Below are 115,343 nucleotides of genomic sequence, written 5' to 3'. Positions count from 1 at the left end.
TGTTCACTTAATGTACCATTGGCGTCTGCAAGTGCATTGATCAATAGGGGGCTGTAGTTTTTCCATTGGATACGCGAGGTGTCCTGAAATTCGTCGAATAAAAAATAATTGAAGCGATTACCGATCTTTTCCCAGATGAATGTCGGATCGCTATTCTCATCGATCCCAAGTTTATTTAGCAGGATCTGTGAATCGGAGATTAACTGAGCACTGTTTTCTTTTCGCCATTGGGTCAATAAGTCGCTCATTTCTTTGAGCAGACGTAGGTAATAAAGGTTGTTCTGTACCGCCTGATAGGCAATGTAAGCGGCTAAATTCTCTTGTAGTGTCTGAAAAGACTGTAAGATGGGGGCAAGCGCTGACTGGAGATCGTAGCGTATATTTTTGCTGCTATCTGTAAATGCCTCCTCATTGTCTATTAGCTGAACATATTTGTCCAATATTTTGGCAATTTCTGAGGAACTTAACTTGTCTGTTTTTTTATTGGTCTTGCTCGCGGCGATAATTTTATTGCGTGATTTTCCTTTAAGCTCATTTTCGGGAATATTGAACCTCTTGAAGGTCTCACTAAACGTTTCGATCGTTAGCGAAAGTGCTTCTGTAAAAGAATTTATTTTTTGTTCGATTTCCTGATTTAGGAGGTTGAAAACTTCCCGCGGATTGGCAGAATTAATATAGCTGTCAAACTCCTGGAAATTTTCGGAAAAAATAAGGTTGGCCAGATTCATTAATTGCTGGCGATAGTTCCAATTCTCATTTTTGGCTATTTTCTTCTCCGCGTAGGCAATAATCCAATCTAGTAAGTCGGGCCGCTCATCTAGTAATTGATTGAGCATGACTGTCAGGTCATTTTTGACTTTGTTGACATTCATCTCAATCTTATAGGCTGCATCAAGATTGAGCTCATAGGTGAACGCACGGATGACTTTCTGGGAGAAACCATCGATTGTGCTGATGGTAAAATGACTGTAGTCGTGTAAGATCCGACGATAGACATTGTAGGATTTCTCCTGGATCAAATAAGCCGTCCAATCGGGTTGTTGCTGCAATAATAACTTTCTGAAATCTTCAATTTTGGGACTAAGGTCTCCAATAGCTAAACCGTGGAGCACAGAGAGAATACGTTCTTTCATCTCTGCGGTGGCTTTGTTGGTAAATGTTACAGCCAATATCTCTTTATAGCTATTTTCCTTGGATAGCAACAATGTTAGATAATGTAGTGTCAGACTAAAGGTTTTTCCGGAACCGGCCGAAGCTTTAAGTATTTTTAATGGCGCAACAGATTTCATGGAATGAAGGTAGAAAGTAAAATGTGAATTGGCAAAAATGCCGAAGATTATTTTAACTGAGAAAAATATACTTAATTTGCTTCTAATTTATTGACCAAATTATTGTTTTATGAAATATACAGTGGGTATCCTTGTATTATTATGTATTGCCTTTAATTATTCGTGTAAAAAAGATGGATCTGAAAAGGATAATACTAGGCTTATCGAATTTAAAAATACAACCTTATCAGCTTCAAATGGCGCCGAAACTAGTTATCTACTTGAATATGATGCTCAAGGGCGGGTAACAAAAGTAAATGAACAGCAGTTCCATTATGGGGCAAATGGACGAGTGGATTATTCGCGTATTGCGCTACAGGGTAAAACAGGCGGAATTGAACAGGTGAAGATCGTGCGTTTAAGCTATCATTGGGACGAGCAGAATCGTCTGAAGAGTGTATTTGTTGATAGTTTGTATAATAAGAGCGCAACGATTAAAGATGGAATAAACCGTGTAGGTGCTGAATCGCTCATTAAAGATAAATTATTAACAAGCTATTCTTATACTTCGAACATGTCTGTACCTTCCAAAATTGTCTATCGGAAACTGGAGAAATTTTATGAACAAATTGGAGATGAGCAGGAGTTGATTTTAGCCTATAATGGCGATAATATCCAAAACCTGAAAAGCTTTCTATATTTCTCACCTTTTTTCAATAATCCCGGAGACCCTAAACTTGAATTCACATTATTCTCCTTTTTTCAATATTCTACGACAATAAACCCACTTTATCCTATTTACAAACAAATGGGGTTTAATCCGATTGATATTAATCAGGTGGTATCCAGAAATTTAGAAAACGCTTTTTTCTCTGCCCTGATTCCGGGAAGGACCAATCAAGAAATGCAGCCGGATTGGACAAAGAAAACAGCTGTAAAAATTACCTTGGACGCTAGTGGCAAACCTACGGCAATCAATTATGTTGTTAAAGGGGATTTTGGAGATGCTAAAGATGTCATTCTCAGTGAAGTTTTATTAAATTATGTCTATGAATAAAAAAAAATAACTATCTTTGCATCCCCTCTAGTATGAAGCTCGGGGGATATGTTGAATACATAAAATAAAATTAAGAAATGGCAACTAAAATCAGATTGCAAAGACATGGTAAAAAAGGACGTCCTTTTTACCACGTAGTCGTAGCGGATTCTCGCGCTCCACGTGATGGTAAATTCATCGAACGTATTGGTTCTTACAACCCAAACACAAATCCTGCAACTATCGTTTTGGATTTTGAAAAAGCGTTGGATTGGATGAATAAAGGTGCTCAACCTACTGACACAGCTCGTGCTATCCTTTCTTACAAAGGTGTTCTTTACAAAAAACACTTACAAGGTGGTGTGAAAAAAGGTGCTTTTGATGAAACTGCTGCTGAAGCTAAATTCACTGCTTGGACTGAAGCTCAAGAAGCTAGAATCTCTGGTAAAAAAGATGGTTTAGCTCAATCTAAAGCTGATGCTAAGAAAGCTGCTTTAGCTGCTGAAGCGAAGAAAAAAGAAGAAAAAGCTGCTGCTGTAGCTGCTAAAAATGCTCCTGTAGCGGAAGAACCTGCTGCTGAAGAGACTGAAGCTCCTGCATCAGAAGAAACTGAAGGTTAATTCTTTCATAAAGTATTCGAGAAAGCCGGCTCAATCTTGAGCCGGCTTTTTTAATAAAAGAAGCAGGTATTGAAATTTGTTGAGGCCTGTCCTGCTTAAATAGACCGTAAGTCTAAATCCTCATCATCTCAATACAAAAAGTGAAAAAATAAAAAGGGGGTGGAATATATAGCGGAAGCTTGATGGATGACATCTCAATATAAATATCTCAAGAAAAAATACTACAAAATGACTGTCGATCAAAGTTTTTATATAGGCTATATCAGCAAGACGAGAGGTCTTAAAGGCGAAATGCAATTGTTTTTTGAATTTGAAGACTATGAGAGCTTGGATATGGATGTTGTTTTTTTGGAGATCAACAAAAAACTTGTTCCTTATTTTATCGATACGATAAAACTGCAGAAAAATAGTACAGCCTATGTGACATTCGAAGACGTAGATCACATCGACAAGGCGCAGGCGCTGGTTCGAAAAAAGGTTTATCTTCCCAACGATAAAATGCCTGAACGGGATCCGGATGATTTTAGATATACAGATTTAATTGGCTTTTTGGTGATCGATGAAAACCACGGTGAATTAGGAGAAATTACGGATGTACAGGAATTCCCACAGCAGTTCGTTGCTACCGTTGATATGGATGGAAAAGAATTGATGTTCCCGTTATCCGATGATCTCATTTTGGGTATAGACGGAGAAGAGGAAATTATTGAAGTAGAATTGCCTGAGGGGCTAGTCGACCTCTATAAAGAATAAGAGCGATTGTCCCAGAAATTCGTCTCTGATAACAAAATAAGGATCTAAATTTAGAGAGTTTTTTTTATCCTCGTGTATACGACGAAAAAGGTCTAAGTTCGTAACAGAATCTAGACCTTTTTCTGTTATAAAATTGAAGTATCCGATTGTATTTAATAGTATTGATGTGCTGAAACATTCAAGTGTATCTCGACTCTGCTGGATTTTGAGTATCTTGGCACTAGATAATCAATTTATTGACCATATTAAATGATCCGTTTTGAAGCCACTATTGATCCTTATTTCAACGATATTTTTGTCCTCTTGCGTTTTTCTGGGAAATGACAAGGAGTTTCCGGCTGGAAATTACCAGGTTATTTGCGGTTATACCAATGAGGCTTATTTGAAGGCTAAAGCCGATAATCCGCTAAATGTCGAGCCTGATATCTCTTGTGATCATCCGCTTTATCATCGTTCCTTTCTCTCGCTGCAGGATAAAGCACACTTTGTCCTTGCTATAGACGATATCCTTTTGTATGGTAAATACACATTTAAAGGAAATAAACTTGAGCTTATAGATGCTGCAAAGGGAAAACTTTCCTTGGATATTATCCAGATAAAAAAGGATTTTGTGCAGTTGAAAGGTGACTTCTCTCCATTTAATTCCGCCCATTTGCCCAATACCGAACGCCTATATATCAATTTCGGGTTGGACAAGACTCCCATTCGCGAGCAGCCTAGTAAATTTGATAGCGAAGTCAATCTCTGGCGTAATATTCCAACAAGAGCTGAGAACGAGCGAGAGATAAAGGCCCGAGCACTGAATTTTTTGGATTATTCGATTGCCTATTTTCAGCACATCTCTAATTCCGGTGTTCATAATGATTATAAAATAGATGGGGTTGAATCTCCAATTACCTATGCCCAAAATGGAATAGTATTAAAAAGATGGGAAGATGTTCCTGTCTCGTGGAAGGAGTTGTTTTACAATGAGGAAAATGCATTGTTCGCCTATAAATATTTAATGGATGGATTTAAGTACGGACAGAAGGAGAAGTATAGTGTTTCCGGTCTGTTGTTAATCACATTCTATTTAAAGAACCTACGCAAGGCTCTTTCAACTTTGGAATAATTTGGATAAAAAAAATGGGATGAAACAGCTTTGTTGCCATAATTTTTAGATTTTCAAAAAAATATTTTTGTTGTTTGGTTTTTTAAAACGATATTAGCAACGCTTATAGAGAAAGGCCGAGGGACTAGACCCAGTGAAGCCTTAGCAACCTGTATTGTTCAAGGTGCTAAATTCTACCCTGCTCCATGTGGGAAAGATAAGTTACATGCAGATAGACATATCCTCGACTTGTGCGTTTCGATGTAAGCCAACCCAAACTTAAAACAGTTTTTTAATGAAGATTACCGACCATATCCAGAACGCTAAAGGAAAAACATTGTTTTCTTTTGAGCTATTGCCACCTGCTAAGGGACAGGGCATCCAAAGTATTTTCAAAACAATGGATGAACTGATGGAATTTAAACCACCTTTTATAGATGTAACTTATCATCGTGAAGATTACATCTATAAGGAACATGCTAGCGGATTATTGGAACGTGTATCGTATCGCAAGCGCCCAGGAACAGTGGCAATATGTGCTGCTATCATGAACAAATATAAGGTGGACGCAGTCCCGCATCTGATATGCGGAGGCTTTACCAAAGAGGAAACGGAAAATGCTTTGATTGACCTGAATTTCCTGGGTATCGACAATGTTTTGGTGCTAAGAGGAGATGCGCGTAAAGGCGATGCTGATTTTATTCCAACTGAGGGCGGCCATGCTTTTGCAACGGATCTATTGGAACAGGTCACAGATATGAACAAGGGGAAGTATCTCCACGAAGATATTATTACATCTGAAAAAACTGATTTTTGTATTGGTGTTGCCGGATATCCTGAGAAACATTTTGAATCCCCTAATTTCAATACAGACTTTAAATACTTGAAGCAAAAAGTCGATATGGGTGCAGAATTTATCGTGACGCAGATGTTCTTTAATGTAGAAAAATACAAGGAATTTGTGACCAAATGCCGCGACAACGGAATTCATGTTCCTATTATTCCGGGGCTCAAACCTTTGACGACAAAAAAACAGTTGGTCACATTGCCACGAATTTTCCACTTGGATATTCCAGAGGAATTGAGTGATGCCGTTGCATCATGTAAAACCAATGCCGATGTGAGGCAAGTAGGTGAAGAATGGCTTGTACAACAATGTCAGGAACTGATTAAATTTGGTGCGCCGGTGTTGCATTTTTATACCATGAGTAATCCCGGGCCAACCAAAAAGATCGTTGAAAAATTGGCCTAAAAATATAAATAGAGCGAGGGAGGAATCCCTCGCTTTTTTATTGAACCAATAGCAGGAACACCGTTATACCTATGCGAAAGTATTCCTGTCTGTAGCATCTACCTTTCAAAAAACTATATTTCTCTTTTCATTATAGAAGCGGTTTCTTTAGAGAAATATTTTTGATTAAATAATGATGTTAAATAGTGTTAATTAACATTTTTAAATCAAGATAACTGTTTAATTTAAAGTACTAAAAGAAATAAAGATTTAGACCAATTGACCTTATGACGTACAGTAAATTAAATACTCTATTCGGTTTGACCTGTGGCCTTGTTGCTACGCTTGTGTACATTGCTACCGTCGAAAAGACCGTGAGTTGGTGGGACTGCGGTGAATTTATTGCCTGTGCCTACAAGCTAGAGGTTGCCCATCAACCTGGAGCGCCTCTATTTTTGCTTATTCAGAATGTTTTTTCCAACCTGGCATTCGGTAACACTGCGAAGATAGCCTACTGGATGAATATCGGTTCGGCGATCTGTAGCGGTATCACCGTGGCATTTTTATTCTGGACAATCACCGCAATAGGCAAGAAGATTTTGAAGAAGCCACAGCAACCTACTTTCTCCTACTACTTACAGCTTTTCGCTGCAGGGACAGTCGGGGCAATGGCTTTCAGCTTTAGCGATACATTTTGGTATTCGGCTGTGGAATCTGAAGTGTACGCGATGTCCTCGCTTTGTACAGCAGTGGTTTTTTGGGCAATTTTCAAATGGGAAGCGCGGGCGGATCAGTATGGAAGCGACCGCTGGTTGATTTTTATTGCTTTTGTTATGGGACTTTCGATCGGAGTCCACCTATTGAATCTGTTGGCTATTCCGGCCATAGCTATGGTGGTCTATTTTAAAAGGACTTCGCAAATTAATCTGAAAGGCATTTTAATTGCATTTTTATTGGGATTGGTGGTTTTGGCAGCCATTCTTTGGGGTGTCATTCAGTGGTTGGTGGCTTTTGCTTCAAAAATAGATCTGTTGTTTGTGAATTCGCTCGGACTGGGGTTTGGATCTGGAATTCTTTTCTTGTGCCTCCTTATTGGTGGCGCCATTGTATATGGTCTTTTTTATTCGCATAGAAATCGCAAGTATTCGTTAAATACAGCCTTGTTGGCTTTTTGTTTCATTCTATTTGGCTATAGTTCCTACAGCATGGTATTGATCCGTGGAAAAGCGAATCCATCCCTGAATAATAATGCGCCTGATAATGTATTTTCGTTTTTGGGCTACTTGGGACGCGAGCAGTACACACGGGAGCCTTTGGTGAAAGGGCCATATTACGATTCGAAAGCTGTAGACATAAAAAGTAAGACCGATTATCGGAAAGATGAGTCCAATTATACAGCATTTACACAAGTTGATAAATATGATTTTGATCGAGAAACATTTTTTCCGCGTATCTATAGCCAAGATGCAAACCACCAAGCTTACTATAGAAGTTATCTCAACTTAAAAGACGGCGAAAAGCCGCAGTTTTCCGATAATTTTAAGTTTTTCTTTCATTTTCAATTGGGAGAAATGTACGCACGGTATTTCTTATGGAATTTTGTTGGCAGGCAGAATGACAAGCAAGGCTATGGATCTTATACGGAGGGGAATTGGATCTCTGGAGTGAAAACGCTGGATAATTGGCGCCTTGGTGGGCAACATCATCTTTCGGAGTCACAACAACATGATCCAAGCCGAAACACGTATTTTTTCTTGCCTTTGTTATTAGGGATAGCTGGAGCGATTTGGCTATACAGACACCATAAGCCTTATACCTTGGTATTGACCTTGCTATTTGTTTTTACAGGTATAGCTATTGTCGTGTATCTTAATCAAACGCCGTTACAACCCCGTGAACGTGATTATGCTTATGCTGGGTCCTTTTATGCTTTTGCTATTTGGATCGGACTTGGTGCCATAGCATTGGTACGCTTTTTTAAGCGTTTCGTTCATACCCCTTATGCCTTGGCTACAGGGTTATCTTTTGCAGTTTTGGGCGGGCCGATTATTCTGTTACATCAAAACTGGGATGATCATAATCGTTCCGAAAAATCCTTGGCGCGGGATGTTGCACGCAACTACCTTGAAACCTGCGCACCAAATGCAATCTTATTTACCTATGGTGATCATGATACCTTTCCATTATGGTATCTGCAGGAGGTAGAAGGGGTTCGTCCGGATGTGCGGATTGTGGTGCTGAGCTATTTAACAGGAGACTGGTATATGCAACAGGTTAAGAAACCAACTTATTCAGCAGCAGGACTTCCGATTGCGATACCTGCCGAAAAAACAAAAAAGGGTATTCGCGATTATATTCCTTTTGTGGATAGACAGTTGAATGAAGCCGTGGATATCCAACAGTTATTGCAATTTGTTACCTCTGATGCCCCTGATTATAAAGTACAGCTGAATTCTGGAAATTTGGAGAATTATTTTCCGACTAAGAAGGTTAAATTGGCTATTAACAAAGCGGAGGTCTTGCAAAAGAATGCTGTGCCGGCTTATTTTCAGGATGCGGTCGTTGCAACAATGGAATGGGAGATTCCCGCTGACCACTTATCCCGATCGGACCTGACTTTGTTGTCCCTCCTTGAAAATAATCATTGGGATCGACCGATCTATTTCTCGAATATGCTACCTAGTGATATTAAGTTGGGACTGGACAAATATCTTGTCAATGAAGGATTCGCTTCAAGGCTGATGCCCGTTGCTGTGACCAATGAACAGCAGGCGTCTGCTGGCGAGATGGCAGCTTTGGTCGATGTGGAAGCCTTATATGATAATATCATGCATAAATACAATTGGGGAAATATCAAGAATGCAAAATATTTGGATACCGACTCCTTTCGCTTCTCGAGTATGTATGCGCGGGATATTTTTGGTAAGACAGCACGGTTACTGTTGGAAAACGGACAGGTCAAACGAGCTGGAGAAGTGGCCAAGAAAGCTTACGACCAATTGCCGGAGCGAGTATATGCGATGTCGGATGCGATTAATTATGCAGATATCATTGATAGCCTATACCGTTCCGGACAAGGGCACCTGGCCGGAAATATCGTAGACAGAAACTTGAATTATGTTTCACAAAATATGGACCATTTACACCAATTGGTATTAGATCAAAAAAATCTAGGTTTTGAATGGAGCGATATGCAGACGGCATTAGACTCGGTCGATCGTTATCGAGATATTTTATTGGCAGCCAATGATAGCAAGCGACTGGCGCGTGTTGAGGGGCTTAGAAAGCAGTATCAGCAATGGTATGGCATAGAATAGAAAAGTAAAATGTCGGAATTGTTTCCGACATTTTACTTTTTATGGTTTACTTATCCATTTTCTTCACTTCTTTTCCCCAAGAATCTTTTAATGTAACTGTACGATTAAAGACCAAGTGTTCGGGAGTGGAATGTGTGTCCAATGTAAAATAGCCTAAACGTATGAATTGGTACCCTTTTCCTGGGGTAGCAGTAGCTAGATCCGGTTCGATATAAGCACGTTCAATTACGTGTAAACTTTCAGGATTAATAGAATCTTTGAAGTTTTCGGCAGCAGCTGGATTTTCATCATTGAACAACCTGTCATATAATCTTACCTCAGCTTCCTTTGCATGGGGAACAGAAATCCAATGGATCGTTCCCTTAACTTTTAGTCCGGAAGTATCTTCACCTGATTTAGAATTAGGGATATAAGTACAATGTACTTCTATTACCCTTCCATTTTCATCTTTGACGAAATCATTACAGGTAACGATATAGGCATGTTTTAGACGAACCGAAAGCCCAGGACCGAGGCGGAAGAATTTTTTTGGAGCATCTTCCATAAAATCTTCACGTTCAATCCAAAGTTCTTTGGAAAAAGGTATGATTCTATGGCCTTCACCACCTTCAACTTCAGGGTTATTTTCACCGACCAAATCTTCTACTTGGCCATCTGGATAATTTGTGATCACTAATTTGATCGGATCAAGGACAGCCATTCTGCGCCAGGCAGTTTTGTTCAGATCCTCACGGATACAAAACTCCAGTAAACTGACGTCAATCATGTTTTCCCGTTTTTGAACGCCGATCTTGTCGCAGAAGTTACGAATACTCGCCGGAGTATATCCTCTTCTTCTCAAACCCGAGATTGTTGGCATCCGTGGGTCATCCCAGTTCTCAACAAATTTATCATTGACTAGTTGTAAAAGCTTACGCTTGCTCATGACAGTATATGTCATGTTTAAACGTGCAAACTCATATTGTCTGGAAGGGAAAATTTCCAATTTCTCAATACACCAGTCATACAGGGGACGATGCGGAATAAATTCTAGTGTACAGATCGAATGTGTGATCTTCTCTATAGAATCCGATTGTCCATGTGCAAAGTCATACATCGGGTAGATGCACCATTGATTGCCTGTCCGGTGATGATGAGCGTGTTTGATGCGGTACAACAAAGGGTCGCGCATATGCATATTCGGACTAGCTAAATCTATTTTTGCTCGCAGTACCTTTTCGCCATCTTTGTATTTACCAGCACGCATGTCTGCGAATAGAGCTAGATTTTCTTCAATCGACCTGTCGCGATAGCCGGTTGGAATTCCCGGTTCTGTTGGGGTGCCTTTTGCTGCTGCAATTTCTTCAGCTGTACTATCGTCAACATAAGCTAAACCTTTTTTTATGAGTTCAACTGCATAACTATATAAAGTCTCAAAGTAATCCGAAGTATATAATTCCTCTGCCCACTGGAATCCAAGCCATTGAATATCTTTCTTGATACTTTCAACATACTCAGTATCCTCAGTGACAGGGTTAGTGTCATCAAAACGTAGATTAGTCTTGCCATTATACTGCTGTGCTAATCCAAAATTCAAGCAGATAGATTTGGCGTGACCAATGTGGAGGTAACCATTTGGCTCAGGAGGAAAACGTGTCAATACACGTCCGCCATGTTTTCCTGTACGAAGATCCTCTTCGACAATTTCCTCGATAAAATTTAATGATTTTTCTTCACTCATAATACAAAGTTAATTATTAGAAGTGAGATATTAGGTAGGTGATGATAGATATTCGGCTTGGCTTGATCAGGTAATCATGTGAAAAGTTCCCGTGTTACCCTGATTATTGCTTGGCTAAGCCATGAAATAAAAAAGGGACGAATCTTCGTCCCTTTCACCGATTTGTTACTATTTGAAAGCGAATACCTTTCCAAGGGATTCGTTACTTATAAAAGTACAATTTTGATCGATCAATTGGCCTGTTCCTATATTGATTACCATACCATGTACAGCAAGAGGTTGTCCATTTTTCCAGGCATTTTGGATGATCGAAGTAGAACAAAGATTAAAAACCTGTTCTTTGACATTAAGTTCAACTAAGCGGTCTACTTTCTTTTCGTTGTCTTCGATATTATCAATCTCTGCGCTATGCAAACGGTACACATCTTTGATATGACCTAGCCAGTTATCGATGATACCGTATTGATTGCGGCTCAAAGACGCGGCAACACCACCACAGCCATAATGCCCCGCTACAATGACCTGTTTTACTTTTAATACGTTGACAGCATAATCCAGTACACTTAATAAACTCATGTCTGAGTGGATAACCATGTTAGCGATATTACGGTGCACGAATACCTCACCGGGTTTTGTACCGGTCAATTCGTTGGCAGGTACACGGCTGTCAGCACAACCAATCCAAAGAATTTCGGGATTCTGACCTTTTGCAAGTTGTTGGAAACGACCTGTGGTATCATTTTTTACAAAATCCATCCATTCTTGGTTTCCCTTAATAATATTGTCAAATCCTGCTTTTAAATCTTTATTTTCCATATTCACTATTTGCCCGGGGGCGTTTTTTCAATTTTATAATAATACAAATTTTTAACTTTGTTGTTTACGACAAACAACTTTATTTTTTATAGACTACCTGTAAAAGCTCAATCTCCTTGCCCTTACTTTTGGCATTCTGTTCAAAATCTTTGATGACTTCAATTACATCCTTGTCTATAAATTTGCTGAAAGTCCCATCGATACGGATCTTACTAACCGTCTTTGGTAAACTATACAATTTTTGCTGAATAGGAACCTTATTCAAAAATGAAACTTCCTCCGCTAATACAATGACAGCCTTATCTTCTTCGTTGTCCTTCTCAATATTATACTTAAAAGCATTTTTCATATTTGCTCTTAAAATATAGAATGTTGCTACAACGATTCCAATGCCCACTCCCATTAATAGATCTGTAAATACTACAGCAACAATTGTCACAAAGAAAGGGATAAATTGGTCCAATCCTTTTCGATACATGGAGGCAAATAAGCTTGGTTTGGCTAACTTATAACCTGTGTGGAGTAGAATTGCAGCGAGACAGGCCAAAGGGATCATATTTAATAAGGTAGGAATGGCCAATATGGCAACGATGAGCCACATACCATGCAAAATTGCTGATTGTCTGGTTTTCGCTCCTGCGTTTACATTCGCCGACGATCTGACGATGACGGATGTTAACGGCAAGCCGCCTAAAAAACCACTCGTCATATTCCCGATTCCTTGTGCTACTAATTCACGGTTAGTCGGTGTATTGCGTTTATAAGGATCTATCTTGTCAACGGCTTCAATGCTCAATAAGGTCTCCAAACTGGCTATAATGGCAATCGTAAATGCTGCTATCCAGACATCTTTGTTAATGATCTGTGTAAAGTCCGGAAAAGTAAATAGGCCAGTAAATTCAGTAAATGAACCGACTATCGGAACTAGGACGAACTGTTTGTCCAGCAGTTGAAAGGATGAGCCTTGAAAAAGATAGGCTAAAACTACTCCTAGGATAACAACAACCAGTGGTGCCGGTATCTTGTTCAATTTCGGTATTGCTGGCCAGAAGATCAAGATCGCCAATGATAGCGTACAGATGATTAATGCACCAAAGTTGATCGCTGAAGCGAGTGTATCAAAATAAGCGGCGATACCATGGCCATTGTCCAGTTCAAAAGCATGCGCTTCCACCAAACCCAATGCCAATGGAATTTGCTTCATAATAATGGTAATACCAATAGCGGCCAACATGCCGACAATAACCGCTGAAGGGAAATAATTTCCAATCATACCAGCTTTTAGAATACCTAAAATGACTTGTACGACACCTGCGATGACTACCGCAAGAAGAAAAGTCTCATAAGCGCCTAGGCTCTGGATAGCACCTAATACGATAACTGTGAGGCCAGCGGCTGGCCCACTTACACTGAGTGGTGATTTACTGATTGAAGCAACAACGATTCCACCAATAACACCAGTCAATAATCCTGCAAACAATGGCGCACCTGAGGCCATTGCAATTCCCAAACATAATGGAAGTGCCACCAAAAACACCACAACACTAGCAGGGAAATCATATTTTAAGTCTCTTTTCGAAAGTTTCAGAAAAGCCGACGTACGAGTTCCAAACATAAAATTTGTGTTTAACTGTATAATAAATCTTCATGAATTTGCCTACAGCGGTAGCTAATGGGTACTTACTGACGGTACCCAATACTGCTGCGCATTGGCATTTTTATGAGAAAATCAATAAGAAACCGCATACTGGGATTCAGCATGAGGACGATTTGGATACATCCCATAGGGATGCCTTTATTAACAGTTAGGAGGCGGCGTTGGAACCGTAGGATGGAAAGCTAAAATGCTTTTCTCGTTTTTAAGGTAATTCTTTTGTTTTCCTTGGTTCTCAACAATGATAGTCTCGAATACAATGGGGTCGTCTGATTTTGTATTGAAAAATTTTGAGGCTGTCTCAAGCGTATCCGTGCTTGCGCCATTATTGTTCTCGATTTCTATTTGTAAAACAATTTGTAAAATGGTATTCTGGTCTAAACTATTGGAAAAAATAGGCGATATAGAGATGGCCATCTTTGTGAAAAAGATGATCGCACATAGGAATGCTGCCACAAATCTAAATCTCTTATTTAACATTTTTTAGTACCTTTAATAGTGTTGTTTTACATCGTAAAAATAGCAATTCTATGTTAATTTCAAATTAAAAGTGCATACAAAATGAATTTTGGCACGAAATTGTGACGAAAAGATTATTTTTTGGAGAGTTTTCAATATCATTTATGAACTATAAATATTAAGCCTTTTCTATGGCAAATAAAGAACAATTTATCGAGAAGGTTCAGGCTTCTTATAACCCCAAGGGGGATTTTATATATTTGGGAGCGGGTATTTTGAATGGTGAGATTTTAGCGGATGCAAAGGTCAATCTGGCACTGAAAATGATGAATCGCCACGGGCTGATTGCCGGTGCGACAGGGACAGGTAAAACCAGAACGCTACAATTGATCGCCGAGCAATTATCAGATGCATCCGTACCTGTATTTATGCTGGATGTGAAAGGCGATCTTTCTGGCCTTGCCGTTCCCGGTGTAACTAATCAAGCTTTACTGGATCGCGGAAATGCGGTAGGAATACCCTTTGAACCGGCAAGTTTTCCGGTAGAATTGTATTCACTGTCGGGCAACAAAGGAATTCCGATGCGGATTACAATAGATGATTTTGGACCGGTCCTTTTGGGCAGGATTCTGGAGCTGAATGAAACACAGACCGGGGTCTTGGCGGCCATGTTTAAGTATGCGCAGGATCATCAGATGCCATTGATAGACTTTACCGATACAAAGAAATTATTAACCTATCTTTCCGACGGTCCCGGAAGTGAAGAGATCAAGAATGATTATGGTAAGATCAGTTCAGCAAGTTCGGGGACGATCTTGCGTAAGATAGTCGCTTTGGAACAACAGGGGCTAGCCCATATCTTTGGGGAAAAGGAATTTGATATCAACGATTTATTTCAGAAAGTTGACGGAAAGGGTATGATTAGCCTATTGAATATTTCCGATGTGCAGGATCAACCTGTGCTTTATTCAACATTTTTATTGAGTCTGCTTGCCCAATTGTTTAAAAACATGCCTGAAGTAGGAGATTTGGACAAGCCAAAACTGATATTTTTCTTTGATGAGGCACATCTTCTTTTCAATGGAGCGTCCAAAGCATTTCTAACGCAGGTGGATCAAATTATCCGGCTTATCCGATCCAAAGGAATTGGTGTGTTTTTCTGTACACAGTCTCCAACGGATGTTCCGGAGTCGGTATTGGCACAACTGGGAAACCGGGTACAACATGCGTTGCGGGCCTTTACGCCTAATGATGCGGAAAATCTAAAAAAAACAGTGAAAACCTACCCCAAATCGGATTTCTATGAGATTGATCAGATTTTGACCTCCTTGGGTACAGGTCAGGCCTTAATTACAGTGTTGAATGATAAGGGTATTCCTACGGAAGTGGTGGCAACCCATCTAGTACCAGCCCGTGCTGTAATGGGCCCTGCAGACGATGCGACAATCAATCTGATTATTAATCAGTCGGACTTAAAGACAAAATATCAGGAAAGACAGGAAAATCGTTCTGCCGCTGAGATGATCGATGAGAAAATGCAGGTTGTACAGCAGGAAGAACAGCGTGTAGCTGCGGAGAAAGAGGCTGCCAAAGCTGATCGACCGACTTCAAGGAGGCAGACGCCATTAGAAGCTGCGCAGCGTACGGCGACAACAACACTCGCAAGAGAAGGGGTCAAACTCTTGGGGAAATTGGCAACCGGTCTATTGAATGCATTCTTAAAAAAGAAATAACACGAATTTATTGATAATTTTCGTTCCGATACACTATTTTTAGACAGTGATCAGCACATAGCTACATTTGCTTTTAAGGGCAAATTTAGCTAAGTTTGCGGACGAAAAGAAAGTTCTATTAACGCAATTTAAATATGAGTAAACCAACCCTTTTGATTTTGGCAGCAGGAATGGCTAGCCGGTATGGTTCTTTAAAACAAGTAGATGGTTTTGGCCCACACGGCGAGACAATTATTGACTATTCAATCTATGATGCCATTCGCGCAGGATTTGGAAAAGTTGTATTCATTATTCGGGAAGAATTCCTAGAAAAGATGAAAGAAGTTTTTGATAAAAAATTGGAAGGTAAAATAGAAGTAGACTACGCTTTTCAAAATTTTGATTTAACTAAATTTGGCGTAAATCACGTCATTGAAAGAACGAAACCTTGGGGTACAGCACACGCTGTGATGAGCGCTAAGGATAAAGTGAACGAACCTTTTTGTGTGATCAATGCGGACGATTTTTATGGTTCAGATTCTTTCAACAAAATGGCGAAGTTTTTAACGACTGAGGTGTCAGACGAACAGATGTCATTGATGGGTTTTCAGGTCGGAAATACAATGTCTGATTACGGCTATGTATCACGTGGAGTATGTGAAGTTAGTCCTACAGGTCATATGGAAAGTGTTACTGAGCGTACCAACATCTATTACAAAGGTGAGGGGGACGATCGCAAGATTGTTTATGAGGAAAATGGTGTTGAAAACGATTTGGATCCGGAAACACGCGTTTCGATGAACTTTTGGGGCTTCACGCCAAAAATCTTCGAAGTAGCACAAGCGATGTTCCCAGCTTTTGTTGAAGAAAATAAAGAGAATTTGAAAGCTGAATTTTTTATTCCTTCAGTTCCGGATTATATGGTGAAACATAAAATGGCGGATTTTAAAGTCATCCCAACATCATCGAAATGGTTTGGTGTAACATATAAAGAAGATAAACCTATCGTTCAAGAATCAATTTCGAAATTGGTTGCTGATGGCGTATATCCAGAAAAGTTATTTTAAGAGCTAATAGAAATAGCTTATATTGAGCCTGTATTGTGTCAAACAATACAGGTTTTTTTTCGCCCAACAATGCAGATGTTCTAGACAGGCGTTGTGCTGTTTTCGGAGATGGAGTCATTGGAGGCAGCTAAGATTAAAAACCGACACGTTAGATTATGATAGAAAATCGAATTGGTTAAATGAAAAAGATACTTAAGGTGTTAGGATATATTATTTTAGGAATTATAGGTTTTTGCGTCTTATATATTGTTGGGGAGTATAGCCTGTCAAGACTCTCAGCATCGCGTAAACTGGTAACAACAGATCAAACGATTCAGGTATTTGTTAAATCCAATGGTGTACACACAGATATTGTTTTGCCGGTCATCGTGAAAGATATGGACTGGTCCACTGTATTTCCTTATGCCAACACGGTTGGTAAAAAAGCCGGTTATCAATATATGGGTGTAGGCTGGGGGGACAAAGGTTTTTATTTGGATACACCGGAATGGAAAGATCTTAAGGCTTCAACGGCCTTTGTGGCAGCCTTTGGGTTGGGACAGTCTGCAATACATGTGACCTACTATAATTCCATTCGAGAGACTGACTTATGTTTTGGATATAAAATAAATGAGGAGCAATATCGCGCACTGGTAAAGTATATCTATGATTCGCTGGATTTGCGTGAAGGTAAACCTATATTGGTCGATACGGATGCGCAATACGACGATGCTGATGCTTTTTATGAAGCCAAAGGGGCCTATAGCATGTTTTATTCCTGTAATACCTGGACAAACAATGCTTTGAAGAAGGCAGACATGCCAGCAGGAGTCTGGGCTACATTGGATAAAGGAATATTGAGCCATTATCGGAAATAGCTGGGTTTATTAAATTCTTCTGGGCAATTTGCGCACTATACTAAGCAGCTCTTTCGCGTTTCTAGAGGAGATGTTTCTTATAAACAAAAAAAGCTCCGGGTTATCTACCCAGAGCTTTTTATTTATCAGGAGGAGTGATTATTTCACTTCTTCGTAATCTACGTCAGTCACGTCATCACCACCTTGGTTTCCACCTTGTGTTTGACCAGCATCTCCTTGTGGTTGTTGTGCAGCACCTTGAGAAGCAGCGTACATTTCTTCAGAAGCCGCATTCCAAGCATTTTGTAATTCTTCAGAAGCCGCATCAATATCTGCGAAGTTTTTCGCATCGTACGCAGCTTTTAATTTCGTTAAGCCAGCTTCAATAGGAGCTTTCTTATCTGCCGAAATTTTGTCGCCATATTCTTTCAATTGTTTTTCAGTTGAGAAGATTAAGGCATCAGCTGCATTAACTTTGTCAGCTTCTTCTTTCATTTTTTTATCAGCATCAGCATTTGCTTCAGCTTCTTCTTTCATGCGTTTGATTTCGTCGTCAGATAGACCTGAAGATGCTTCGATACGGATGTTTTGCTCCTTACCAGTTGCTTTATCTTTTGCAGATACTTTGATGATACCATTGGCATCAATATCAAAAGTAACTTCAATTTGAGGCACGCCACGAGGTGCAGGCGGGATATCGTTCAAATGGAAGCGACCGATTGTACGGTTTTGGCTTGCCATTGGACGCTCACCTTGTAAGATATGGATTTCCACAGATGGTTGATTGTCTGAAGCTGTTGAGAATGTTTCCGATTTTTTAGTCGGGATAGTTGTATTTGCTTCAATCAATTTAGTCATTACACCACCCATTGTTTCGATACCCAATGAAAGTGGAGTTACATCCAATAATAAAACGTCTTTTACTTCACCAGTCAATACACCACCTTGGATTGCAGCACCTAAAGCAACAACCTCGTCAGGGTTTACGCCTTTAGAAGGCTCTTTTCCGAAGAAAGCTTTTACAGCGTCAACAATTGCAGGGATACGTGTAGAACCACCTACTAAGATAATTTCGTCGATATCTGACTTGCTGAAACCAGCATTTTTCAATGCAGACTCACAAGGAGCAATTGTTCTCTTGATCAAGTCAGCTGCCAAAGCCTCAAATTTAGCACGTGATAAGGTACGAACTAAGTGTTTTGGACCAGTTGCATCTGCCGTGATATAGGGTAAGTTAATTTCAGTAGAAGTTGCACTTGATAATTCAATTTTCGCTTTTTCAGCAGCTTCTTTCAAACGTTGCAAGGCCATTGGGTCTTTTTTCAAGTCAAAGCCATTGTTTTCGTTTTTGAATTCTTCATTCAACCAGTTGATGATCACATTATCGAAGTCATCACCACCTAAGTGTGTATCACCGTCAGTAGATTTTACTTCAAATACGCCATCACCTAATTCCAATACGGAAACGTCATGTGTACCACCACCACAGTCAAACACAACAATTTTCATGTCTTTGTGTGCTTTATCCAAACCGTAAGCTAAAGCAGCAGCAGTAGGCTCGTTGATGATACGTTTAACAGATAAACCAGCGATTTCACCAGCTTCTTTTGTTGCTTGACGCTGTGCATCGTTGAAGTATGCAGGTACTGTGATGACAGCTTCTGTTACTTCTTGACCTAAGAAGTCTTCAGCAGTTTTCTTCATTTTTTGAAGAATCATTGCAGAGATTTCTTGTGGAGTATATTTACGGTCGTCGATTTCCACGCGTGGTGTATTGTTATCACCTTTAACGATTTTATAAGGTACGTGTTCAGCTTCTTTTACGGCCTCATCATATGAAAGTCCCATAAAACGTTTAATAGAATAAATAGTTTTATGTGGATTAGTAATTGCTTGACGTTTAGCTGGATCACCCACTTTACGCTCACCACCTTCTACGAAAGCTACAATGGAAGGAGTGGTACGCTTACCTTCGTTATTCGTAATTACTACAGGCTCGTTACCTTCCATTACGGCAACACATGAGTTTGTAGTACCTAAGTCAATTCCTATAATTTTAGACATATCTTGTATTTTAATTTTTTACTTAAATAAATTCTATCACTCTATTATCAACCCTTATGCCAATCCGAATGTTTTGTAAAAAAATCACTATTTGTCATCAATTTGTACTTAGGTACTGCCAAACTGACATTTTCAATAGACAAGTTGCTCCAAGATCCGTTTTTTAGCTGACTCATTTTGACGATTGCGTGGCATATATCTGCCAAAGAGTGCTGTAAATTCTTCCAGTTGCATTTGTTTTGATTTTTTGTCCCGCCAATCTGTGGGAACAAGATTATTGGTATAGGCGATATTTGTTGCCCAATATTGGATATGCATCTCTGGTATGACCAGCCCCAATATCATACCCGGAAGACCATGGCTCAGGGCAGGGCCTGCAGAGACCGGTATTTCTTCGGCATAATAGGCAATCAGATAAAGGGAGTCTTTGGTAGCACCATTTACCCTTCGGCAGTTGATACCAGCAATATTGCGGAATTCCTCGGTAAAGCGCCAGGTGATGCTATCTAATGTTTCAGCAAGCAAATATTTCTCATCGATATCCAATTGAATCTCGGCCTTCCCCGTTTTCAGATCTTGGTAAAGTACTTTTCCATTTTTACTGGTTCCACCTCTGAGCATAACACGCTGGTTTCCTCCACCTCGTGAACCACCCTGATTTCTACCACCGCGGCCACTTGCCGTGATACTTGGCGCACGCATTTTGCCTCCTCCATTCGGCTTTTCGGTATTTGGGCTTTCTTCGGGCATAAGAACGGTCGCATTCTCATCAAAATATAAGTTAAATCGATCTGTATGCGAGTCTGGCATTTTATCCAGGTGCTCCATGAAGTCTATTCCCCGGCCCATCATTTTTGAGCTCATGTCATTGGACATTTGTCGCATGCGGGCCTTTGTATACGTCACCTTGTCAAAACTAATGGTACCCCTATTGCCAAAATAGACGTATTGTGCCTGCAGAGATAATCCGCTTAGACAAAATATAATAATGGTTAAATATGTTCTAATCATTGCTTTTTCCTAAATATTTATTGAAATCCCATTTGACACCAACTAAAAAATACTGTGTCAATACCTGTTGGGTGGATTCTGAATAATTGGTATCACTGCCATTCCGACGTGTATTATTAAATGTGTTAAAGAGGTCAAAGGCCTTAAGGCTGACTGTCAGACTTTCATCTTTCAATACCTTTTTTTCCAGCTCCAAATTGGTATAAAATTGATTAATTGCTTTCTTGTAAAGTTTAGTGGGGCCAGTGTAGCTATAGTAAACGTTGGTCACGATATTGAATTTCTTCGGCAGAAAATATTTGATATATCCCGAAGCTCCACCTTCAAAGTTAGTTGCGTTATATTGCGTGTTGATCGAATTTTGCTGTGCGTTAATGCCGGCATTCAATGAAATATCAAAATCAAAGCCTTCTGAATCTTGTTCATTTAAGCTTGATCCTAGGCCGAATGCGGTGTTTTTTGAATTGTTCAGGAGAAACTCCCCTTGAGATTGGCCACTTTCAAATTTTGTGTAGCTGTAACTGTTGTTGTACCGGATATTTGCACTTTTATTGAAGTTAATGCGACGATTGGCCAGGGGTTGCATATGATTGATGTTTAATCCACCATTCCAGTTTGATTTACCCGATAAATTTTCATAGCTACTGATCTGGGCCGAATTCTCCATGACTGTTGTCTTATTGACAATTGGGTTATTGACGAAAGAGAAATTTCCGTTAATATTAATGTTGGTTCCCTTTAGCAAACTGAACGCATTATAATTAGCTGAAATGTTGTTGTTGACAGCCCGTTTGAGGTCTGGATTACCGATCTGTTGAAACAGTGGGTTAGTCTGCGGTTGCAGTGGCTGTAATTGGTCAAATGAAGGAATGATATTGGAACTCTGATAGGCCAGTCGGATATTCTTACTGTTTGAAATCCGGTAATTGGCATCAAAGTTTAAATTGTTGTCCCAAAAATTCCTTGAAAGGTTTATATCCCGGTCACTATCGCTTAACTTTTGATTTTTATAGAATGTTCGGTTGGAAAGATTGACCTCAAATTTATCCTTCCGATAAGACAAATGGACATTGATTCCCTGGTTGGTATTATTGTCGATCTGATTTTTAGAGTATAAGGGATCTTTCTCTTTAGTTTGTATGTCTGTTGATACCTGTTCGTTCTTGTTGTTTGACTGATTGAAGCTGTAGCCCAAAGCTAAATTCATGGCGTCATTTAGCCTATTATTGAAATTGAATGAAGTAGAAAAGGTATTACCTTTGTTATTGCTCCATCTATTTTGGTTAATACGCGTGGTGTCATTGCTCTGATGGATAATTGTTTCTGAATTAACTTTACTTTCCGAAGTTGATTCATTATAGTTGTTGCCGACCATTAAATTTAATGAACTGCCGGCTTTGAGTCTTTTTCTATAATTCAGGCGAAAATTATTGCTTTGGCTCGAAGTGTTCGATTCATTTTTCTCATTAAAGGAGCTAACCGCCGCACCGGCGCCATCATTAGTAGCACTTTCCGACTGACTTAAACTGAAATTATTGGACCAATTTCCGTTGGCCTGTAGGTCCATATGCTGCGTTGAATCCAGTCGCATGGAGAGATTGGATCTGACACCATTGCTTCTTGCACTATTTTCGTTGTAATTTTTGCTATTTCGTTCTAAGATCGAGTTATCAGGAAGGATGTTTTTGTTGTAATTTTCCGATCGGTTTTTATTGCTGCTACTGTTATAGTTATAATTGGCATTTACTTTTAGCGCCTTTTTGAGAAACTGGTTTTCGTAGTTCGCCCCTAAAGATGTATTTAGCGGCTCTCCGGTAATCTGATTGTTCATTCGTAAAGATCCTTCATGGCTATTGGAGCTCCCCATATTATTGTGGTTGGCGGTTATACCGATGCGCTCAGTCTGGTTGAATTTGGCCGCAAATAAGTTTCCGGCATAGAGCTCCTTGGTACCACCTAATAGCTCTGCATTTCCGAAGATACCCTTTCTGGCCTTTTCTTTTAACACTACATTCACGGTCTGAATACGCACACCGTCATCTATACCCGAAAGTTCGGCCTCTTCTGATTTTTTCTCATACAATTGCACTTTGTCGACTGCATCGGCCCGCACATTGCGTATGGCAATTTTAGGGTCATAACCAAAAAATTCTTCGCCATCTATAAAGACTTTCTGTACTGATTTGCCCTGAGCGGTGATATTTCCATCTCCAGACACTGTAAAGCCCGGCAATCGGCGTAAAAGATCCTCGAGCTTGGCATTTTTTTCGGTTTCGAAGCTTCCTGCGTCATATTCGATAGTATCACCCTTGATGGTAATGGGAAGTCTGCGCGTAATGATAACCTCTTCAAGGACATTTTTCTGCGAATTGATTTTGATATCGCCAAAGTCGATATCTTGTCCCTTGAGTTCAATGGTGTCGCTATAGAGTTCAAACTTTGGATAAGTTGCTAAAAGTATATAGCTGCCAGGCTTAATATTTTTGATCTGAAACTTTCCCTCCTCATTGGCCCTATTGAAATAGCGGAGCACGGAATCGGTGTTCAGTAGAATGACAGAAGCATTTGTCAACGGCTTATTGTCAGCTTTATCTAAAATTTTCCCCTTTATGATTGTCTGGGAATAAGCTGTGCTGATAACAAAAAATACTAGGAATAATTGAATTAATCTTTTCATTTACTGGTTGTATGTGCCAAAGATAATTGAGTTAATTGTTAATAAGTGTGAAAACTCATCAGCGATTGTAAAATCTTTGGGATATAGAATTTTGACAAAGTAGGAACTAAAAATTACCTTTGCACAAAATTGATTTTATGACGTTTGAAAATTATTTGCAACAATTCGAAGATATATTGAATCATCCTGAAAATCACCCTACCTACCAGGATGACGAGTACTATCAATACACTAAAATGAACTGGACAAGGATGGGCCGTTGGTTAAAACGTTTTGAACCAACAGAGGTTTTTCAACAGTTTATTGACACGATTTCGGAACGACAACAATGGATCATTATTACAGAACCTTGGTGTGGCGATGCGGCACATTCTGTCCCAATGCTTGCTAAGATGGCGGCCCGAAACCCCAATATTACTGTCGATATCCAATTGCGTGATAGCGCACCTTTTTTAATAGATTCTTATTTAACGAATGGTGGGAAATCAATCCCGATTCTAGTGATCCGAAATGATGATGGAGTAGATCTCGCAGTTTGGGGACCAAGGCCAAAAGATTGCCAGAACTTATTCTTGAGCTTGAAGGAGCAGGGGAAAGATTTTTCGGATATTAAAGAAGAGATTCAAAAATGGTATAACACAGATAAGGGAGCGGAGATCCAAAAGGAGATTCAGGCGCTTTTGCAGAAATAGAAAGAACAGCGTCAACATTTGGCCTTGCAATAGCAGAAGTAAGATTGCTTACTTGCTGCTTTTTGCTTCCAGTATAGTGACAATTTTATTAAACCCTCTTTTTCTGGCATGCTGTAGGGGTGTTACACCTTCGTTATCAGCTATATTTTTATCGCTGTTGGCGTCCAATAATATCTGGACAATTTCCACATATTTTTGACTGCCGTCTCCGAGTATGATAGCTTCTAATAGTGCGGTCCAGCCCAGTCTATTAATATGATCTATTGGGAAACCTTTTGTATTGGCCAATAGTCTTACCGTCTCCACATGACCACGTTCGCAGGCAGGAATAAGTGCCGTGCCATTGTATCGATTAAAAATTTTGAAATCGGCTCCGTGGTCGAGGTAAAGCTTAACTAGTTCAGTAAATCCTGAAGCACCGGCGTACAGAAAGGGGCTATTTAAAATATTGTTCTGCTGATTCACCTTCGCACCATATTGAAGAAGTAATTTGGCCATAGTCAGATCGTTTTTTTCTGTGGCGATCAACAACAGCGATTTTGAATCTTTACCTTTTTGGTTTGCATCAGCTCCTTTATCCAGTAGTTCCTTTACCGCGTTAATCTGCCCTTTGGAAACTGCTTCAACAATGCTGTTTTGGGCGAGATTGTCCTGATCTGTCTTGTCCATACTTTTGCATTGTACTGAAAGTGTTGATATAATGACGAGTAGCATTAGCTTAATATTTAAATTTCTCATGTTGACGAATGGCTTAATGATGGTTCTTGTTCATTTTGGTTTCTTTATATTCGCTTTTGATATACTACAAATTTAGGGGCAAACTAAGCGCTTGTTTTGTTAGATTTATATGGATTATTGTCAAATTTATATAAATCTAATTGTTAATGATCGAAGGTGAGTGTACTTAAATTAATAAGATATGAATATTGAAGAGCTAAGAGAGTATTGCCTGTCCATTGGGCCCGTTACAGAAGAGACCCCTTTTGGGCCCGATACGTTGGTATTTAAAGTAGGAGGCAAGATATTTTTATTGGTTGGACTAGATCAGGTCGATATACTACAATTTAATGTGAAATGTGATCCAGAGAAAGCAGTGGAACTCAGGGAAAGATATGATCAGACAGTATTTCCAGGATACCATATGAACAAAAAACACTGGAATACAGTCATTGCGAACCGGGAATTGAATGATCGGGCATTAGAAGAACTTGTGTTGCACAGTTATAGTCTGATTGTTGAAAGTTTGCCGATTAAAGTGAGACAGGAAATAAAAGGTAGTTAATATTCTTCTGAAATGTAAAGAATTAGTTGCTTAGCAGGAAAAGGTGATCGAAATGACTTTTCTTGGAGGCTAGAATGGTAGCTTTGTGATCATTTCAATGCGTAATCGAATGCATTGGGAATATATTTATACTAATACTATTTTTTATGAAACAAAGACGAATTTACCTTTGGGTAATTTGTTTTATGCTACTTTTTAGTCTTGGGAGTTGCATAAAGGAAGAAGCATTAAATATGGAGGCAGATATAGTCGGGATTCAAGCAGAGGAAGATATTTTTCTTCTGAACCCAGTGATTACGAATAATCAGGTCACCGTTTATCTTCAACCGAGTATTCATGATTTGACAAAGTTGAATATGAAGTTTGATTTAACTCCAGGTGCTTCTATTGAACTGTTACAAGATTCTTTGCAAATGCCGGCTGGTGAACAGGATGTTAATAAAGTCATAATAGATCAATTATTGAAGAACGGAGTATATTACAAAGTTATTTCACAAGATAAGCAGTTTGAAAAGAATTACCTCATTAAGTTAGTTAAAACAGATGGCGGTTTTGTGCCTACGGAATATGGGTTTGAAGATGTTTCAATTGATAAAGATGAGAAGTATACTGTTTTCTTTAATAAAATAGATGGTGAGGATTTTTACAACTGGGGCTCAGGAAACCCAAGCTTTTCACTTACTTTGAGTTTCGGTGGAGGTGTAAAGGAGCCAGAATCCTATCCAACGAAAACCACAGCAGATGCTCATTCTGGGGGAAAAGCGGCCTTATTAGAAACAAAACTCACCGGATCTTTTGGGGCCATGTTTAAAAAACCTATCGCAGCGGGGAATCTATTTATAGGATCTTTCGATACAGGCCCCGTATTGACGGATCCACTGTCTGCAACGCAATTTGGTCTTCCTTTCAATCAGATTCCTTTGGCTTTAGAGGGGTATTATAAGTATACTGCAGGAGCGAATGTAACGGATGAAAATCTAAAACCTGTTAATATGAAAGATTCATGTGATATATATGCGGTATTCTACAATCGAAAGAAATTAATGGCCTCCGAACCGGATCCTAAAAAAAGAGTATCGTATTTAACAGGACATAATATTTTGACAGATCCGAGTATCGTTGCTATTGCCCGACTAGAAAATGGCGGAGCTACAGCTGGTAATAACTTTGTAAAGTTTGTTTTACCATTTAAATACTCGGCGAAGGTGACGGAATCTGATGTTACCAATTTGGATTACAGTATTGCTATTGTGATGTCGTCAAGTAAATATGGCGATAATTTTATCGGTGCTGTTGGTAGTAAGTTGATCGTAGATGATCTCAAAATTGTAACCCAGAAATAATGAAAATTAGTATATATATAGTTTTATTAGCCGTAATGGCATCTATTTCAACGCTTGTAAACGCACAGGAAATAGATAGTAAGGATGATAGATTAGGTGTTCAGGTCATGTTGGGGACCAAGATAGGGGGAGCGGCTCCATTGTCTTTGCCGAGAGAAATTCGGAAGATTAAAAGCTACAGCCCGAACGTTCCGTTTTTTGTCGGGGCGAAAGCGAACTATCATATTGATTCCAAATGGGGGCTTGCCCTAGGCCTTACTTTTGAAGGTAAAGGAATGGATACTAAAGCGACAGTAAAAGGATATAAAACAACCTTTAACGCCGTCAATGATTCTAAAGACGAATTGAGAGGGTATTACACAGGAGATATAACCACTAAAGTACATAATCTTTATCTCTCTGTACCCATTCAGGCAACCTACCAGTTTTCAAGCCATTGGAATGTTCAAGCTGGTCCATATATTTCTTTTGCAGTAAAAAAAGAGTTTTATGGGGAAGCTTATAACGGATATCTACGACATGAGCAGCCTACCGGTGACAAGATTATTGTAGATAATGCAGATTATGATTTTAAAGAAAGTGTACGGAATATTGATGTTGGACTAAGTCTGGGTACTCAATATGCGGTCAATCGTAAATTTTTTGCATTGGCTCAACTTGACTATGGTTTCAATAATATTATGAAGAATGGATTTGAAAGTATCAGTTTCGGGTTGCATAATATCTTTATGAATGTAGGAGTTGGTTACAAACTGAAATAATTTAGCATGTTATCATAAAAAAAGCCGATCGGATGATCGGCTTTTTTTATGATAACATGCAATTAAGATGAATTTTGTTTTTACATTTTTAATCCGATCTCTCTCAATCTTTCATCCAAATATTCACCTGCGGTATAGTCTTCATAGGCCTTTGGATGAGCTGCGTCGATACAAGAGTCCAACGAAGCTAAACTCATAGAAGATTTTGGATGTAAAAAGAAAGGAATCGAAAAGCGGGAAGTACCCATTTTTTCACGCGGAGGATTGACTACACGGTGAGTTGTTGACTTAAGTTTGTTATTGGTCAAACGCTGTAGCATGTCTCCCACGTTGATGACAATGTCTTCTCCTTTTGCTTTGATCGGGAACCATTCTCCATCTTTTGTCAATACTTCTAGTCCATCTGCACTAGCGCCGATTAATAACGTAATTAGATTGATGTCTTCGTGAGCACCTGCGCGTACAGCATCAGGAGCCAAGGCATCCGGATCGGTAATTGGAAAATAATGGATCGCACGCAAGATAGAATTACCATTGATAACAAACTGCTCAAAATAATTTTCTTCGAGATCTAAGTAAGTAGCAATTGCTTTTAATAATTCGCGACCTGTGTCTTCTAGTTTTTTATATACTTCAGCTGTCACACTATTAAAACGAGGTATTTCTTCCACTTGAGGATTGTCAGGGAAGTCAGCTTTCGAATATTCTTCACCAACGATGGTTTGACCACGTTGCCAGAATTCTTTTAGATCTGGTGTTTTAGCATCTTTCGCTTTTTCTCTTCCCTTAGCAGTATATCCACGTTGACCCGCAAGCTCAGGAAATTCATACTTTTCTTTTGTTTCAGTTGGTAAACTAAAGAATTCTGGAACGACCTGATATAATTCCTCAATTAATTCTTTTGATAAACCATGGTTTGCTATCGTTACAAAGCCAGTTTCATTGAAAGCCTTGCCAATATCCTGAATGAATTGATTTCGTTGTTCTTGGGTTCCTTGTGTATAATGCAACAAGTCCAAGCGAGGTATGTTTACTAAAGCCATACGAAGTTGATGTTTGTTTAGGACAAATTTAACGCAATTAATTTTGAATATTACACATGGATTGTTAATAAAAGCTTTGTGTTTTTCTTTATTTAACTGTATTTCAGTTGTTAAAAGTTTTCCACATTGATGTTTTGGTCATAAAAATGCAAGAAATACTATTCTTAAGACACAGTGAACGATAATTCGTAAAAATTACATTTTCTACCTTGCTATTCTAATTCTTATCTATTATATTTGTTATGCAAGCATAATAATAAATCGCTTGTGATTACGCTATGGACCAAAATCAGACAATCGACTATTTTTTAAAAACAGGTTGGCAAACGATTGCCAATAAATATAATCAAATTGCCTCGCAGTATGGTTTTACTCAAGCTGCCGGTTATATTTTGATCAATATCCATAAAGAGGGTACTCCTGTTTCTCAGATTGCGAATTTGACGGGGGTTAAAACAACGAGTTTGTCTCGTGTGTTGAATAATCTAGAGTCCTTGGGGTTCATCTATCGGGAGACCAGTGAGACAGACAAACGTTCTGTGAAAGTGTATCTGACAGATTTGGGTCGCGAGAAAAGAAGGATAGCCAAGGATGTGGTGCGCAATTTTAATCAGTATCTCGCTGATAATTTTTCAGAAAATGAACGTGATCAATTGATAGCTTCTTTGGCTAAGCTCAATGAACTGGCGACCAATTATAAGGAAGAAGTGATCGTATAGAAATTAAACCAAATGTACGGATGTGCATGATAAATATGTTATGATGAACAGAAATATTAGAAAAGTGGCAGTTCTCGGTTCGGGTGTTATGGGCTCGCGAATTGCTTGTCATTTTGCTAACATTGGTGTCGAGGTTTTACTGTTGGATATCGTTCCCCGCGAACTGTTGCCGACAGAAGAAGCTAAGGGTCTGACGTTAGAGAGTAAAGCCGTTCGGGACCGGATTGTTAACAGTTCGTTAGAAACTGCATTAAAGACAAATCCTTCACCAATTTACAGCAAATCGTTTGTAAAACGTATTAAAACAGGAAATTTTGATGATAACCTCCAAGATATCGCGCAAGTAGACTGGATCATCGAAGTCGTTGTAGAGCGTTTGGATATTAAAAAATCTGTTTTTGACCGTGTTGAACAGTTCCGCAAACCGGGGACATTGATTACTTCCAATACTTCTGGTATTCCTATTCATCTCATGACAGAAGGACGTAGTGAAGATTTTAAAGATCATTTCTGCGGTACACACTTCTTCAATCCGCCGCGCTACCTGCCTTTATTGGAGGTCATTCCGACGCCGCATACTAAGCCAGAGGTTGTCGATTTCGTTCTTCATTTTGGCGATAAGATGCTGGGTAAGACAGTTGTGCTATGTAAAGATACCCCAGCATTTATCGGTAACCGGATTGGCGTTTATTCGATGTTGGCAGTGACTCATCTGGTCGAACCTTTGGGTTTGACAGTGGAGGAAGTGGATAAATATACAGGTCCGGCAATGGGACATCCGAAATCGGCTACTTTCCGTACTGCGGATGTTGTTGGTCTCGATACCTTGGTGAATGTAGCCAATGGCCTGGCTCAAAATGCGCCTGAAGATGAAGCAAAAGGTGTCTTCCAGCTTCCGGCCTTTATCAGTAAAATGGTTGAAAATAAATGGCTGGGTGAAAAAACAAAAAAAGGATTTTATGAAAAGGTAAAAGCCGCCGATGGTAATTCTGAAATCCTTTCCTTGAATCTTAAAACATTAACGTTCGGTTCTCAGCAAAAAGTTAAATCTTCCACGCTAGAGTCGACCAAGCCAGTCGAAGATATCCGTAAACGGATGAAAGTCTATGAACAGGGAACAGATAAAGCGGCGGAACTGTTCCGTGCGATGCATTATCCCTTGTTTGAATATGTTTCACGCCGTGTCCCTGAAATCACAGACGATTTCTTCCGTATTGATGATGCCATGCGTGCCGGATTTGGATGGGAGTTAGGGCCTTTTGAAGTGTGGGATGCTTTAGGTGTGCGTGAGACCCTGGCTAGGATCAAAGCTGAAGAGAAACGTTTGCCAGGGCAGAATGGTGAAGTGGCGCCTTGGGTACACGAAATGCTGGATGCCGGGCATGAATCTTTCTATAAAATAGAAAATGGCGTTCGCCATTATTATGATATTGCATCCAAGTCGTATAAAGCTATTCCTGGAACAGAGGATTTGATCGTATTGGATCATATCCGTGAAAGCAAAACCATCTGGAAAAATACAGGAGTTTCTATTATTGATCTCGGTGATGGAATCATCAATTGTGAGTTTCACACCAAAATGAATACCATCGGTGGTGATGTAATTCAGGGCTTGAATAAAGCGATAGATCTTGCTGAAAAAGAATACCGTGGATTGGTTGTTTCCAATGATGGAAAGAATTTTTCTGCAGGAGCCAATATCGGAATGATTTTCATGATGGCTGTGGAGCAGGATTTTGATGAGTTAAATATGGCTGTTCGAGCCTTTCAAAACACATCCATGCGCTTGCGTTATTCATCCATTCCTGTTGTTGTAGCGCCGTTTCAGATGACCTTAGGCGGAGGCTGCGAGTTTTCGATGCATGCAGATTTTGTGCAGGCCCACGCCGAAACCTATATGGGCTTAGTGGAACTGGGGGTAGGTGTTATCCCTGGTGGTGGCGGAACTAAGGAATTTGCATTGCGTGCTTCAGAAGAATTTAAAGATGGCCAAATCGTTCAGAATACCTTAAAGGACAAATTCCTGACCATTGGCCAGGCGAAAGTCTCGACTTCTGCTTATGAGGGCTATGAACTGGGGTATCTACAAAAAGATAAGTTTGCGATTACGATGAACCGCGCGCGTTTACTTGCTGATGCAAAGGCGAAAGCACTTGAACTTGCGGACGAAGGATATGTGCAACCAGCTCCACGAAACGATATCAAAGTGTTGGGTAATCAAGGTTTAGGTATTGTGTATGTAGGTGCATCTTCGATGCGTGAAGGAAATTATATCTCCGACTATGACCGGAAGATTTCGGAAAAATTGGGTTGGGTGATGTGTGGTGGTAATCTGTCATCTCCAACGGAAGTGTCCGAACAGTACTTGTTGGATCTTGAGCGCAAGACATTCCTCGAACTCTGTGCAGAACGTAAAACACTTGAAAGAATTCAATACATGTTGACAAAAGGAAAGCCTTTACGGAATTAGGATAGACAATAGTATTTAGTACATAGTATTTAGATATGCATAATTATAAGGAATTAATACTTTGGCAAAAATCTATTACGTTGGTATCTGATGTATATAGAGCTACATCTATTTTCCCAGACCGTGAACGATTTAATCTCATTTCACAAATAAATAGAGCTGCTGTATCAATTCCTTCAAATATTGCTGAGGGAGCAGGAAGAAATTCGGATAAAGAGTTTGTTCAGTTTTTGGCAATAGCGCATGCGTCTACATATGAAGTCGAAACACAGTTAATAATATCAAAAAATTTAGGTTATTTATCAGAAGAGGATTTAGAGGGTCTTTTGGAAAAGCTGGAGGAATTACAGAAAATGAACTATATTTTTCAACAAAAGCTATTGCTTAAGGTCAAGAATCTAACTACTAATATCTAACTACTAATATCTCAAATAATGGAAGCATACATAGTAGCAGGATTTCGTACAGCAGTAGGTAAAGCGCCTCGAGGAGGATTTCGCTTTATGCGGGCTGATGATTTAGCATCAGATGTGATTAAACATCTTGTGTCCACTGTGCCAAATTTAAATAAAGAAGATATAGATGATGTCATCGTGGGTAATGCGATGCCTGAGGCTGAGCAGGGTCTTAATATGGCACGTTTTATTTCCCTGATGGGTCTAGATACAGATAAAGTGCCAGGCGTTACAGTCAATCGCTATTGTGCATCTGGATTGGAGACGATTGCTACAGCGGTAGCAAAGATCAAGGCCGGTATGGCAGATGTTATTATTGCCGGTGGTGTTGAAGTGATGTCCGGCATGCCCTTTGGCGGCTGGAAAATTGTGCCGAATCCTGTTGTTGCCAAAGAGCATCCTGACTGGTACTGGGGGATGGGACTGACTGCGGAGGCCGTTGCCAAGGATTACAATGTCTCCCGTGAAGATCAAGACGCCTTTGCGCTTAAATCCAATCAAAAAGCTGTAGCCGCTATTCAGAATGGTCATCTAAAAGATGGTATTGTGCCAATCACAGTCAAGGAGAACTATCTGAAAGATGGGAAGATCGCAACACGTGAATATGTTGTGGATACCGATGAAGGGCCTCGTGCAGATACATCCTTGGACGCTTTGGGTAAGTTGAAGCCTGTCTTTGCTGCTAATGGTTCAGTAACAGCCGGAAACTCCTCCCAAACATCTGATGGTGCCGCATTTGTGCTGGTTATGTCAGAGGCTAAAGTGAAGGAGCTGGGGATAAAACCCATCGCCAAACTGATTAGTTTTGCTGTTGCGGGCGTGCCACCACGGGTCATGGGAATCGGACCAATCTATGCGATACCTAAAGCATTGAAACAGGCAGGACTTAAAAAAGAAGATATTGATTTGTTTGAATTGAATGAAGCTTTTGCATCCCAATCTTTGGCTGTAATTCGTGAACTTGAGCTTGACGAAGAAAAAGTCAATGTCAATGGCGGGGCGATTGCTTTAGGGCATCCGCTAGGTTGTACAGGAGCGAAATTGACCGTGCAGGTTTTGCATGAATTGAAACGTCGTGGTAAAAAATATGGTATGGTGACGATGTGTGTAGGGACAGGTCAGGGTGCGGCTGGTATTTTTGAACTATTGGACTAAGGAGCAGGCCTAAAAAAATAATCGGATAAAAAATATTATTCGCGGGTCGTATAGCGAATAAAAGTATTAAAAAATAGTGTAAATCGGAGCAGTCAATAACCAGCTGTTGGATTACACCACAAATCTAAATTAACAATGAGCGAAAATAAAGCAATCAAAGGCGGTGAGTTCGTAATCAAAGAGACTCCCTATACAGCTATTTTTATCCCAGAGGAATTTGATGAAGAGGCGAAAATGATTCGCCAGACCTGTTTGGATTTCCTAGAAACGGAAGTGTTAAATAAGCTTGACCGTATTGACGCACAAGAAGAAGGATTGATGCCTAGTTTGATGGATAAAGCTGGGGAATTAGGCATGCTGGGCGTATCGATCCCGGAGGAATACGGTGGGTTTGGCAAGAATTTCAATACCTCGATGCTTGTTGCAGATGCTGTAGGTGGTGGATTCTCTTTTGCAGTAGCTTTGTCTGCACATACGGGTATCGGTACTTTACCTATTCTTTATTATGGTAATGCGGAACAAAAGGCAAAATATATTCCTAAGCTTGCAACTGGCGAATGGAAGGCTTCCTATTGTCTGACAGAACCAAATGCTGGATCAGATGCCAATTCAGGCCGTACTTCTGCAAAACTAAATGCTGAGGGAACCCATTATCTGATCAATGGCCAGAAAATGTGGATTACTAATGGCGGGTTTGCAGATATCTTTATTGTTTTTGCAAAAATCGATAACGACAAAAACCTGACCGCATTTATTGTCGAAAAAGATTTCGGCGGGATCACGATGAACCCCGAGGAACACAAGTTGGGGATTAAGGGATCTTCCACACGTCAGATTTTCTTTAATGACTGTGCCGTTCCGGTTGAAAATATGCTTTCCGAGCGTGAGAATGGATTTAAGATTGCCGTAAATATCCTGAATATCGGAAGGATCAAGTTAGGTGCTGCGACAAATGGTTCAGCTCGTATGGTCATCAATCATGCCGTCCAATATGCCAATGAACGTGTGCAGTTTAACTTGCCGATTTCTAAGTTTGGTGCTATTCGATACAAACTGGCAGAGATGGCGACACGTTTATTTGCTGTGGAGTCAGCATCCTATCGTGCCGGCCAAAATATTGATGATGCGTATGATGCATTGATTGCAGGCGGGATGGATGAAGCAAAGGCCAAATTGAAATCCGTGGAACAATTTGCGATCGAGTGCGCTATTATCAAAGTATGGTGTTCAGAGATGCTGGATTATGTAGTGGATGAAGGTGTGCAGATCTATGGCGGAATGGGATATTCAGCCGATGCGCCGATGGAGCGCGCTTACCGTGATTCACGGATCAACCGGATCTTCGAAGGTACCAATGAGGTGAATAGGTTGCTTGTCGTAGATATGCTGTTAAAACGGGCAATGAAAGGTGAACTGGATCTGATGGGACCTGCACAGGCGGTGGCAAGCGAGCTGTTGGCCATCCCTGACTTTGGAGAAGAAGATGATGTGCCATTCGCCGCTGAGAAGAAAATTATCGCCAACCTCAAGAAAGCAGGTTTACTCATTGCCGGAGCTGCGGTTCAGAAGCTGATGATGTCACTTTCAAAGGAAGAAGAGATCCTGATGAATATCGCAGATATTATCGGTTACGTATACATCGCAGAATCCGTTCTGTTACGCGCAGAGAAGCTTGTGCATAGCGGTTCCGAAAAAGCACCATATGCGACCGATATGGCGAAGATCTACTTATATGGCGCGATTGATAAAATCAATGCTGCGGGTAAAGAAGCCCTGTATTCCTTTGGTGAAGGTGATGAATTGAATATGATGCTAGTTGGGTTACGCAGATTCACCAAAGCACAGCCATTTAATATCAAAGATGCACGCCAGCGGATTGCAAAAAAATTAATAGAAGAAAATAAGTATTGTTTTTGATTGATAATGATTATTGGTTTTGGTTGTGTGGCCGAAGAGAAATCTTCGGCCATTTTTGTGTTACAATAACGAAAAGTAGCTGCAATTATATTAAATTTAGCCTTTTAATACCAACCGTTATATGACATCGTCAAGATCATTTGCATTTACAGAAGACTGGGTAGTCGTCATTTTGGGGCTCGCTACCATTTTTTTAGCACTTTCAGGTATTTTTGCGCCTGTACCTAATTTTTCCTGGGGTAATTCTTCCGAACTGGTTTCCGCAATTTTTGATCCGGCCAATCTCAACAAGATTTTTCAGCAGTTTGTCTTCGTCTTTGTGACAGGTATCCTAGGTGCATTTTTGCTCGGTAAATCCGTTAAACATCTGCTTATCGTATTTCCGGTGGTGTTTATTCTGACGGTATTCGCGCTGATATTAGCAGGTAATTCGACAGTGAAAGAATATAATCTTGAGGCGGTTATTTTTAGTTTGATTATCGGTTTGGTCATTAGCAATTGTTTTAAGCTGCCTACCTGGTTTAAGGAAGCCTTGAGTACCGAACTGTATGTCAAGATTGGATTGATTCTATTAGGTACCACCGTTATCTTTGGCGATATCCTTAAAGCGGGCTCGCTGGGTCTTATTCAGGCTTTGGCAGTTGTATTGTCAGTATGGTATTTTGCTTTTTGGCTTTGTAAAAAATTGAAGATAGACAAGGAGATGTCCCTGATGTTGTCCAGTGCAGTTTCTATTTGCGGTGTTTCAGCAGCTATCGCCACTTCAGGAGCCATTAAAGGTGATAGCAAAAAACTCTCTTATGTAATTTCCCTGGTGTTGATCACTGCAATTCCAATGATGATTTTTATGCCCTATATGGCTGAATGGATGGGCTTATCACAGGAGGTGACCGGTGCATGGTTGGGAGGTAGTATCGATACAACGGGAGCAGTTGTTGCTTCCGGTTCTCTGGTGGGGGAGGAAGCTCTCAAGATTAGTACAATTGTCAAATTCTCGCAAAATGTATTGCTGGGACTAGCGGCATTTGCGATCAGCATTTATTGGACCTATGCAAAATCCGTTGATGAGGAAACGAAAAGAGATAAACCGACACTAAAGATCATCTGGGAACGCTTCCCTAAATTTGTGCTTGGATTTGTATTTGCCTCACTATTATTTTCCTTTGTAATTTCTCCTGAAAAAATTGATGCTGTCAAAGGTAGTCTGAAAAATCTGCAGGGACTCTGGTTTACCTTAGCATTTACTTCGATCGGTCTGGAAACAAATTTCAAAGACCTTTTTGTACAAGATAATAAGAAACCCCTTTATGCATTTTTAATTGCGCAGACCTTTAATATCGTAGTGACTTTGTTGATCGCATTGCTGCTGTTCCGATAATTAATTGGTAAGTATATGGGCTGAATACTTTCGAAGCTAATAACATTCTAGAAAAAGTCTGCCACCCTTGGCGGACTTTTTCGTGTCAGATGTACGGCTGGCGGTTGAAGTAATTTGTTGTAAATAACCTATTTAGTAGCTTTAAAAGCTTGTTATTTAGCTGGTAAGAAGATTTACAGAAAAAATATTTATAAAATCTATCAAATTAGTAGTCTTTTAAAAAATATTTCTATATTTGTACTGTTATCCTGATTTACAGTGGGTCATGAAGGGATACCTGAAAAATGAATATACTTAATTATGGAAAGAATGAAACAAGATTACTTTTTAAAAACAAGCTTACAGAAGACTTCATTGGAAGTAGCTTTTATTACTTTCGGAAATAGTGGAAAACGAATGTGTTGTTAAAATTTCTCTCTTACACTCTCTTATATTAGAAAAGGGAAGCCGAGGCTTCCCTTTTTAAAACAAAGTTTTAACAATGAAACAAGTATCGATTGGCGTTGGCACTTGTTTATTTTCACTATTAAACTGAATAAATTTATGAAAAAAAATGCTATTTTTCGAATTAGCGTCATTTTTAGCTTGCTTTTAGCGGCTTCTTATCAGACTTATGCACAGGTAGAAAATCCTAAACCTATTATAAATGCTTCATTAACAGGGACTGTCGTTGATGCGGTCACAAAAGAGCCTTTACAAGGTGTAACCGTGCAGCTTGAAGCGGTTACCCATCAGGTGAAGACGGATAGCAAGGGCGTATTCCAGTTTGTTACAGGGCAAAAACTGCCTTTTACACTTATTGTGTCCATCGTAGGTTATCAAACACGGCGCGTTGTCGTGGATCAATCGCCTACCCTGATTGAACTTAGCCCACGTTTGGAAGCCTTAGATCAGGTAGTAGTGACTGCCCGTAGGCGCAAAGAGCAATTGCAGGATGTGCCAATTCCTGTTTCTATCATCCGTGGAGCAGCATTGGAAGATGCCGGAGCTTTTAACGTCAACAGGTTGAAAGAGCTTGTTCCCACAGTACAATTGTATTCTTCCAATGCTCGAAATACCACATTGAATATTCGCGGCCTCGGGTCAACTTACGGTCTTACCAATGATGGTATAGATCCAGGTGTCGGATTCTATCTTGATGGTGTTTATATTGCACGTCCCGCTGCAACTTGGTTAGACTTTATTGATATTGATCAGATCGAAGTATTGCGGGGGCCGCAAGGGACACTTTTTGGTAAAAATACCACGGCCGGCGCCTTTAATATTACTTCACGGCTGCCCCAATTTACACCTGAGGCTAATGTTGAAGTGAGTTATGGCAACCAAGGTTTTATTCAGGCAAAAACATCCATCTCTGGGCCATTGACCAAGAATCTTGCTGCTCGTGCCTCATTTTCAGGCACACAGCGGGATGGCAATCTGTTCAATGTTCATACCAATAGAAAAATCAATGATATCAATAATCTTGGATTCAGAGGACAATTGTTGTTTACGCCAACGGAAAATATCAAACTTGTGCTCTCAGGTGACGTCTCTTCTCAAAAGCCTGATGGTTACGGCTGGGCAGTTGCCGGTGTTGTCAAAACCCAACGGGCTGATTATCGGCAGTTTGATGCTATTGTCAAAGATTTAGGCTATGAGCTACCTTACAAAAGTGCTTTTGAACGTAAGATCGACCTCGATACACAATCCAAAGCGGAAAATAAATTAGGTGGTGTTGCCCTGAATGCTGATATTAAGATTGGTGAAGGTACATTGACATCAACCTCCGCCTGGCGAAAATGGACGTGGGTGCCCCTCAATGACCGGGATTATTTAGGTCTTCCTGTTTACACAGTTTCTGCTGGTAATTCGGTCCATAACCAATGGTCTCAGGAATTTAGATATTCGGGCAAAATCAGTGAAAAAGTAAGTGGTGTTGTTGGTTTATTTGGTCTGTGGCAGGATCTGGGTACTGATCCCGTACATACTGAGGAAACGGGTTCCGCATTTTGGCGTTTCCAAAAAAATTCGACCAGTGCGCTGTGGGAAACTCCAGGGTTATTTGACAATTTCGGCATTAAGACGGTTTACGGTATCAAAAGCACGAGCCTCGCTGCCTATACCCAGATTGACTGGGAGGTGACGTCAAAACTTCATATCTTACCAGGCTTACGTTATAATTACGATAAAAAGAAAGCGAACTATGACCGGCAAACCTACGGTGGGTTACAAACCTCTGACCCAGCTTTGCTTGCGCTCAAAAATGGTGTTTATACCAATCAGACTTTTGATGTAAATGCGGATGCAGATAATTTTTCGGGACAACTTTCTGCGAAATACCGTTTCAATCCCAAAATCAATGCTTATGCTACCTATTCCATCAGCTATAAGCCGATTGGAATTAATGTGGGCGGATTGCCGACGGCAAATGGTGCTGTGCTGCTGGATTTAGCAGAAGTGAAACCAGAGGCGGTACGCCATAAAGAATTGGGCGTAAAAACTAACCCAACACGCAACACGATTCTGAATCTATCGGTTTATCAGACAGATATCAAAGATTATCAAACCCAGGTACAGACACCTGAACCAGGAGTAAATCGTGGCTACTTGGCCAATGCTGAAAAAGTACGTGTCAAAGGGGTGGAGCTCGATGGGAGCATTAATGTTGGACAGTTTCTGCGTCTGAATGGTGCACTGGCCTATACGGATGCTAAATACGTAAAATTTACAAATGCGCCGGTTCCGCTCGAGGAAGTTGGTGGTCCTCAGGCCTTCAAAGATATTTCAGGCGGAGTTCTTCCGGGAGTTTCTAAGTGGTCTTGGTCTTTAGGCGGAGAAATCAATCAGAGTGGTAAATTGATTGGTATCAATGGATCCTACTTTCTAGGTACTGATCTTTTCCATCGTTCCAAATTCTCTTCAAGTTCATCCCCGTCAAAGTATCTGAATATAGATGCTTATACTTTGCTGAATGCGCGTTTGGGCTTTAGGGGATCGAATGGTGTTTCAGTTTTTGTGTGGAGCAGAAATCTGACAAACAAAGATTATTATGAGCAGCTGCTCACGGCCCCCGGTAGTTATGGTCAATATGCTGGAGTCGTAGCTGATCCCAGAACCTATGGCGTAACGGTGCGGTACAATTGGAAACAGGGGAATTAAATCCGTAATTCATAAATATATTTTCATTGGCCGTCTCTAATTTATTTAGGGACGGTTTTTTTGTGCCCGAAGCAAGTAATTTGTTTAATGGTAATTTTATTGATGATTATTTGCACCCGCTACTTGCTTTATTTATGGAAAACCGTATCTTAATTCATCATTAAGGTGAAAGATTTGCGCATGAACGAAAAAGAGCTATTACAACATTATAAAACAACAGGAGACCTGTCTGCGCTGGGGAAATTATATTCGCCTTACATGTCCCTGCTTTATGGTGTGTGCTTCAAGTATTTGCAAGATCCCGATCGTAGTCAGGATGCGGTTATGCAGATTTTTGAAGAACTCATTCAGAAGCTGCGCCATTACGAAGTTGACAATTTTAAAAGTTGGTTGCACGTATACAGTAAGAATTATTGCTTGATGCAATTGCGTAAAGATAAACGTACGACGCAAGTAGATATTGAAGATAATTTGTTTGAAAGTGAACAAAAGCTCAATAACAGTGAGGAGGCAAAATGGGAAGAAAGGGATTTTGAGCGATTAGAAGGTTGTATGGAAACCTTAAACCAGGAACAGAAAGAATGTGTACGTTTGTTTTATCTCGAACAAAAGTGCTATAAAGATATTGCAGATTTAACGGGGTATGACCTGAATAAAGTCAAGAGTGCTATCCAGAATGGGAAGCGCAATTTGAAGATCTGTATGGAAAGGAAAGAAAATGGAAAATAATTATCAATTATCGCGAATTCATAATTACATCCATGGCCTGATGAGTAAAGAGGAAATGTTTCAACTGGAAAAGGAAGCATTAGAAGATCCTTTTTTACAGGATGCCATTGATGGATATCGATTGCAGAATGGTGTGGATGCGAGACAGTTAAGTTTGTTGCAACAAAGACTTAACCGTCGGGTCGAGCATACAATAGCGACGAGACACGCGCAATATTATACCTGGCAGCGTTTGGCCGTAGGTGCGGCAGCCGGAGTTTTGTTTGTTGCATTGTTGGCACTTCTATATTTTAAACATTTTGATGGTAAGGCTGAGCGGACAACAGATGTCACATTGAGTGAACCAGAAAATAGGGTGGCTATTGAGCCACTGTTGGATGGTGGAGATGCTACACCGCTTGGTGGATGGAAAGCCTATGAGCAATATTTAAATGATCAGGTAAAGGATGCTGGAAAAGGGGGGGAGATTATTGTTAGTTTCAAGATTGGTAAAGGCGGATTGCCAGAGCAGATTCGCGCGGAAGGAACACCTGAGCAAGCGCTCGTCGACGAGGCTATACGACTTCTTCACTCTGGCGGTAAGTGGCAGGGAACAAAAGGTCGTCTGAAGATTTCTTTTCCTCTGAAGGAGCTGAAAAATTCCATCCAGTCGAATATTATCAAACCACCGCATTGTTTTGGAATAGAAAAGAAATAATTTTAAAAAAGTACGCCATTTCTATATAGAAATGGCGTGCTTTTTTAAAAGAACTTTCTCATTGCTTAAAATGCGTACCGCAAGCCGAGCTGTATTTGATAAGGATTACCATTTAAATTGGATACACCTACACCTGAGCTCATGTTGTAAATATATTGTTGATTAGTAGCATCAAAGCTTTTAATAGCATATAGATTTTGTTTGCCTAAGTTATGCCCTACACCCCAGCTTTTTTTGAGCAGGTTAGCTACATTGAAGATATCCACCGAAGCTTCAATACCATGTTTTTTGTATATTTTTACGTTTTTGGCCAAATGCAGATCGAATACACCATAGAAACCGTTGATACCACCATTCCGTTCAGCTATACGTCCTAGGTTTCCATTGATATAGTTTTTAATGCTCTGTTCCGCATTTGGATCATCCAAGATTGCTTGAATACCATTCTTGATATATTCTGGTGTATTCGAACTATTAGGATCGTAGACAAAGGCAAGATCATTGGAGTTTACAAAGTCACCGTTTACATTGCCATTTACTGCCAAGGAATAGCGGGAGCCTGCAATTCCGCTAAAGCGTAATCCCATAGATACACCCCATAGTGAAGGCATGGTTCCATAGAAAACAACCTTATGACGGAATTGATTATCTGAATATGCCATTGTAGTCAAGTCGCGCGGATCGTCTTTGACCATTAGGGAGAGCGTAGCGGTATTGGCAACATTACCATTATACGAGGTGTTATCTTTGGTATCATTCCAGGTATAGGACATTGTGATTTGTCCATCCTTGTAGTAACGATAGGTTCCGTCCAATACAAAAGTGTACGAATCATTTTTTCCATCACTGTTCATTTCCAATACCCGGCCTACCTGTTTGGTTTTACGGCTATTGGTCCAGTTGGCAGCACCGTTTGTTGTATTGATACTGGATGCGGGAACATATACCCCACGGTTGCCCTCGGCAGTCAACCTAAAATAAGGATCCTCCACCATGTTGCGATCTACATACATATAGTTGTTGCGGCCCCAAGTACCATAAGCACTTAAACCAACGCGTAGCGAAGGCGAGAAAAAGTGATTGACAGAAATGTTGGCTTTATATACAGTCGGTACCTTAACGTCCTTACTGTTCATATTGATTGTAACAAGCTTTTCGATCTTTGGATTGTCCAATAACTCACGCCCAGGGGCGCTATCCGGATCCTTGCGATATCCGGGGAAATTGGGTTTGGGAATTAATGTAGGATCCGTGATGTCTACCCCTGCAATTCGAGAACCATCAAACAACATATTGTTTAACATAGAATATGGGTTGAGTGCCGAACCAAATATACCAGCTCCAAAACGGATGATATTTTTCTTCTCTTCATTGATATCCCAGTTGAATTGCACACGTGGTTGTATTTGAAAAGTGTTGATCCCATTGTCGGTTGAAAGACCTAGTTCGTCATAGACCGTCTGATTGAATGTAGCTTTCTTGAGGTATTTCGTGTTGTCCATGCGTAGGCCACCGACAACATCTAAACCTCGTGCAATCTTTGCCTCCATCTGCCCATAGACTCCTATAGCCAGATTGTTAACCAACGTATTTTCCTTGTCAGTCATATAGACATCACGGGCATAACGATAAGGAGTTAGGTTATTGAAGTTTTGTAAACCAGTAAAATAAAAGCGACCGTTCATTTCACTTCCATAACGAAAATCCATGTTGGTATACATGATATCTGCACCAAAAGTATATTTGATCTTATCTGTATTATAGTATAGGTTATTGACCAACTGTAGCATATTGCCATTGAACCATTCTGGTGAAAAGCGTTGACCACCGAGTTGGATAGAATTGTTGTATTTATTTGTGCCATCTACTGATTGAATGGATTCGACGATTGCACGGGGAATACTGTGTGACTGGTCAAATCCATCAACATTATGCTGTGCTTCAGAGCGTTCATAAAAATGCTGGATCTTTAAATCATTGGTCACGCTAGAATTGATCGAGGTACGCAAAGAAGCCATAAGGCTATTGTTTATATACTTTCTGTTAGTGTACGATTCGAAAGCATTAATACCCGTATTATCCCCTTCTTGTTGGTTGTCCGAATCGTAGACAAAGTTATTACGGACAGTCAATAAGTTTTTTTCATTCAATTGCCAATCAATTCGGGCGAATGCAGCATCAGTCTTTTTCTTTTTATCAAAAGAACCAAAGAGACGGTCGGCACTAGCACCATATTTACCTATGGCAATTTGCGTAAACTCATCTAAAGTAGTCTGAGTTACTTTATAACGCGCAATATCCGCTGTTGTTTGAATGTCAGCGATATGAAGTGGACGGGTATCCATTTGGCGGTCCCAAGTGACGAAGAAATGGGCTTTATCCTTGATGATCGGCCCGCCAAGGGAGAAACCATATTGGTAAGTTGAGAATTTTTGTTTTCTCGGAGTTCCGTTCAGGTTGTATTTGCTCGAAAGCCAGCCCGCACGGGCAAAAGTGAATGCACTTCCAGTTAGCGTATTTGTTCCTGATTTGGTTACAGTGGTAATACTCCCGCCGCCACTACGACCAAAAGTAACGTCATAGTCATTGGTTACAACTTTGAATTCCCGAATAGCCTCCATGGAGATCGAATAGGCTCCACCGCTGTTTCCTCCAGCTACAGTACTTCTGGAGTTCATACCGTCTACCGTGAAATTTGTGGAAGAAGCGCGCTGTCCCGCCAGGTTCGTATTACTGCTGACAGGTGATAAGTCAATTAAAGAAGAAAAATTTCGTCCATTGACGGGCATTTTTTTGAGATCGTTGGCAGTAATAGCGGTCGATGCGCCTAGTGTTTTGATCTTGTTTTTTAAATCGCCTGCTGCCCCTTGAACGACTACTTCATCCAATTTATTCTCGGCGGAAGTTAAGGTAAAATCTACATTGAGTTCATCGCCATAGCTCAACTTATAATCGGTCTTTTTTTGTTCCGAGTAGCCAACATGGTTTACAGCTATTGTATATGGCGAGCCTAACGGTAATTGTTGGAAAGTGTAGACACCATTCTGATTGGTTAATGTTGTCTGTTTAAAGCCCGTCGATTCATTTTTAACGGACACTGACGTACCTTTCACGGGTCCATTGCTATCTGTGATCCGGCCGGTAATTGTTGCTTCAGTCCCCTGGGCCCAAGTGTTATTTGGAATTTGAAGGAATGTAATAATGGTTAAGAGCATTAACCAAATGATGTTTCTTTGCATGATAAGTTTTCGTTTTCGTTGATCAGTTGTTTGTCACAAGTATGTTGCGAAATTATCGCTGCAAGATTGTTAAATGGTTAAGATTCTGTTATTAAATATTTAAAAAAAGCTGCTGTGTTAACACAATACTATCATAAGATATCTTCAGTGGAGAAGCAAAAATTGTAAAGTGAGGAAAAGCCAATGCAGTTTTATGTATTGGAGCAGTATTACGGCAGCAAGTTCTTTATAGGGAATATAATCGCGGTTTGTTTATTTTACTGAACGATATTTGTTTATTTTGTTTAATGTGATGAACAATTTTGTCTATTTTTGTATTGTATACTAAACAAAAAACATTTTAAACAAAAAATAAACAATATGCCATGGAAGAACTAATCCAACAATTTCAACGACGTATACAGTTTGTTAATATGGATTTTGTACGAAATATAATGTACCAAATTAACTGGTCTGCTCGCTTAATTGGAATCAAAGGGGCGAGGGGAATCGGTAAGACAACGTTATTACTACAATACATTAAGCTGAATTTGTTAGATCGATTAGACGAAGTGCTTTATGTCAGTTTGGATACGGTTTGGTTTAATAATAGATCTTTGTTGGATTTAGTTTATGAATTTGATCAAAAAGGAGGAAAGTATCTGTTTTTGGATGAAGTACATAAATATGAGGGCTGGGCACAATTATTAAAAAATATTTATGATGACTACCCTGAGATGAAGATTGTCTTCACAGGGTCCTCGCTTTTAGAGATACTCAATGCACGTGCCGATCTAAGTCGTAGAGCAATCGTTTACAAGATGCAGGGATTTTCTTTTCGGGAATTTCTCTCATTGGAAACAAAAGCTACTTTTCCTGTGTTTACTTTGGATCAACTTCTGCAAGAACATAATAAGCTGGCTTATGAGATCAATGATCTGGTCAAACCTTTTCAGTATTTCGAAAAATATCTGACCTATGGTTATTATCCTTATTACCAAGAGCAGCTTGATTTATATGCGATGCGCGTAATGGAGGTCATCAGCATGATTGTGGAGATCGAATTGCCACTTTTACGTAATGTAGATATCGCCTATGTTACGAAGATTAAGCAATTACTCGTGATCATCGCTGGATCTGTCCCTTTTGTTCCTAATGTGAGTAAGCTTAGCGAAAAAATTGGAATTAGCCGGACGACTTTGTTGTCTTACCTACACTATTTGGATGAAATTGGCTTGACACATAACCTTTATAAGGTGGGTGAAGGAATAAGTCAGCTACAAAAGCCTTCAAAGATTTTTCTTGAAAACACTAATCTTTCTTTTTTATTTGCACATGAAAATGTTAACCGTGGAAATCTAAGAGAAACGTTTTTTGTCAATCAACTCGTATTCCAACACCAGGTCAACTTCACAGATCAAGGAGATTTTATTGTAGATGAAAAGTACACATTTGAGATAGGAGGGAGGAATAAACCCAATAAACAAATTCAAGGGATAGAAAATGCCTATATCGCGGCAGATGATATTGAATTTGGTCATCAAAATAAGGTTCCGTTATGGCTGTTTGGCTTTTTATATTAATGGCATATTAACATGTATATTCGATGAAAATGGGATGAAATCATGTTCAAAGTGCTTTAAACCTATGTTTTTAAGGTGAGTATACACTTACTGTTGGGATCAACGTTTTGATCAAACGCATTCAGCATTTCATCAAATGACCTAACAGATAAACCAAATGATCTTACTGTCTGTTCAAATGAGTATCCTGTTGAGCTAACGCTGAACTTGTTTGGACAAAAGCTTAATGCAGTTGGAGTATCGCTGCTATCAAATCTATAAAAGAAGATTTACTTTGAGGGAAATATAACCAAGGTCAAGACAAATGCTCTTAAGTTTGGTCCAAATGAGTATCCTGTTGAACTAAGACTAAACTTGTTTGGACAAAAGATTAATTCATTTAGGTCATCGCTGATCTTGATTACTTTGATAACAAGATCATTTGGAGTAACAGTGCTTATATTTAAGATAAATGAAGCCTAAAAACTGCTGCGGGCTCCTGATATTATACCAGATTACACACTATCTAATCTTTTTCTCTAAAGTGTAATCGAGGATTATAGTACCTGTGGTTAAAAAGAGACAAAGCGGTCCAAAGAGAATATTGAACCGCTTTGTGTGCATTTGAAGATTTACTCTTCCCAACGGATTTTTTCTTCGATAGGGGTACGCACCGGTTCGCGCGCATCCGACTCATGATGTCCTAGGTAAAATAGGCCGATACATTTTTGATTCTCTTCCAGATTAAGGAAGCTGCCCAGATGATTGATCAGACCCGGTGTAGCCCAGTAACCGCCTAAATTCAAGGAGTGTGCAGCAAGCCACATATTTTCTACAGCGGCAGCAGTACAGGCAAGTTCTTCCCATTCTGGTACTTCGCCCGTATAATTAACAATCAGCGCAATCGCAACATTTGACTGTGTTGCTTTTTTGCCCATGGTAATTTCAGTTGCTTCCGTGTATTTTTCTGCAGGTGTAACCGATTTATAGATGCGAGATAGTTCAGCTCCCAAACGTTGAAGTCCTTCTTTGCGGAAGATGACAAAACGCCAAGGCTGTGTCCGTTTATGTGTTGGAGCAGCATTGGCTGCTTCTAAAATGCTAAGGATATCCTCTTTGCTGACTTCTTCTTCGGTAAAAGAAGCTTGAAAGACCGATCTTCTGTAGTGTATTGCTTTTAAAACGTCGTTTTTCATTAAAAATATGTTGATTTTAGAATGTATTTATGCTTTTTCTTCCCATAAAGATACAACATGCAAAATTGTTTTGACCGCTTTTTCCATATCTTGTACAGATACCCATTCCTGTTTGCCATGAAACGCGTGTCCTCCCGCGAAAATATTAGGACATGGGAGACCCATAAATGAAAGACGTGAACCGTCGGTACCACCTCGGATACTTCTTCTTTCCGCGACCATACCTGCTCTTGTGATCGCTTCCATACCGATCTCCATGATTTCTGGATGTTGATCCAAGACTTCTTTCATGTTGCGGTATTGCTCTTTTACTGTGAATGTATAGGTACAATTTGGATAACGCGCAACGATAGATTTTGCTATCGCTTCCAGTTCATCTTCGTGTTTTTTGAGATTAGAAGTCAGGTGGTCGCGAACGATAAACTGAATTTCAGCCTTCTCCACGGATCCACTGATATTTACCGGATGCACAAATCCATCTTTTTTATTGGTGCTTTCAGGAGAGAGTCTGTCTTTTGGCAGGGCATCTATGACCGCACTGGCGATTTTTATCGCACTCTGCATTTTTCCTTTCGCAAAGCCAGGATGTACTGAGACGCCGTGGATGGTCAACGTTGCTCCATCTGCCGAGAATGTTTCATCTTCGATTGTGCCCGCTTTTTCACCATCCATGGTGTAGGCAAAGTCTGCTGCCAGGCGCTTTAGGTCTGCTTTATCAACACCACGGCCGATCTCTTCGTCTGGCGTGAATAAAATCTTGATATCACCATGTTTAATCTCCGGATGTTTCATCAATAGACGTGCTGCATCCATGATTTCAGCTATACCAGCCTTATCATCAGCGCCTAAAAGCGTTGTTCCGCTGGCTGTAATCACATCATTTCCGATCTGGTTGGCCAGGTCAGGATGTTCTGCATACCTGATTACTATGCTGGTATCATCCGGAAGCACCAAATCTTGTCCTTGGTAATTAGGGTGTACCAATGGTTTTACATCTTTGCCCGAAGAATCCGGAGACGTGTCCATATGCGAGCAGAAACAGATAACCGGAACTTTCTTGGAAGTATTTGAAGGAATGGTCGCATAAATGTAACCATTTTCATCCATAGCGGCATCTGAAATGCCCAATGATAAGAGTTCCTCTACCAATAATTTGCCCAGATTTTTCTGTTTTTCGGTAGATGGACATGTTGGTGAATTGACATCAGATTGCGTATCAATCTGTACGTAACGTTGAAATCTTTCCGAAACTGAAAAGTCATTTATGTTATTAATCTCAAATGTACTCATGCTAATCGCCTTAATGTGATAAGGGTGACCAAATTTACAAATTCTAATGGGCTTCGACCAAAAACAAACAAGACTTGTCAATAAACTGACAAGTCTTGTTTATAAGATCTAATGTTTAGCTCAAGTCCTGTACTTTTCTATGGACTAATAACCCTTGTTTAGTTTATTTTTTCTCATCTGCGTAGCCAAATACTTTTTGCAAAATATTTGTATTTCTACTTCCGCCGATATTGTTTCTGATTTTTGATTCCTGATCAGCTACCTTAATAAACAAACCATCGATCGCTTTTTGCGTAACATAAGCGGTGAGATTTGTTTCCACCTTATTCCCTAGAGGTAAATTATTATAGGCTGAAGTCAATTGCGTCCAATATTGGTCTACATTATTTACACCCATCGCGGATTGAATGACCGGACTGAACTTGCTCGTCAATTCGGCCGATGTATTTGTTTTGAAAAAAGTCGTTGCAGCATCTTGTTTACTGCCCAATAGAATATTGGTCGCATCAGTGATAGTCATTTTAGATAATGCGTTTACAAATACCGGAGCGGCTTCTTTTACAGCGCCTTCAGCGGCTCTGTTCATGCTCTGAATAAATTGGTCACAAAGCTTGCCCATACCCACAGCGCGGAGTGTTTTTTCTACTTTTTGTGCCTCCGCAGGCATCAAAATCCTTACCGCTGCATCACCTAAGAAACCATCTTTTTTTGCCAGCGACTCAATACTGATATTAAGACCATTGCTTAAAGCCTGTTTGATACCCAATGAAGCATCCTTGCTTGACAAGGAAGTCAATACGTTTGATTTGGTCGAACTTGAACCGGAGACTGGGGTACCGGTTGCGGGCGGATTTGTATTGCTTGTGCTGTCGGTTTGACTTTGGTTTACCTTATTCAGCGCATCGTTGATCTTTTTAAAAATTTGCGCTTCACTTTTGTTGGAACATAAAAGCCCCGAAACAAATAGGGTACAATATAGTAATGGAAATTTCATCATGATATGTTTTGCTGTCAAAATTAAGGATATCGACTGTTAATTTTTCTAAAAGTTTAAATCGTGGGCTGTTCTTCCCATTAGATTGTCCAAATCCGTAGCAGATGCGCCACAATAGCGCTTTGACCAGCACCATGTATTGTCACAATACCTTTGTTTTTTGGGATATCCCAAATTAAAAAATATCAAACAAATCTCATTTCTGATCCTGATTATTGCTAATAAAAAACACCCTAAAAGTTGATCGGGACTTATAGGGTGCAGTTCAGAAAAATATCCGCTATGGAAAAATTGTTATTTAAATACAATACCTACTATTTCCATGAAAGTGTTGTCACAACAGGAAAATGGTCGGAAGGAAACTTACTCAGATAAGTGTCTGTTAAAATACCATATTTCTTTGCTTGGAAAGGTTTGGTGATAAAGATATGGTCAATACGACCAGAAGCTCTTAGGCTCTTTCCCCAACCATTAAAAGAAGAATTGGGTTCATATTTAAGCGGAGATACTTCATGTACATCAGTGACCACATTACTTTTGGCAAGTGTAAAGTAAGCCTCATCTTTTTCGTCTACATTGAAGTCACCTGTTAAGATCAGCGGAAGATCCTTCGCAAATTCTTTTGCTTTGGCTAGGATCAACTTCGCACTTTCCGTTCTGGCGGTACGTCCGATATGGTCAAAATGTGTGTTCATAAAAATAAAGCGCTTTTTATTGGCTTTATCTTCAAAAATTCCCCAGGTACAGATGCGTGGTAAAGCCGCATCCCAACCTTTATTCGGATGTTCGGTATCTGTTGCAGAGAGCCAGAATGTGCCACTTTTTATGGCTTTGAACCGATTGGTATTGTAATAAATTGCAGAGTGCTCCCCCTCTTGTGCACCGTCATCACGACCCACACCAACATAATCGAATCCCGGAAGTAGCGTTTTTAGATCCTGAATCTGATCATGAAACGCTTCCTGAACACCGAATATATCAAAACCATGATATTTAATCAGGTTGGTCAAAGGCACTTTGCGGTCAACCCACATATTACCTGTATCTACTGTATTTCTTTGTCTGATGTTGTATGTGGCTGCAATAAAATCCTGTGCATAGGAGATATACGATAAGCATAATGCTGCTGCGAGAATAACGTATTTTTTCATCTATATTAATTATTTGTTCATCAATTATTTAGATTAAGGCATTCACGCTGCCTTTGGCGGTATAAGTGTTCATCTCATCGGTATAAATGAGCTCATTTACTTATTAAATTAGTACTTTAAAGTATTCGTGAGCTCAATCGTTCGGTTCACTCGGTGTGTTTTTTCAGTGGTGATGAAACTATCAGATTAGTCATCGAGTGTATGTGTTAAGCTGCATTGATGAGCTCGTTTTGCTCGATTATTCAATCTTTGGTATGATCGAATAAATCATGATGGTTTCATCAGAATAACTAATTCGGGAACAGCTACTTCACCAGTATGTAGATGCGCAGTATTCCGTCTTTGTCATTTAGTTCATTATTTTTTCAATACCTGAAGCAATAGTTCCGGTTCATCTGTTGTGATAAAATCGATCTTTTGTCCAATTAGATTCTTCATTTCTTCTTCGGTATTGACTGTCCATGCATTCACCTTCATATTCAGTTGATGCGCTTCCTGCAACCAGCTTGCATTCTTTTTAAAGACCGAAAAATGGTAATCTAGGCCATTGACTCCCGCAGCATTCACATCTGCAGGTGATTTATCGCCATTCAAGTATTGAATATTTGCTTTAGGTGAGAGTTCATGAATCTTTTGACAAGCCTCAAAACTGAATGCGATATAATCTGTTATTTTCTCTGCTTTCAGATTTTTCACCATTTCAACAGCTTTTGTTGCAGCCTCAAGCGTGCGTTCTACACCGAGTTTGTTTGTTTTTAACTCCAGGATCAGGCGTAGGCCTTTCAATTTTTTCCCAGCTTTGATATACTCTTCCAATGTTGGGATAGACTCTCCGTTTGGATGCTTTTTTGCTAAGAGCTCTGTGTATGTTGCTGTCGCGATGTCGATTCCATAGAAATCATTGTCGTGGTTGACAACAAGAATATTGTCTTTGGTGAGATGTACATCAAACTCAGATCCAAAGAGTTTAAGGTCATGTGCGGCTTTTAAAGAGGCAATAGAATTTTGGGGAAGATGACTGTTTTTCCATACGCCACGATGTGCAATTGCTTTGGTCTGTGCAAATAGTGTTGCCGATGAAATGACCATAGCCAAGGTCAGACAGCTAAAAATGTGTTTTTTCATATGTGTTAGTTTGAAAGCTGATTTTGCAGCATAAAAAAAGTGGTACTTTTTATCCTGATTCACAAGATCTAAAGTACCACTTTTATATGTAGTTATTGTTAACTGTAATTTATTTTTTACCATTCCACTCTGCCATGAATTCATCCAGGAATTCAAGCATATATTGGTGGCGGTGTTCCGCGATTTTTTTTGCGGCCTGTGTATTCATTTTATCTTTCAACAGGAGCAGCTTCTCATAGAAGTGGTTGATGGTCGGAGCTTCGGAATGTTTGTAGGCTTCCTTATCTTTATATTCCTGTACCGGGACGTTGGGATTGTACATTTCACGGCCTTTATTTCCGCCAAAACTGAAGGCCCGCGCAATTCCTATTGCACCGATGGCATCCAAGCGGTCGGCATCCTGTACAATTTCCATCTCTTTGGAATGGAACGAAACTTCACCAAGACTTGCTTTAAAAGACATGTTAAAGATGATTTTTTTAACATGGTCAATGATTTCAGGAGAAATTTCTAGACTGGCCAAAAACTCTCCGGCAACGCGAGGGCCAATTGTTTCGTCACCGTCATGGAATTTGCTGTCCGCGATGTCATGCAGGAGTGCTGCTAATTCACAGACCATGACATCAGCTTCTTCATCTTCTAAAATTAACTTCGTATTGTTCCATACGCGTTGAATATGCGACCAATCATGGCCTGCTTCTGCAAATTTCAAACGATCTTGCACAAATGCGACTGTGCGTTCAATAATGTTATTCATACAATACTTTTGTTTTTTCGCGAGTACCCTCGTATAATTCGTATTCTAATAATCTACAATCTAATTTGCCATTATAAAATTCTATCCGTCTGGATGCACGGAGCCCGATTTTCTTTGCGAGATCCGGATTTCCGGTAAATATATAGCCTCTATAACCTTTGCACTCCTGTTTCATAAAATCACCCATGCGTTTGTAGGTAATTTCCAACTTAGTATGCGTACCTAAACGTTCACCGTATTCTGGATTGAATAGGATGACTCCTCCCTCTGTAGGAACGTGAGTTTCCGCAAAATCGCATACTTCAAATGAAATTAATTGTTCTACGCCTGCAGTGCGGGCATTCATCTTGGAAACGTTGATCGCTTCTTCGGATATATCCGTAGCAATAATTTGGGGAGCTGCTTTCTTATTGATCTGATCCTTTAATAAGCGACGTTCCTGGAAGAAAACCGTTTCATCATAACCGATAAAATGCATGAACGAATAATTCATGCGCAATAGGCCCGGTTTTCTATTGGTGGCGATCAACGCCGCTTCAATAGCTAAAGTCCCCGATCCACACATCGGATTGATAAATGCCGATACACCGTCCCATTTTGACGCAATGATGGTTGATGCTGCTAAGGCTTCCAGCATAGGGGCCTTGCCCGGAATCTTACGATACCCATGTTTCGCTAGCGTTTCTCCAGAGGTATCCAGGAAAATTTCAGCACGGTCATCCTTCCAGTAGAGGTGAACGACAGCTTTGTTATTTTCTGGACCTGAATTCGGACGCATACCTTTTTTATCTTTAATACGATCTACAATCGCATCTTTCACTTTGACATTCGCAAATAAAGGCGTGCTAATTGTCTCATTGTCCACATTGGAACTCACCGAGAAATAACCATCGAATTGAATGAGCTCTTCCCAGGCAATCGTGCTCAGCTCTTCATACAGCTCGGTAGGATTGTTCGCTGAAAATTCCTTTAAGGAATATAGAATCTGCGAGGCGGTACGCAAGTTCAGATTGAGCTTGATCGTATCGTTTACGCTGACTTTCAATTCGACTCCAGTAGGAAATGCCCTGACAATGTCAAAACCTAACTCTTTAACTTCCTGTTGCAAATACGGCGATAAGCGTTTATTGCACGTAATGATAACTTTATTGGGGGTGTTGAAAACTTCCATCATATTTTGTACAAAGTTAATTAAACTCTTCCTCAAAAATTGCTTAATTTTACGCTTTAATATTTATTTTTTTGATTATGGAAATTAGAGGAAAAGTACACGAGATAGGAGCGACACAACAAGTGACAGAATCATTCAAAAAACGCGATATGATTGTAGCTTATGCCGAAAACCCACAATTTGTTGAGTATATCCGTTTTGAGTCAACACAAGACAGAACTTCAATTTTTGATAACCTAGCGATTGGCGAAGAGGTAGAGGTATCTTTTAATCTTCGTGGTCGTCCATGGACAAATAAAGATGGCGTAACGACATATTTCAATTCATTGGTTGCATGGCGTGTAACAAAATTAGGAAATGCTGCTCCGGCACCATCTTCTCCAGGTTATGCGGATATGCCTGCTCCTGTGGATTTGTCTGGCTCATCAGATGATGATGACTTACCATTCTAGTCTGAAATAAGACATTCAAATCCTGTCGGCATAGCCGAAACATGCATAGTATGTGTCGGATTTTGTCTTACAGTATATCATATAGACTGGACTGCCCGTTTGAGCAGTCCTTTTTATTTTGTACACATTACGCCTTGGCTTCCTCCCCTTATTTGATAACCAGCTAATTCGCTGTACGCTGTGGGCACCATCCCTTGTTTTATGACGGGGAATTTTTTGAATCACATAAATATAATTTTCTTGGCGTCGAAATTGCTTGGTATCGGATACATTTAAATAAAAATAGCATATTATGAGATCAGCAACATTACTTATTTGTCTCGCAGCACTTTCTCTGAGCGCTTGCAATCAAACAAAAAAAGAAAATCAACAAGTGGTAACAACAGATTCCTCCGATCACACAGCGATGACAGCAGATACCACCCATACCTCTCAAAATTCCCTGGATTGGCCCGGTAAATATGAAGCAACGATCCCCTGTGCGGATTGTGAAGGGATCAAAACAAATATTACCTTAAACAATGACAATACTTTTTCTATAGTAAGTGAATATATTAATAAGAACACCAAAGTTGAGGATTCGGGTAAGGTCATGTGGCATGATAACGGTTCGGTTGTACATTTGACAGGCAAAGAAACCAATATGAAATTAAAAGTAGGTGAAAATAGACTGATCGGATTGGATCAGGAAGGCAAAGAAATCGATGGCCCTAATGCAGATCGCTATATTTACAATAAGGTCGAAGGCGAAAAATAAGAGCCGATCAAATCGAATTAACCACTCACATATTTCCCCAGTGGGATCTTGCGCAGGCAATACGTCAGTAAAGCACTGGCGAGCAAGGTGAGAATCGCTGCGACCGGTATTTTCCAAAGTGTCGCTAATGGTAGCAGTGGATGAATATAGTTCAAAAACAAGATATGGCTTAAATAGATGCCAAAGCTATGGATGTCGATGAATTCCCAGAATGCATTCAACCGTTCTGGGAGTTTTAGACATTGGATAAAAACAAATAGTAAGCCTGCACTTAACGCAATATTAGGTGAAAGATAATTATATAATGTTGGGTCAAATTCCCCTTTTTCCACACTAAGATAATAAGTCCCCCAACCCGTAATCAGACAACAGCCTATAAAGAATGGGAGGCTATACCATCTTAACAGGGGGATTGGATGACTGTAGAGATAGTAACCCAAGACGAGATAACCCATGTAGCCTGTAAAGAAGGTTAGGTCAAAATTCGGAAGATAGGCATTGAACCATTTGTTGCTGAAAAACAGTGAAGCAAACCACAGGCATAAGAAAATCTCAATCTCTCTTTTTGAACAGTTCCGGATCATTTTTCTCAAAAAAGGGATTGCTAGATAGAGCCCGATAAGCATGTAGAGGTACCATAGGTGGGCGTTGCTTCCTGACTTTAAGCGAATTAACACAATGTTAATAACTTGTGGAAAACCAACATACTCAAAATCAATATAACGGATAAAATAATAGATCAGGTAAACAATGGTCCAGAAGACAAATGGCGGAATAATTTTAAACAGGCGCTTTTTGTAGAATGTGCCTGTATCTTCGTCTCGTTGTAAAAGTAATGCACCGGAAATGATCACAAATAGCGGAACGGCAAAGCGCGAAAAGCTGTTGATCCAATTGGCGTAATCCCAGTCAAAAGAATCAAAGTCGTTACTATTTAAGTAGCCTGAAGAAGAATGGATCAAGATAATCAAAAAAATTGCGATGATACGCAATACACTGATATAACTGCTTCGGGCCATTTGATTTTTTTTAGATGTTAGCTACTCTTATTGTCGTAAACCTTGAGATACAGCAAGGTCAGCAAAGCGCCGATACTTGCCATGCCCACACCTACCAGAGAGGGGGTATTGTATGCTAATCCCAAAGTGATGGGAATTCCACCCAAAAATGCGCCAAGTGTGTTGCCGAGATTAAATGCAGCCTGCCCACCCGCCGCAGCTAAAGTTGCAGCCTCTTTCGAGGCGCGGATTAACATCAACTGTGTCGGCGAACCGATAGTGAAGGATACTAAACCGGTAATGAACGCTAGAGGATAAGCTGTCCAACCCAGAGGCGAAACAAAATAGACCATAACCAAACAGAGTGCCATCGCTGAAAAACTAGCGATCGCTGCTTTTGTAGGTGATATCGTGTCCGCCAATTTCCCACCGATCAGATTTCCGAAAAACATACCAATACCTATCAAAATCATAATCAGGGGCACCCGGTCAGCTGGAACGCCGGAGACCTTGGTTGCCAATGGAGCAATATAGCTGATCCAGGCAAACAATCCACCTGTACCAATTGCGATAATCGCCATCAATAACCAAGCAATCTTTTTGTTGAAAAAGCTGAGCTGATTGAATATATTATTTCCTTTCGAAGCCTCGATTTTTGGCATCCAAGTATATATTGCGGCGAAGGTAATTAGTCCCAGTATACTGATGATGCCGTAAGTCAGTCGCCAGGAATAATGATGGCCAAGATAGGTTCCTAACGGAACTCCGGCGAGGTTTGCAATGGTCATGCCCGTAAACATGATCGAGATGGCCTGAGCTTCTTTTCCTTTGGGAGCAAGTTTAGCTGCAACGACAGATCCTACACCAAAAAATGCGCCATGTGGAAGTCCGGCCATAAAACGTGAAATACTGATCAGAAATTGTCCTGGTGCAATACTGAACAAGCCGTTGAAAATAAAAAAGAGCAACATTAAAAAGAGTAAAACCTTTTTAGGAGGATACTTGCCCGTAAATAAGACCAATGTCGGAGCGCCCACAACTACACCGAGTGCATACAGCGCAATAAGATGTGCCGCGGTAGGGATTTCGATATGCAGATCCTTCGCGATATCAGGCAGAATACCCATCATCGTAAATTCAGTCATCCCGATGGCAAGTCCCCCAAAAGCTAAGGCAATTATTCCTTTGTTCATATGGATGGTTGGAAGTTGATAGTCAAAAGTAAAAATAAAAACTGGGTTATTACATGTTGATTTTTACATCGCTGTAATAATTGCTTTAGTCAAGCCAATCGATCTAGAGCGGGGAGAAGTAGACCCGCTAAATGCCAGGCTTAGAAAACAAAGATTAAGGAGCAAGGATTAAGGACAGTGTTCGTAAGCCGCTGGCTTGAACAGGTAAAGTCTAAATACTAACATCCCAATACTAATATCTCTTCTTAGGCACGCAGGTGATATCTTTGATCTTTCTCAAGATAATAGGACGTTGATCTAATCGACTCTCCAATACAACGGAGTCCGCGGAATGATAAGCAACTTTAAAACGTGGAATATATTGCCCCGAGAGGTAACAACCTGAGATCTTCTGTTTGCCATTTTCTTTGGTATATATACCGTCTACGATAACAGAATCTCCCCGTAACACATAAATCCCTTTGGCATGCTCTGTCCAGGAACCGTTTTTATAGCAACTGTCCGGGATAGTCTGTACTTTGTTGTTCACATGCATTGTCGCATAAACCGAATCACAGGTAAACTTAAATTCAGCCAAGGTATATTGCATCATCTGCTGCTGTCCCGGGATACTGTCCTGTACCCACTCCCCCTGTAAAAACGGAGCGCCTTCACCCTGCATCTCCGAATTAAATTTGCAGGCGGTAAAAAAGAAAAACATACCTATGGCAAGAGCCCATAGGTATGTTTTCGATGATATATTTTTTATTGAAATTATTGCCACAGCTTATTTTAAACTTCCAACCATCTCTTCAGGTTTTACCCAGGCATCAAAATCTTCCGGCGTCACATAACCCAGACGTACGGCTTCTTCTTTAAGTGTCGTACCGTTTTTATGTGCCGTTTGAGCAATTTCAGCAGCTTTATAATACCCAATTTTCGTGTTTAATGCAGTTACCAACATCAACGAGTTGTCAACCAATTCTTTGATGCGTTTGTAGTTAGGCTCGATACCTGCAGCACAGTGTTCTTCAAAAGAAACACAGGCGTCACCCAGTAAACGTGCAGATTGCAAGAAGTTCGCTGCCATCAATGGTTTGAAGACGTTCAACTCATAATGCCCTTGTGTACCACCGATTGTGATCGCAACATCGTTACCCATCACCTGAGCTGCTACCATCGTTAACGCTTCACATTGTGTAGGATTCACTTTGCCCGGCATAATAGATGATCCCGGTTCGTTTTCAGGAATAAGGATTTCACCAATACCTGAGCGTGGGCCCGAAGCCAACATACGGATGTCATTCGCAATTTTATTCAACGCAACTGCCAACTGTTTCAACGCACCATGTGTTTCAACGATAGCATCATGCGCTGCTAAAGCTTCGAATTTGTTCTCCGCAGTAACAAATGGAAGACCTGTAAATTCAGCAATGTATTTGGCAACAACGACATCATAACCCTTAGGTGTATTTAAGCCAGTTCCTACTGCAGTACCACCCAATGCAACCTCAGATAGATGTGAAAGTGTATTTCTTAATGCTTTTAGGCCATGGTTTAATTGTGCCACATAGCCAGAAATTTCTTGACCTAATGTTAACGGCGTTGCATCCATCAAGTGTGTGCGGCCGATTTTAACAACATTCTTGAATTCTTCCGCTTTTTTAGCCAATGTATCACGCAGTTTCTCTACACCTGGGATAGTTACTTCGGCAACCGCTTTATAGGCTGCAATATGCATTCCGGTTGGGAACGTATCATTTGACGACTGTGATTTGTTGACATCATCGTTTGCTTTTAATACAGGTTCGCCTTCGCCAATCGTATGTCCAGCCAATACGTGGGCACGGTTTGCCACCACTTCATTCACATTCATATTCGACTGTGTTCCCGAACCAGTTTGCCAGATCACCAATGGGAATTGATCGTCCAATTTACCCGCTAGGATCTCATCACATACAGTTGCAATGGCATCACGTTTTTCGACAGGTAATACACCCAATTCGTGGTTTGCATAGGCTGCTGCTTTTTTTAGGTAGGCAAAACCTGCAATGATTTCATGTGGCATAGAAGCTGCCGGTCCGATTTTGAAGTTGTTGCGTGAACGTTCAGTTTGTGCACCCCAGTATTTATCTGCAGGTACCTGAACTTCACCCATCGTATCTTTTTCAATTCTGAATGACATATTGTTTTGTATAAATAAAACGTAAAAATTAATCAGTAGCTGTGCATAACACAGAACACATCGACCACAAAGTTAACGGATAATACAGTAAAAAGTAAAAATTAAAAGGTAAAAATCAAAAATTGAAACAATTAGTGAGCCATCGACTTGTATAACCAAGGTTTTACTTCTCACAGCTGAAAATAAAAAAAGCTAATCATCAAAAACTGGAAACAGTCAGTAAGCTATAGGCTTGTATAACCAAAATCCATATACCCATTACTCAATACTCTTTACTCATTACTCAAAAACCAAGGCGCTTACCCAAGAATTCATTCACATGATGAAATACTTGCTTTGGTTTTAATGCACGCCAAGATAATTCATTGAGTGCACCGCCAAAATTGATGTAATAATCAATATTCTGTTGTTGAAACTCCTGAATGACATGGTCCCGGAAGCCCACGCCCGCAATCCAGCCATCGTCGATATCCTGGAACCATTCCTCGTAATAGGAATCATCTGAAGTATGGAAATTCAATACATTCTCTCCAATAAGGATAAAATACTTTATACCTTGACTGACCATAACATCGATAAGCTCTCTCTTCAACAGCATAATATCGTTGTATATGGCATCATTCCATTCGCCGATCAACTCGATAATACAGTATTGTTTTTCATAATCGACAAATAATACCTTTAAATATAGCGTGAGCGAGCCAAATTCATCCCATTGCGGATGCAACAGAAAGTTATAGATCTGTTTATCGAAATCGAATTCGCTGTAGACTGTACCATAAAATGGTGATTGTTCGTCTTCGGCAGCGATATAATAGTCGCGCCAATTGTAGTAAGGTTCGATTTCGTGCATATTTTAAATTCCTTTCCAAGTTCAAACTAAGATAAATTTGTGCTTATTTCCAAGTTTCGTTGCTGCTATTTCCCATTTTTGATTAAATCCGATGACAGGAGTTTCAGCAGGTAAACAGCCAGCGACAATTTTTTGTTTTTAATGTAAAATTATACGGCTGTCTATGAGTTAAACCGAATAAACTTGTTACTTTTGAAGGGTAAATTGAGGAGCGCGCAGGCTCGGTTTATCATTTTATAAACACTGGTTTTTTCCAATGCAAAAGAGTATCAAACGAAATATTTTTGTAGCCGCTACATATGCGGCGGTATTGCTCCTTGGCTTGCTGTTGGGTCAGAATTATGCCGAAGAACAAGGAAGCAACCAAAAAACAACTTTTTCCAGTTTGGGCTCCAATAGTAATTCGGATAAATTGCAGTACCTCATCCAGCTGATCGCTGAAAATTATGTTGACAATATTAGTGTAGACACGGTGCAGGATGAAGCCATTGAACACGTAGTTTCACGTCTCGATCCTTTCTCTACATTTTTACGCCCCAATCAGGTGCTCGCTAAACAGGAGACCCTGGAAGGTTCTTTTGATGGGATAGGGGTAGAGTATTTTCGTTTGAAGGATACGCTGCTTGTGGTAGGAATGGTATCCGCTGGACCAGCGGAGAAAAGCGGCATGCGAATCGGTGACCGTATTCTAAAAATCGGCAACAAAGATCTTGCAGGGAAAAAGGTTCCTGAGGCAGAGATAGAAAAATTAATCCGTGGAAAAAAGGGAACAGCTGTACTTATTTCTATTCAACGGAATGGACAGACACTTGTTAATCCACTGAAAGTTATCCGCGATCAGGTAAATGTAAGCAGTCTGGATGCGTCCTATATGATTGCACCCAAAACTGCTTATATCAAGATCCGACGCTTTGGACATAAGACTGCGGATGAATTTAGACAATCATTGATCGATTTGCGAAAAAGCGGTGCCCAGGATCTTATCCTGGACCTCCGGAATAATGGTGGTGGATTTGTGCATACTGCCATTGATTTGGCCGGACAGTTTTTCAAAGAAAAGAGACTGTTGATGTACACCGAGGGAGCCAATGAATTACGTCAGGATTATTATTCCGAAAAACCCGGTGACTTTAGTGATGGCCGTGTTGTGGTATTGATCAACGAAAGTACAGCATCAGCAAGTGAGATCTTGAGCGGCGCTTTACAGGACTTAGATCGGGCCACTGTCGTGGGAAGACGATCCTATGGAAAAGGTTTGGTTCAGGAACAATTTGATTTCTCAGACGGTTCGGCGGTGAATTTAACCGTAGCACGTTATTATACCCCCCTTGGCAGATGTATTCAACGCAAGTATAGCCGGGCAAACTTTGATGCTGCGAAATATATGACCGGTTTTGACCTATGGACACTCGATACCGAATTTCGTCAAAAGGAAATGTTTACGACAAGTAAAGGCAAACTGGTTTTTGGTGGCGGCGGAATTTTGCCTGATGTGAATATCCCAATTGATACAAACGAAACAAGTGCGAAATATCGGGAGATCTACCACTCAAATGCAATCGAAGAATTTGTATATGATCGGTTCACCAAGCATCTCCCCGCATATTCCATTGAAAACTTTATCAGTGGATACCATTTACCCGCAGCAGAGTTTGATCTTTTTATCTCTTTTCTGAATGCACAAAAACGGATTCCTGTAACTGCGAATGAGGCAAAAAATCTACATGATCTGATTCAGTCGGATATCGAAGCGCTGGTCGGAAGATATTATTTTGGCCGTGAAGCCTATTATAAAATAAAAAACAGAAGAGATAAATTTATCGAAATAGGCCTCAAATCTTTAGGGTATCAGCTGCCTAAGGTTTAAGCCGCAGATCTGACCATACCGGATAATGGTCGGAGAGCTTCTGTTTGACAACCTGATAATTCATAACCTCAAATTTTGGACTGGCAAAGATATAGTCAATCTGAAAAATCGGCAAAAGTGCGTGATGGGTAACGCCCCATCCATTTCCCTTTTCTTTGAAGGCATTATACATGCCATCACCTATTAGATTCACCGAGTAACTCATTGGTGTATCATTAAAATCGCCGACAGCAATGTAAGGATATTGGCACTCATTCATATGCTTTTTTAGCGAATGCGCCTGTTCGCTACGGAGCTCAAAGGCATTTTTTAATTTCCTGCTCAACCGACGGGTTGCCCTGTTGTCAGCTTCATTCTTATTGGACAGATTCTGAATGAACTCTTTGTCTTCATTTTGTAGCGCAAACGATCGTAGGTGGATATTATAGATCCGAACCAAGGTATCCTGCTTTTTGACATCGACATAACATATTCTGTTGATGCCGTAATCATTGTCTCGTATAGTCCCCGAATCATAAATGGGGAAACGGGATAAAACAGCCATACCGTAAGCCTCATAGTCATTTTTGGAACTGGGCTCAAAGAAGAAGTAATCGTAGCCCAATTTGTCTTTAAACTCCTCTGAAAAAACATGTTTTCCTTTGATTTTACTGATATACTCCTGAAAGCAGATGACATCAGGTGAGATGCTATCAATGATACGCACTACGTCCGCTTTAAAGTTCTTTTTTTCATCATCGACTTTTTTGAACAGATGTGCATTAAAGGTCATGATACGCAATGTTCGTGTTTCAGGCGGAATAGGCGGGTTTTCTTTTCGGATATTCCAGTGTTTGGTTAGGAAGGGCCAGCCCAATAAAATAGCTATCAAGGAGTAGAGCGCTACCTTTCGTTTACGAAGTAACCAATAGCATATAAAACCAATATTGACCAAAAGAATGGGAAGATAGCCTAAGCCCAGAAACGCAATAGGCCAAAAAGATTTCGGGTTGATGAAGGTCGCTGAATAACTCATGAGCAACGCGATGATCGCCAGCATGTTTGCCAGGAACATGGTTTTGCTTATAAATCCCAGTTTTCTCCTTAAAAATGTCCTTCTATCCATCAACCTTGTCGCCACTATTGCTTGCCCTAAAGAGCGTCTCTTTTTCATGGTGTGTCAGACTTTCATAACCAGATACTGAAATCTTGTCCAGGATGGCATCGATTTCATCCTGATTAGGTAAGTCATAACGATGTTTCCGATTTGTCGGTATATGATTGCCTACAACAACTTTCATTTTTGCAGGCTTTTTTTGTTTCTTCTGAAAAACTGTAGACCAGTCTATCCCCGATCGTAAGGCATAGGTAAAAGCCATTCCAAAGAGAACGACAGCAAAGTAAGACACTGCAGCAGGTCGGTTGCCAATCGTGAAAAATAAGAATTCCAACGCAAAATACACGATAGCTACGACCTTTAATTTAACCGTACCAAAAAGTAAAAGCCGTAACTCATAATTCGGGACCAAAACGACAATGGCAGCAAGTACAGCGGCCAATGGGTGGGCTCCACCCATTAAGTGCAGATCTGTAGGTGGCGGAATCAGGGTGCCAAAACCAACATAAAGCATACTGCCTAAGAGCCATGAGCTAAGGTAGACAAAGAAAAATTGTCTTTTATTTAAGAAGGTAAAGAAGATTTGGCCAACCCAATACAACCATAAGCTGTCAAAAATTAAATTCAACAGCTGGACATAGACAAAATTGGACGAAATCACAGACCAAGGTTGCGCTAGGAAGGCCGAAAAATTACTAGGTAAGCTCAAATGCTTGACAATAGGCTGTAGGAAACTTTGAGAGATGAATTTTAACTCAAAGAGCAGGTCCAAGAAATAAATGAGGACAAATAAGCATACCTGAATACTGATCACAACCGGAATCGGTGAACCTGTCTTATACGTTTGTCTCCAAAAATCTTTTAAACCAATGCTATTCATGACGCGTGCTATTAATAAATTCCCTTTCTAATCCGCCAAAGTTTGAGCAGCAAATAGCCAAACAGTGCACCACCAACGTGTGCGAGATGGGCTACCGAATCACCCGGTCTGGATAAGCTCATATAGATCTCGATCAAAATATATCCTCCGATCATATATTTTGCTTTGATTGGTACAGGAATAAACAAAAATTGAAGCGGTATGTTTGGGAAAAGGTAAGCAAAAGCGAGTAATACACCATATATGGCACCAGAGGCACCCAGCATACGAGAAGTATAGACCTCTTGCACTAAGCCTGGATTAGATGTGTTTAGCGTAGACAAATCCAAACTATGGTGCAATGGGAAAAAACTTCCTGTTGCATTAAATATTTCAACACCCTGAACCCCCATTTGCAATAGCCATGCACCAATACCCGAAATCAGATAGAAATTCAAAAAACGTTTTGAACCGAGCACTTGCTCGATCATTGGGCCAAAGATGACCAAAGAAAACATGTTGAAGAAGATATGACCCAGATCAGCATGCATAAACATATGTGTAATAACCTGCCAAATTTTAAAATAAGGCGAATCTGGGTAGAAAACCGGAAGATAATTATACGCAATGGGCACAAATTGCGATCCTAAAAAGAATACAATATTTACGATCAGTAAATTCTTGATAACGGGTGTCAATTGTTGAAACATATAGTTCTATCTTCTAGTTTTTGCCAAATTTTTCTGCTAATTCCTGCAGGGTAAATGTTACGATAACCGGATTGCCATAGATGGAGATATTCGGTGATTGACAGGCAAAGAGCTTGTCGACCAATTCTGCCATAGCCGTATTGTCAAGCTGTGTGCCTGGTTTGATCGCAGCATTACGGGCAAGGCTTTTCGCCAGGTTCTCGCGTTTAGCTAATTTGTATTCGGATTGATTATTTTTATAATCTTCCAATATTTTTTCAATCATTTTGATCTCATCAAAACCTGTTCCCAAGTCAGCTGGAATTCCGTCAATAATATAGGAATTTTTTCCAAATTCACGAATCTGAAAACCTAGACCATTGATGTCGTCCAATAAGTCCTTCATGAGTTCATTATCCGCAGGGTTGAGATCGATGGTCTGTGGGAATAAACTCTGCTGGCTTAAACCTTTATGTTGATCAAGTTGTGTCAGAAACTGTTCAAACAATATACGTTCGTGGGCAGCTTGTTGGTCAATAAGAATGAAACCAGAGTGAATCTGCGAAACGATATACTTGTTGTGTAGCTGAAAAAATAATTTAGCGGAAGTTTTATCTTCTACTTGCATAGCTTGGGGCCGATCCGTTTCCAATTCGGAATCCCTATGCAAAGGCAGCTGTACAGACTCCTCCTTTTCGACGATTTCGTACAATGAATCCCAGTTGCTTGGTATTCCCCCCGTTTTTTTCGCCAAGCCCTCGGCATAATTATCCGATCTGGAATAGGATGATTTGGACTTGTCTGTGTCAAAAGGGTTGAAATCAGGATTAAAGGTCACCGTCGGCGCTATAATTTCATCCAATGATTTCTTTGTAATCAGGTTGGAAAAACTTGTTTCCTGTTCGAAATCCAAAGAAGGCATGATATTATAGCGTCCCAACGACCTTTTCACTGCCGAGCGGATGATCGCATAAATTGCTTTGTCATCCTCATATTTGATTTCAGTCTTGGTGGGGTGTACGTTAATATCGATGCGGGCTGGATCGATATCAATAAAGAGGACATAAAATGGAAACGTTTCCGCTTGCATAATATCCTCGTACGCATTCATAACCGCATGGTGTAGATAAGGATCACGTACAAATCGTTTATTGACAAAGAAAAACTGCTCGCCACGCGTTTTCTTTGCAAACTCAGGTTTACCGACAAATCCATCCACTTTAATAATGGACGTATCCTCCTCTACAGGAACCAACCGTTGATTATAGTTGTTCCCGAAGATATGGACAATTCGTTGTTTCAACGTCTCAGCAGGGAGATGATAAATTTCATTCCCATCACTATGTAAGGAGAGAAAAATCTGAGGATTGGATAAGGCAATACGTTGAAATTCGTCAATGATATGACGCATTTCAACAGAATTACTTTTTAAAAAGTTCCTGCGGGCAGGAATATTGTAAAAAAGATTTTTGACTAAAATATTGGTTCCAGCAGCAACAGCTTCTGGATATTGGTTGACAACTTTTGATCCTTCTATTTCGACGACGGTGCCAAGTTCATCTTCGACACGACGTGTTTTAAGTTCGACTTGCGCTATCGCAGCAATAGAGGCCATTGCTTCCCCACGAAAACCCATCGTGCGGATCGCAAATAAATCCTCCGCTTTGCGGATTTTTGAAGTCGCATGACGTTCAAAGCAAAGACGGGCATCCGTTACACTCATGCCACAGCCATTGTCAATGACCTGGATCAACGATTTACCTGCATCCTTAACAATAAGTTTGATTTTGTCAGCTCCAGCATCAATGGCATTCTCAATCAATTCTTTAATGGCAGACGCTGGCCGCTGCACCACTTCTCCCGCCGCAATCTGATTAGCAACATTATCTGGAAGTAATTGAATAATATCCGACATATAATACAAAGTTACGAAATATCCATATTTAGAAAGCACAAACCCAAATGAAAATCAACGGGATGTTCCATATCGGTGCTAAAACCGTCTATGGCGGGATATGTGCTTTTAAAACATAGCGTGATGAACAAACGAAAATCCCTACGAGCCGATGCTCTCAACCGGAACCGGTCAAAAGTCAGGCATTCCCCACAGTAATCTGTCGGGTTACATCTCCAATTTTAGGAATCGTGCGGTTTCGCTTTTCTTGTTTTTAATTAAATTTTCTGGGGTGCCTTCAAATAATACCTGACCACCCTCTTTCCCTCCTTCAGGACCGATATCAACCACCCAATCTGCGGATTTGACAACATCCAGGTTATGCTCGATAATTAATACCGTATTACCACGGTCTACCAGTCGGTTGATCACACCCATGAGCACATTGACGTCTTCAAAATGAAGGCCTGTTGTCGGTTCGTCGAGAATGTAAAATGTGTTTCCGGTATCTTTCTTGGAAAGTTCTGTGGCAAGTTTCACCCGCTGAGCTTCACCTCCCGACAAGGTTGTCGAAGATTGCCCCAAGGTAATATAGCCTAAACCTACATCCTGTAAGGTTTTGATTTTTCTATAAATACTTGGTACATTTTCAAAGAAATCGACAGCATCGTTGATACTCATGTCGAGTACATCCGAGATAGATTTACCCTTGTAGCGTACTTCCAAAGTTTCTCGGTTATAACGTTTTCCATGGCATGTTTCACAGGGAACCTGCACATCAGGTAGGAAGTTCATTTCAATCACCTTCAAGCCCGCACCCTGACAGGTCTCACAACGGCCACCTTTGACATTGAAAGAAAAACGACCAGGTTTATAGCCTCTGATTTTCGCTTCGGGAAGCTGCACAAAAAGTGTACGTATATCGGAGAATACACCAGTATACGTAGAAGGGTTGGAGCGTGGTGTACGGCCAATAGGACTTTGATCGATTTCAATGACTTTATCGATATGTTCCAGACCTTCGATCTTTTTGAATGGAAGCGGAGTCGCTTTTGCCCGGAAGAAATGTTTATTTAAGATCGGGTACAATGTGCCGGTAATCAAACTCGATTTACCGGATCCCGAAACACCTGATACAACAATCAGTTTACCTAATGGAAAGCTTACTGTCAGGTTTTTCAGATTATGGCCTGTAGCACCATGAATGGTCAGCGTTTTGCCATTGCCTTCACGCCGTTTCTCGGGGATCTTAACCTCTTTTTTCCCGTTAAGATACGCTGCGGTCAATGAATCCGATTTTAAGATTTCATTAGGTTGTCCTTCCGCAACGACTGTCCCCCCATGAACGCCCGCCGCTGGCCCCATATCAATCACATAATCCGCATGTAGGATCATGTCCTTATCATGTTCAACAACCAACACCGAATTGCCGATATCACGTAAGTTTTTAAGTGCATTGATGAGGCGCTCATTGTCGCGCTGATGTAATCCGATGCTTGGTTCATCCAGAATATAAAGGACGTTGACCAACTGCGAACCGATCTGGGTTGCCAAACGGATGCGTTGCGCTTCCCCACCGGATAACGTCTTGGCTGTACGATCCAGTGTCAGATAATTCAGACCCACATCCAACAGGAAGCCCAGACGGGCCCTTATTTCTTTGAGTATTTCCGTAGCAATGACCAATTGGCGTTCATCCAGTTTGCTTTCCACTTGATCGAACCATTCTTTTAACGCCGAAATATCTAATGTCGATAGCTCGTGTATATTCTTGTCTGCAATCTTAAAGTGAAGCGATTCTTTCTTCAATCGGGCTCCTTCGCAGGTAGGACAGGTCACTTTGGTTCTGAAATCATCCAATGAGGGCGCGTCGTCCGAAGATTTTCCGGAGAATTCCTCAAGCATTTTAAAGATACCTTCAAATTCCACACGGTATTCACGGGCACCATAGCTTCCGTACGATACAGTGACAACGATAGGTTCTTCTTTATTACCAAACAAAAGTTGGTCGATCTGCTCGTCATTTAGTTTCTCCAGCGGCGTTGTTACCGCAAAATCCAATTTTTTGGCTACGGCTTTAAGTACCTCAAAAGTCCAGTTTTCCCGTGTTGGACCCAAGGGAGCCAGGCCACCTTTTTGAATACTGAGTTTTTTGTCAGGAATGACAGCATTTTTATCAATTTCAAAGATATAACCTAAACCATCACATGTCGGACAGGCACCATATGGTGAATTGAACGAGAAGGTGTTCGGTTGCGGTTCATCATACGATATTCCTGATTCCGCATCCATTAGGTAACGGCTGTAAAATTGTTCCTGATTATCTTTGGTAGACACTTTGATAATGCCTTTTGCTGTCTTCATGGCTTGCATCACCGAAGTCTGCAGTCGCTTTTTATCTTCACGTTCTATTTTCAGACGGTCCACGACAATCTCGATATCGTGAATCTTATAGCGGTCAACTTGCATTTTGGGGACAAGGTCTAGTATTTCACCATCCACACGCACTTTGACATAACCCTGTTTACGAATTTGTTCGAATAGCTCCCGATAATGTCCTTTTCGTCCTTTTACAACAGGAGCGAGGATATTTAAGGCTTGCCCTTCAAACTCATCCAAGATACGGTCGATCACCTGATCGTCAGACATGCGTTCCATTTTTTTGCCAGTGACATAGGAGAACGCTTCTCCAGCACGGGCAAACAAAAGGCGCATAAAATCATAGACTTCGGTGATGGTTCCTACGGTTGATCTTGGGTTTTTGCTCGTTGTTTTCTGCTCAATGGAAATTACAGGACTCAGACCCGATATCTTATCCACATCCGGACGCTCCATACCACCCAAAAACTGACGGCTATAAGCGCTAAAAGTCTCCATATACCGGCGTTGTCCCTCCGCATAAATGGTGTCAAAAGCCAAAGAAGACTTTCCACTGCCACTTAACCCAGTGATAACGACCAATTCATTTCTTGGAAATGAAACATCAATATTTTTAAGATTGTGCGCGCGTGCGCCAAATACCTGAACTTCACTCTGTTCGCCCAAATCTGGGCTTCTTTTTACTGCCATGAAAACTCCTTAAAACCCTGTAAAGGGATAAAATGCAAAACATGCAAAATTACAGATTTTAAAGGAATTATGCGAGCTTATCTAACTTTTGGAACAAAATGTGAGATACAGGTGATGAGGAACTCTTGTGATGCTGCAATGAGTTAGGAAAGTTACGAAGCTTATTGTTATCTTGTAGTCGGCTAAGGTGATTAGGGCAACCTTGTAAGCTGTAAGTTTATACAAGAAGAGCCTCGAAAATTAAACGTTAATTTTAAAAAATAAATGAATTTGTAAATCAGCGCTATGTTTCACTAAGGTCCCAATACTCAATACCCAATACTCAATACAATAATAATGCGAAAATACGACGTCAGCAAACAGGAAAAACAGTCCATTGAAGATATTGTCCAATTTTGGAAAAAGGAGAATCTATTGGACGAACAGAAAGCCACTGAGCTGATGGATAGTCTCGACGTGAAGAGTTTTGACTGGGGCCAACTGGCTCGTTATGCTTTTTGGATCGCCCTGGCCTCACTGGTATTTGCTGTTTTTTCGCTATTTACAGATGCCTCTTTTTTGGCCTTTGTCGATACGCTTTATGAAGCGCCCAATATTTTATTCTGTTTCTTTTTTGCTGCTGTCGCCGTATTATTCTATACACTGGGTTTTCGCTACAAAAAACGCTATCCCTATAAAAATCTTTCCACCGAGACCATGATGTTGATCGGTGTGTTTGGAACAGCAGCCTGTATCGGTTTTATGGGCAAGGTTTTGGATAAAGATACCATGCATTATTCCCTCTTATTTTTACTCTCCGTTGCGATATACGGTATTCTTGCAGTAAAGCTCGATAGTAAACTGATCTGGACCTTTATGTTACTGGCACTGGGCGTCTGGTTCGCGACCGAGACAGCCTACCATAGCAATTGGGGATTTAAATTCTGGGGTATGAACTACCCTTTGCGCTTTACTATTTTTGGCGCAATGATCACAGCGGCAGCTGTTTGGCTGCAGCCACGTTTCCAGCGCCTGCAGAGCTTTCAGCCGGTCAGTTATATCATCGGATTGATTTACCTCATGGTCTCTTTATGGACACTGTCCATTTTTGGCAACTATTCGGATTTTTATGAATGGACCACGGTACGTCAATACCATATGTTTTATTGGGGTATTTTATCCACGGCAGTGTCCGCTTTTCTTGTTATTTATGGATTAAAGGCAAAAGATAATGTCACCCGCGAAGTGGGCTTCGTTTTTTTGGTGCTGAATATCTATACGCGTTATGTGGAGTATCTCTGGGATAATATCAATAGAGCTGTATTTTTCTTGATCCTAGCAGTTTCCTTTTGGTTTGTTGGGCGCTGGGCAGAAAAACTGTGGAACAGACGAAAAGAGGAGCTTGAAAGGTAATAATAAGTTTCAGAAATAAACCGTAAATCCAACACCGCGATTCGAACTGATACGGAGGGCAGGATCATGGCTTAGGTATTTGCGTATACGTGTGATAAACACATCCATGCTTCTGCCGGTAAAAAAATCGGCATTTCCCCAGACCTTTTCAAGAATATCTTCCCGGGTCACGAGCTGACCATTGTGCTGGCATAAGAACAGGAGCAAGTGTGCTTCGCGCTCTGTAAGTTTATATTTTTCCTGGGCATGGCTTAACAGCAGTTGGTCGGGGAAAAACAGATAAGAGCCAATTGAAATCGAACTTGACAGCATATGTTTTTGATGACGTTTTAAGATATTCTGTATGCGAAGCAACAATTCTTCTGGGTCACAGGGTTTGGTGATGTAATCATCAGCACCGATTTTCAGGCCGGTTAGTTTATCGATCTTCTGCTCTTTGGCCGTCAAAAAGATAAAAGGAAGGAAAGGAAAAAGCCTATTGATCTCCTTTGCCAGGGTAAAACCGCTTACCTGTGGAAGCATCACATCCAAAATAATTAAATCATACCCTGAAAGCCTCTGAAAGTCGGTAGTAAGGTCATTCGGTTGCATAATCCAATCCACATTAAAGTCTGAAAGCTCGAGGTATTGCTTCAACATAAATCCAAAATCTGGATCATCTTCTACAAGTAATAGTTTATTCTTCATTTTAATTTTGTCTAACTGGTATTTGGCTTTTGTTCTAGATCTTCATAAAGCTTGCTCTTTTCTAGATCCTGTTCAAATTTAATGGTGGAGCACTTACTTTCCTTTCACAAATGTTCGCTTTTGACATAACCCTTATTCCTCAAGGTTGGGATTTTATCACGAAGTAAATTAACGGGGCAGCAGGATGATAAAAGTTGTCCCTTGCTGCAATTTACTGATCACCTTGATCTCCCCACCGTATTTCCTGATGATATTCTTAACAAGGAACAGACCAAGACCCAAACCTTTTGTGTCATGGATATTGTCTTTTTGTATACGGTAAAACTTTTCAAAAATATAGGGTAACTCGCTCTCTGCTATGCCTTGACCATTGTCTTTAACTTGAATGGATAAATAGTTTTTCTGTGCTTCAAAACGAAGCCCCAACGCTGTGGCGCCGTATTTAACTGCATTATTCATCAAGTTGTAAAATAACGTCGTCGCATCAGTGAGGTTAAGACAGATTTGCGTGTTGAAGCTTGGCTCCACAGTAAGTTTGACCGTTGGATTGCATAGCTGAAAATCGCTAAAAATGGTCTGTAGTTCATCCACTGTTATGGGGGATAAGTTTATTGCGCTTTGATTCTCGTTTAGTGGATCTAGTGTTTGCTCCAGACGGCTTACCTGACGTTCGATAACCGCGATGATCTTGTCATCGGCAGACTTGCGGAGTGTTTTAGCGGCAATTTTTAAGGTCGCAACAGGCGTTTTTAGCTCATGCGAAATATTGTCTACGACATCATGTAATACTGCGATCTGTTTGTCCTGCCTTCGGAGATTCTTGATGGTTCGGTAAAACAGCCATATAAATGCTGTCAGAATCAATATGGTGCTCATAAATAAAGAGGTAAGCTCCTTGAATAAAATCCAGTTAAGATTGACTACTTCATAGGAAGTTTTTCGTGGAACGGAAAATACATATAATATTTCTTTGCTCTCAATACGACCTTCGATCTTATTTGTTTCAGTTTTTTCGGTGACCCATTTACTTGTGGATAATTCCATGGGATGGTTGAAGGCTCCTTGTGTGGTATAAACGGTGATCGGTCCCCTGACCAATGGTTTTACAGCATCTTTATAATAAATGCCCAATATTTCCTGTTTAAGGATGACATGCATACCGAGAGGTTTGAATACACTATCGACATATTTAGTGAGCTCGTTGGAAGTTTTCTGTGCATGTATCTGATACAGGTGTTTTAGACCATCTTCGGTGATCTCTTTCTTGACCAGTTTGATGTAATAATCTCTGGCGATATCCTTACTTAATAGGTTGTGGTCAAAAATAAGATTTGAGTCATCTATGTTGTCTAGCTTTTTTTTGACCAGGGCAAGGACCTCGCGTTGTTTGAGTTGGTAAGTGTTGTACAATTGATAACCTTGTATGCCAATAAGGACAGCAAAAAATACGATGAAAAGGGTAATATAATTTTTAGGTTTCAATTCCATATACAAATATAATGGCTTGCAAGAAAGATCATACACCTTAACATAGCATTAACTCTTCATTAACCATGCTTGGCGGCGGTAATGGGCAATTTTGGAACATGAAATACCGAAATATGAAAGGATTATTATTTTTGCTCTTAGCGCCTTTGCTTTCTACAGCACAGGTCAAACAGGTCGGAGGACATATTCAAAATGGAAATAACGAGCGACTGGCTGATGCATCTATTGTGTTATTGGATAGTACCTATCAACAGATTCGCGAAATGAAGACGGATCATTCCGGAAAGTTTGCATTAGCATTAACAGAGCATACGAAATACTACCTTAAAGCATCACATTTGAATTTTGGTACCAAGGAATTATTTTTTTATTGCGATACCATACATAGCCCACTGGTCCTGACACTGCTGCCTAAGGTAAAACAACTTGAAGAAGTGAATGTTGTAGGCCGACAACCCCGATTGATTCGCAAGTTGGATCGTCTTGAATTTAATGTGCAGCAGAGTAATCTTTCAGCACTGAATACCTGGGATATCCTTAAACGCACACCTCTGGTGATGGCAAGCGGCTCAGACTTAATGGTCAGAGGAAGCAAAAAGATTATGGTGCTGATCAATGACCGCAAGATTCTGCTCAGCGGTGAAGAGCTGAAAACCTATCTGGAGAACAGCGCTGGCAACGATGTGCAGTCCATCGAGGTAATTACCAATCCCCCTGCAAAATATGAAGCCGAAGGTAGTACGGTTATTAATATCAAGCTTACCAAATCTACCTTGTACGGGTATAGGGGTTCAGCAGTAGCTTTGGCGGAAAAAAGCACGACCTGGAAACAGATGTTCGGATTGACGCAGTATTATAAAAACGAAAAATTCAATCTACGCGCAGCATACAATTTTGGGCGCGGCACCTATGCCCGGTATGAAACAAATTATGTCTATTATCCAAAGGAACAGAATTCATGGGAAGGTACTATGGACCGTTTCGATACCAATAATAGCCAAAATAGCTATGTCCTTTCGATGGAATATACTCCGGACACCACATGGTTGATTAATATGGGCTTAACCGGTTATTATGGGCCGAGGTCCTACGGCGTCTATGAGGTACCTACAGCCATCTATAACAAAGACCGTGTGCAGGAATCCAGCTATTTTACAACAAATGATCACGAGCGGTCCAATAAAAACAATAATCTTTATCTCCAGGTGACGAAGAAACTCAGTCCCCAATGGAGTATTAATTGGGCTTCTTATTTCACGTCCAGCCAGGCGACCAACGATCAAGATGTTTTGACGGCACTGAATTTTAAAGGAGAAAGGCCATCGAATACGCGTTTTATCAGTAATAACACGAGTGAAAACCGACTTTTTTCCACACAGATAGACATGAAGGGAAAGTTAAAAGGGCTAGAGTTCGAGTTTGGGGGCAAGTTTAGTACTGTAAAAACAACAAGTGACCTGATATTTTCGGACGATGAATCAGGTGCCCTTCAATACCGGCCCGACAAGAGCAGCCTATTCGATTACAAAGAGCGTAATGCCGCCTTATATACATCGTTTAACTATAGCTGGAAAAAATGGAGCTGGAAAGCGGGCTTAAGAGGGGAGTATACCGACTTAGAAGGGAGGGTTTCCGAACCGGAGGATATGAATAAAATGGATTATTTTGTATTATTTCCCACTTTCTATATACAATATGCGCTCTCGGATCAGCAGCAGTTCGGGCTTTCCTATGGCAAACGCATCAGCCGCCCCGCTTATTCATGGCTTAATCCGGCGAAATCCTATTATAATCTGTTTTCATATTTCCAGGGAGATCCCCGCTTGAGGGCTACAATTGTGCATAACCTCAACCTGACCTGGACAAAGGATAATTGGAATGTGGATTTATTTTATCGTTTTGAAAAATGGCCTAATATGGAAATTGCTTTGCAGGATAACGTCAACCACCAGTTGATCTTTCAATATACCAATATTCGGAAAGGACAAGGGGCAGGGATAGACCTTGGGAAAAACTTTCAATTGACCGCCCTTTGGGGATTAAATCTGCAGTTGGAAGGGATGTATAATGAGAATTATTTTATGGGCGCGGATGCGGTGCTACATAAGAACGATGTTTTTATCGGTAATGGAAATATAAGCTCAAACTATGTCCTGGACAAAAACGCCGGCTGGAATCTGGAACTCGGCAATACGTTTACTTCACCGACTATTCAGGGACCATTCCGAATTACAGGCTATTCCAGCACCTATGTGATGAGCAATCGAAAGTTTTTTAATAAACGGCTGGAAGTCAACCTGGCATTTATGGATATTTTCAGGACAGAAAAAATGAGAATCTCGTCAAAATATGCCGATCAAAACAATTATTTTGACGATTATCGGGATACAAGAAAGGTAACTGTAACGTTGCGGTATCATTTTGGCAACCAGAAGGTTAAGAGCAACAATCAACCGACTAAAACCGAAGAGCAAAAAAGACTTTAGCCCCACATTATTTATATAGCCTTCTATCGTTCATATTTCAAACAAATCTGAACGATAGAAAGCTTAAAATCTTAGTTTATTTTTAGCGAATAAGTGATGTTGATGCCACCTGCTGCAAGCATGTCATGTACTGAACAATATTTTTTCACAGCAAGCTCCGCCGCTTTTGCCGCCTTTACTTCATCAATTTCCCCTTTGAGAAAAAAGTTGATATGAATATCCGTAAACACTTGGGGCACTTCTTCACGGCGCTTTCCTTCTACTTCCACCTGAACATCATCAATTTGCTGACGTTGTTTTACCAAGATGCTATGCAGGTCAAAAACGCTGCAAGAACCCAATGCCATCAATACCAATTCCATGGGGCGAACACCTTTTCCTTCACCACCGATTGCTTCAGAACCATCGATATTCACTTTGACGGAAGATAATTCGCTGCTGGCTTCGAAATGCACAGCCTGGTTGACACGGTTTAATTTGACTTTCATAATACTTTTTGTATTTATTTAAACATTGGCGCTATTCCGGTAGCCAACGTAGTACAAATATACGAAAAAGGCAGACGTATATTCGTCTGCCTTTTGTCAGTATGTTGATGCTGGTTTATTTTGTTGCAGGAGCAGTATCCGGCATTTTTACACCACGATATTTGGCCACATCTACCTGTGGAATCTTCGAACCATATTTTGAATTAATGGCGCTGATGAAAATATTAGCCATTAAAGCATTTCCTATCGGCGTGAGGTGAATCCCGTCCAATGAAAATGCATTTCCTGTGATATATTTAGCGCTGACCGCCAAACCATTGATACGGACACCGTCTTTGACATTATTTAAGAATGCATGCACATCCGCTAATGCCAGGTTTTTTGATGCCGCTGCTGCCTTAATCGCTTCGTTATACTCATTGATCCGTTGAACCACTGTTTCCGTTTCACTGACATCCAGTACATATTTGTCCTCCACAGGATTCAAAGGGTGTAGACCATAAGGAATTTGGGCTGCATTTGGCTTGCCTAATAATCCTGTTGAAGAAAATGGAAGCACAAAATAATCTTTATCGGTTGCCGCCCGAGGGCCTGATTTTGTAGCAATATAGATATTGGTTACCGGAGTTGGTGGTTTTGTCGCATTGACTGCCGCCAGTAGAGCCGTACGGGTTACCGTTGTAAAATATGGAGTTGCTGTTACGTCCGGAATAGTCGCAAGAACACCTTTTCTGTCACCCGTCGTTAATGCGGTTACGTAGTTGCCTAACAAAGTTTTGAAGAGAGCCGTTTCGGTGAGCTTAGATGTTGGTCCGTCTTCCACTCCACCATTTGTGGCCCAACCAAGTGCATCGTTATTTCCAAGCGCAAAGCTAAAGAAAGTATGGCTCTGTGCCGTCGAATAAGCAAAATAGGTCTTCATGGCGTCTGCATCGGGTAATAAACGCTCAAAATACATATTTCCTGCCTGAGAGCCCACGCCAGCTGCAAAAGCCATATCCATCCGCATTCCAGGTACACCTAGATTATTGATCGGATCGGTATATTTTGTCAATAGTTTTGGCGAGGCCGAACGATAGGCTAATTTGTCCGTTACCTGTGCAGTTACGGGTTGCCCATTGACTAATCCTGTCAGTGTAATATAGCCCGACCCATTGGCTTGCGCATCACTAAAGAATGGTGATTTAAATTCGCCGCCACCTACTTGTTTCAATTGCTCTGCAATTAGGTTGGGGTAGGCTACTTTTTGTCCTTCCAGGTAAAGACCGCCATCGGCATAACCAGCGGCCAGGGAATTACCGATAGCAACATATTTTGAGAAATTGACCGAGCCTGCCGAAGCCTGATACTCGTCTAAAGTTGGTTTACAGGAAGCGATAGATAGAAGTACTAACGCCGCACCTATATAAAATTTATTTGTTTTCATCTTAATCAAATTTGGCTGTTAATAATTACCATTTATAGCTTACGCCAATACCGGGTGCAAAAATATTTGTTGAATAGGTACCTGAAAGGTGGCTATCAATGTTGGTAGACTTGCGCGGCAAGATACGTTGATAAGCAAACGAACCGGTGATGTCAAATTTGGGCGAAGGTTTTATCGTAAGACCCCCGGAGACAAGATATCTGGTATTATCAGGAGTTTCGGGATAGACATAGGCACTCTGTTGTACCGGAGTTGCGATATATCCACCACCTACACGTAATTGTAATTTTTCAGAAGCGATGTATTCCAGACCGGCTTTGATGGAGCCTGCTTTGTCATAATTTTTAGGTGAATGTGTATCTTTTAGTACCGGAGTATTTTCTTTATAATCGAAATCCAGTGCCTTATAGATGTCATAGTTAATCATGGTTGCATCGATCGCCATTTTAAATTTCTCGGAGAGTGGGAAAGCCATGCCGACTGCGAATGTAGATGGCAATGGTAGCTCCGCACTGAATGTATTACCGGCAGGGAAATTACTGGCCACAGCTGCTGGAACTTCAAATATAGCATCACCATCTTTAAGTTTTGTGACTACTTTCGAACGATAGCTTACGGATATCGCAAATTCGTCTTCCAGGTGGTAGTGGATACCCACGTTATACCCTGTACCTGTACCTGTACCTTTTAAGGTTGCTAGACCGGCGCGGCCATCTGGATAGAAGACTGGAATGGAATTTTCCAGATCTACTGTACCTATATTATAAACAAAACCACCCCCGACACTAAAGTTTTCGGTAAGTTTGAAACTGACAGTAGGCTGAATATAGATTGCACGTAGTGCTAAACTCACCAAACTAAACTTGCCGACCCATTCTTTACCCCAGTCGACAGCTCCACCATAGGGTGTATAAACCCCGATACCAGCTTTCCACCAAGAATTTTTAGGCCCAATTGCCGCAAATAACGAAAAAGGTGTGGAAATCTGATTTCTGGTATGGTAAACAACCGTACTTCCAGTCTCCTGAAATGCAGATTTGTACATCACAGCATTTCCAGCAACCGAAATCGCATTATGATCCATCTTTGCTAAAGCACCCGGACTGTAGAAAATGGAAGATTCATCTATAAAGTAAGCAGATCCTGCTCCCCCCATTCCGACAGCTTTGGGGCTTTGTAGATTCACCTGTGATCCTTGTGCAAACAGGAGTGATGGACTTGCACAAAGTATTGAGAATAATAATTTCTTCATACTAGTGTTTATTGTTGGTTAACGTTCCTCTTTAATTTAAAATACAATGCTAACATAATAAATGTTTGGCTAATATTAATAAATGTTGTGTAATATTTTTTTTGCTCGTACCTTTAAAAGCAAAGAAACTAAAAATTAAACAATTATATATTATGGCTACAATCACTTTTAAGGGCAATCCAGTGAATACAAAAGGCAGTTTACCTCAAGTTGGTGCACAAGCGCCTGATTTTAAATTGACTGCAGGAGATCTTTCGGATAAGTCACTTGCGGATTTTAAAGGGAAAAAAATTGTGTTAAATATTTTTCCTAGTGTGGACACCGGAACCTGTGCCGCATCGGTACGTGCATTTAACAAAGAAGCGTCCCAGTTGGACAATACAGTTGTATTATGTATATCGAAAGATTTGCCGTTTGCACAGGGTCGTTTTTGCGCAGCCGAAGGTTTGAGCAATGTGGTGACCTTATCAGAATATAAAGATTCGAATTTCTCTGATGCTTATCAATTGGCAATTGCTGATGGACCATTAGCAGGACTATTGAGCCGTGTTGTGATCACCTTGGACGAGAATGGTAAAGTTTTGTACGAAGAGCAAGTTGCCGAGATTGCCGATGAGCCGAACTATGCTGCAGCTATTGCTTCATTGAACTAAATAGGGGATAACCAAAATCTCATATCTATATATTCAATACACTAAAGACCAAAAACTAAAAAAGCGTGCTTAGCACGCTTTTTTAGTTTTTGGTCTTTTCTAAAGCCTGTAAGATATCGTTGATAATATCTTCCTGGTCCTCTAAGCCAACCGACAATCGGATACTGCCCGGTTGTATACCTAAGTTCAGACGCTCATCTTCGGACAACTTGGAGTGCGTCGTGGACGCTGGATGGGTCGCAATAGATCTGGAGTCACCTAAGTTGGAAGTATATAAAATCATCTCCAAGTGGTCAACAAAAGCTTTTGCCCGTTCAAATCCACCCTTGACAACCAATGTAACAATACCACCACCTGCTTTCATCTGTTTCTTAGCCAGCTCATATTGTGGATGGCTCGGTAGAAAAGGGTATTTTACATCTTCAATCTCCGGATGATTTTCCAATGCCTGCGCCAATGCCAATGCGTTGGAACAATGACGATCCATACGGATACCCAAGGTATCCAGACTTTTGGAAATAATCCAGGCATTAAATGGTGACAATGCCGGGCCTGTATGACGGATAAAGAACATCAACTTTTCAATCAGTTCCTGTTTTCCAACCACAATACCCCCCAAAACACGTCCCTGTCCATCCATATATTTGGTCGCCGAATGGATGACTAGGTCAAATCCATACTGAATCGGTTTCTGAAGATATGGTGTTGCAAAACAGTTGTCGATCGAAAGAATAATATTCGGATATTTTTCCTTGAATTTGCCCAACCATTCTAAATCAACCAATTCCAATCCGGGATTGGACGGGGATTCCAAAAATATAATTTTCGTATTGGGTTGTATGGCCTTTTCCCACTCCTCAGGATTAGCTGCATCCACATAGGTTGTGGTAACGCCCCAACGCGGAAAAAGTTCCGTAAATAACTGATGGGTAGAGCCAAATATCGCACGTGAAGAAACAATATGGTCTCCACTTTCGATAATTGCAGCAAAGGATGCGAATACTGCAGCCATACCCGATGCGAAAGATAAGCCGGCTTCAGCACCCTCCATAATACAGACCTTGTTGATGAACTCCGACGTATTCGGATTGGCATAGCGGGAATAAATCATTGCATCTTCTTCGCCTGCAAAGACCGCCCGACCCTGTTCAGCGCTGTCGAAGATAAAACTTGATGTGAGGTATAAAGGAGTCGAATGTTCGCGAAGTGCTGAACGATCGACCTGTTCACGTATGATTTTAGATTGATCTTTTTTCATGATGTGTAAAGTTACGAGATGAAATTTTTAAATTCGTATAATTACCAATGAAATGACCCATTTTATGAAAAAAATCTGGCTATTTTTTTTCTCAGGAATTTTATTCCTTTCTTTTTCCTGTTCGAAAGATGAAAAATTACTCTCCGATCAGGGACTCAAAGAAATACCAGTGTTTTTGTTGAGCCCCGATTTTCTATCTAACTATAATTTTTATCCGCTTGATCATACGCTAAAACTGGCGTACAAAGACCACCAGCTTTCTCGAATTACCGGTGGCTTTTTGCCTATTCCCGGAGCAAATGGGACGCGTAACGATTTTACAGATATTATCTATTGGATTATTAGTATTTCTGGGGATCGGGTTAAATTGGAAAAAAAGAGCTCCGATAAGGGAGTTTCATTTGATGAAAGACATGAGTTACGCTATCAAAATAAGTTGATCACTGAAAGAAGAATCATACGGGGAGATCAACCAATTAGCATATATAAATATGAATATAAGAATAACCTCTTGAAAAAAGAATATTACTATTTAGGGGATCAATTGCCACTTGAGAAAACGTTCTATTTTAATGCGAGCAAAAATTTAGATAGCATTGTGTATAAATACCCCTATAGTGCTTCTAAAATAATTGACATATTTACTAATTATGATCGGAAACCAAATAAATTAATGGGCCTTTTGGTGTTAGAAGAATTTTTGCCAAGAGCGCTCTCGGTAAACAATTATTTGGAAATGAATAGAGTATATGTTGATGAGGAAGGGGTTCGAAGCCCTTCTGGGGACAGAAGATGGGATGCTAAGCTTTTCAATTAATGGCGAACCTAAATAAAATAGGCCGATAAATAGATCGGCCTATTCATTTAATTGGGTGTTTCCTTATTTTTTTACGAACTGCATCACGACGATATCGCCAGAAATAAATGTTAACTCATTATCTCTAACATCGAAGTTTGTTGTAGATTTTAAGCCATTCATAAATTCATTGTAAGCTGCGTTTTCACAGTGCATCATCGTAGAGACCAATTTATCACCGATTTTAATGGAATTGCCTTTTTCACTTTCGTACGTACCACCGATACCGTTACAGCCGTTGTTACCTTCTACTTTATGATCTTTGCTTGTGAAAGTCAATGTTGGGATTTTGTCTTTATACAATTCTTTAAGGGCTTTTCCTGCGGTCTCAGGTGTGGTAATGGATTTAAGTTCCCAAGTTCCTTCCAGAGAAGCGTTATCCACTACGCTTGGCTTTTGAACCGTAGTTGCGGTATCACCAGCGGCGGTTGCCTCAGATTTTTTTCCTGTTGTGTTACATGCAACAGTTGAAAATGCCATTGCAACTGCTAAAATCATTAAATTTACTTTCATAATCATTTCTAATAATATATAAACATTCCTTTTTCTGCACTACAACTTATAATTATCATGCCAATCTTGTCCCAAGAGCATAACATCACCTGCTGTAGCGCAGCTAACTTCTTTATCCTCTATTAATAACAGATCTGTGTTTTTTGTTTGTACTTCAACAAATAAATAAGTTCCTTTTGGCCGGATTATACTAAAAAATGCACAGGCATAATACCACAGAAGACCATTTGCTGTTCTAAGCAAATGTTTTAAATCAATCGATTGATATGGCTTAATAAGGCCAATTTCCGCTTTTAAAATATTTTTGGCGTTTTTCGATCATGCTTCTGTACGCAAATGTTACATAGATAAATTTATAAAACTTCTTATATTAGGGCTTTACAACCTAATTTTCTAGTACTTATTAATAAAGAATATGTTCACAATCTTGTTATCTTCCATCTTACTTTCCAGCGGTACGGTAGCCAAACCGGATACGTTAAAACCCTATGGAGCTTTGCCTACCGAACGCCAATTAAAATGGCAGGAGATGGAAACCTACTGCTTGATCCATTATACACCAACGACTTTTCAAAATAAAGAATGGGGTTATGGTGATGCGCAGCCTGCTTTGTTTAATCCCTCGGCATTTAATGCAAATCAGATTGCCAAAGCAGCGGCGGATGGAGGTTTCAGAGGTCTGATCAGTGTCGCCAAACATCATGATGGATTTTGTTTATGGCCAACCAAAACAACCTCCTATAGCATTGCTTCCTCTCCCTGGAAGAATGGCAAAGGGGATATGGTGAAGGAATTTATGGAAGCGACACATCGCAATGGAATGAAGTTTGGAGTATACCTGTCCGCTTGGGACCGTCATGATGAACATTATGGTACACCTGCTTATGCCAATGCTTATAGAGAACAGTTGACCGAATTGATGAGCAATTATGGTCCTTTGTTCACTTCCTGGCATGATGGCGCCAATGGCGGCGATGGCTACTACGGCGGGCATGAAGGGAAACGGATCATTGACCGGACCACCTATTATGAGTGGCATGAGAAAACTTGGCCAATCGTGCGTAAGCTTCAACCTAACGCGGTAATATTCTCCGATATTGGTCCTGATATGCGCTGGGTAGGTAATGAACATGGTTTTGCTGCTGAAACCTCATGGGCGACATTTACACCCATAGGACTCAATGGTAAAGTAGCGGTCCCCGGAGCGACCGAATCGCATAATGCCGAATCGGGTGACCGGAATGGGAAATATTGGATTCCCGCAGAATGTGATGTGCCTCAACGTCCGGGATGGTTCTATCACGAGGAGCAGAATAGCCGTGTAAAAACACCCAACCAATTATTCGAAATTTATCTTAAGTCTGTGGGACGTGGGGCCTGTATGAATCTTGGTCTAGCACCGATGCCTTCCGGTACGCTACATGATAATGATGTGAAATCTTTACAAGCTTTTGGTAAAAAGGTCAAGGAAACTTTCCGTACCAATCTGGCAAAAGGTGCACGCATTACTGCTTCAAATACGCGTAACAATGATTCGAAAACATATGCAACCGCACTGATTACCGATAACGACCGCTACAGTTACTGGGCTACCGATGATACAAAAACTTCGGCTACACTCGAAATTAAACTCAAGTCGACAGCAACATTCGACCTTATCCAATTGCGTGAAAATATCAAACTTGGACAACGAATTGACAGCGTTGTCGTGGAACAATGGAGCGACAATACCTGGAAACCATTGGCCAAAGCGACCAGTATCGGCGCCAATCGCTTGATCAAGCTAGAACAGCCAGTGACAACGTCGGGCTTACGCCTACATATTTATGCTCCTGTAGCAATTACGTTGAGTGACTTTGGGTTATTCAAAGAATTTGATGAATCCTTTGCCTTCGATACAAAAGAACTTAAAAAGCAAACTGGCTTTAAATTAAAAACGGGAGCATCAAATAATACAGCACATATGACTGATGGCAACCCAAATACCTTTGCAACGGTAGGTGATCAAGGCGTTTTGGTCATTGAAACAAATGGGACAGTCTCCGGTATTGGTTTTCTTCCGCGCCAAGATAAAAAGACAGACGGTATTCCGACGAAATACAAGATCTCTACCAGTGTAGATGGTAAAAAATGGACAAGCGCAAAAGAAGGCGAGTTCTCCAATATCAAAGCAAACCCAATTTTACAACAGGTATTTTTTGAAACGAATAAGAATGCCAAGTTTATCAAATTTGAACCAAAGCAATTTATTGAAGGGAATGAGCTGACAATTGCCGAGCTTGAACTTTATGAGAAATAAAATTTTAATCCTTTTCGTGGTCTGCATCTGTCAGACCACGCTTTTGTGTGCACAACAAAAACCGCTCAGTCTTTGGTATAATAAACCTGCCCAAATCTGGGAAGAAACCCTGCCGCTAGGCAATGGACTAATTGGTATGATGCCTGATGGCAATCCAACACGGGAAAAAATTGTACTGAATGAGATCAGTATGTGGTCTGGAAGTCCGGAAGATCCCAATAATTATGAGGCGCATAAAAATGTTGATGCCATACAGGCTTTATTGAAGGCAGGGAAAAATGACGAAGCCGAAAAATTGGTCAATGAAACATTTGTTACCAAAGGCAAAGGTTCTGGCTTTGGAAATGGCGCAAATGTTCCTTTTGGCTGTTATCAGGTACTGGGAGATCTGCTCTTGCAATATCAATTACCGTCTTCTTCCATTAAGGACTATACCAGGTCATTGGATTTGACTACGGCGACTGCTCAGACTTCTTTTCGTGCCGGAACCACAAAAATTCAGCGTAACTACTATACCTCCTTTGACAAAAATGTCGGGGTTATTCAATTAAATCAAAACGGAAATGCCAGGCAGACGGTCGGTATTTCTTTCGAACGGAAGGAAAATATAGACCGTTACACCCTGCTGGATGATGGTATTTCGGTTGAGGGGTCTTTACCGGACGGAAAAGGAGGCAAGAATCTAAGATTTGTCGCCTTGTTAAAAGTACAGGGCAAAAATCTCCGCGTGGACAACAAAGATCAGGTGCTGGAAGTTTCGGCCACAGGAAATCTGTCGATTTATCTGACAGCCACTACATCCTATTATGGCCCCGATCCGCTGACAACGGCCAAAGCGGCTATTGCTGGCATACAAGGCTCCAGTTTGGCCCAAATGTTCCGTAACCATGTGAGAGCTTATCAAAATATTTTTAATCGGGTTGAGCTTAATCTTTTCGGCAACCCTGCAAATACTGATATTCCGACAAACGAAAGGATAGCTAATTTTTATAAAAACCCAACACAGGATCCAGATTTAGCAACTCTCTATTATCAGTACGGCCGTTATTTGAATATTTCAAGTTCGGCGCCGAAAAATGCAAATGCGCTTCCGCCAAACTTACAGGGATTATGGGCCAATCAGATCCAGACTCCTTGGAATGGGGACTATCATCTAAATATCAATGCGCAGATGAATCACTGGGGGGTTGAGGTAAACAACCTAAGTGAGTATCATCGACCTTTTATTGAGCTGATAAAGCGGGTCGCAAAAACAGGAGAGCAAACCGCAAAAGCGTATTACAACGCGCCGGGATGGGTTGTTTATATGATGACTAATATCTGGGGCTATTCAGCACCGGGTGAACAGGCTTCCTGGGGATCCAGTACCGCCTCGGGTTGGTTATGCAACCATCTTTGGGAGCATTATCTTTTTACTGCTGACCGGGGATATCTGAAAGAAATCTACCCGATACTTAAAGGTGCTGCAGAATTTTATGACCATACCTTGGTGCAAGATCCAAAAACGGGCTGGTGGGTAACTTCCCCCTCTGTTTCACCGGAAAATTCGTTTCGGATGTCCAATGGAAAGGTAGCATCGGTGGTAATGGGCCCCACGATTGACAATCAGATTGTACGTGAATTATATCAGGCCCTGATTCAGGCAGATTCTATTTTGGCTATCAAAGATAGTTTTGTGGCTAGCTTGAAAGAAAAATTAAAGGAGATTCCACCAGCGGTGGTGATCAGTAAATCCGGACGTGTAATGGAATGGCTTGAAGATTATCAAGAGACTGATCCTAAACATCGTCATGTATCCCATTTATATGGTCTATATCCTGCGGCATTTATCTCTCCACAGACTACGCCGGACTGGGCCGACGCTGCCCGAAAGACATTGGCTGTAAGAGGAGATGAAGGGACAGGATGGTCGAGAGGCTGGAAAATATTGTTCTGGGCAAGGTTACAGGATGGTGATCATGCGCTGGAAATCCTTCGTCAATTGCTCAAACCAGCCTTTACCAGTGAAACAACCTATCAGGGCGTAGGCGCTGGTACCTATCCCAACTTATTCTGTGCACATCCACCATTTCAGATCGATGGCAACTTTGGAGGTGCTGCTGGCATTGCGGAGATGTTGATCCAAAGTCACAATGGCTATATTCACCTACTGCCAGCTTTGCCCAAAGCTTGGTCTAAAGGGCAGGTCAAAGGCTTGAAGGCCAGAGGAAATTATACGGTTGATATGAGCTGGGAGAATGGGAAAATTGTCAGACTTAAAATAAAAGGAGAAAAAGGGAATGTTCGCATATTTGAAAATGGAGCTTATAAGGACTATCAGGTCCGTTAGTTATTTTTGTTTGTTGTTTATTCTTTTGGGAGCAACTGCTTGCTCCCAGAAGACAGACAAAGCGAAAAAAGAGGCGCTGTTGAAAACCTTCGCTTATAAAATAACCGGACAGACAAGTGCCGCTGACGGAAGTGTGGTGACACTGCTCGATCCAGAGAACAAAATGCAGCAGTTTACGAAAGCAAGCGTCACCAATGGTCAGTTTACCCTGGAAGGTGAGTTGGCAATGACCGGCTTTTATGGGGTTCAGATCAACGACGGAGAACCTTATAACTTGTTTTTGGAAGGCGGAAGTGACTATGCACTAAAAGAAAATAAAGGACTTTTTACGTTGACAACAAGTTCCGCAAATGCAAGGGATTTTGTCCAGTTTACGGAACGGTATCATCAGCGCGAAAAAGAAGAAAAATCGAAGGCGGAAAAGAGATTGGGAAGAATTGCGGCATTAAACGGTCAGCTCTCAGCGATGGCTTTACGTAACGATGGGTCTTATGAGAAATCTGTTGACGAGCTACAGCGTTTGTCGGCCATTAAACCGTATAACCTCCGAAATTTATATACTGATTTTATTCTGGATAGTAGGCATCAGTCCTCTTTGGTGCTTCCTTATCTTTTTAAGTATGTTACCGTTGATCAGGACAATTTTAAAAAATTTGACATAGCCCTGCAACGTTTCGATGCGACCCTGCAAAAACATCCCTATTATAAATTTGCGCGTGATAAAGTAGACCGGGTGAAAGATTTTTATGAAAACATGCCGGTGTTTCCTGCCATTACACCAATGAATGTCCAGCGGGATTCCCTAAAACTCAGTGAATTTTCAGATGCTAAGATGTTGATCCTTGCATTTTGGAAATCAACAAGTGCCTACAGTGTATCTGATGTGACTGAATTGCACAAAAAAGAGGCACAGTTAAAAGCAATGGGAATTCGCGTGATTTACTTTTCTCTGGACAGTGATCAGGATTCCTGGATCAAAACCAGTAAGGCGCTGAGCCTTGGACCGTATAACTATTATTTGAATACAAACGATCGGGCGACATTGGAAAATGACTTTGGTATAGACCGTTCGCCGAGTTATTTATGGGTCAATCCGAAGAACTTCAAAATCTTGTCGCTCACAGGTGAGGATCCTACTTTACCCCAGTTTATTGGCAAAGTCAAGGCGTTTTTGGTGAAAAATTAACGATTATTGTCTTAAAAAATAGTATATTTGAATTAACGGTTTAATATTTGTTATTTCAAAAAACGATGAAAGTTGTTCAATTTACAGTTCCGGTAGTATATCAGGGATCTATTTGTGTGCAAGAGGATGTCTTGCCGTCCTTCTATAGCAATTACCATCGGCATAAAGAGATCCAGTTAACCTATATTTTAAAAGGTAGGGGGACCTTTATGATCGGCAACTTTACCCACAGTTTTGAGGAAGATGAAATCTATATTGTCGATGCGGATGAGCCGCATATGTTTAAAACTGCCGAAGATATTAAGGACGGCATTCATGCCATTCATATTTTCTTTGACTACGCACATTTTAAATCTTTTCTCGACTTTCCCGAATTTGACGATGTCAAATACTTTTTGGAACATATCAATGTCAGTAAAAAGCTGGATGCTGAACATGCTGTTGCGCTCAAGGATAAATTTGTACAGATCAACACAAGTGCAGGAATAGATCGGCTCTTGTCCTTTGTAAAACTGATTAATTTTTTGAGTAAAAAGGTCGATCAATGGACCTCGCTATATACTGGTATTCCCCAAAAGAAATTTTCGGATGCTGAAGGATTGCGTATCAACGAAATATTTCAATATACCTTTCAGCATTTTGGCGATAAAATATCACTTGAGGATATCGCTGCGGTGGCTCATATGACTCCCCATGCATTTTGTAAGTATTTTAAAAAACACACCCGCAAGACCTATGTCACCTTCCTGAATGAAATCAGAATCGAGCGTGCCTGCAAAATGCTGATTGATGAATCCTCCGAAAGCGTATCCAATATCGCGTTTAAAACCGGATTTAATAATGTGGTCAATTTCAATCGGGTATTTAAGAAGATCACAAAGCTTTCCCCAAGTGAATACGTGCAGGAGCATCGTATGCGTGATTAAGCCCAGTAACTAATATATCGGAGGTTATTCAGGAGGGTAAGATCCGGGGACGTTGTTACTGATCCCCGAACAGTGGACAATATCGGAGAAGCACCCGGCAATAAAATGTAACGATTAGGATTGCGAAAACCTTATTTTTGGAATCTAACGATTGTTACTCCGATGAATAAAAATTTATTTTTTGTCCTGCTTGCGTTACTTGGCTATCTGATGCCGGCAGCAGCCCAATCTCAAAATTTCAAGATTGATACCTTGCAGTATCAGGGAACAGCTAACAATATAGTGAACCTGGTTATTTTGGGCGATGGCTATACAAAGGATCAGCTAGACGATTATGCGGAAGATTCCAAGCAGTTTACAAACTATTTCTTCTCGATAGAGCCTTTCAAACAATATAGTGCTTTCTTCAATGTGTTTGCTATTCGCACTATCTCGGAGGAGTCCGGTGCTACCCATGACTGCAAGGCAAGCGATTGTGTGCATGGCGATACGGATCTTGGCAAATATCCTCGACGTTATAATAAATTCACCAGAGACCATCCAGTACCGGTAAGCCATCCTAACACTATTTTTGGAAGTAGCTTTGACAATGGCGGACTGCACCGTTTGGTCGTACCCCAAAAGAATGATCGTATTGAAGCGGTGTTAAAAACGCATATCCCTAATTATACACAAGTGGTTGTATTGGTCAATTCGCCATTTTATGGCGGATCAGGTGGAAAATGGGCTACCTCAACGGTCAACTTTAAAAGCAACGATATCGCTGTGCACGAGATTGGACATTCTTTTGCCCAGTTGGCCGATGAGTATTGGGCCGGAAATCAATATGCCATTGAATCGGTCAACCGTTCACAATCAGCTGATGTGAATGCTGTTCCCTGGAAATACTGGATCGGAAAAGGTGGTGTGGGTATCTATTCCTATGGCGGAAAAGGATCCCCTTCGACTTGGTTCCGACCACATGAATATTGCAAAATGCAATACCTTGTTGCGCCTTTTTGTCCCGTCTGTCAAGAGCAGTTCGTAGCGGCAATAAAGCAAAAATCTAACCCCTTTATTGCCGTAAAACCAGTACTTAACAATGTGCTGCAGTTGGACAGTGTTCAGAAATTTACTTTACGTTTAGCGAAACCATCGCCCAATACATTCAAGTTGATATGGTCGCTCAATAATGAGCTTATTGCCCATGATATCGATTCAATTTATCTGGATCCAGGAATGTTGCGGACAGGAACAAATGAGCTTAAAGTGCTTATTCAGGATACTACAGACCTGCTCCGCAATCCGGCTTATGTGAACCACAAGGATTCCATTATATGGAAATTTAATCAGCTTACATCCAGCGCACTGACCAAGCCAATAAATACCTGGGGTGATACGCTTGAAACCTGCTATGGCGGGGATCAGGTGATGAGCATCAAAAAGCCTATTGCTGGACTGGAATACCAATGGTATGAGACGGCAACTGGTACAGCTATTGGTACCGGAACGAACGTTTTTATCCGAAACCTTTCCAAAACTAAAAAATATCATGTCATTGCACGTTGGAAAAATAAGCAATCCCCGCAATCGGAGATCTTGCTGAAAACATTTTCAAAGGTGGAAAAACCAGGGAATATCCACGTCAAGATTGACAAAAAGAAAAATAGGCTTGAGTTGATCATAAAAGATAAAACAGATGCACGTTACAACTATATCTGGTCAGATGCCGATGGTAAACCGATCTATGAATGGGACGAATTCAATGGGGAGTATGTACGTCCGACGGACGCCAATAAAAGACTTGTCCTCAACCAGTCTGTTACTGTCCGAAAGGTGTATGTTCAAAAAGTAGACAAAGAAACGACCTGTAAGAGTGAACGTAAGGAGGTAACTTTTTAGTTACAGCTTTGGTGCGTAGTGATTTATAAGTTAATTTTAATCTGCCGGTTAGTTAACTTATAAATCATTCATAATTATGAAAAAGAGATCCCATTTTACGCTGGGAAATTTTTCGTGCTTATTCATTGTGATTTTAACAGCCGTTTCTTCCTGTAAGAAAAATGCAAAACTTCCTGATGAAAGCAACGAAACAACACATGCAGTAACTTTCAAAATCAAAGATTTTGAAACGATTGTCAGTCCCCTGAAAGCGCAGTCGTCCCAATTTAAAAGAGCTTCGACCAGCGGGAGCAGCACAGAAAGTCAACCCCTCTACCATTGGAATTTTGATAACGGTAATGCAGACCCGAGCACGGCGCTCGAGGAGGAGGCTGCGATTGATTACAACAATGGTAAAACTGACTATGGTTTTGTTGCCGGTTGGCCGAGTTCTGGTAAGGCAATCAGTTTTAAAGGAGCTAAAGAGATTCTGATTAAGATTCCTGTTTCGGGTATCGGTAGCTTGGGAAATTTGACTTTTGACGCGAATAGCTCCGGAACCGGGCCCCGCGCCGTGCTCTTGAGTTATTCGACCGATAAAGGGGCAACATTCAAAAATCTGGCGGATACCGTATATTACCCGCCCAATCTTACTACTTCGGCTAAATTGACATTGGAGCAGCCGCTCAACTCGATTAATCTGACGGCTGCCCAAGGCTGTTGGTTAAAGATCGCTTTATTTGCCGGAAACAGGGATGGTGGAAGCAACTACAACGAAAGTACCGGAACTTTTAAAATGGACAATATTAATATTCGTGGAAGGACGGACCAATCTGTTCTGCCCGATAAATTGTATTACCATGTCTTCGATGCAATTACGAAGCTATTGGTAAAGTCTGGTACGCTTAATGCAAAAGAAAAGTTTAATATCGCTTTGCCGATGGGAACTTACTACCTCAGCTTACTATCTAAAAATTCGGGGGCACCACTATTGATCCCTGCAACAGTGGCCGATGTGCGGAGCCTTTCAGTTTCCAATGCGTTCAATGAGCAGGCTGCTGTGGTATTTGCGGTACGGGATACGTTTGAGGTAAGGGAACCCATTGAAAGGGTATTGACGATGTCCCGCATCTATAGCGAAGTGAAATTCGAATGTACGGATACCGACGGACTGAATCTTGTCGACAGCATACAGATCAAACAGAAACATCAGGCCTTTTACTATTATCCCTTCGCAACGGTATCGGATGAAAAATCGGACAATACCATCCTGCGCATCGTGCCTAATTGGGCTGCCGATTCAAAAACCTTTGTATTTAATCAGTTTATGGGGGATGTTCCAGAAAATAAGATGGTCAGATACGAGCTGCGCGTTTTTAGAAAAGGCGAACTTGCACGTACATTTGAACTGGGCAGTGAAATTCGGAATAATGTACAGCTCCTATTTAAAGGTAAACTGCTCGATGGAGTAAGTGACGATCAGGGTTTTCAAGTGATTAAAAATGAAAAATGGCGTGATAAGGTAGTCGTGGAATACTGATGTTATGAAATTCAAACCAAAAGGCCAATCCTGAGCAAATAGGTGAAAAAAATAGGTGTGTCCACACAGTTCGGACACACCTATCTTTCTTTTATGTTGCTCATCCCATCAGGCCTCTTTTTAGCTATTCAGCCGCTGGGAATTCGCTTTTCGCCTTTTGAACAGCTTCTGCACTGTCTGCAGGCAAATTAATTTATAGTAATTTTTTTAGCAAAGTATTCCAACCTGCTAAATCATTTAAGATCCGTTCAAGGTCAGCGATTGCTACACGCTCTTGCTCCATGGTGTCACGGTGACGGATCGTAACCGTATTATCTTGCAGCGAATCGTAATCAACAGTAATACAGATCGGTGTGCCGATTGCATCCTGACGACGGTAGCGTTTTCCGATCGCATCTTTTTCATCGTATTGAACATTGTAATCCAATTTCAATGTATTGAGGATCTCACGCGCTTTTTCAGGTAGACCGTCTTTTTTAGTCAATGGTAATATCGCTGCTTTCACCGGAGCCAATGCTGCTGGGAACTTCAATACAACACGGGAGTCTTGTTTTTCCGGCGTAGAAAGATCTTCTGTTACCAATGAATTACATAGGACAGTTAAGAATAAACGATCCAATCCGATGGAAGTCTCGATGACATAAGGAATGTAATTTTGATTGATTTCCGGATCAAAATATTGCATTTTCTTTTTCGAATATTCCTGATGTTGTTTCAGGTCAAAATCCGTACGGGAGTGGATACCTTCCACTTCTTTGAATCCGAATGGGAAGTTAAATTCGATATCCACGGCTGCGTTGGCGTAATGCGCCAATTTATCGTGGTCATGGTAACGGTAGTTGGATGGGTCGAAACCTAAAGCCAAATGCCATTTCAAACGTGTTTCTTTCCATTTGTTGTACCATTCCAGTTCGGTGCCTGGACGGCAGAAGAATTGCATTTCCATCTGTTCAAATTCACGCATACGCATGATAAACTGACGTGCGATAACTTCATTACGGAATGCTTTTCCGATCTGGGCAATCCCAAAAGGAATTTTCATACGACCTGTCTTCTGAACGTTCAGGAAGTTAACAAAGATACCCTGTGCAGTTTCCGGGCGAAGGTAAACCTGATCAGCTCCATCTGCCATAGCACCCATTTGGGTAGCAAACATCAGGTTAAATTGACGTACTTCGGTCCAGTTCTTAGTGCCTGAAACCGGACAAACGATATTATGTTCTTCAATGATGGTTTTCAGTCCTGCAAGATCATCAGCGTTCAATGCCGTATTTAAAGCTTCCAAAAGTGCAGCTGCTTCTGCAGCTTTTCCATCTGCTTCATAACGTGCAATTTTGTCTTCGATCAACTGGTCGGCACGATAACGCTTTTTGGAATCTTTATTATCGATCATGGGGTCATTGAACCCATCCACGTGACCGGATGCTTTCCAGGTTGTGGGATGCATGAAAATAGCGGCATCAATACCGACAATGTTTTCGTGCAATTGAACCATGGATTTCCACCAATAAGTCTTTAGGTTGTTTTTAAGTTCAGAACCTAATTGACCATAATCGTAGACGGCACTTAAGCCGTCATATATTTCGCTCGATTGGAATACAAAACCGTATTCCTTCGCGTGTGATACTACACTTTTGAAAAAATCGTCTGTCTGTTTGCTCATAAGTGGCAAATATAGATATTAGTATTTAAATTTTAGTATTGAGTATCTAGACTTTAGATAGAAGACTCTGTTGTTCAAGCCTACGGCTTACGAATATTGTCTATAATCCTTGTTCCCTACTCTTTATGCAAGCCCGAGGTTTATTTAGTTACCCCTAGATCACGAATCTGCTGTGAAGCATTTTTATTGTCCACTTTTCTGATGATGTGCTGAATGATGCCTTGCTCATCAATCACAAAGGTGGTGCGTGCCGTACCCATATATTTTTTGCCGTACATGTTCTTTTCCACCCATACGCCGTACGCCTCAACAAGGTTTTTATCTTCGTCGACAAGGAGCTGGAATGGCAATTCGTGTTTAGTAATAAATTTTTTATGTGATGCTTCGTTATCCACGCTGACGCCGATGACCTCAAAACCATCCTTTTTCAGCGACTGATAGTTGTCTCTAAAATTACAGGCCTCGGTTGTACAGCCCGGTGTATTATCTTTAGGATAAAAGTAAAGGATCACTTTTTTTCCTTTAAAATCCGAGAGATGCACGGTTTCACCATGTTGATTTTTTGCACTGAAATCCGGTGCCTGTTGTCCTATTTCTAGTGTTGCCATATATAGTTCAATTTAGTCCATTAAGATACGATATTATCCGATAAAATCGATTATGGGCATAAGACTGGATCACAAAAATCCAGCGTTAAAAATCCATATTTGGAAAGCTTCCCAAGCAGATGATACTATCTGCTAAAGGAGGCTTCGTAAATTTTTAAATTTCCTTTATTGTCTTTTACCTCCAGCTTGAAACTGTGGGTACCACTGCTCAGATTGGATTCAAAGTCATGCCACAGGTGTCTTGTTTTGGGATCATATTTCATCAAAGCCCATTTGCCGTCAATGTACGCATCGAAGGTATCAATTCCTGAAAGGTTGTCACTAATGGTAAAATCTATGGAGCGCTGATTCGCAACGTTCTTGCCATCCGTTAGGTTACGTGGACTGATGTTAGGGGCGATGGTGTCCACAGCAACATAAAACCCACCAAATTCGCGCACATTGGCGACAACCCAGCCATTTTCGTATTTCCCGCCCTGTGCTCCACCGTCTGTGGAGACTATCAGCGCCTTGCTATACAGGCTTTCTGGCAGGCTGTAGTCCGGTTTGATCATCAGTTTGTAATAGCCGAATACAGGTGTATAGGAGTTGTGGATGTAATGCGCTGCTGAGTAGCCCTTGGCCGGTTTAGCACCTTGGGAATAATTAAAGTAAAGGTCATTGTACAATATATTTTTACCCATATAGACTCGCGCATTCTCCGCTTCATATTTGTTTTCATCGGCATAATGAAACATTTTGAGTCCTTGGGCCGGTTTTCGACTGATCGTTAAAGAGGGGTTGTTCTGGACTTTAAAGTTCAGTTCGCTCTTATTGCCCTGAACATCCTTGACTACATATTTTACTTCGTGTACCTCGTTATCCTTTAATTCGATCATCCCCAGGTTATCCAGATTTTTATAGATATTGATCGGATTGTTGGGATCTTTAAAACTCTTCTGTACCCGAACACCCGATTTCTTTAGATAGGGGTAGTCTATGTATGACTGAATTGCACGGGTCTGGTCAAAAGGAATCGACTCGAAAAGGACGGTACTGATATTTTTGTTGTCCAGGAATAGTTCGATGGAATAAACACCATAGGTAAATGAAATGCCACCACGTCTGTCTACCGTATTGATACCTAGGCCAAAGTTGCCGTTGACTGATATAGGGGCGCTAGAAGCCAGGCTATAATTTCCATTGCCTAAAGCCCGGATTGTCTGATGCCTGCGTGGGGTATTTTCGTCAAAGATCTCACGACCGAGATCATAAACAGTGATACCTCTGATCAACGGTTTAACACCATCCGGAAATAAGAGACCAAATAATTGCGGATTTAAGGGCAACTGGGCTTTTGTGTCACGGATTTCAAAATGCAGGTGTGGCCCGGCGGAGCCACCTGTATTTCCGGAATTGGCAATAAACTCACCCTTTTTGACGGGTACCTGATTTGGTTTAAGAAAGACATCGACATCAAAACGTTTTTGTTTGTACTGCTCGTCTTTGATAATTTTTGCCAGATCAGTGTTGAAGCTCTCCAGATGCATATAAACAGAAGTATATCCGTTCGGATGGTCAATATAGACATAATTGCCACCACCACCGATCTGGACACGGACGCGGGATACAAAACCTTCCGCAGCCGCATGTACTGGAATATTGATGCGCTGTTGGGTACGATAATCATCGCCGCCATGGAAATGTGTAGCCCGCAGTTCGCCAAATGAGCCCGATGCTTGGGGAGCAATATCCATTGGTCGGACAAAATAATTCTGCGGATAATTGCGGCTTTTGATAATATCTTGCGCCTGACCCAAGCTAAGGGCCAACGACAATACAGCCAGTAAACTTGCCTTTTTTTTCATCATATCCTTTCCCTATTTAATCTTACAGCTAAACATTTTTTGCTCTCCAATAAAGCCTTCCAACAGATCGCCGATAGCGACAGCCCCAACCCCAACCGGGGTACCTGTATAGATCAAATCACCTTTGCGCAAGGTGATAAATTTGGATGTATAGACGATTAGATCTTCAAAAGAGAAAATCATGTCCTTGGTATTGCCCCTTTGTACGGTTTGTCCATTTTGTTGCAGGGAAAAATCTATTGCGTATACATCGCTTATTTCGTCTTTGGGAATTAAATTGCTGACAACAGCGGAGTGGTCAAAGGCTTTTGCCAATTCCCAGGGAAGACTTTTAGCTTTAAGTTCTTGTTGTACATCTCTTGCGGTGAAGTCGATCCCTAAGCCTACAGCGTCGTAGTAGGTTGATGCGAATTTTGGAGTAACATGTTTGCCTTCTTTGCATATCCGAAGGACAACTTCGGTTTCGAATTGGATGTTCTGAGAGAATTCAGGATAATAGAAATCTTTATTGTCCTTCAAAACCGCAGTATCAGGCTTCAAAAATATGATGGGATTTTCAGGGACTGGATTATTGAGTTCTTTAGCGTGGTCGATGTAATTGCGACCGATTGCAATTATTTTCATTGTATAAGTCTTTTAAGGCGATGAATCTTTCAGATTTTTTCGCACGATATTCTCAGGACAATTAGTCATCATTTTAGTTTCATTGATCGATGAATTTGTTCTACGCGCGCCGAATAAATCATGACGATTTCATGTATGTGTATTTTTTGAACGATATCGAAACATTGCTCAAGAGAACGACGAATTTCTGGATTTGTATGCCCACTCGCTGCTTGAACAGACAAACTTAACAAATGTCCTAGGCTTATCCAAAAATCTCCGAATCAACCATAGTTATCATTAAGATAAAGTTATCTATTTATATAGATTTTAGTTAGGGTTTGTTTAGGTTTTAGTTAGGTTTAGTTTAGGTAATAGCTAATTAAAACCTAAACTAAAGCTAGACTAGTTCTAATTTAAATCTAAACTAATGCAAACCTTAATCCTATTTATTTGTTAAGGGAGGTACAAAGAAATTACAATTAAACTAGGCATTTAAGATGGCAATATTAGAGGATGGCCCCAATGGCGGTTTTCGGGGTAAAGTAGGATCAGTATATGGGTATAAACTCAATGGAGAATGGGTTATAAGGGGTGTACGAACACCGAGCACCAAACCACCAACAGCAGCGCAACTGCTGCATCGGGAGAAAATGAAAATAAATGGCGAGTTCTGTCAACGGATTAAGCCGATATTGACTTTTGGTTATCAATTTGAAGCGGCGAAAGATTTGAGGAGAGGAGCATTTCAGCTCGGCCAAAAGCATGTGATCAATAGTGTCATTGAACTGGATGCCGCAAGTAAACCATATCTCAATATGGAGAAGCTTCAAGTATTTGTAGGCGAACTTATGCCGCCCACGGGGATCGAGGTGCGCTTGGAAAACGACATACTTAAATTGTCCTGGATACCCAATCCGAAATATTATGATAGTATCTATAAGCTAAATTTGGCCTTGATTAATCCGAATAAACACATGGATTTTAAGATGGGTGTCGCAGATGCAGCACAGGGCGAATGCAGCATCGAAATACCGGTATTCAAGCGGGAGAAATTTGATTATCATGTTTACATCGGCTTTTGGGACATGTATAAAGGAACACTTTCCAATTCGGTGTATTGTGGTATCATTTAATAGGATTTTTCAGCCTACTTGTGTATCTTTAACACTATGAATAAACTACAAGCCGTATTGTTTGATTTGGACGGTACCTTAATTGATTCTGAATATTTCTATTTTAAAAATTGGGCACCGATCTTAAAACAGGAATTTGATCTGCAGATAGATTATGAAGATTGGATCCGGGATTTTGCAGGACACACTCTGGCACATAACGTCAAACGCCTGGTGGAAGACTATGGATACGATACGACCGAAGAATACATGTGGAAAAGGACGCGTGCGGCCTATGCGGATTCTAACATGAGTGATATTGAACTGATGCCTTTTGCGAAGGATATTTTAGTCTATCTGAAAGAAAATAACATCCGCATCGCACTAGTGACTTCAAGCTACCGAAGTACAGTGGATACTGTTCTAGGGAAACATGGACTGCTGGATTACTTTGAGTTTTTCGTGACAAGAGAATGTGTAGAGTTTCCGAAGCCTAATCCGGAACCTTATCGTCTGGCGCTTTCCAAATTGGATTTGCCCGGAGACAGATGTGTGGCGATCGAAGACACGATTACCGGTAGTAAAGCTGCCTTAGGGACTGGATTACAGTTGATCGCTGTAACAAAACAGGAGGTTGAGCGTGCCAGACTAACAGCTGTGGATAACATTGTGGAAAACTTGCAGCAGGCAAAACAGTTATTATCCGGTTGGATTGAAGATAATCAAATAATTTAATCGTTTTAGCATTTGTAATTTTATTCGGATATATGTAATATTACCGAATTGTAAAGGGAATTCAGATTATGAACCGTAGAACCGCAATAAAGCAATTTTTCATTATCGCAGGCGGACTGACAATTTTGTCATCCTGTCTGAATGATGGTGGAGCATCGATTGTATTGAATAAGCTGAAATTATCAGCGGAGGATGAGAAATTTTTAGGCGAGCTTGTGGATGTGCTTATTCCAAAATCGGATACTCCGGGGGGGAAAGAGCTGAACCTGCACCTGTTTGTGATTAAGATGGTGGATGACTGTGAGTCGCCAGAAAACCAGGAGAAATTTGTCTCCGGCTTTAATAAACTAAGAAAGCAGCTGAATCTGGCCAACGGCAAAGAGACAGAAAAGACCTTAGCCAATCTGGCAGATAAAACGGATGAAAAGACTTTTTTTGAAATCTTTAAATCCCGTGTGATCCAGGGCTATCTAAATTCAGAATATGTGATGAAGAATAAGGTGATCTATAAGCTTATTCCGGGACCGTACAATGGTGCGGTAAAAATTAATGGATAAATCCAATATGGCAAATCTAAATATTGACAGTGAAAAAAATAGGACCTACGATGCGATCGTGATAGGTTCGGGAATTAGTGGAGGCTGGTCTGCAAAAGAATTGTGTGAGAAAGGACTAAAGACTTTGGTTCTGGAGCGTGGACGTGATGTACAGCATATTAAGGATTATCCAACCACAAACATGATGCCTTGGGAGTTTGAACATCGGAATGAAATGCCTTATAAAGTGAAGCAAGAGAATCCGATTGTCAGCAAGTGTTATGCTTTTCATGAAGATGCCGCACATTTCTTTGTGAAAGATAAGGAGCACCCCTATATACAGGAAAAACCCTTTGACTGGATCCGGGGATATCAGGTCGGTGGAAAATCCTTGCTATGGGCGAGACAGACACAACGCTGGTCTGATTTCGACTTTGAAGGACCTGCACGTGATGGATTTGCGGTAGACTGGCCGATTCGCTATGCTGATTTAGCGCCTTGGTATGCTTACGTCGAGAAATTTGCTGGTATTGCCGGGGATCATGATGGGCTTCCGGAATTACCGGATGGTGAATTTTTGCCAGGTTATCCCTTAAATATCGTCGAGAAGTATTTTAAAGAAAAAGTTCAGAAAAAATTCCCGGAACGGAAGGTGATTTCCGCACGCTGTGCCCACCTTTCCAAGCCCAACCAGATTCACATCGACCAAGGTCGTGTGCAATGCCAAAACCGTGTACTCTGTCAAAGAGGATGCCCTTTTGGCGGGTATTTCAGTTCCAATGCCACGACAATTCCTTGGGCAGCTAAGACTGGAAATATGACCCTACGTCCGCATTCGGTGGTTCATTCTATCCTTTACGATGAACAGAAAGGAAAAGCAGTAGGTGTTCGCGTAATTGATACAAATACCAAAGAGGAAATTGATTTTTATGCTAAACTGATTTTTGTCAATGCAGCTGCCATCAATACCAACCTGATCTTGTTGAATTCCAAATCAAACCGCTTTCCAAATGGTTTAGGTAATGATAGTGGCGTGCTGGGGAAATATGTTGCTTTCCATAATTATAGCGCACGTATTTATGCCGAATACGAAGGACTGCTGGATTATACCGCGGAGGGAAGAAATCCTGCCGGTGGTGGATACATTCCTCGTTTCCGCAACTTACATAAACAGGAAACCGATTTCTTGCGCGGCTATGCGGCAGGTTTTGGTGCATCGCGCAGCAAAGAATCAGACCGTTCTGGCCTGGGATTAGGGCTAAAGGAGAATCTGCTGAATCCGAAATTGGGTATCTGGCAGGTTGGTTCACATATGATGGGCGAGACCATCCCAAAGGAATCAGGTATGGTGTCTCTAGACGGTAGTAAAACAGACGATTGGGGAATTCCTTTATTGAAGATTGCCGTTGATTATGACGACAACGACGAAAAAATGAAAAAAGATTACATTGCGGTCATGACCGAAATGTTTACCGATGCCGGTTTTACGAATATACGACCAGATACACATTGGCAGGCTCCGGGGCTGGATATCCACGAGATGGGGGGCGTACGTATGGGGCACGATCCAAAAACGTCGGTATTGAATAAATGGAATCAGATGCACGCTGTAAAAAATGTTTTTGTTACAGATGGCGCCTGCATGACTTCGACATCGACGCAAAATCCTTCATTGACTTACATGGCCTTCTCAGCGCGATCAGTTGATTATGCCATCAGCGAAATGAAAAAGGGAAACATATAGTTTAACGGAGAAAGATTTTGAAAATAAATCTTTCTCCGTTTGAATTTAAAATCCTAAATTACAGCCTTAATTAAGGTGTTAAAACCAAAAAAAACATAACCATATAGGAAAAGAAAAAACAGAAATTAAGCAGTATAAACCAAACGAACAAACCAAAATTTTTTTTGCAAAAAAGCAAAAGCGATTTAGCATTTTTTATATACTTATAACGATCAATAAACTGAGATAAAATTGATGTTTTAAGGGAGACGAATGTTAAATAGAAAAAATTATAATTGAAAGGTTGATGAGCGAAAGCCTTTTATTTATAATCGATTATAAGGGAAAACTAAATTAAACTAAGCGTTTCTAGCATCTTTTTGCTAAAACGTTTTTATAAACCAAATCACTATTAATATGAGCACAGTTGACGTAAAATCATTTGTGCAGCTTGGGAAAAAATCAAAATTATTTTTCTCATTGGCTGTCATTGCTGGTACATTTCAACAGGTCAATGCCGCTGTAGCAACTTCAGCACATTACGAAGGAAACTCCTTTGTAAAAGAAGTACGTAATTTACAGCAGGAATTGAAAGGAAAAGTACTGGATGCGAGCGGGAAACCTCTTGTTGGGGCCTCCGTAGCAGTTAAGGGGACTTCAAATGGTACCCAATCGGATGCACAGGGGAATTTTTCTGTGCAGGCAAAGTCTGGCGATGTACTGGTGGTTACTTCTGTCGGGTATAAATCGAAAGAGGTGACTGTTGCCGGAGCTACCATCACCATACAATTGGAAGAAGATCAAGGGCAATTGGATGAAGTCGTTGTCGTCGGTTACGGTACGATGCGCAAATCGGATGTAACCGGTTCCATTGCAATGGTCAAAGGAGCAGATATCATCAAAGATCAAAGCTTTAGCCCGCTGGATGCCTTGAGAGGTAAAGCATCGGGTGTAAATATATTCTCCAATTCGAGCCAGCCTGGCGCTTATGCGAACCGGGTGGTGATCCGTGGTGTGGCGACAATCAATTCCTCTTCAAACCCATTATATGTGGTGGATGGCGTCGTGATGGAAGATTTTCATTTGCTCAATCCAAATGACATTGAAAACATCGAAGTATTAAAGGATGCATCTTCAGCAGCAATCTACGGTGCCCGCGGTGCAAACGGCGTAATCTTAGTGACCACAAAACGTGGTAGTAAAGATGGAACACGTACCATCAGTTATCAAGGATCGGCAGGTGTAAGTTCGGTACAGCGTTATATGGATGTACTAAATGCGCAAGAATGGGTCGATGCCTTTATGACTGGTCTTGAAAATGAAAATAAATACGCAGCAAAATTTCTAAAAGATCGCGATAAGAACTGGAAACCCTGGTCGTTAGATAGAAAAGATTGGTTCAACGATCCGAATTATTTTGATGCAAACGGAAATCCTTTGTACGATACCGACTGGCAGAGAGAAGCGACAAGAACAGCTATTTCCCATAATCACCAATTAAACGTACAACAAGGTGACGAAAAGTCGTCTGTGGGGGCGTTCTTAAACTACACGGATCAGCAAGGTGTGATGAACAATACCTGGAACAAACGTGTTAACGGAAAATTGTCTTATGATGCCAAACCGACTTCTTGGTTATCTACAGCCATCAATATGACGGTTAATCATACATGGGGTAGATATACACCGGAAGATGGTGGTGGCCAGGAAGCACGTCGGACCATGATCGAAATGCTGCCTTGGTACCCTGTTTATGATCAGAATGGGAAATATACCAGTTCATCTTCCTCTACAGTCTCGGAAAAGCTAGGCTTTGAGGGAATGGCAAATCCGGTGTCCATCCTAGATCTGCAAAAACGAATGCGTTATAATACGCAGATCTTCGGAAATGCGGCATTGACATTTCACCTTGCAGATGGCTTGGATCTAAAGACACAATTGGGGGTTGATAGCCATCGGAAAAACTATAAGGGATACTCTTCCATAACGTTGAACAACATCTCGCAACCGAATGGCTGGGCCGAAATCAATAATACCAACACGCTTTATTGGCAGGAAGAGACTTACTTAACCTATAATAAACAATTCGACAAACATCGGATCAATGTCATGGGCGGTCTCTCATGGCAAGCAAGAACCTATGATAATGACCGTTCACGCACAACAGGTTTCTTTGATGATTTCTATGAGTATAATAACCTAGGCATTGGTGTGACGCCGGATCCTCCTGCATCAGGTTGGAATAGATGGGCGATGAACTCTTATTTCTTACGGGCGGCTTACTCCTATGATGACCGATATTCAGCGACCGTTACGGGACGTTACGACGGCTCGTCCAAGTTTGGAAAAAACAATAAGTATGCTTTTTTCCCATCCATAGGTTTTGCATGGAATGCATCGAATGAGGATTTCCTGAAAGGCAATGAATCCATCAGTAATTTGAAATTCCATACCAGCTTTGGTATGACTGGTAACTCGGAGATCGATCCTTACAAGTCCTTGGCGATCGTGGATGCCGGAACGATATTGCTGAACAATGTCAGAGCACCTTATTCCTTTGTCAATACCATTGCCAATCCCGATCTAAAATGGGAAAAGACTGCACAGTTTGATGTCGGTGTAGAATTGGGACTATTTCAAAACCGCTTGAATTTTGATGTCTCGTATTATCGTAAGAAAACGACTGATCTATTACTGGACGCGCCTTTACCAACTGCTTCAGGATTCAGTACCGTGATGAAAAATATCGGATCCGTCCAAAATCAGGGTATCGATCTGATGATCAATGGAACGATTGTAAATAATGAGGACTTTAATTGGAAGGCTTCTTTAAACGCCAACTACAATAAGAATAAAGTATTGCAATTGGGTGAAAACAATGCGGATATCCTGATGAATGGCTGGGTAGGCGGAGCCAATAGTATTATTCGGGTTGGTGAGAACTTAAATAGCTTTTACGGCTATCGAAGGCTAGGTGTTTATACACAGGCGGATGTGGATGCAGGGAATGCGAAACTAGAAGATATTGGCCGGGCAAAACGTACCACTACCAAAGAAATCATTGGTAAAGGTTTGCCTGATTGGACGGGAAGTTTTGTCAATAACCTACGCTACAAGAATTTTGATTTTACCCTCGATCTTCAATTTGTGAAGGGGGTGGAGATTATGCAACAGTTCTTCCACTCTACCTATGACCGTTTTGGTATTACCAATGGCCTGAAGGAGATTTTGACGGATGCCTATAATGGATCAAATCCGAATACAATGCAACAGGCGATTTATCTGACCAATGGCGGGCACCGTGGGCAGGATTCCAATGTAGATGATGCTTGGATCGCAGACGGATCTTATCTGCGTGTCAATTTAATTCAATTGGGATACACCTTTAAACCGGAAGCATTGGAACGTATTGGTATGAAAAGATTAAGGATCTATGCGAATGCTAACAATCCATTCTTATTTACCTCGAGTGATTTCAAAGGGTATGATCCGGAGAGTACCTCGCAAGGAGAGGGTAAATTTGGACAGAATATGACCTTTTTCTCGTATCCAAGAGCGAAAACTTTCTCATTGGGTGTAAATGTTACATTTTAATCTAGAACTTATCAAAAATGAAAAATAAATTATTTCTGTTGTTGCTAGCCGGCATGGCTTTGACAACATCTTGCAATAAATTTTTGGAGGAAGAGCCGAGATCCAATTTGTCATTGGAACAGTATTATGCCAATGACGGACAGGCAACCGCCACGGTGAATTCACTTTACCGTCGTGGGGCACCCCAACGCTATTCGGTTGCCGCCAGCGCCTATGTGGGGCCAACAGCTTCGATCAATACCATGCTTACCGGGTATTTTATCAATACCTATGAGGGGCAAGAGCAAATCTGCCTGTTTGCAAGGCAGCTGACCAGACAGCAAAATACGAGTGTAGTCTCAAGCACCATGAATACCATTTGGGACGAGAGCTATAAAGCCATTAATATTGCCAATGCAGGTATTAAATACATCCCTGGAATCACCATGGATGAGGCGAAGAAAAAGTCTTTACTGGCTGAGACAAAATTCTTTAGAGCCTATAATTATTTTTATCTGGTCAAAACATTCGGCGCAGTCCCATTATCGGTAAATCCGAATGAGACACTGGCGGATGATCTTTATTTGGATAGAACAGATGTTGCGAAAGTATATGAGTTGATTGAAGCGGATCTTAAAGATGCTGTTGCCAATTTACCTGCGCTTACCTTTGCAAAAAATCAACACCGTGTTACTAAGTATGCTGCGGCAATGACTTTGGCTAATGTATATTTACAACAGGGTAAGTATGCTGACGCAGCTGCAGCTGCGAAAATTGTTATTAGTTCGCCGCATAAGATGACTGAGAATACAGACTTAAAGCTGAATAGTGCATATAATAAATTACGCACAACAGATGATCTGGAGGAGGTTATTTATGCGCAGGAATACGATGCAGCAATAAATACAAGTGGATGGTGGACAACCTATGCGTTTAGTTCCTCAGCAACTTCTGTTTTTGACAAATACTCCATTTTTGAGCGTATCTATGGTCCGACTGATCAATTTTTGAATGTTTATAACGAGAAGGACTTACGTATTCAGCCAAATCAATTTTTTCATTGGAAGTATACCAATCCGGTTAACGGCAAAACCTGGACCTCAGATGTACCGGGCATTTGGTATTACTTTGATGAGCAGGCCGCTACGGTTACAGGTCGAGGAACTAAAGACTGGAATTTTTACCGTTTTCCTGAGGCTTTGTTGATTGCTGCAGAGGGGATTGCAAAATCAACCGGTGTCAGCGCTGAGGCTGCCGGTTATCTAGCGCAGGTAAAAGCTCGGGCAAATACGGAAGGAAAAACTGTGGCTGATCTGACAACAGAACTGCAAGCATTATCTGCTGTCGATTTTGTCAAAGAATGCTGGAAAGAACGCTTGCGTGAATTCCCATTGGAATTCAAAATGTGGGATGATATCCTACGGACAAAAATGTTCCCTGTAATCTCTACGACGGAAGCCGGTAAAATAGATTTTGTTCCTTTAGTTGGTGCAAAAAATGGATCCGGAGCTACGTTTAAAGAGTCGGATTTATTATGGCCGATTTCTCCTGATGAGATTCAGCGCAATAATAAATTGACTCAGAATCCAGGGTATCAATAACAGGATAGCGTGGACATCAAAAGATGTCCACGCTTATCTTGAATACATAGCGTAGATCATATGGCTTATGTAATGGAGCCGAATCTAATAAAAAAGTATTTATAGGAATGCAATGGCTATTTTTTTTGAAAAAATCCCTTTATAATTAAAGTGTTAACCCAGATCTAACAAAATAAATAGCCAAAAAGCATCTTTGCGAAAAAGGGGGATAGTATACTTTTTTTTAGAAAAATAGCAAAAACGGTTTTGCTAAATATATAGTAGCTATTACTATAAACCAATGAATTATTCAATAGATGATTCTAGGAAATTTAAAATAGTAAAACTGACCAAGCTCAAATGAAATTTAATTAAATAGTACGTTTTAACCAAACGTTTTATAAACCAAATCACTAGTATATGAGCAAAATTGATTTAAGAACATTCGCACGGCTAACGAAAAATACAAAGTTATTTTTTTCGTTGACTGTGATCGCAGGCACAATGCATCAAGCATATGCTGTCGGGTTCGTTCCGAGCAATGAATCAAAAAAGGTTTCCATCGATAAGAGCGTTAATCTTCAGGATCTGATCAAAGGAAGAGTTCAGGATACAAAAACCGGAGAAGCGATTGCTGGGGTCTCTGTAAGTGTCAAGGGATCCGAAAGGGGAACCACATCCAATAGAGAGGGTAATTTCGCAATTCAGGCAAAAGCTGGAGATATTCTGGTCATTTCATCCATTGGCTACCAGTCTAAGGAGGTGAAGGTGGTCAATAGTGCTCCGCTGAATATTCAGTTGTCGTCGGCTGAAGACCAATTGGAAGAAGTGATTGTTGTAGGCTATGGTACACAAAAGAAAAGTGAAGTGACATCGGCTGTAGCTTCAGTGAAAGAGAGGGATTTTAATCAGGGTGGGATGCGAAATCCGATGGATCTTGTACAAGGTAAAGTTGCAGGTTTAAATGTGACTAGAACGCAAGGAAGTAACCCAAATGCTGGTTCTAGCATTCAGTTGCGTGGTATGGCATCTTTAAAAGGAGGTAATAGTCCTCTGATTGTTATTGATGGAATCCCTGGTGGAAATCTTGATTTAATTAAACAGGGTGATATCGAATCTATTGATGTGTTGAAGGATGGATCGGCTGCGGCAATCTACGGTACTCGGGGGAATGGTGGTGTTATCTTGGTAACCACAAAAAAAGGAAGGTCTGGTGAACCACGATTTGAATATTATACCTATGGTCAACATGAGGCTGTGGCTAAGAAACCTGAGATGTTGAGTGCACAGCAATTTAGGGATTATGTGGTGAATGGCCAAAATAAACCTGATTTGGATTTAGGTGCTTCAACGGATCTATATGATGAATTGATCAACAAAAGTAATTTCTCAACCTTTCATAATTTCGTAGCTAGCGGTGGTGGGGAAAAATCTAATTACCGTGCTTCTGTCAATTATGAAAATGCAGAGGGTATCGCCAAACAGAATGGGCGTCAACAGTTTGGTGGACGGATTAATTTTTCGCAGACAGGTTTAAAGGACCGATTGACTTTCTCTGGTAATATTGCTGCAAATTTTAATAAAGCGGATCTACTTGGAGGGAAAACGGAATATTTCGAACAAGCAATTCAACGTAATCCAACTGCTCCATTATACAATCAAGATGGTAGTTTTTATCAAACTCAAGGATATAATAATTTTAACCCCTTGGACCGTATGGCCAACCGCGTGGATCAACGAAATCAAGAGACGTTTTCAGGAGATGCTCGTTTAAAATTGAAAATTATTGAACCATTAAGTATTTCAGCATTCGGATCCTATCTTAGGAATAATTGGAATGATCGGCAATATAGATCAATTAAAGACTGGGATCAGCGCCAAAATTCAGAATATCAAGGTATGGGATATGCCTGGAAACGTAATGAGTTAACTTGGTCAAAAACATTTGAAACAACAATTGACTATAACCAAACTTTTAATGAAAAGCACAATGTTACTGGATTATTGGGCTACAGTTTTCAATATAATGGGTATGAGCGCTTTGAGATGGCGAATAATGGATTTACAACCGATGCTTTCCAGGACTGGGATATGGGAAGTGGAACGGCGCTAACCAATACCAAATTACCAAGACCATCAATGGGCTCATTTAAAGAAGATAATAAACTAATCGCTTTTTTTGGTAGGGTAAACTATAATTATGATCAAAAATATTTTATAAGTGCAATTCTGAGAAGGGAAGGTTCTTCACGCTTCGGAGCGAATCACAAATGGGGAAATTTTCCAGCAATTTCTGGAGGTTGGACGATTAGTAATGAGGATTTTTTCACAAATAAGGATGTTGTTAATAATTTGAAACTGCGTGCCGGATATGGTATTACTGGTAATCAGGGATTTCCAAATTATAACTCTTTGATTTTATTAGGTACAGGCGGTGTTTATCCTCAGGACGGAATCTACTACCAAACCTACGGACCAACACAAAATCCAAACCCTGATTTGAAATGGGAACAGAAAGCGGAATTCAACATAGGCCTTGATTTCGGTTTATGGAACAATCGCTTGACTGGTTCCTTGGATGTATATAACCGAAAAACGAACGATTTGCTTTACGAATATAAAGCTCAGCAGCCTGCATATGTAAGTACCAAAATCTGGTATAATGTCGGAGAGGTTTCCAATAAAGGTGTAGAATTGCAATTAACCGGTATAGCCATGCAGAAGGAAGATTTCAAATGGACAATCGATTTTGCAGGAAGTTATCAAAAAAATAGATTAGTGTCTATGTCAAACGATATCTTTAAAAATGACTGGTTAACCTTTGGAGGACTCCCTTCACCTGGTAATTTGGGAGATGCCATCCGTTTGGAAGAAGGGGGAGAAATAGGTTCTTTTTATGGGAAACGTTACGCGGGATTGAATGATAAAGGAGAGTGGTTATTTTATAAGTCTGATGGAACAACTGGGACAACGAGTGAAGTGAATGATAATGACCGAGCTTATATTGGCAATGGTGTCCCCAAATTTAATGCTTCTTTAGGAAATCGTTTTGCGTATAAAGGTTTTGATCTAACTATCTTTTTCCGAGGAAAATTCAAGTATGATATCCTAAATACCGCAGACATGTTTTTTGGAAATCAAAAATGGCTCCCAAATAACGTTTTTGAAAGTGCCTTTACCAAACATGCGGCTATCAAACAAGACCCACAGTATTCCGATTACTATTTGGAAAACGGAAGTTTTGTGAAGTTGGACAATATCACGTTGGGTTATAATTTTAAATTAAAGACCGATTATATCAAGAGTTTATATGTGTATGCAACAGGAAGAAATATTGCAACATTTACAAAGTATACAGGATTAGATCCCGAATTACAAGATACAGGTTTTGAAGCTGGAATTGATTCAAGAAGTTTTTATCCACGGACACGGTCTTGGACAATTGGTTTAAATGTTGGATTTTAAAATTGGAATAACATGAAAAGAGCTAATAAATATATATGCTATGCATTGTCGTCCTTGATGCTAGGAGGAACAATTTCATCATGTACCAAACTTGATGAGAATGTATATAGCCGAATCAAAAATGAAAATTTTTATAAGAATAAACGAGAGGTAATGCAGGCCGCATTGCGTCCATTTACGCATATGCAAGCCTGGTTGGCCCCTACAGGAGGAAATGGTTTTTACTACCATTCAGAATTAAGTGCAGATCAGGTCGCTTGGCCGCAAAAAGGCCGACATGGATACGATGGTGGTGATCATATCAGACAGCATTATCACACCTGGACAAGTAATGAGGGGCGGATGCGTGGAGCTTGGGAGTTGATGTGGGGTGGAGTTGGTTATGTGAATAATGCCATTCAGGATATAGAAAAATTGGATATTACACAAATCCCTGATCTAAAAGAAGAAGAACGGGCTCAAATTATTACGCAGTTAAAGGTGATGCGAGCTTTTCATTATATCAAGATTATGGATCTTTGGGGAAATGTTCCGATTGCTACAAAAGTAGCGGATCCATTAAATCCGGAAACAAAACCACGTGCTGAAGTCTTTGCATTTATTCAAAAGGAATTGGAAGAAAATGTACCAAAATTACCTAAAACTTCCGCTGAAAATATCGGCCAAGTTTCGATGGCCGCAGGTTATGCGATGCTGGCTGAGCTTTATCTGAATGCGGAAAAATGGTCGGGAAAGGCCATGTATGACCAATGTATTTCTGTATGTAATAAGATAATCTCCGGGGAAGCAGGAGGAATAGGAGGAGCTCCTAAATTAGCTTCTGACCTAAATTCCTTATTTAGTAATACAAATTCTGAAAACCCCGAGTCATTATTCCAATTTCAGTATAGCCGGCAAGCAGGCTTTACATTTGATTGGGCAGGTTTTTATATGAGTTATGACTATATGAAAGAGGTTCTCAAGGTAGGCTACGGTGGATGGAATGCATTCGTGGTGATCCCAACAGCGTTTGATGCTTATGCTAACAATGACTTGCGGAAGAAAGAGTGGTTTCTTTTTGGACCTCAGTACAAGTTTGGAACAACTATTCCCGTTTTAGGAACAGAAGAATACTCGGGTAAGCCTTTAGTGTTTGTGAATTCTATTCGGAGGGAAAGTGAAGGGGATAAAACTTCAGAAGGTGGAATGACGAAAGGTGAGGAAAATTCAGGCGCGCGTTTCAATAAATATAAATCCGGTACCCTGGATGATCCGAATTACTGGGAAAATGATTATATCATTTATCGTCTAACAGAAATTTATTTTGATAAGGCAGAGGCACTCATGCGGAAAAATGGCGGAACAGCGACACAGGAAGCTGTAGACCTTATCAATGCATCCCGTAAACGGGCTTTCAAAGATGCGGACTGGAATGCGAATAAATATACAACTTCTACATTGACTCTGAATGAGTTGTTGGCCGAACGCGGCCGGGAATTTATTTTTGAAGGGAAAAGGAGGACCGATCTGATCCGTTTTGGTAAATACATTACCGCAACTTGGTGGGATCATAAAGCCACTAATGATAAAAACAAAGAACTCTATGCAGTTCCTATGGATCAACTGGCAATCAATCCAAATTTAAAACAAAATCCCGGTTATTAATCCTGAAAAATACGGGAGCTACGAGCTCTCGTATTTTTTATAGAAGTCGATGAAACAAATAATGAATTAACGCATCAGCTATTGACTATCGAAGTTGATATGTGAACTTATTATGATTATGTGGAGTTACAAAAGAATAAAACAACAAAGAATGAGTAGAATTTTATGACTTTGCTTCCGCATTTTATTTGCTTGAGAACAGTTGTTGCACAGAAAAATAATTTTCTGCATCGTGCTGCTCAGGTACTCCAATATATTCACCCTAAATTTCGAGAGACCAACAATCAACTTCCAACTGAAATATATTTATTTAATTTAAGTCGTTGCAGTGATCATGTGTCTTTGTAGAAATGTTTAGCTGTTTACCTAAGCCGAGATGCCTGTTAGCAACATAGCTTTTTCGATGCATGTAACATATTGGTGAGATATATTAAATAATGTTTACTTAACATAATAGATAGAATAAAGTTTTTATTTTTGATGTATCAAGTCTTTGAAAACTCAACAATTATGAAAATTAAAAATCTATTACTGTCATTCCTCCTGATAGGCCTATCTACCTATAGTCTGGTGGCACAAAGCAAAAAAATCAAACATGTCGTTTTAGTGGGATTCGATGGTTTCGGTGCTTATGCATTACCTAAAGCCGAAATGCCAAATCTCAAAAAGATGATGCAGGACGGAACTTATAGCACACATGTGCGGACTGTTTTGCCTTCTTCGAGTGCTGTAAACTGGGCATCCATGCTGATGGGAGCAGGGCCTACGACACATGGCTATACGGAATGGGATAGCAAGACTCCTGAAATTCCCTCAACGGCTAAAACTGAAAACGGGATGTTTCCTTCTTTGTTTAATGCGGTCGCTCAGAAAAACCCTAAAGCCCAATTTGCGGTGATACATAGCTGGCCTGGAATAGGATATTTGATAGATAATAAGGTGGTTCAGAAAATCATTAATACCCAGGATGATGACGAAGCTGCATTAAATACAACCGTAGATATCATCAAAAAGGAGAAACCTACAGTTACTTTTGTGCATTTTGATCAACCTGATGGTGTCGGCCATAATATTGGGCATAATACGCCGGAATACTATGCCGAACTAAAAAATGTTGACCGACGGATCGGAACGTTACAACAAGCGGTTAAAGATGCCGGTATCGCTGATGAAACGATCTTTGTTGTTACTGCGGATCATGGTGGGACAGGTAAAGGCCATGGCGGTAAATCGTTAGCAGAAGTGGAGGTTCCCTGGGTGATGACCGGACCAGGTGTGCCAAAGGGAAAAGAGATTAAAGGAACAGTCATGATTTATGATATCGCTCCGACATTAACCTGGCTGCTGGGTGCCCCACTTGATTCAGCATGGCGCGGGCAGGCAATTAAAGCTTTTCAGCGATAGTATAATAGATGTCCATTAAACCTTCTTGTTTTTGCAAACCCCAATAGCTATGAAATCAACTGAATATTCTTCTGGTCAGTAAACCGGGCGTAGCAAGCTCATTAATATCTTTGTAAAAGATAGGTGTCAATGGAAACGGACTATTCAGAAATAAAAAAATCCCCAGAAGCTTTAGTTCTTGGGGATTTTTTATTGGATCTATTGACAATCGTTATATATCAACAATAACATCCATTTTAAAGTCATCATCTTTTAGATGGACAATCTCTGTCGCTTTTTCGTAGTTTGTTGATTTCTTGGAGAAGAAGTCGTGTTGTGTCGTTTCTGTATTCAAGCCATTCAATACTATTGGGTTGACTTGTTTTACTTCGAAGATAGGATCAAAGCCTAGGTTCATTAATGCTTTGTTGGCATTATAACGAACGTATTCTTTCACCTCAGCAGTCAAACCTACTTCAGTGTAGATCTCCTCGGTATATTTCAACTCGTTTTCATACAAGTTATAGAGTAACGCTAAGAAACGTGCTTTTACCTGATCCTGATTCTTTAATTTTTTGAATTGATCCTGTGCCATCAATCCTACGAATACACCGTGAATGGATTCATCGGCGATAATTTTCTTGATGATATCGGCAGAAGCTACCATTTCACCCTGGCCACACAACCACAAGGGTAGGAAGAATCCGGAGTAGAACAGGAAGGATTCCAACAATACGGAAGCAGCCATTGCCATGTAGATCTCCTCATCAGAAGCATCTTCCTTGTCGATAGCACGGTAGTAACCATCGATCATCTGTGCTTTGTATTGTAAGTATTTGTTTTGTTGAACCCATTCAAAGATATCATTGATTTCAGCTGTCGTTGAAACCGTTGTGAAAATAGTGGAATAGGATTTTGCGTGAATGGCTTCCATCATACACATATAGGACAATACGGCTTTATTTTGCAATGTATCTATATGGTCGATGATTTTTGGCATACCCGTATGACTCTGCAAGGTATCTAACAGGGTCAAACCGCCTAATGCTTTTTTATAGGCATCTTTCATTTCTGGGCTGATACGTTTCCAACTATCGATATCTTTTGATGGAATGTATTCGGTGTCAATCCAGAATTGACGAATGTTTTGCTCCCAGAACATCAATACATAATCGTTCTCGGGGGTATTCCAATTGACAGCTTTATATGTTTTACTCATTGTTATTTTAAAGTATTAGGCATTTATTTCATGTATTTGAACTTCTGATGTTTGATTAAGCCAAAAGTTGCCGATAACTTGGCAACTTTTGACCTATTCACATTATATATCCAAATAAATTCTAAAATCTTACGATTAGGCTGAACAAGAGACACATTCGTCGATGGTCGATTTTCTTGTCCGTGTGTAATAAAGGGATTTTAATCCCAATTTATGTGCATAGATATAATATCTAGACAAATCTCTTGTGGAATCTTTCGAGTTGGTATGCAAGATTGTAGATACCCCTTGATCGATATGACGTTGAATAACCGAAATCAATTTCAATACTTTAAACTGATCCATGTCATAGGCCGATTTGAAATAGAAATAGTTGTCGTTTGTCAAATATGGCATTGGGTAGTAAGTCGTACTATCACCATATTCACGCACTTCAATAATATCCACGATTGGCATTACTGATGCTGTTGCATTCATGATATAGGAAGTCGATTGATTTGGAGCAATCGCCAAACGGTAGGCATGATAGATACCATGTTCTTTGATTTTTGCTTTTAATTCTAACCAATCTTCAACAGTTGGAATATGTATGCCTTCGAATAATTCTTGGACTTTCGCTGTTTTTGGAAGATAATCACGGTTGACATAGCTATTGAAATAAGTGCCATCTGCGTAAGCTGATTTCTCAAATCCAACAAATGTTTTACCACGTTCTTTGGCAATTTCCATAGATGCTTCCAACGAATAGTAATTCATCATCATGAAGAAGGTATTGGCAAAATCCAAGGCCTCATTAGATTCGTACATGATAAAGCTTTTTGCAAGGTAGCCATGTAGGTTCATTGCACCAAGTCCTACAGAGTGCAATTCGCGGTTGGCTTTTGCAATCGATGGTACCATATCGATATTGGTTACGTCAGTGACCACAGTTAAAGCACGCATTGCTGTTTTTACCGTTTCTTTGATGCGTTTGTTGTCCATCACCGTAGCGATATTTAACGAACCAAGGTTACAGGAAATCCCGTAACGGATTGTATCTTGTTTGCCATAGATCTCGATATCGGATACTTGTGATACCTGCATGATCTCAGTACATAGATTGGAGAATTTCACCTGACCAATTTCATTCAAAGCATGTACACGGTTGGTGTTTTCTTTGAAGAAGATATAAGGGTAGCCTGATTCTTTTTGTGTCTGTGCGATCTTAACCAACAGGTGACGTGCGTTGATTTTTTTCTTTTTGACATTTGGATTGGTGATCAACTCATCGTACATCTTGTCCATATCCATCTCATCCAAGAACTGTCCATACTCTTGCATCACCGTATGTGGGTAGATCAAATAGCAAGGCTCATCTTTCTCTGCCAGTTCCATGAACTTGTCCGGAACGATGATACCGATTGAAAGAGATTTGATACGTACTTTTTCGTCCACATTGATTTTTTTACAATCAAGGAACTCTTCAATATCCGAGTGGAAGATATTTAAGTATACTGCTCCTGCACCGGGACGTTGTCCCAATTGGTTCGCATAAGAGAAGGT

At 40.5% G+C, this 115,343-nt stretch carries 87 protein-coding genes and 1 riboswitch (2 of these 88 cut by a window edge); of the genes, 46 read left to right on the top strand and 41 right to left on the bottom strand.

Annotated elements, in window-relative coordinates; translation table 11 throughout:
- Positions 1–1,289, bottom strand: partial view of a UvrD-helicase domain-containing protein gene (locus BWD42_RS14590; protein ID WP_077437137.1) — the 5' portion only. Its footprint begins 2,062 nt before the window's first position; only the first 1,289 of its 3,351 coding nucleotides appear in the window; the start codon lies at positions 1,287–1,289; its stop codon lies off the left edge, out of view.
- A 109-nt stretch (positions 1,290–1,398) separates the two neighbouring features.
- Here BWD42_RS14590 and BWD42_RS14585 point away from each other — a divergent pair, with 109 nt between their 5' ends.
- From BWD42_RS14585 to BWD42_RS14560, 6 genes are all read left to right on the top strand, one after another.
- Positions 1,399–2,325: a hypothetical protein gene (locus BWD42_RS14585; protein ID WP_077437136.1), complete on the top strand. Its 927-nt coding sequence runs from the start codon at positions 1,399–1,401 to the stop codon at positions 2,323–2,325.
- A gap of 77 nt (positions 2,326–2,402) precedes the next feature.
- Entirely contained in the window at positions 2,403–2,924 is a 522-nt protein-coding gene (locus BWD42_RS14580; protein WP_077437135.1) for a 30S ribosomal protein S16, read from the top strand.
- A gap of 228 nt (positions 2,925–3,152) precedes the next feature.
- A complete protein-coding gene (gene rimM / locus BWD42_RS14575) occupies positions 3,153–3,677 on the top strand; it encodes a ribosome maturation factor RimM (RefSeq protein ID WP_077437371.1) in 525 nt (174 codons plus the stop codon).
- A gap of 259 nt (positions 3,678–3,936) precedes the next feature.
- Positions 3,937–4,788 (top strand): hypothetical protein, encoded by an 852-nt coding sequence (locus BWD42_RS14570; RefSeq protein ID WP_077437134.1) that lies wholly within the window; start codon positions 3,937–3,939, stop codon positions 4,786–4,788.
- Positions 4,789–4,888: 100 nt separating this feature from the next.
- A riboswitch (SAM riboswitch) is annotated at positions 4,889–4,991 on the top strand.
- A 71-nt stretch (positions 4,992–5,062) separates the two neighbouring features.
- The gene (gene metF, locus BWD42_RS14565) at positions 5,063–6,019 is read left to right on the top strand and encodes a methylenetetrahydrofolate reductase [NAD(P)H] (protein ID WP_077437133.1); all 957 of its coding nucleotides are present in this window, start codon (positions 5,063–5,065) and stop codon (positions 6,017–6,019) included.
- 266 nt (positions 6,020–6,285) lie between these two features.
- On the top strand, positions 6,286–9,315 hold the full coding sequence (locus tag BWD42_RS14560; protein WP_077437132.1) for a DUF2723 domain-containing protein: 3,030 nt from the start codon (positions 6,286–6,288) through the stop codon (positions 9,313–9,315).
- 46 nt (positions 9,316–9,361) lie between these two features.
- Here the strand turns inward: BWD42_RS14560 and BWD42_RS14555 are convergent, their stop codons facing one another.
- The 3 genes from BWD42_RS14555 to BWD42_RS14545 form a co-directional block, all read right to left on the bottom strand.
- Positions 9,362–11,035 (bottom strand): glutamine--tRNA ligase/YqeY domain fusion protein, encoded by a 1,674-nt coding sequence (locus tag BWD42_RS14555; RefSeq protein ID WP_175992070.1) that lies wholly within the window; start codon positions 11,033–11,035, stop codon positions 9,362–9,364.
- Positions 11,036–11,203: 168 nt separating this feature from the next.
- On the bottom strand, positions 11,204–11,851 hold the full coding sequence (locus tag BWD42_RS14550; RefSeq protein ID WP_077437130.1) for a carbonic anhydrase: 648 nt from the start codon (positions 11,849–11,851) through the stop codon (positions 11,204–11,206).
- Positions 11,852–11,930: 79 nt separating this feature from the next.
- Positions 11,931–13,466, bottom strand: a complete 1,536-nt coding sequence (locus BWD42_RS14545) for a SulP family inorganic anion transporter (RefSeq protein ID WP_077437129.1) — start codon at positions 13,464–13,466, stop codon at positions 11,931–11,933.
- Positions 13,467–13,498: 32 nt separating this feature from the next.
- Between BWD42_RS14545 and BWD42_RS24775 the strand changes: the two genes are divergently transcribed.
- On the top strand, positions 13,499–13,660 hold the full coding sequence (locus BWD42_RS24775; protein ID WP_175992069.1) for a hypothetical protein: 162 nt from the start codon (positions 13,499–13,501) through the stop codon (positions 13,658–13,660).
- Here BWD42_RS24775 and BWD42_RS14540 read toward each other — a convergent pair.
- The gene (locus BWD42_RS14540; protein WP_254846243.1) at positions 13,650–13,985 is read right to left on the bottom strand and encodes a hypothetical protein; all 336 of its coding nucleotides are present in this window, start codon (positions 13,983–13,985) and stop codon (positions 13,650–13,652) included. The genes BWD42_RS24775 and BWD42_RS14540 overlap by 11 nt on opposite strands.
- A gap of 170 nt (positions 13,986–14,155) precedes the next feature.
- On the opposite strand from BWD42_RS14540, the gene BWD42_RS14535 reads away from it, so the two are divergent.
- The 3 genes from BWD42_RS14535 (at position 14,156) to BWD42_RS14525 (ending at position 17,600) form a co-directional block, all read left to right on the top strand.
- Positions 14,156–15,697, top strand: coding sequence for a helicase HerA-like domain-containing protein (locus tag BWD42_RS14535; RefSeq protein WP_077437128.1), 1,542 nt, complete (start codon positions 14,156–14,158; stop codon positions 15,695–15,697).
- A 134-nt stretch (positions 15,698–15,831) separates the two neighbouring features.
- Complete coding sequence (locus tag BWD42_RS14530) at positions 15,832–16,743, top strand: sugar phosphate nucleotidyltransferase (RefSeq protein ID WP_077437127.1); 912 nt, start codon at positions 15,832–15,834, stop codon at positions 16,741–16,743.
- 179 nt (positions 16,744–16,922) lie between these two features.
- On the top strand, positions 16,923–17,600 hold the full coding sequence (locus tag BWD42_RS14525; protein ID WP_139351169.1) for a TIGR02117 family protein: 678 nt from the start codon (positions 16,923–16,925) through the stop codon (positions 17,598–17,600).
- 138 nt (positions 17,601–17,738) lie between these two features.
- Here the strand turns inward: BWD42_RS14525 and dnaK are convergent, their stop codons facing one another.
- The 3 genes from dnaK to BWD42_RS14510 all read right to left on the bottom strand — a co-directional run bounded on the left by dnaK (position 17,739) and on the right by BWD42_RS14510 (position 23,331).
- The gene (gene dnaK, locus BWD42_RS14520; protein WP_077437126.1) at positions 17,739–19,643 is read right to left on the bottom strand and encodes a molecular chaperone DnaK; all 1,905 of its coding nucleotides are present in this window, start codon (positions 19,641–19,643) and stop codon (positions 17,739–17,741) included.
- A gap of 132 nt (positions 19,644–19,775) precedes the next feature.
- On the bottom strand, positions 19,776–20,654 hold the full coding sequence (locus BWD42_RS14515; protein ID WP_077437125.1) for a GLPGLI family protein: 879 nt from the start codon (positions 20,652–20,654) through the stop codon (positions 19,776–19,778).
- The gene (locus tag BWD42_RS14510; protein ID WP_077437124.1) at positions 20,647–23,331 is read right to left on the bottom strand and encodes a TonB-dependent receptor; all 2,685 of its coding nucleotides are present in this window, start codon (positions 23,329–23,331) and stop codon (positions 20,647–20,649) included. Before BWD42_RS14510 ends, BWD42_RS14515 begins: the two co-directional genes overlap by 8 nt.
- Positions 23,332–23,468: 137 nt before the next feature.
- Between BWD42_RS14510 and BWD42_RS14505 the strand changes: the two genes are divergently transcribed.
- Positions 23,469–24,023, top strand: a complete 555-nt coding sequence (locus tag BWD42_RS14505; protein WP_077437123.1) for a thioredoxin family protein — start codon at positions 23,469–23,471, stop codon at positions 24,021–24,023.
- A gap of 48 nt (positions 24,024–24,071) precedes the next feature.
- Here the strand turns inward: BWD42_RS14505 and BWD42_RS14500 are convergent, their stop codons facing one another.
- Positions 24,072–24,692, bottom strand: coding sequence for an ankyrin repeat domain-containing protein (locus tag BWD42_RS14500; RefSeq protein WP_254846242.1), 621 nt, complete (start codon positions 24,690–24,692; stop codon positions 24,072–24,074).
- A gap of 250 nt (positions 24,693–24,942) precedes the next feature.
- Here BWD42_RS14500 and BWD42_RS14495 point away from each other — a divergent pair, with 250 nt between their 5' ends.
- From BWD42_RS14495 to BWD42_RS14485, 3 genes are all read left to right on the top strand, one after another.
- Positions 24,943–25,305: an MmcQ/YjbR family DNA-binding protein gene (locus tag BWD42_RS14495; protein ID WP_077437121.1), complete on the top strand. Its 363-nt coding sequence runs from the start codon at positions 24,943–24,945 to the stop codon at positions 25,303–25,305.
- A 146-nt stretch (positions 25,306–25,451) separates the two neighbouring features.
- The gene (locus BWD42_RS14490) at positions 25,452–26,648 is read left to right on the top strand and encodes a PCMD domain-containing protein (RefSeq protein WP_077437120.1); all 1,197 of its coding nucleotides are present in this window, start codon (positions 25,452–25,454) and stop codon (positions 26,646–26,648) included.
- Entirely contained in the window at positions 26,648–27,409 is a 762-nt protein-coding gene (locus tag BWD42_RS14485) for a porin family protein (protein ID WP_077437119.1), read from the top strand. The genes BWD42_RS14490 and BWD42_RS14485 overlap by 1 nt, the downstream gene beginning before the upstream one ends.
- 80 nt (positions 27,410–27,489) lie before the next feature.
- Here BWD42_RS14485 and BWD42_RS14480 read toward each other — a convergent pair whose 3' ends face one another.
- The gene (locus BWD42_RS14480; RefSeq protein ID WP_077437118.1) at positions 27,490–28,452 is read right to left on the bottom strand and encodes an isopenicillin N synthase family dioxygenase; all 963 of its coding nucleotides are present in this window, start codon (positions 28,450–28,452) and stop codon (positions 27,490–27,492) included.
- Positions 28,453–28,730: 278 nt separating this feature from the next.
- Between BWD42_RS14480 and BWD42_RS14475 the strand changes: the two genes are divergently transcribed.
- The 9 genes from BWD42_RS14475 (at position 28,731) to BWD42_RS14435 (ending at position 41,113) form a co-directional block, all read left to right on the top strand.
- Entirely contained in the window at positions 28,731–29,171 is a 441-nt protein-coding gene (locus BWD42_RS14475) for a MarR family winged helix-turn-helix transcriptional regulator (RefSeq protein WP_077437117.1), read from the top strand.
- 40 nt (positions 29,172–29,211) lie between these two features.
- Complete coding sequence (locus BWD42_RS14470) at positions 29,212–31,641, top strand: 3-hydroxyacyl-CoA dehydrogenase/enoyl-CoA hydratase family protein (RefSeq protein ID WP_077437116.1); 2,430 nt, start codon at positions 29,212–29,214, stop codon at positions 31,639–31,641.
- Positions 31,642–31,676: 35 nt separating this feature from the next.
- Positions 31,677–32,057: a four helix bundle protein gene (locus tag BWD42_RS14465; protein WP_077437115.1), complete on the top strand. Its 381-nt coding sequence runs from the start codon at positions 31,677–31,679 to the stop codon at positions 32,055–32,057.
- 18 nt (positions 32,058–32,075) lie between these two features.
- On the top strand, positions 32,076–33,251 hold the full coding sequence (locus BWD42_RS14460; protein WP_077437114.1) for an acetyl-CoA C-acyltransferase: 1,176 nt from the start codon (positions 32,076–32,078) through the stop codon (positions 33,249–33,251).
- A 135-nt stretch (positions 33,252–33,386) separates the two neighbouring features.
- Positions 33,387–35,168: an acyl-CoA dehydrogenase family protein gene (locus tag BWD42_RS14455; RefSeq protein ID WP_077437113.1), complete on the top strand. Its 1,782-nt coding sequence runs from the start codon at positions 33,387–33,389 to the stop codon at positions 35,166–35,168.
- A 121-nt stretch (positions 35,169–35,289) separates the two neighbouring features.
- A complete protein-coding gene (locus BWD42_RS14450; RefSeq protein ID WP_077437112.1) occupies positions 35,290–36,546 on the top strand; it encodes a YeiH family protein in 1,257 nt (418 codons plus the stop codon).
- Positions 36,547–37,089: 543 nt separating this feature from the next.
- Positions 37,090–39,687, top strand: a complete 2,598-nt coding sequence (locus tag BWD42_RS14445) for a TonB-dependent receptor (protein ID WP_077437111.1) — start codon at positions 37,090–37,092, stop codon at positions 39,685–39,687.
- A gap of 180 nt (positions 39,688–39,867) precedes the next feature.
- Positions 39,868–40,416: an RNA polymerase sigma factor gene (locus BWD42_RS14440; protein ID WP_077437110.1), complete on the top strand. Its 549-nt coding sequence runs from the start codon at positions 39,868–39,870 to the stop codon at positions 40,414–40,416.
- Complete coding sequence (locus BWD42_RS14435; protein WP_175992068.1) at positions 40,406–41,113, top strand: hypothetical protein; 708 nt, start codon at positions 40,406–40,408, stop codon at positions 41,111–41,113. The genes BWD42_RS14440 and BWD42_RS14435 overlap by 11 nt, the downstream gene beginning before the upstream one ends.
- Before the next feature lie 65 nt (positions 41,114–41,178).
- On the opposite strand, the gene BWD42_RS14430 is transcribed toward BWD42_RS14435, so the two are convergent.
- Positions 41,179–44,352 (bottom strand): TonB-dependent receptor, encoded by a 3,174-nt coding sequence (locus BWD42_RS14430; protein WP_139351168.1) that lies wholly within the window; start codon positions 44,350–44,352, stop codon positions 41,179–41,181.
- 365 nt (positions 44,353–44,717) lie between these two features.
- Here BWD42_RS14430 and BWD42_RS14425 point away from each other — a divergent pair, with 365 nt between their 5' ends.
- Positions 44,718–45,914: an ATP-binding protein gene (locus BWD42_RS14425; protein ID WP_077437108.1), complete on the top strand. Its 1,197-nt coding sequence runs from the start codon at positions 44,718–44,720 to the stop codon at positions 45,912–45,914.
- Between the two features lie 611 nt (positions 45,915–46,525).
- Here BWD42_RS14425 and BWD42_RS14420 read toward each other — a convergent pair.
- From BWD42_RS14420 to BWD42_RS14390, 7 genes are all read right to left on the bottom strand, one after another.
- The gene (locus BWD42_RS14420) at positions 46,526–47,089 is read right to left on the bottom strand and encodes a nitroreductase (RefSeq protein WP_077437107.1); all 564 of its coding nucleotides are present in this window, start codon (positions 47,087–47,089) and stop codon (positions 46,526–46,528) included.
- Between the two features lie 27 nt (positions 47,090–47,116).
- The gene (gene pepT, locus BWD42_RS14415; protein WP_077437106.1) at positions 47,117–48,379 is read right to left on the bottom strand and encodes a peptidase T; all 1,263 of its coding nucleotides are present in this window, start codon (positions 48,377–48,379) and stop codon (positions 47,117–47,119) included.
- A 163-nt stretch (positions 48,380–48,542) separates the two neighbouring features.
- Positions 48,543–49,376 carry a DUF4197 domain-containing protein gene (locus BWD42_RS14410; protein ID WP_139351167.1) on the bottom strand — a complete coding sequence of 278 codons (834 nt, stop codon included), beginning with the start codon at positions 49,374–49,376 and terminating at the stop codon, positions 48,543–48,545.
- A 311-nt stretch (positions 49,377–49,687) separates the two neighbouring features.
- Positions 49,688–50,524, bottom strand: coding sequence for an endonuclease/exonuclease/phosphatase family protein (locus BWD42_RS14405; protein WP_077437104.1), 837 nt, complete (start codon positions 50,522–50,524; stop codon positions 49,688–49,690).
- Positions 50,525–50,881: 357 nt separating this feature from the next.
- Entirely contained in the window at positions 50,882–51,649 is a 768-nt protein-coding gene (locus BWD42_RS14400; protein WP_077437368.1) for a glycerophosphodiester phosphodiesterase, read from the bottom strand.
- 109 nt (positions 51,650–51,758) lie between these two features.
- A complete protein-coding gene (locus tag BWD42_RS14395) occupies positions 51,759–52,406 on the bottom strand; it encodes an HD domain-containing protein (protein ID WP_077437103.1) in 648 nt (215 codons plus the stop codon).
- On the bottom strand, positions 52,399–53,577 hold the full coding sequence (locus BWD42_RS14390; RefSeq protein ID WP_077437367.1) for a class I SAM-dependent RNA methyltransferase: 1,179 nt from the start codon (positions 53,575–53,577) through the stop codon (positions 52,399–52,401). The genes BWD42_RS14395 and BWD42_RS14390 overlap by 8 nt, the downstream gene beginning before the upstream one ends.
- A 77-nt stretch (positions 53,578–53,654) precedes the next feature.
- Here BWD42_RS14390 and BWD42_RS14385 point away from each other — a divergent pair, with 77 nt between their 5' ends.
- Both BWD42_RS14385 and BWD42_RS14380 read left to right on the top strand, forming a co-directional pair.
- A complete protein-coding gene (locus BWD42_RS14385) occupies positions 53,655–54,029 on the top strand; it encodes a DUF3127 domain-containing protein (protein ID WP_077437102.1) in 375 nt (124 codons plus the stop codon).
- A 292-nt stretch (positions 54,030–54,321) separates the two neighbouring features.
- Positions 54,322–54,786 carry a copper resistance protein NlpE gene (locus BWD42_RS14380; protein WP_077437101.1) on the top strand — a complete coding sequence of 155 codons (465 nt, stop codon included), beginning with the start codon at positions 54,322–54,324 and terminating at the stop codon, positions 54,784–54,786.
- Between the two features lie 17 nt (positions 54,787–54,803).
- Here BWD42_RS14380 and BWD42_RS14375 read toward each other — a convergent pair whose 3' ends face one another.
- The 5 genes from BWD42_RS14375 to BWD42_RS14355 form a co-directional block, all read right to left on the bottom strand.
- Complete coding sequence (locus BWD42_RS14375; protein ID WP_077437100.1) at positions 54,804–55,805, bottom strand: acyltransferase; 1,002 nt, start codon at positions 55,803–55,805, stop codon at positions 54,804–54,806.
- A 17-nt stretch (positions 55,806–55,822) separates the two neighbouring features.
- The gene (locus BWD42_RS14370; protein ID WP_077437099.1) at positions 55,823–56,977 is read right to left on the bottom strand and encodes an MFS transporter; all 1,155 of its coding nucleotides are present in this window, start codon (positions 56,975–56,977) and stop codon (positions 55,823–55,825) included.
- A gap of 232 nt (positions 56,978–57,209) precedes the next feature.
- Positions 57,210–57,740 (bottom strand): fumarate hydratase, encoded by a 531-nt coding sequence (locus BWD42_RS14365; RefSeq protein WP_254846241.1) that lies wholly within the window; start codon positions 57,738–57,740, stop codon positions 57,210–57,212.
- Positions 57,741–57,743: 3 nt separating this feature from the next.
- Positions 57,744–59,141 (bottom strand): class II fumarate hydratase, encoded by a 1,398-nt coding sequence (fumC, locus tag BWD42_RS14360; RefSeq protein ID WP_077437098.1) that lies wholly within the window; start codon positions 59,139–59,141, stop codon positions 57,744–57,746.
- A 283-nt stretch (positions 59,142–59,424) separates the two neighbouring features.
- Positions 59,425–59,994 (bottom strand): hypothetical protein, encoded by a 570-nt coding sequence (locus BWD42_RS14355; protein WP_077437097.1) that lies wholly within the window; start codon positions 59,992–59,994, stop codon positions 59,425–59,427.
- A 256-nt stretch (positions 59,995–60,250) separates the two neighbouring features.
- Between BWD42_RS14355 and BWD42_RS14350 the strand changes: the two genes are divergently transcribed.
- On the top strand, positions 60,251–61,861 hold the full coding sequence (locus BWD42_RS14350) for a S41 family peptidase (protein ID WP_077437096.1): 1,611 nt from the start codon (positions 60,251–60,253) through the stop codon (positions 61,859–61,861).
- Here BWD42_RS14350 and BWD42_RS14345 read toward each other — a convergent pair.
- The 5 genes from BWD42_RS14345 to uvrA form a co-directional block, all read right to left on the bottom strand.
- Positions 61,851–63,014 carry an endonuclease/exonuclease/phosphatase family protein gene (locus tag BWD42_RS14345; RefSeq protein WP_254846240.1) on the bottom strand — a complete coding sequence of 388 codons (1,164 nt, stop codon included), beginning with the start codon at positions 63,012–63,014 and terminating at the stop codon, positions 61,851–61,853. The genes BWD42_RS14350 and BWD42_RS14345 overlap by 11 nt on opposite strands.
- Positions 62,959–63,837 carry a rhomboid family intramembrane serine protease gene (locus BWD42_RS14340; RefSeq protein WP_077437094.1) on the bottom strand — a complete coding sequence of 293 codons (879 nt, stop codon included), beginning with the start codon at positions 63,835–63,837 and terminating at the stop codon, positions 62,959–62,961. Before BWD42_RS14340 ends, BWD42_RS14345 begins: the two co-directional genes overlap by 56 nt.
- A gap of 11 nt (positions 63,838–63,848) precedes the next feature.
- Positions 63,849–64,526: a rhomboid family intramembrane serine protease gene (locus tag BWD42_RS14335; RefSeq protein WP_077437093.1), complete on the bottom strand. Its 678-nt coding sequence runs from the start codon at positions 64,524–64,526 to the stop codon at positions 63,849–63,851.
- Positions 64,527–64,539: 13 nt separating this feature from the next.
- On the bottom strand, positions 64,540–66,420 hold the full coding sequence (gene mutL, locus BWD42_RS14330) for a DNA mismatch repair endonuclease MutL (protein ID WP_077437092.1): 1,881 nt from the start codon (positions 66,418–66,420) through the stop codon (positions 64,540–64,542).
- 207 nt (positions 66,421–66,627) lie between these two features.
- Complete coding sequence (gene uvrA, locus BWD42_RS14325; protein WP_077437091.1) at positions 66,628–69,468, bottom strand: excinuclease ABC subunit UvrA; 2,841 nt, start codon at positions 69,466–69,468, stop codon at positions 66,628–66,630.
- A gap of 336 nt (positions 69,469–69,804) precedes the next feature.
- Between uvrA and BWD42_RS14320 the strand changes: the two genes are divergently transcribed.
- Positions 69,805–70,860 (top strand): DUF2157 domain-containing protein, encoded by a 1,056-nt coding sequence (locus BWD42_RS14320; protein WP_077437090.1) that lies wholly within the window; start codon positions 69,805–69,807, stop codon positions 70,858–70,860.
- A 9-nt stretch (positions 70,861–70,869) separates the two neighbouring features.
- Here the strand turns inward: BWD42_RS14320 and BWD42_RS14315 are convergent, their stop codons facing one another.
- Complete coding sequence (locus BWD42_RS14315; RefSeq protein WP_077437089.1) at positions 70,870–71,547, bottom strand: response regulator transcription factor; 678 nt, start codon at positions 71,545–71,547, stop codon at positions 70,870–70,872.
- 168 nt (positions 71,548–71,715) lie between these two features.
- A complete protein-coding gene (locus BWD42_RS14310) occupies positions 71,716–73,035 on the bottom strand; it encodes a sensor histidine kinase (RefSeq protein WP_077437088.1) in 1,320 nt (439 codons plus the stop codon).
- A 113-nt stretch (positions 73,036–73,148) separates the two neighbouring features.
- Here BWD42_RS14310 and BWD42_RS14305 point away from each other — a divergent pair, with 113 nt between their 5' ends.
- A complete protein-coding gene (locus BWD42_RS14305) occupies positions 73,149–75,521 on the top strand; it encodes an outer membrane beta-barrel family protein (protein WP_077437365.1) in 2,373 nt (790 codons plus the stop codon).
- A 71-nt stretch (positions 75,522–75,592) separates the two neighbouring features.
- Here the strand turns inward: BWD42_RS14305 and BWD42_RS14300 are convergent, their stop codons facing one another.
- The 3 genes from BWD42_RS14300 to BWD42_RS14290 all read right to left on the bottom strand — a co-directional run bounded on the left by BWD42_RS14300 (position 75,593) and on the right by BWD42_RS14290 (position 78,687).
- The gene (locus BWD42_RS14300) at positions 75,593–76,009 is read right to left on the bottom strand and encodes an OsmC family protein (RefSeq protein WP_077437087.1); all 417 of its coding nucleotides are present in this window, start codon (positions 76,007–76,009) and stop codon (positions 75,593–75,595) included.
- A gap of 115 nt (positions 76,010–76,124) precedes the next feature.
- A complete protein-coding gene (locus BWD42_RS14295; RefSeq protein ID WP_077437086.1) occupies positions 76,125–77,435 on the bottom strand; it encodes an SGNH/GDSL hydrolase family protein in 1,311 nt (436 codons plus the stop codon).
- A 25-nt stretch (positions 77,436–77,460) separates the two neighbouring features.
- Entirely contained in the window at positions 77,461–78,687 is a 1,227-nt protein-coding gene (locus BWD42_RS14290) for an OmpP1/FadL family transporter (protein WP_077437085.1), read from the bottom strand.
- Between the two features lie 152 nt (positions 78,688–78,839).
- On the opposite strand from BWD42_RS14290, the gene tpx reads away from it, so the two are divergent.
- On the top strand, positions 78,840–79,340 hold the full coding sequence (gene tpx / locus BWD42_RS14285; protein ID WP_077437084.1) for a thiol peroxidase: 501 nt from the start codon (positions 78,840–78,842) through the stop codon (positions 79,338–79,340).
- Between the two features lie 82 nt (positions 79,341–79,422).
- Here the strand turns inward: tpx and BWD42_RS14280 are convergent, their stop codons facing one another.
- Entirely contained in the window at positions 79,423–80,598 is a 1,176-nt protein-coding gene (locus BWD42_RS14280) for a trans-sulfuration enzyme family protein (RefSeq protein WP_077437083.1), read from the bottom strand.
- A 64-nt stretch (positions 80,599–80,662) separates the two neighbouring features.
- Between BWD42_RS14280 and BWD42_RS14275 the strand changes: the two genes are divergently transcribed.
- A complete protein-coding gene (locus tag BWD42_RS14275; protein WP_077437082.1) occupies positions 80,663–81,415 on the top strand; it encodes a hypothetical protein in 753 nt (250 codons plus the stop codon).
- A 63-nt stretch (positions 81,416–81,478) separates the two neighbouring features.
- Here BWD42_RS14275 and BWD42_RS14270 read toward each other — a convergent pair whose 3' ends face one another.
- Positions 81,479–81,967 carry an META domain-containing protein gene (locus tag BWD42_RS14270; RefSeq protein ID WP_175992067.1) on the bottom strand — a complete coding sequence of 163 codons (489 nt, stop codon included), beginning with the start codon at positions 81,965–81,967 and terminating at the stop codon, positions 81,479–81,481.
- A gap of 415 nt (positions 81,968–82,382) precedes the next feature.
- Between BWD42_RS14270 and BWD42_RS14260 the strand changes: the two genes are divergently transcribed.
- The 6 genes from BWD42_RS14260 to BWD42_RS14235 all read left to right on the top strand — a co-directional run bounded on the left by BWD42_RS14260 (position 82,383) and on the right by BWD42_RS14235 (position 92,107).
- The gene (locus BWD42_RS14260) at positions 82,383–84,266 is read left to right on the top strand and encodes an alpha-L-fucosidase (protein WP_077437079.1); all 1,884 of its coding nucleotides are present in this window, start codon (positions 82,383–82,385) and stop codon (positions 84,264–84,266) included.
- Complete coding sequence (locus tag BWD42_RS14255) at positions 84,256–86,595, top strand: glycosyl hydrolase family 95 catalytic domain-containing protein (RefSeq protein WP_077437078.1); 2,340 nt, start codon at positions 84,256–84,258, stop codon at positions 86,593–86,595. The genes BWD42_RS14260 and BWD42_RS14255 overlap by 11 nt, the downstream gene beginning before the upstream one ends.
- A gap of 10 nt (positions 86,596–86,605) precedes the next feature.
- Positions 86,606–87,781, top strand: coding sequence for a thioredoxin-like domain-containing protein (locus tag BWD42_RS14250; RefSeq protein ID WP_175992066.1), 1,176 nt, complete (start codon positions 86,606–86,608; stop codon positions 87,779–87,781).
- Positions 87,782–87,846: 65 nt separating this feature from the next.
- Positions 87,847–88,707 carry a helix-turn-helix domain-containing protein gene (locus BWD42_RS14245; RefSeq protein ID WP_077437076.1) on the top strand — a complete coding sequence of 287 codons (861 nt, stop codon included), beginning with the start codon at positions 87,847–87,849 and terminating at the stop codon, positions 88,705–88,707.
- Positions 88,708–88,869: 162 nt separating this feature from the next.
- Positions 88,870–90,588 (top strand): M64 family metallopeptidase, encoded by a 1,719-nt coding sequence (locus BWD42_RS14240; RefSeq protein WP_077437075.1) that lies wholly within the window; start codon positions 88,870–88,872, stop codon positions 90,586–90,588.
- Between the two features lie 76 nt (positions 90,589–90,664).
- Entirely contained in the window at positions 90,665–92,107 is a 1,443-nt protein-coding gene (locus BWD42_RS14235; RefSeq protein ID WP_077437074.1) for a hypothetical protein, read from the top strand.
- Positions 92,108–92,300: 193 nt separating this feature from the next.
- On the opposite strand, the gene BWD42_RS14230 is transcribed toward BWD42_RS14235, so the two are convergent.
- The 4 genes from BWD42_RS14230 to BWD42_RS14215 form a co-directional block, all read right to left on the bottom strand.
- Positions 92,301–93,770, bottom strand: a complete 1,470-nt coding sequence (locus BWD42_RS14230) for a glycine--tRNA ligase (protein ID WP_077437073.1) — start codon at positions 93,768–93,770, stop codon at positions 92,301–92,303.
- A 140-nt stretch (positions 93,771–93,910) separates the two neighbouring features.
- A complete protein-coding gene (gene bcp, locus BWD42_RS14225) occupies positions 93,911–94,378 on the bottom strand; it encodes a thioredoxin-dependent thiol peroxidase (RefSeq protein WP_077437072.1) in 468 nt (155 codons plus the stop codon).
- A 125-nt stretch (positions 94,379–94,503) separates the two neighbouring features.
- Complete coding sequence (locus BWD42_RS14220; protein WP_254846239.1) at positions 94,504–96,228, bottom strand: M23 family metallopeptidase; 1,725 nt, start codon at positions 96,226–96,228, stop codon at positions 94,504–94,506.
- A gap of 9 nt (positions 96,229–96,237) precedes the next feature.
- Complete coding sequence (locus tag BWD42_RS14215; protein ID WP_077437070.1) at positions 96,238–96,849, bottom strand: fumarylacetoacetate hydrolase family protein; 612 nt, start codon at positions 96,847–96,849, stop codon at positions 96,238–96,240.
- A 479-nt stretch (positions 96,850–97,328) separates the two neighbouring features.
- On the opposite strand from BWD42_RS14215, the gene BWD42_RS14210 reads away from it, so the two are divergent.
- From BWD42_RS14210 to BWD42_RS14170, 9 genes are all read left to right on the top strand, one after another.
- Positions 97,329–97,964, top strand: coding sequence for a hypothetical protein (locus tag BWD42_RS14210; RefSeq protein WP_077437069.1), 636 nt, complete (start codon positions 97,329–97,331; stop codon positions 97,962–97,964).
- 36 nt (positions 97,965–98,000) lie between these two features.
- The gene (locus BWD42_RS14205) at positions 98,001–98,678 is read left to right on the top strand and encodes an HAD family hydrolase (protein ID WP_077437068.1); all 678 of its coding nucleotides are present in this window, start codon (positions 98,001–98,003) and stop codon (positions 98,676–98,678) included.
- 68 nt (positions 98,679–98,746) lie between these two features.
- Positions 98,747–99,235 carry a gluconate 2-dehydrogenase subunit 3 family protein gene (locus BWD42_RS14200; protein WP_077437067.1) on the top strand — a complete coding sequence of 163 codons (489 nt, stop codon included), beginning with the start codon at positions 98,747–98,749 and terminating at the stop codon, positions 99,233–99,235.
- A gap of 7 nt (positions 99,236–99,242) precedes the next feature.
- Entirely contained in the window at positions 99,243–100,958 is a 1,716-nt protein-coding gene (locus tag BWD42_RS14195) for a GMC oxidoreductase (protein ID WP_077437364.1), read from the top strand.
- A gap of 396 nt (positions 100,959–101,354) precedes the next feature.
- Positions 101,355–104,531, top strand: a complete 3,177-nt coding sequence (locus tag BWD42_RS14190) for a SusC/RagA family TonB-linked outer membrane protein (protein ID WP_077437066.1) — start codon at positions 101,355–101,357, stop codon at positions 104,529–104,531.
- 17 nt (positions 104,532–104,548) lie between these two features.
- Positions 104,549–106,111, top strand: coding sequence for a RagB/SusD family nutrient uptake outer membrane protein (locus BWD42_RS14185; protein ID WP_077437065.1), 1,563 nt, complete (start codon positions 104,549–104,551; stop codon positions 106,109–106,111).
- Between the two features lie 399 nt (positions 106,112–106,510).
- Positions 106,511–109,555, top strand: coding sequence for a SusC/RagA family TonB-linked outer membrane protein (locus tag BWD42_RS14180; protein ID WP_077437064.1), 3,045 nt, complete (start codon positions 106,511–106,513; stop codon positions 109,553–109,555).
- A 12-nt stretch (positions 109,556–109,567) separates the two neighbouring features.
- On the top strand, positions 109,568–111,199 hold the full coding sequence (locus BWD42_RS14175) for a RagB/SusD family nutrient uptake outer membrane protein (protein ID WP_077437063.1): 1,632 nt from the start codon (positions 109,568–109,570) through the stop codon (positions 111,197–111,199).
- Between the two features lie 510 nt (positions 111,200–111,709).
- Positions 111,710–112,603: an alkaline phosphatase gene (locus BWD42_RS14170; RefSeq protein WP_077437363.1), complete on the top strand. Its 894-nt coding sequence runs from the start codon at positions 111,710–111,712 to the stop codon at positions 112,601–112,603.
- 211 nt (positions 112,604–112,814) lie between these two features.
- Here BWD42_RS14170 and nrdF read toward each other — a convergent pair whose 3' ends face one another.
- On the bottom strand, positions 112,815–113,801 hold the full coding sequence (nrdF, locus tag BWD42_RS14165; RefSeq protein WP_077437062.1) for a class 1b ribonucleoside-diphosphate reductase subunit beta: 987 nt from the start codon (positions 113,799–113,801) through the stop codon (positions 112,815–112,817).
- Positions 113,802–113,936: 135 nt separating this feature from the next.
- Positions 113,937–115,343: the 3' portion of a class 1b ribonucleoside-diphosphate reductase subunit alpha gene (gene nrdE / locus BWD42_RS14160; RefSeq protein WP_077437061.1), read on the bottom strand. The gene runs 699 nt beyond the window's last position; the window shows 1,407 of its 2,106 coding nt (coding positions 700–2,106); the start codon falls outside the window, past its right edge; the stop codon is at positions 113,937–113,939.

Origin of the sequence: Sphingobacterium sp. CZ-UAM (assembly GCF_002000245.1) — a bacterium.
Classification (GTDB): domain Bacteria; phylum Bacteroidota; class Bacteroidia; order Sphingobacteriales; family Sphingobacteriaceae; genus Sphingobacterium.
This window is presented reverse-complemented; position numbering and strand designations above follow the sequence as displayed.

Excerpts from the sequence above, each read along its gene's own strand:
- BWD42_RS14585 (WP_077437136.1), top strand. The coding sequence starts at position 1,399 with ATGAAATATACAGTGGGTATCCTTGTATTATTATGTATTGCCTTTAAT.
- BWD42_RS14580 (WP_077437135.1), top strand. The coding sequence starts at position 2,403 with ATGGCAACTAAAATCAGATTGCAAAGACATGGTAAAAAAGGACGTCCT.
- rimM (WP_077437371.1), top strand. The coding sequence starts at position 3,153 with ATGACTGTCGATCAAAGTTTTTATATAGGCTATATCAGCAAGACGAGA.
- metF (WP_077437133.1), top strand. The coding sequence starts at position 5,063 with ATGAAGATTACCGACCATATCCAGAACGCTAAAGGAAAAACATTGTTT.
- BWD42_RS14560 (WP_077437132.1), top strand. The coding sequence starts at position 6,286 with ATGACGTACAGTAAATTAAATACTCTATTCGGTTTGACCTGTGGCCTT.
- BWD42_RS14555 (WP_175992070.1), bottom strand. The coding sequence starts at position 11,035 with ATGAGTGAAGAAAAATCATTAAATTTTATCGAGGAAATTGTCGAAGAG.
- BWD42_RS14550 (WP_077437130.1), bottom strand. The coding sequence starts at position 11,851 with ATGGAAAATAAAGATTTAAAAGCAGGATTTGACAATATTATTAAGGGA.
- BWD42_RS14545 (WP_077437129.1), bottom strand. The coding sequence starts at position 13,466 with ATGTTTGGAACTCGTACGTCGGCTTTTCTGAAACTTTCGAAAAGAGAC.
- BWD42_RS24775 (WP_175992069.1), top strand. The coding sequence starts at position 13,499 with ATGAATTTGCCTACAGCGGTAGCTAATGGGTACTTACTGACGGTACCC.
- BWD42_RS14540 (WP_254846243.1), bottom strand. The coding sequence starts at position 13,985 with ATGTTAAATAAGAGATTTAGATTTGTGGCAGCATTCCTATGTGCGATC.
- BWD42_RS14535 (WP_077437128.1), top strand. The coding sequence starts at position 14,156 with ATGGCAAATAAAGAACAATTTATCGAGAAGGTTCAGGCTTCTTATAAC.
- BWD42_RS14530 (WP_077437127.1), top strand. The coding sequence starts at position 15,832 with ATGAGTAAACCAACCCTTTTGATTTTGGCAGCAGGAATGGCTAGCCGG.
- BWD42_RS14525 (WP_139351169.1), top strand. The coding sequence starts at position 16,923 with ATGAAAAAGATACTTAAGGTGTTAGGATATATTATTTTAGGAATTATA.
- dnaK (WP_077437126.1), bottom strand. The coding sequence starts at position 19,643 with ATGTCTAAAATTATAGGAATTGACTTAGGTACTACAAACTCATGTGTT.
- BWD42_RS14515 (WP_077437125.1), bottom strand. The coding sequence starts at position 20,654 with ATGATTAGAACATATTTAACCATTATTATATTTTGTCTAAGCGGATTA.
- BWD42_RS14510 (WP_077437124.1), bottom strand. The coding sequence starts at position 23,331 with ATGAAAAGATTAATTCAATTATTCCTAGTATTTTTTGTTATCAGCACA.
- BWD42_RS14505 (WP_077437123.1), top strand. The coding sequence starts at position 23,469 with ATGACGTTTGAAAATTATTTGCAACAATTCGAAGATATATTGAATCAT.
- BWD42_RS14500 (WP_254846242.1), bottom strand. The coding sequence starts at position 24,692 with ATGGACAAGACAGATCAGGACAATCTCGCCCAAAACAGCATTGTTGAA.
- BWD42_RS14495 (WP_077437121.1), top strand. The coding sequence starts at position 24,943 with ATGAATATTGAAGAGCTAAGAGAGTATTGCCTGTCCATTGGGCCCGTT.
- BWD42_RS14490 (WP_077437120.1), top strand. The coding sequence starts at position 25,452 with ATGAAACAAAGACGAATTTACCTTTGGGTAATTTGTTTTATGCTACTT.
- BWD42_RS14485 (WP_077437119.1), top strand. The coding sequence starts at position 26,648 with ATGAAAATTAGTATATATATAGTTTTATTAGCCGTAATGGCATCTATT.
- BWD42_RS14480 (WP_077437118.1), bottom strand. The coding sequence starts at position 28,452 with ATGGCTTTAGTAAACATACCTCGCTTGGACTTGTTGCATTATACACAA.
- BWD42_RS14475 (WP_077437117.1), top strand. The coding sequence starts at position 28,731 with ATGGACCAAAATCAGACAATCGACTATTTTTTAAAAACAGGTTGGCAA.
- BWD42_RS14470 (WP_077437116.1), top strand. The coding sequence starts at position 29,212 with ATGATGAACAGAAATATTAGAAAAGTGGCAGTTCTCGGTTCGGGTGTT.
- BWD42_RS14465 (WP_077437115.1), top strand. The coding sequence starts at position 31,677 with ATGCATAATTATAAGGAATTAATACTTTGGCAAAAATCTATTACGTTG.
- BWD42_RS14460 (WP_077437114.1), top strand. The coding sequence starts at position 32,076 with ATGGAAGCATACATAGTAGCAGGATTTCGTACAGCAGTAGGTAAAGCG.
- BWD42_RS14455 (WP_077437113.1), top strand. The coding sequence starts at position 33,387 with ATGAGCGAAAATAAAGCAATCAAAGGCGGTGAGTTCGTAATCAAAGAG.
- BWD42_RS14450 (WP_077437112.1), top strand. The coding sequence starts at position 35,290 with ATGACATCGTCAAGATCATTTGCATTTACAGAAGACTGGGTAGTCGTC.
- BWD42_RS14445 (WP_077437111.1), top strand. The coding sequence starts at position 37,090 with ATGAAAAAAAATGCTATTTTTCGAATTAGCGTCATTTTTAGCTTGCTT.
- BWD42_RS14440 (WP_077437110.1), top strand. The coding sequence starts at position 39,868 with ATGAACGAAAAAGAGCTATTACAACATTATAAAACAACAGGAGACCTG.
- BWD42_RS14435 (WP_175992068.1), top strand. The coding sequence starts at position 40,406 with ATGGAAAATAATTATCAATTATCGCGAATTCATAATTACATCCATGGC.
- BWD42_RS14430 (WP_139351168.1), bottom strand. The coding sequence starts at position 44,352 with ATGCAAAGAAACATCATTTGGTTAATGCTCTTAACCATTATTACATTC.
- BWD42_RS14425 (WP_077437108.1), top strand. The coding sequence starts at position 44,718 with ATGGAAGAACTAATCCAACAATTTCAACGACGTATACAGTTTGTTAAT.
- BWD42_RS14420 (WP_077437107.1), bottom strand. The coding sequence starts at position 47,089 with ATGAAAAACGACGTTTTAAAAGCAATACACTACAGAAGATCGGTCTTT.
- pepT (WP_077437106.1), bottom strand. The coding sequence starts at position 48,379 with ATGAGTACATTTGAGATTAATAACATAAATGACTTTTCAGTTTCGGAA.
- BWD42_RS14410 (WP_139351167.1), bottom strand. The coding sequence starts at position 49,376 with ATGATGAAATTTCCATTACTATATTGTACCCTATTTGTTTCGGGGCTT.
- BWD42_RS14405 (WP_077437104.1), bottom strand. The coding sequence starts at position 50,524 with ATGAAAAAATACGTTATTCTCGCAGCAGCATTATGCTTATCGTATATC.
- BWD42_RS14400 (WP_077437368.1), bottom strand. The coding sequence starts at position 51,649 with ATGAAAAAACACATTTTTAGCTGTCTGACCTTGGCTATGGTCATTTCA.
- BWD42_RS14395 (WP_077437103.1), bottom strand. The coding sequence starts at position 52,406 with ATGAATAACATTATTGAACGCACAGTCGCATTTGTGCAAGATCGTTTG.
- BWD42_RS14390 (WP_077437367.1), bottom strand. The coding sequence starts at position 53,577 with ATGGAAGTTTTCAACACCCCCAATAAAGTTATCATTACGTGCAATAAA.
- BWD42_RS14385 (WP_077437102.1), top strand. The coding sequence starts at position 53,655 with ATGGAAATTAGAGGAAAAGTACACGAGATAGGAGCGACACAACAAGTG.
- BWD42_RS14380 (WP_077437101.1), top strand. The coding sequence starts at position 54,322 with ATGAGATCAGCAACATTACTTATTTGTCTCGCAGCACTTTCTCTGAGC.
- BWD42_RS14375 (WP_077437100.1), bottom strand. The coding sequence starts at position 55,805 with ATGGCCCGAAGCAGTTATATCAGTGTATTGCGTATCATCGCAATTTTT.
- BWD42_RS14370 (WP_077437099.1), bottom strand. The coding sequence starts at position 56,977 with ATGAACAAAGGAATAATTGCCTTAGCTTTTGGGGGACTTGCCATCGGG.
- fumC (WP_077437098.1), bottom strand. The coding sequence starts at position 59,141 with ATGTCATTCAGAATTGAAAAAGATACGATGGGTGAAGTTCAGGTACCT.
- BWD42_RS14355 (WP_077437097.1), bottom strand. The coding sequence starts at position 59,994 with ATGCACGAAATCGAACCTTACTACAATTGGCGCGACTATTATATCGCT.
- BWD42_RS14350 (WP_077437096.1), top strand. The coding sequence starts at position 60,251 with ATGCAAAAGAGTATCAAACGAAATATTTTTGTAGCCGCTACATATGCG.
- BWD42_RS14345 (WP_254846240.1), bottom strand. The coding sequence starts at position 63,014 with ATGAAAAAGAGACGCTCTTTAGGGCAAGCAATAGTGGCGACAAGGTTG.
- BWD42_RS14340 (WP_077437094.1), bottom strand. The coding sequence starts at position 63,837 with ATGAATAGCATTGGTTTAAAAGATTTTTGGAGACAAACGTATAAGACA.
- BWD42_RS14335 (WP_077437093.1), bottom strand. The coding sequence starts at position 64,526 with ATGTTTCAACAATTGACACCCGTTATCAAGAATTTACTGATCGTAAAT.
- mutL (WP_077437092.1), bottom strand. The coding sequence starts at position 66,420 with ATGTCGGATATTATTCAATTACTTCCAGATAATGTTGCTAATCAGATT.
- uvrA (WP_077437091.1), bottom strand. The coding sequence starts at position 69,468 with ATGGCAGTAAAAAGAAGCCCAGATTTGGGCGAACAGAGTGAAGTTCAG.
- BWD42_RS14320 (WP_077437090.1), top strand. The coding sequence starts at position 69,805 with ATGCGAAAATACGACGTCAGCAAACAGGAAAAACAGTCCATTGAAGAT.
- BWD42_RS14315 (WP_077437089.1), bottom strand. The coding sequence starts at position 71,547 with ATGAAGAATAAACTATTACTTGTAGAAGATGATCCAGATTTTGGATTT.
- BWD42_RS14310 (WP_077437088.1), bottom strand. The coding sequence starts at position 73,035 with ATGGAATTGAAACCTAAAAATTATATTACCCTTTTCATCGTATTTTTT.
- BWD42_RS14305 (WP_077437365.1), top strand. The coding sequence starts at position 73,149 with ATGAAAGGATTATTATTTTTGCTCTTAGCGCCTTTGCTTTCTACAGCA.
- BWD42_RS14300 (WP_077437087.1), bottom strand. The coding sequence starts at position 76,009 with ATGAAAGTCAAATTAAACCGTGTCAACCAGGCTGTGCATTTCGAAGCC.
- BWD42_RS14295 (WP_077437086.1), bottom strand. The coding sequence starts at position 77,435 with ATGAAAACAAATAAATTTTATATAGGTGCGGCGTTAGTACTTCTATCT.
- BWD42_RS14290 (WP_077437085.1), bottom strand. The coding sequence starts at position 78,687 with ATGAAGAAATTATTATTCTCAATACTTTGTGCAAGTCCATCACTCCTG.
- tpx (WP_077437084.1), top strand. The coding sequence starts at position 78,840 with ATGGCTACAATCACTTTTAAGGGCAATCCAGTGAATACAAAAGGCAGT.
- BWD42_RS14280 (WP_077437083.1), bottom strand. The coding sequence starts at position 80,598 with ATGAAAAAAGATCAATCTAAAATCATACGTGAACAGGTCGATCGTTCA.
- BWD42_RS14275 (WP_077437082.1), top strand. The coding sequence starts at position 80,663 with ATGAAAAAAATCTGGCTATTTTTTTTCTCAGGAATTTTATTCCTTTCT.
- BWD42_RS14270 (WP_175992067.1), bottom strand. The coding sequence starts at position 81,967 with ATGAAAGTAAATTTAATGATTTTAGCAGTTGCAATGGCATTTTCAACT.
- BWD42_RS14260 (WP_077437079.1), top strand. The coding sequence starts at position 82,383 with ATGTTCACAATCTTGTTATCTTCCATCTTACTTTCCAGCGGTACGGTA.
- BWD42_RS14255 (WP_077437078.1), top strand. The coding sequence starts at position 84,256 with ATGAGAAATAAAATTTTAATCCTTTTCGTGGTCTGCATCTGTCAGACC.
- BWD42_RS14245 (WP_077437076.1), top strand. The coding sequence starts at position 87,847 with ATGAAAGTTGTTCAATTTACAGTTCCGGTAGTATATCAGGGATCTATT.
- BWD42_RS14240 (WP_077437075.1), top strand. The coding sequence starts at position 88,870 with ATGAATAAAAATTTATTTTTTGTCCTGCTTGCGTTACTTGGCTATCTG.
- BWD42_RS14235 (WP_077437074.1), top strand. The coding sequence starts at position 90,665 with ATGAAAAAGAGATCCCATTTTACGCTGGGAAATTTTTCGTGCTTATTC.
- BWD42_RS14230 (WP_077437073.1), bottom strand. The coding sequence starts at position 93,770 with ATGAGCAAACAGACAGACGATTTTTTCAAAAGTGTAGTATCACACGCG.
- bcp (WP_077437072.1), bottom strand. The coding sequence starts at position 94,378 with ATGGCAACACTAGAAATAGGACAACAGGCACCGGATTTCAGTGCAAAA.
- BWD42_RS14220 (WP_254846239.1), bottom strand. The coding sequence starts at position 96,228 with ATGATGAAAAAAAAGGCAAGTTTACTGGCTGTATTGTCGTTGGCCCTT.
- BWD42_RS14215 (WP_077437070.1), bottom strand. The coding sequence starts at position 96,849 with ATGAAAATAATTGCAATCGGTCGCAATTACATCGACCACGCTAAAGAA.
- BWD42_RS14210 (WP_077437069.1), top strand. The coding sequence starts at position 97,329 with ATGGCAATATTAGAGGATGGCCCCAATGGCGGTTTTCGGGGTAAAGTA.
- BWD42_RS14205 (WP_077437068.1), top strand. The coding sequence starts at position 98,001 with ATGAATAAACTACAAGCCGTATTGTTTGATTTGGACGGTACCTTAATT.
- BWD42_RS14200 (WP_077437067.1), top strand. The coding sequence starts at position 98,747 with ATGAACCGTAGAACCGCAATAAAGCAATTTTTCATTATCGCAGGCGGA.
- BWD42_RS14195 (WP_077437364.1), top strand. The coding sequence starts at position 99,243 with ATGGCAAATCTAAATATTGACAGTGAAAAAAATAGGACCTACGATGCG.
- BWD42_RS14190 (WP_077437066.1), top strand. The coding sequence starts at position 101,355 with ATGAGCACAGTTGACGTAAAATCATTTGTGCAGCTTGGGAAAAAATCA.
- BWD42_RS14185 (WP_077437065.1), top strand. The coding sequence starts at position 104,549 with ATGAAAAATAAATTATTTCTGTTGTTGCTAGCCGGCATGGCTTTGACA.
- BWD42_RS14180 (WP_077437064.1), top strand. The coding sequence starts at position 106,511 with ATGAGCAAAATTGATTTAAGAACATTCGCACGGCTAACGAAAAATACA.
- BWD42_RS14175 (WP_077437063.1), top strand. The coding sequence starts at position 109,568 with ATGAAAAGAGCTAATAAATATATATGCTATGCATTGTCGTCCTTGATG.
- BWD42_RS14170 (WP_077437363.1), top strand. The coding sequence starts at position 111,710 with ATGAAAATTAAAAATCTATTACTGTCATTCCTCCTGATAGGCCTATCT.
- nrdF (WP_077437062.1), bottom strand. The coding sequence starts at position 113,801 with ATGAGTAAAACATATAAAGCTGTCAATTGGAATACCCCCGAGAACGAT.